This window comes from Parahoeflea olei (assembly GCF_001703635.1).
Taxonomy (GTDB): Bacteria; Pseudomonadota; Alphaproteobacteria; order Rhizobiales; family Rhizobiaceae; genus Hoeflea; species Hoeflea olei.
In genome coordinates, this window is sequence record NZ_LQZT01000034.1 from 208,190 (window position 1) to 321,543 (window position 113,354).

General features: G+C 65.1%; 102 protein-coding genes, 4 tRNA genes and 1 pseudogene (2 of these 107 running past the window's edge). 36 read left to right on the forward strand and 71 right to left on the reverse strand.

Annotation, left to right across the window (positions count from 1 at the left end):
* The 14 genes from rplP to AWJ14_RS15885 form a co-directional block, all read right to left on the reverse strand.
* Positions 1–198 carry the 5' end (the start) of a 50S ribosomal protein L16 gene (gene rplP / locus AWJ14_RS15820; RefSeq protein ID WP_045648399.1) on the reverse strand. Its footprint begins 216 nt before the window's first position, so 198 of the gene's 414 nt are visible here — the first part of the coding sequence; the start codon lies at positions 196–198; its stop codon lies off the left edge, out of view.
* Positions 199–233: 35 nt separating this feature from the next.
* A complete protein-coding gene (rpsC, locus tag AWJ14_RS15825) occupies positions 234–938 on the reverse strand; it encodes a 30S ribosomal protein S3 (RefSeq protein WP_066181262.1) in 705 nt (234 codons plus the stop codon).
* A complete protein-coding gene (gene rplV / locus AWJ14_RS15830; RefSeq protein ID WP_066181264.1) occupies positions 938–1,327 on the reverse strand; it encodes a 50S ribosomal protein L22 in 390 nt (129 codons plus the stop codon). The genes rpsC and rplV overlap by 1 nt, the downstream gene beginning before the upstream one ends.
* Before the next feature lie 2 nt (positions 1,328–1,329).
* A complete protein-coding gene (gene rpsS, locus AWJ14_RS15835; RefSeq protein WP_035528290.1) occupies positions 1,330–1,608 on the reverse strand; it encodes a 30S ribosomal protein S19 in 279 nt (92 codons plus the stop codon).
* Between the two features lie 15 nt (positions 1,609–1,623).
* Positions 1,624–2,460 carry a 50S ribosomal protein L2 gene (rplB, locus tag AWJ14_RS15840; protein WP_066181266.1) on the reverse strand — a complete coding sequence of 279 codons (837 nt, stop codon included), beginning with the start codon at positions 2,458–2,460 and terminating at the stop codon, positions 1,624–1,626.
* A gap of 39 nt (positions 2,461–2,499) precedes the next feature.
* On the reverse strand, positions 2,500–2,793 hold the full coding sequence (locus tag AWJ14_RS15845; protein WP_066181270.1) for a 50S ribosomal protein L23: 294 nt from the start codon (positions 2,791–2,793) through the stop codon (positions 2,500–2,502).
* The gene (rplD, locus tag AWJ14_RS15850) at positions 2,790–3,410 is read right to left on the reverse strand and encodes a 50S ribosomal protein L4 (protein WP_066181273.1); all 621 of its coding nucleotides are present in this window, start codon (positions 3,408–3,410) and stop codon (positions 2,790–2,792) included. The genes AWJ14_RS15845 and rplD overlap by 4 nt, the downstream gene beginning before the upstream one ends.
* On the reverse strand, positions 3,410–4,114 hold the full coding sequence (rplC, locus tag AWJ14_RS15855) for a 50S ribosomal protein L3 (protein ID WP_066181276.1): 705 nt from the start codon (positions 4,112–4,114) through the stop codon (positions 3,410–3,412). Before rplC ends, rplD begins: the two co-directional genes overlap by 1 nt.
* Positions 4,115–4,192: 78 nt before the next feature.
* Positions 4,193–4,501, reverse strand: coding sequence for a 30S ribosomal protein S10 (rpsJ, locus tag AWJ14_RS15860; protein WP_003547547.1), 309 nt, complete (start codon positions 4,499–4,501; stop codon positions 4,193–4,195).
* Between the two features lie 71 nt (positions 4,502–4,572).
* Entirely contained in the window at positions 4,573–5,748 is a 1,176-nt protein-coding gene (tuf, locus tag AWJ14_RS15865) for an elongation factor Tu (protein ID WP_066181278.1), read from the reverse strand.
* A gap of 98 nt (positions 5,749–5,846) precedes the next feature.
* Positions 5,847–7,937 carry an elongation factor G gene (gene fusA / locus AWJ14_RS15870; RefSeq protein ID WP_066181281.1) on the reverse strand — a complete coding sequence of 697 codons (2,091 nt, stop codon included), beginning with the start codon at positions 7,935–7,937 and terminating at the stop codon, positions 5,847–5,849.
* A gap of 30 nt (positions 7,938–7,967) precedes the next feature.
* Entirely contained in the window at positions 7,968–8,438 is a 471-nt protein-coding gene (rpsG, locus tag AWJ14_RS15875; RefSeq protein WP_066181283.1) for a 30S ribosomal protein S7, read from the reverse strand.
* A gap of 67 nt (positions 8,439–8,505) precedes the next feature.
* On the reverse strand, positions 8,506–8,877 hold the full coding sequence (rpsL, locus tag AWJ14_RS15880; RefSeq protein WP_007197105.1) for a 30S ribosomal protein S12: 372 nt from the start codon (positions 8,875–8,877) through the stop codon (positions 8,506–8,508).
* A gap of 414 nt (positions 8,878–9,291) precedes the next feature.
* Positions 9,292–9,546, reverse strand: coding sequence for a GlsB/YeaQ/YmgE family stress response membrane protein (locus tag AWJ14_RS15885; protein ID WP_066181729.1), 255 nt, complete (start codon positions 9,544–9,546; stop codon positions 9,292–9,294).
* A 223-nt stretch (positions 9,547–9,769) separates the two neighbouring features.
* On the opposite strand from AWJ14_RS15885, the gene AWJ14_RS15890 reads away from it, so the two are divergent.
* A complete protein-coding gene (locus tag AWJ14_RS15890; protein WP_066181285.1) occupies positions 9,770–10,066 on the forward strand; it encodes a transcriptional regulator in 297 nt (98 codons plus the stop codon).
* A 174-nt stretch (positions 10,067–10,240) separates the two neighbouring features.
* Here the strand turns inward: AWJ14_RS15890 and AWJ14_RS15895 are convergent, their stop codons facing one another.
* The 12 genes from AWJ14_RS15895 to tuf (AWJ14_RS15950) all read right to left on the reverse strand — a co-directional run bounded on the left by AWJ14_RS15895 (position 10,241) and on the right by tuf (AWJ14_RS15950) (position 26,462).
* Entirely contained in the window at positions 10,241–11,293 is a 1,053-nt protein-coding gene (locus AWJ14_RS15895) for a cytochrome-c peroxidase (RefSeq protein ID WP_066181287.1), read from the reverse strand.
* A 186-nt stretch (positions 11,294–11,479) separates the two neighbouring features.
* Entirely contained in the window at positions 11,480–15,688 is a 4,209-nt protein-coding gene (rpoC, locus tag AWJ14_RS15900) for a DNA-directed RNA polymerase subunit beta' (protein ID WP_066181291.1), read from the reverse strand.
* A 176-nt stretch (positions 15,689–15,864) separates the two neighbouring features.
* Positions 15,865–20,037 carry a DNA-directed RNA polymerase subunit beta gene (gene rpoB, locus AWJ14_RS15905; RefSeq protein WP_066181293.1) on the reverse strand — a complete coding sequence of 1,391 codons (4,173 nt, stop codon included), beginning with the start codon at positions 20,035–20,037 and terminating at the stop codon, positions 15,865–15,867.
* 256 nt (positions 20,038–20,293) lie between these two features.
* Positions 20,294–20,671: a 50S ribosomal protein L7/L12 gene (gene rplL, locus AWJ14_RS15910; protein ID WP_066181295.1), complete on the reverse strand. Its 378-nt coding sequence runs from the start codon at positions 20,669–20,671 to the stop codon at positions 20,294–20,296.
* Between the two features lie 61 nt (positions 20,672–20,732).
* Positions 20,733–21,251: a 50S ribosomal protein L10 gene (rplJ, locus tag AWJ14_RS15915; RefSeq protein WP_066181298.1), complete on the reverse strand. Its 519-nt coding sequence runs from the start codon at positions 21,249–21,251 to the stop codon at positions 20,733–20,735.
* A 349-nt stretch (positions 21,252–21,600) separates the two neighbouring features.
* Entirely contained in the window at positions 21,601–22,299 is a 699-nt protein-coding gene (gene rplA, locus AWJ14_RS15920; RefSeq protein WP_066181301.1) for a 50S ribosomal protein L1, read from the reverse strand.
* A gap of 4 nt (positions 22,300–22,303) precedes the next feature.
* On the reverse strand, positions 22,304–22,732 hold the full coding sequence (gene rplK / locus AWJ14_RS15925) for a 50S ribosomal protein L11 (protein WP_066181304.1): 429 nt from the start codon (positions 22,730–22,732) through the stop codon (positions 22,304–22,306).
* Between the two features lie 199 nt (positions 22,733–22,931).
* A complete protein-coding gene (gene nusG / locus AWJ14_RS15930; protein WP_066181306.1) occupies positions 22,932–23,462 on the reverse strand; it encodes a transcription termination/antitermination protein NusG in 531 nt (176 codons plus the stop codon).
* A gap of 13 nt (positions 23,463–23,475) precedes the next feature.
* Positions 23,476–23,676: a preprotein translocase subunit SecE gene (secE, locus tag AWJ14_RS15935; RefSeq protein ID WP_066181309.1), complete on the reverse strand. Its 201-nt coding sequence runs from the start codon at positions 23,674–23,676 to the stop codon at positions 23,476–23,478.
* A gap of 208 nt (positions 23,677–23,884) precedes the next feature.
* Positions 23,885–23,960 (reverse strand) — tRNA-Trp (locus tag AWJ14_RS15940).
* 244 nt (positions 23,961–24,204) lie between these two features.
* Entirely contained in the window at positions 24,205–24,855 is a 651-nt protein-coding gene (locus tag AWJ14_RS15945) for a CatB-related O-acetyltransferase (protein ID WP_083220306.1), read from the reverse strand.
* A gap of 431 nt (positions 24,856–25,286) precedes the next feature.
* Positions 25,287–26,462 carry an elongation factor Tu gene (tuf, locus tag AWJ14_RS15950; protein ID WP_066181278.1) on the reverse strand — a complete coding sequence of 392 codons (1,176 nt, stop codon included), beginning with the start codon at positions 26,460–26,462 and terminating at the stop codon, positions 25,287–25,289.
* A 285-nt stretch (positions 26,463–26,747) separates the two neighbouring features.
* On the opposite strand from tuf (AWJ14_RS15950), the gene AWJ14_RS15955 reads away from it, so the two are divergent.
* Complete coding sequence (locus tag AWJ14_RS15955; RefSeq protein ID WP_066181312.1) at positions 26,748–28,283, forward strand: cytochrome c; 1,536 nt, start codon at positions 26,748–26,750, stop codon at positions 28,281–28,283.
* 81 nt (positions 28,284–28,364) lie between these two features.
* On the opposite strand, the gene AWJ14_RS15960 is transcribed toward AWJ14_RS15955, so the two are convergent.
* From AWJ14_RS15960 to AWJ14_RS15985, 6 genes and pseudogenes are all read right to left on the reverse strand, one after another.
* Positions 28,365–29,522 carry a mandelate racemase/muconate lactonizing enzyme family protein gene (locus AWJ14_RS15960; RefSeq protein ID WP_066181315.1) on the reverse strand — a complete coding sequence of 386 codons (1,158 nt, stop codon included), beginning with the start codon at positions 29,520–29,522 and terminating at the stop codon, positions 28,365–28,367.
* A pseudogene (locus AWJ14_RS22250) lies at positions 29,510–31,644 on the reverse strand (TRAP transporter permease). Before AWJ14_RS22250 ends, AWJ14_RS15960 begins: the two are co-directional and overlap by 13 nt.
* An 88-nt stretch (positions 31,645–31,732) precedes the next feature.
* The gene (locus AWJ14_RS15970) at positions 31,733–32,737 is read right to left on the reverse strand and encodes a TAXI family TRAP transporter solute-binding subunit (protein ID WP_066181318.1); all 1,005 of its coding nucleotides are present in this window, start codon (positions 32,735–32,737) and stop codon (positions 31,733–31,735) included.
* Positions 32,738–32,857: 120 nt separating this feature from the next.
* Positions 32,858–33,757 (reverse strand): LysR family transcriptional regulator, encoded by a 900-nt coding sequence (locus tag AWJ14_RS15975; RefSeq protein WP_066181320.1) that lies wholly within the window; start codon positions 33,755–33,757, stop codon positions 32,858–32,860.
* 219 nt (positions 33,758–33,976) lie between these two features.
* Positions 33,977–34,050: transfer RNA gene (locus AWJ14_RS15980), tRNA-Gly, on the reverse strand.
* 19 nt (positions 34,051–34,069) lie between these two features.
* Positions 34,070–34,154 (reverse strand) — tRNA-Tyr (locus AWJ14_RS15985).
* A gap of 320 nt (positions 34,155–34,474) precedes the next feature.
* Here AWJ14_RS15985 and AWJ14_RS15990 point away from each other — a divergent pair.
* Together AWJ14_RS15990 and AWJ14_RS15995 are read left to right on the forward strand one after the other, a co-directional pair.
* Positions 34,475–35,377, forward strand: coding sequence for a TrmH family RNA methyltransferase (locus AWJ14_RS15990; RefSeq protein ID WP_066181322.1), 903 nt, complete (start codon positions 34,475–34,477; stop codon positions 35,375–35,377).
* A 101-nt stretch (positions 35,378–35,478) separates the two neighbouring features.
* A tRNA-Thr gene (locus AWJ14_RS15995) sits at positions 35,479–35,554 on the forward strand.
* A gap of 83 nt (positions 35,555–35,637) precedes the next feature.
* Here the strand turns inward: AWJ14_RS15995 and AWJ14_RS16000 are convergent.
* Both AWJ14_RS16000 and AWJ14_RS16005 read right to left on the reverse strand, forming a co-directional pair.
* Entirely contained in the window at positions 35,638–37,074 is a 1,437-nt protein-coding gene (locus AWJ14_RS16000) for a caspase family protein (protein ID WP_066181326.1), read from the reverse strand.
* Positions 37,071–38,246: a hypothetical protein gene (locus AWJ14_RS16005; protein ID WP_066181328.1), complete on the reverse strand. Its 1,176-nt coding sequence runs from the start codon at positions 38,244–38,246 to the stop codon at positions 37,071–37,073. The genes AWJ14_RS16000 and AWJ14_RS16005 overlap by 4 nt, the downstream gene beginning before the upstream one ends.
* Positions 38,247–38,544: 298 nt before the next feature.
* Between AWJ14_RS16005 and AWJ14_RS16010 the strand changes: the two genes are divergently transcribed.
* Genes AWJ14_RS16010 through AWJ14_RS16020 form a run of 3 tightly spaced genes read left to right on the forward strand, consistent with a single transcriptional unit; the run spans position 38,545 to position 40,571 of the window.
* Positions 38,545–39,309 (forward strand): NAD kinase, encoded by a 765-nt coding sequence (locus AWJ14_RS16010; RefSeq protein ID WP_066181332.1) that lies wholly within the window; start codon positions 38,545–38,547, stop codon positions 39,307–39,309.
* 27 nt (positions 39,310–39,336) lie between these two features.
* Positions 39,337–39,894, forward strand: coding sequence for a hypothetical protein (locus AWJ14_RS16015; RefSeq protein WP_139112671.1), 558 nt, complete (start codon positions 39,337–39,339; stop codon positions 39,892–39,894).
* Between the two features lie 56 nt (positions 39,895–39,950).
* Entirely contained in the window at positions 39,951–40,571 is a 621-nt protein-coding gene (locus tag AWJ14_RS16020) for a LysE family translocator (RefSeq protein ID WP_066181335.1), read from the forward strand.
* 130 nt (positions 40,572–40,701) lie between these two features.
* Here AWJ14_RS16020 and AWJ14_RS16025 read toward each other — a convergent pair whose 3' ends face one another.
* The 4 genes from AWJ14_RS16025 to AWJ14_RS16040 all read right to left on the reverse strand — a co-directional run bounded on the left by AWJ14_RS16025 (position 40,702) and on the right by AWJ14_RS16040 (position 46,403).
* Positions 40,702–40,941: a DUF1344 domain-containing protein gene (locus AWJ14_RS16025; protein ID WP_066181340.1), complete on the reverse strand. Its 240-nt coding sequence runs from the start codon at positions 40,939–40,941 to the stop codon at positions 40,702–40,704.
* Positions 40,942–41,264: 323 nt separating this feature from the next.
* Positions 41,265–42,393 (reverse strand): peptide chain release factor 2 gene (gene prfB, locus AWJ14_RS16030; RefSeq protein ID WP_139112672.1). Its coding sequence is split into 2 segments (ribosomal slippage): positions 41,265–42,323 and positions 42,325–42,393, totalling 1,128 coding nucleotides; the frame shifts between segments, so codons are not numbered across the junction.
* A gap of 122 nt (positions 42,394–42,515) precedes the next feature.
* The gene (locus tag AWJ14_RS16035) at positions 42,516–44,966 is read right to left on the reverse strand and encodes a penicillin-binding protein 1A (protein ID WP_066181346.1); all 2,451 of its coding nucleotides are present in this window, start codon (positions 44,964–44,966) and stop codon (positions 42,516–42,518) included.
* Between the two features lie 207 nt (positions 44,967–45,173).
* Complete coding sequence (locus tag AWJ14_RS16040; protein WP_066181738.1) at positions 45,174–46,403, reverse strand: N-acetylmuramoyl-L-alanine amidase; 1,230 nt, start codon at positions 46,401–46,403, stop codon at positions 45,174–45,176.
* 879 nt (positions 46,404–47,282) lie between these two features.
* Between AWJ14_RS16040 and AWJ14_RS16045 the strand changes: the two genes are divergently transcribed.
* Positions 47,283–50,327, forward strand: coding sequence for an Rne/Rng family ribonuclease (locus AWJ14_RS16045; RefSeq protein ID WP_066181350.1), 3,045 nt, complete (start codon positions 47,283–47,285; stop codon positions 50,325–50,327).
* A gap of 395 nt (positions 50,328–50,722) precedes the next feature.
* Positions 50,723–51,763 (forward strand): right-handed parallel beta-helix repeat-containing protein, encoded by a 1,041-nt coding sequence (locus AWJ14_RS21995; RefSeq protein WP_083220310.1) that lies wholly within the window; start codon positions 50,723–50,725, stop codon positions 51,761–51,763.
* A gap of 397 nt (positions 51,764–52,160) precedes the next feature.
* Here AWJ14_RS21995 and AWJ14_RS16055 read toward each other — a convergent pair whose 3' ends face one another.
* A complete protein-coding gene (locus tag AWJ14_RS16055; RefSeq protein ID WP_066181357.1) occupies positions 52,161–53,279 on the reverse strand; it encodes a pyridoxal phosphate-dependent aminotransferase in 1,119 nt (372 codons plus the stop codon).
* A gap of 240 nt (positions 53,280–53,519) precedes the next feature.
* Between AWJ14_RS16055 and AWJ14_RS16060 the strand changes: the two genes are divergently transcribed.
* The 6 genes from AWJ14_RS16060 to AWJ14_RS16085 all read left to right on the forward strand — a co-directional run bounded on the left by AWJ14_RS16060 (position 53,520) and on the right by AWJ14_RS16085 (position 60,700).
* Complete coding sequence (locus AWJ14_RS16060; protein WP_066181360.1) at positions 53,520–54,923, forward strand: M48 family metalloprotease; 1,404 nt, start codon at positions 53,520–53,522, stop codon at positions 54,921–54,923.
* Between the two features lie 56 nt (positions 54,924–54,979).
* Positions 54,980–55,744 carry a DsbA family protein gene (locus AWJ14_RS16065; protein ID WP_066181362.1) on the forward strand — a complete coding sequence of 255 codons (765 nt, stop codon included), beginning with the start codon at positions 54,980–54,982 and terminating at the stop codon, positions 55,742–55,744.
* Between the two features lie 271 nt (positions 55,745–56,015).
* Positions 56,016–56,492 carry an acetyl-CoA carboxylase biotin carboxyl carrier protein gene (accB, locus tag AWJ14_RS16070; protein WP_066181364.1) on the forward strand — a complete coding sequence of 159 codons (477 nt, stop codon included), beginning with the start codon at positions 56,016–56,018 and terminating at the stop codon, positions 56,490–56,492.
* A 12-nt stretch (positions 56,493–56,504) separates the two neighbouring features.
* Positions 56,505–57,854 (forward strand): acetyl-CoA carboxylase biotin carboxylase subunit, encoded by a 1,350-nt coding sequence (gene accC, locus AWJ14_RS16075; protein ID WP_066181740.1) that lies wholly within the window; start codon positions 56,505–56,507, stop codon positions 57,852–57,854.
* A gap of 34 nt (positions 57,855–57,888) precedes the next feature.
* The gene (gene aat / locus AWJ14_RS16080; protein ID WP_066181367.1) at positions 57,889–58,500 is read left to right on the forward strand and encodes a leucyl/phenylalanyl-tRNA--protein transferase; all 612 of its coding nucleotides are present in this window, start codon (positions 57,889–57,891) and stop codon (positions 58,498–58,500) included.
* Between the two features lie 187 nt (positions 58,501–58,687).
* Positions 58,688–60,700 carry an OmpA family protein gene (locus tag AWJ14_RS16085; protein WP_245304308.1) on the forward strand — a complete coding sequence of 671 codons (2,013 nt, stop codon included), beginning with the start codon at positions 58,688–58,690 and terminating at the stop codon, positions 60,698–60,700.
* Positions 60,701–60,798: 98 nt separating this feature from the next.
* On the opposite strand, the gene AWJ14_RS16090 is transcribed toward AWJ14_RS16085, so the two are convergent.
* The 5 genes from AWJ14_RS16090 to gatB all read right to left on the reverse strand — a co-directional run bounded on the left by AWJ14_RS16090 (position 60,799) and on the right by gatB (position 64,494).
* On the reverse strand, positions 60,799–61,239 hold the full coding sequence (locus tag AWJ14_RS16090) for a DUF2155 domain-containing protein (protein ID WP_066181371.1): 441 nt from the start codon (positions 61,237–61,239) through the stop codon (positions 60,799–60,801).
* Between the two features lie 116 nt (positions 61,240–61,355).
* The gene (locus AWJ14_RS16095) at positions 61,356–61,757 is read right to left on the reverse strand and encodes an NADH:ubiquinone oxidoreductase subunit NDUFA12 (RefSeq protein WP_066181376.1); all 402 of its coding nucleotides are present in this window, start codon (positions 61,755–61,757) and stop codon (positions 61,356–61,358) included.
* 105 nt (positions 61,758–61,862) lie between these two features.
* On the reverse strand, positions 61,863–62,327 hold the full coding sequence (locus tag AWJ14_RS16100; RefSeq protein WP_066181379.1) for a GNAT family N-acetyltransferase: 465 nt from the start codon (positions 62,325–62,327) through the stop codon (positions 61,863–61,865).
* A 156-nt stretch (positions 62,328–62,483) separates the two neighbouring features.
* On the reverse strand, positions 62,484–62,981 hold the full coding sequence (locus tag AWJ14_RS16105; protein ID WP_066181382.1) for a GNAT family N-acetyltransferase: 498 nt from the start codon (positions 62,979–62,981) through the stop codon (positions 62,484–62,486).
* A 7-nt stretch (positions 62,982–62,988) separates the two neighbouring features.
* Entirely contained in the window at positions 62,989–64,494 is a 1,506-nt protein-coding gene (gene gatB / locus AWJ14_RS16110; protein WP_066181384.1) for an Asp-tRNA(Asn)/Glu-tRNA(Gln) amidotransferase subunit GatB, read from the reverse strand.
* A 175-nt stretch (positions 64,495–64,669) separates the two neighbouring features.
* On the opposite strand from gatB, the gene AWJ14_RS16115 reads away from it, so the two are divergent.
* Positions 64,670–64,954, forward strand: coding sequence for a DUF6455 family protein (locus AWJ14_RS16115; protein WP_066181386.1), 285 nt, complete (start codon positions 64,670–64,672; stop codon positions 64,952–64,954).
* Positions 64,955–65,060: 106 nt separating this feature from the next.
* Here the strand turns inward: AWJ14_RS16115 and AWJ14_RS16120 are convergent, their stop codons facing one another.
* Positions 65,061–65,588, reverse strand: a complete 528-nt coding sequence (locus AWJ14_RS16120) for a GNAT family N-acetyltransferase (protein ID WP_066181388.1) — start codon at positions 65,586–65,588, stop codon at positions 65,061–65,063.
* Between the two features lie 413 nt (positions 65,589–66,001).
* On the opposite strand from AWJ14_RS16120, the gene AWJ14_RS16125 reads away from it, so the two are divergent.
* On the forward strand, positions 66,002–66,259 hold the full coding sequence (locus AWJ14_RS16125) for a YjhX family toxin (protein ID WP_066181390.1): 258 nt from the start codon (positions 66,002–66,004) through the stop codon (positions 66,257–66,259).
* A gap of 72 nt (positions 66,260–66,331) precedes the next feature.
* Here the strand turns inward: AWJ14_RS16125 and AWJ14_RS16130 are convergent, their stop codons facing one another.
* The 6 genes from AWJ14_RS16130 to AWJ14_RS16155 all read right to left on the reverse strand — a co-directional run bounded on the left by AWJ14_RS16130 (position 66,332) and on the right by AWJ14_RS16155 (position 70,688).
* Entirely contained in the window at positions 66,332–67,270 is a 939-nt protein-coding gene (locus tag AWJ14_RS16130) for a hypothetical protein (RefSeq protein ID WP_066181394.1), read from the reverse strand.
* Between the two features lie 9 nt (positions 67,271–67,279).
* Positions 67,280–67,573 carry an HU family DNA-binding protein gene (locus AWJ14_RS16135; protein WP_066181397.1) on the reverse strand — a complete coding sequence of 98 codons (294 nt, stop codon included), beginning with the start codon at positions 67,571–67,573 and terminating at the stop codon, positions 67,280–67,282.
* Positions 67,574–67,636: 63 nt separating this feature from the next.
* Complete coding sequence (gatA, locus tag AWJ14_RS16140; RefSeq protein WP_066181400.1) at positions 67,637–69,118, reverse strand: Asp-tRNA(Asn)/Glu-tRNA(Gln) amidotransferase subunit GatA; 1,482 nt, start codon at positions 69,116–69,118, stop codon at positions 67,637–67,639.
* The gene (locus tag AWJ14_RS16145; protein ID WP_066181402.1) at positions 69,115–69,597 is read right to left on the reverse strand and encodes a GNAT family N-acetyltransferase; all 483 of its coding nucleotides are present in this window, start codon (positions 69,595–69,597) and stop codon (positions 69,115–69,117) included. The genes gatA and AWJ14_RS16145 overlap by 4 nt, the downstream gene beginning before the upstream one ends.
* A 4-nt stretch (positions 69,598–69,601) precedes the next feature.
* Positions 69,602–69,889 (reverse strand): Asp-tRNA(Asn)/Glu-tRNA(Gln) amidotransferase subunit GatC, encoded by a 288-nt coding sequence (gene gatC / locus AWJ14_RS16150; protein ID WP_066181405.1) that lies wholly within the window; start codon positions 69,887–69,889, stop codon positions 69,602–69,604.
* Positions 69,890–69,980: 91 nt separating this feature from the next.
* A complete protein-coding gene (locus AWJ14_RS16155) occupies positions 69,981–70,688 on the reverse strand; it encodes a metal-dependent hydrolase (protein WP_066181409.1) in 708 nt (235 codons plus the stop codon).
* A gap of 164 nt (positions 70,689–70,852) precedes the next feature.
* Between AWJ14_RS16155 and AWJ14_RS16160 the strand changes: the two genes are divergently transcribed.
* Both AWJ14_RS16160 and ruvX read left to right on the forward strand, forming a co-directional pair.
* A complete protein-coding gene (locus AWJ14_RS16160; protein WP_066181411.1) occupies positions 70,853–71,149 on the forward strand; it encodes an alkylphosphonate utilization protein in 297 nt (98 codons plus the stop codon).
* Between the two features lie 8 nt (positions 71,150–71,157).
* Positions 71,158–71,661, forward strand: a complete 504-nt coding sequence (gene ruvX, locus AWJ14_RS16165; protein WP_066181414.1) for a Holliday junction resolvase RuvX — start codon at positions 71,158–71,160, stop codon at positions 71,659–71,661.
* 16 nt (positions 71,662–71,677) lie between these two features.
* Here the strand turns inward: ruvX and AWJ14_RS16170 are convergent, their stop codons facing one another.
* Both AWJ14_RS16170 and AWJ14_RS16175 read right to left on the reverse strand, forming a co-directional pair.
* The gene (locus tag AWJ14_RS16170) at positions 71,678–72,016 is read right to left on the reverse strand and encodes a DUF6105 family protein (RefSeq protein WP_066181417.1); all 339 of its coding nucleotides are present in this window, start codon (positions 72,014–72,016) and stop codon (positions 71,678–71,680) included.
* Positions 72,013–72,585, reverse strand: a complete 573-nt coding sequence (locus AWJ14_RS16175) for a hypothetical protein (protein ID WP_066181420.1) — start codon at positions 72,583–72,585, stop codon at positions 72,013–72,015. The genes AWJ14_RS16170 and AWJ14_RS16175 overlap by 4 nt, the downstream gene beginning before the upstream one ends.
* Positions 72,586–72,798: 213 nt before the next feature.
* Here AWJ14_RS16175 and AWJ14_RS16180 point away from each other — a divergent pair, with 213 nt between their 5' ends.
* Positions 72,799–73,731 (forward strand): AEC family transporter, encoded by a 933-nt coding sequence (locus AWJ14_RS16180; protein WP_066181423.1) that lies wholly within the window; start codon positions 72,799–72,801, stop codon positions 73,729–73,731.
* Here AWJ14_RS16180 and AWJ14_RS16185 read toward each other — a convergent pair whose 3' ends face one another.
* Entirely contained in the window at positions 73,732–75,387 is a 1,656-nt protein-coding gene (locus AWJ14_RS16185) for an acyl-CoA dehydrogenase family protein (protein ID WP_066181429.1), read from the reverse strand.
* 136 nt (positions 75,388–75,523) lie between these two features.
* Between AWJ14_RS16185 and AWJ14_RS16190 the strand changes: the two genes are divergently transcribed.
* The 4 genes from AWJ14_RS16190 (at position 75,524) to dprA (ending at position 79,554) form a co-directional block, all read left to right on the forward strand.
* Positions 75,524–76,459 (forward strand): aspartate carbamoyltransferase catalytic subunit, encoded by a 936-nt coding sequence (locus AWJ14_RS16190; protein ID WP_066181746.1) that lies wholly within the window; start codon positions 75,524–75,526, stop codon positions 76,457–76,459.
* Positions 76,456–77,733: a dihydroorotase gene (locus tag AWJ14_RS16195; RefSeq protein ID WP_066181432.1), complete on the forward strand. Its 1,278-nt coding sequence runs from the start codon at positions 76,456–76,458 to the stop codon at positions 77,731–77,733. Before AWJ14_RS16190 ends, AWJ14_RS16195 begins: the two co-directional genes overlap by 4 nt.
* Positions 77,734–77,824: 91 nt before the next feature.
* Positions 77,825–78,403: a glycerol-3-phosphate 1-O-acyltransferase PlsY gene (gene plsY, locus AWJ14_RS16200; RefSeq protein ID WP_139112678.1), complete on the forward strand. Its 579-nt coding sequence runs from the start codon at positions 77,825–77,827 to the stop codon at positions 78,401–78,403.
* Positions 78,403–79,554, forward strand: a complete 1,152-nt coding sequence (gene dprA / locus AWJ14_RS16205) for a DNA-processing protein DprA (RefSeq protein WP_066181441.1) — start codon at positions 78,403–78,405, stop codon at positions 79,552–79,554. Before plsY ends, dprA begins: the two co-directional genes overlap by 1 nt.
* Before the next feature lie 24 nt (positions 79,555–79,578).
* On the opposite strand, the gene AWJ14_RS16210 is transcribed toward dprA, so the two are convergent.
* A complete protein-coding gene (locus AWJ14_RS16210) occupies positions 79,579–79,788 on the reverse strand; it encodes a hypothetical protein (RefSeq protein ID WP_066181444.1) in 210 nt (69 codons plus the stop codon).
* Between the two features lie 253 nt (positions 79,789–80,041).
* Between AWJ14_RS16210 and topA the strand changes: the two genes are divergently transcribed.
* The 6 genes from topA (at position 80,042) to rpmG (ending at position 87,774) form a co-directional block, all read left to right on the forward strand.
* On the forward strand, positions 80,042–82,708 hold the full coding sequence (gene topA, locus AWJ14_RS16215; RefSeq protein ID WP_066181749.1) for a type I DNA topoisomerase: 2,667 nt from the start codon (positions 80,042–80,044) through the stop codon (positions 82,706–82,708).
* A gap of 2 nt (positions 82,709–82,710) precedes the next feature.
* Positions 82,711–85,086 carry a ribonuclease R gene (gene rnr / locus AWJ14_RS16220; RefSeq protein ID WP_066181447.1) on the forward strand — a complete coding sequence of 792 codons (2,376 nt, stop codon included), beginning with the start codon at positions 82,711–82,713 and terminating at the stop codon, positions 85,084–85,086.
* 63 nt (positions 85,087–85,149) lie between these two features.
* Positions 85,150–85,602, forward strand: a complete 453-nt coding sequence (locus AWJ14_RS16225) for a DUF983 domain-containing protein (RefSeq protein WP_066181449.1) — start codon at positions 85,150–85,152, stop codon at positions 85,600–85,602.
* The gene (locus AWJ14_RS16230) at positions 85,599–86,318 is read left to right on the forward strand and encodes an NUDIX hydrolase (RefSeq protein ID WP_245304312.1); all 720 of its coding nucleotides are present in this window, start codon (positions 85,599–85,601) and stop codon (positions 86,316–86,318) included. Before AWJ14_RS16225 ends, AWJ14_RS16230 begins: the two co-directional genes overlap by 4 nt.
* A gap of 11 nt (positions 86,319–86,329) precedes the next feature.
* Positions 86,330–87,514, forward strand: coding sequence for an MFS transporter (locus AWJ14_RS16235; RefSeq protein ID WP_066181452.1), 1,185 nt, complete (start codon positions 86,330–86,332; stop codon positions 87,512–87,514).
* Between the two features lie 92 nt (positions 87,515–87,606).
* Positions 87,607–87,774: a 50S ribosomal protein L33 gene (gene rpmG / locus AWJ14_RS16240; protein WP_007197024.1), complete on the forward strand. Its 168-nt coding sequence runs from the start codon at positions 87,607–87,609 to the stop codon at positions 87,772–87,774.
* Positions 87,775–88,297: 523 nt separating this feature from the next.
* Here rpmG and AWJ14_RS16245 read toward each other — a convergent pair.
* Positions 88,298–89,671 carry a PleD family two-component system response regulator gene (locus AWJ14_RS16245; protein WP_066181455.1) on the reverse strand — a complete coding sequence of 458 codons (1,374 nt, stop codon included), beginning with the start codon at positions 89,669–89,671 and terminating at the stop codon, positions 88,298–88,300.
* A 15-nt stretch (positions 89,672–89,686) separates the two neighbouring features.
* The gene (locus tag AWJ14_RS16250; protein ID WP_066181458.1) at positions 89,687–90,058 is read right to left on the reverse strand and encodes a response regulator; all 372 of its coding nucleotides are present in this window, start codon (positions 90,056–90,058) and stop codon (positions 89,687–89,689) included.
* A gap of 218 nt (positions 90,059–90,276) precedes the next feature.
* On the opposite strand from AWJ14_RS16250, the gene AWJ14_RS16255 reads away from it, so the two are divergent.
* Together AWJ14_RS16255 and AWJ14_RS16260 are read left to right on the forward strand one after the other, a co-directional pair.
* Positions 90,277–90,540, forward strand: a complete 264-nt coding sequence (locus AWJ14_RS16255) for a DUF3572 domain-containing protein (RefSeq protein WP_066181460.1) — start codon at positions 90,277–90,279, stop codon at positions 90,538–90,540.
* Positions 90,537–91,193 (forward strand): hypothetical protein, encoded by a 657-nt coding sequence (locus tag AWJ14_RS16260; RefSeq protein WP_066181463.1) that lies wholly within the window; start codon positions 90,537–90,539, stop codon positions 91,191–91,193. Before AWJ14_RS16255 ends, AWJ14_RS16260 begins: the two co-directional genes overlap by 4 nt.
* A 44-nt stretch (positions 91,194–91,237) precedes the next feature.
* On the opposite strand, the gene AWJ14_RS16265 is transcribed toward AWJ14_RS16260, so the two are convergent.
* The gene (locus tag AWJ14_RS16265; RefSeq protein WP_066181466.1) at positions 91,238–91,816 is read right to left on the reverse strand and encodes a GNAT family N-acetyltransferase; all 579 of its coding nucleotides are present in this window, start codon (positions 91,814–91,816) and stop codon (positions 91,238–91,240) included.
* A gap of 93 nt (positions 91,817–91,909) precedes the next feature.
* On the opposite strand from AWJ14_RS16265, the gene AWJ14_RS16270 reads away from it, so the two are divergent.
* Positions 91,910–93,232, forward strand: a complete 1,323-nt coding sequence (locus AWJ14_RS16270; RefSeq protein ID WP_066181755.1) for a DNA polymerase IV — start codon at positions 91,910–91,912, stop codon at positions 93,230–93,232.
* 89 nt (positions 93,233–93,321) lie between these two features.
* Here AWJ14_RS16270 and AWJ14_RS16275 read toward each other — a convergent pair whose 3' ends face one another.
* The 8 genes from AWJ14_RS16275 to clpP form a co-directional block, all read right to left on the reverse strand.
* Positions 93,322–94,086 carry a phytochelatin synthase family protein gene (locus tag AWJ14_RS16275; RefSeq protein WP_066181469.1) on the reverse strand — a complete coding sequence of 255 codons (765 nt, stop codon included), beginning with the start codon at positions 94,084–94,086 and terminating at the stop codon, positions 93,322–93,324.
* A gap of 71 nt (positions 94,087–94,157) precedes the next feature.
* The gene (gene dnaE, locus AWJ14_RS16280) at positions 94,158–97,724 is read right to left on the reverse strand and encodes a DNA polymerase III subunit alpha (RefSeq protein ID WP_083220312.1); all 3,567 of its coding nucleotides are present in this window, start codon (positions 97,722–97,724) and stop codon (positions 94,158–94,160) included.
* 748 nt (positions 97,725–98,472) lie between these two features.
* The gene (gene hupB / locus AWJ14_RS16285; protein ID WP_280949319.1) at positions 98,473–98,805 is read right to left on the reverse strand and encodes a DNA-binding protein HupB; all 333 of its coding nucleotides are present in this window, start codon (positions 98,803–98,805) and stop codon (positions 98,473–98,475) included.
* 230 nt (positions 98,806–99,035) lie between these two features.
* Positions 99,036–101,468, reverse strand: coding sequence for an endopeptidase La (lon, locus tag AWJ14_RS16290; protein WP_066181474.1), 2,433 nt, complete (start codon positions 101,466–101,468; stop codon positions 99,036–99,038).
* A gap of 431 nt (positions 101,469–101,899) precedes the next feature.
* Complete coding sequence (locus tag AWJ14_RS16295; protein ID WP_066181477.1) at positions 101,900–103,360, reverse strand: hypothetical protein; 1,461 nt, start codon at positions 103,358–103,360, stop codon at positions 101,900–101,902.
* 1 nt (position 103,361) lies between these two features.
* Positions 103,362–104,072 (reverse strand): eCIS core domain-containing protein, encoded by a 711-nt coding sequence (locus AWJ14_RS16300; protein WP_066181479.1) that lies wholly within the window; start codon positions 104,070–104,072, stop codon positions 103,362–103,364.
* A 329-nt stretch (positions 104,073–104,401) separates the two neighbouring features.
* Entirely contained in the window at positions 104,402–105,682 is a 1,281-nt protein-coding gene (clpX, locus tag AWJ14_RS16305) for an ATP-dependent Clp protease ATP-binding subunit ClpX (RefSeq protein ID WP_066181482.1), read from the reverse strand.
* A 316-nt stretch (positions 105,683–105,998) separates the two neighbouring features.
* The gene (gene clpP / locus AWJ14_RS16310) at positions 105,999–106,625 is read right to left on the reverse strand and encodes an ATP-dependent Clp endopeptidase proteolytic subunit ClpP (protein ID WP_066181485.1); all 627 of its coding nucleotides are present in this window, start codon (positions 106,623–106,625) and stop codon (positions 105,999–106,001) included.
* 524 nt (positions 106,626–107,149) lie between these two features.
* Here clpP and AWJ14_RS16315 point away from each other — a divergent pair.
* Positions 107,150–107,743, forward strand: coding sequence for a hypothetical protein (locus AWJ14_RS16315; RefSeq protein ID WP_066181488.1), 594 nt, complete (start codon positions 107,150–107,152; stop codon positions 107,741–107,743).
* A 107-nt stretch (positions 107,744–107,850) separates the two neighbouring features.
* The gene (locus AWJ14_RS16320) at positions 107,851–109,065 is read left to right on the forward strand and encodes a cytochrome P450 (RefSeq protein ID WP_066181490.1); all 1,215 of its coding nucleotides are present in this window, start codon (positions 107,851–107,853) and stop codon (positions 109,063–109,065) included.
* 4 nt (positions 109,066–109,069) lie between these two features.
* Here AWJ14_RS16320 and AWJ14_RS16325 read toward each other — a convergent pair whose 3' ends face one another.
* Together AWJ14_RS16325 and AWJ14_RS16330 are read right to left on the reverse strand one after the other, a co-directional pair.
* Positions 109,070–110,041, reverse strand: coding sequence for an NAD(P)H-binding protein (locus AWJ14_RS16325; protein WP_083220323.1), 972 nt, complete (start codon positions 110,039–110,041; stop codon positions 109,070–109,072).
* 61 nt (positions 110,042–110,102) lie between these two features.
* Positions 110,103–110,447 (reverse strand): cupin domain-containing protein, encoded by a 345-nt coding sequence (locus AWJ14_RS16330; protein WP_066181493.1) that lies wholly within the window; start codon positions 110,445–110,447, stop codon positions 110,103–110,105.
* A gap of 41 nt (positions 110,448–110,488) precedes the next feature.
* Here AWJ14_RS16330 and AWJ14_RS16335 point away from each other — a divergent pair, with 41 nt between their 5' ends.
* Positions 110,489–111,007, forward strand: a complete 519-nt coding sequence (locus tag AWJ14_RS16335) for a DUF6653 family protein (RefSeq protein ID WP_066181497.1) — start codon at positions 110,489–110,491, stop codon at positions 111,005–111,007.
* Here AWJ14_RS16335 and AWJ14_RS16340 read toward each other — a convergent pair.
* The 3 genes from AWJ14_RS16340 to AWJ14_RS16350 all read right to left on the reverse strand — a co-directional run.
* A complete protein-coding gene (locus tag AWJ14_RS16340) occupies positions 110,995–111,252 on the reverse strand; it encodes a hypothetical protein (RefSeq protein ID WP_066181501.1) in 258 nt (85 codons plus the stop codon). The two genes, AWJ14_RS16335 and AWJ14_RS16340, sit on opposite strands and share 13 nt — an antisense overlap.
* A gap of 153 nt (positions 111,253–111,405) precedes the next feature.
* Entirely contained in the window at positions 111,406–112,206 is an 801-nt protein-coding gene (locus AWJ14_RS16345; RefSeq protein WP_066181503.1) for a hypothetical protein, read from the reverse strand.
* A gap of 135 nt (positions 112,207–112,341) precedes the next feature.
* Positions 112,342–113,354, reverse strand: the 3' portion of a protein-coding gene (locus AWJ14_RS16350; RefSeq protein ID WP_066181506.1) for an O-acetylhomoserine aminocarboxypropyltransferase. It continues 271 nt past the right edge of the window; only the last 1,013 of its 1,284 coding nucleotides appear in the window; its start codon lies beyond the right edge, outside the window; the stop codon is at positions 112,342–112,344.

The window sequence follows — 113,354 nt, forward strand, 5'->3', positions numbered from 1 at the left end:
GATCCACACCCGGCCGGCACGCTTCATGTGACGCGTGATCGCCCGGCGGGCAGCTTCGATCTGGCGCGCGTTGACGCGGTCAGGTTCCTGTGCCTTCAAGCCGTAGGCGCCGAAATTCAAGTCCGAACCGCCCTTGGCGACTCCCTTGATGCGGCCCTTGAACTGCTTGCGGTACTTTGTACGCTTTGGCTGCAACATTGTCTAATTCTCCGAATTATCTGCCTGGCGCAAACTCAGGCGTTCTCGCGCCGGCGATTGCCGCCCGAAGCGTCACCTTCCGTCGCGCGGCGTTCAGACGCCATGGGATCGTGCTCGAGGATCTCGCCCTTGAAGATCCAGACCTTCACGCCGCAGATACCGTAAGCGGTCTTGGCTTCAGCCGTGCCGTAATCGATGTCGGCGCGCAGCGTGTGAAGCGGAACCCGGCCTTCGCGGTACCATTCGGTACGGGCGATTTCCGCGCCGCCGAGACGGCCGCCGCAGGTGATCTTGATGCCTTCGGCGCCGAGACGCATGGCCGACTGGACCGAACGCTTCATGGCGCGGCGGAACGCGATGCGGCGCTCGAGCTGCTGGGCGATCGACTGGGCAACCAGGGTGGCGTCGACTTCGGGCTTGCGCACTTCAACGATGTTGAGGTGGGTTTCCGAATTGGTCATCTCCGACAGCTTGCGGCGCAGCTTCTCGATGTCCGCGCCCTTCTTGCCGATGATCAGGCCGGGACGGGCAGCGTGGATGCTCACGCGGCACTTCTTGTGCGGACGCTCGATCACGACCTTGGAGATGCCAGCCTGCTTGAGTTCGTTCAGCAGGTAATTGCGGATCTTCAGGTCTTCGTGCAGCAGCTTGCCGTATTCGGCATTGTCGGCGAACCAACGGCTGTCCCAGGTGCGGTTAATGCCGAGGCGGAAACCGATCGGATTGATTTTCTGACCCATTATGCGGCCTCCTCTGTGGCTTCCACTTCACGCACGACGATGGTCAGGTGCGAGAAGGGCTTTTCGATGCGCGAGGACCGGCCGCGGCCACGGGCATGAAAGCGTTTCATGACGATGGACTTGCCAACGAAGGCTTCGGCGACGACGAGCGAATCGACATCGAGATCATGGTTGTTCTCGGCGTTTGCGATCGCCGATTCAAGCGTCTTCTTGACGGTCGAGGCGATGCGCTTGCGCGAAAATTCCAGTTCGGCCAGCGCCCGGTCAACCTTCTTGCCGCGGATCAGGGCCGCGACAAGGTTGAGCTTCTGCGGGCTGATGCGAATGCTGCGGGCCACGGCCTGCGCTTCGTTGCCCTTGAGCCGGCGTTCGGTTTTTGCCTTGCCCATTGTTACTTCCTCTTCGCTTTCTTGTCGGCGCCGTGGCCATAATAGGTCCGCGTCGGGGAGTATTCGCCGAACTTCTGGCCGACCATGTCTTCGGACACGTTGACCGGAATGTGCTTGCTTCCGTTGTAGACGCCGAAGGTCAGGCCGACGAACTGCGGCATGATCGTGGAGCGGCGGCTCCAGGTTTTGATCACTTCATTGCGACCGCCCTCGCGGACCTTCTCAGCCTTCTTGAGAAGATAGCCGTCAACGAACGGACCTTTCCAAACTGAACGAGCCATTGGAGACTTCCTCTCTTACTTCTTGCGCTGATGACGCGAACGCATGATGAACTTGTCGGTCGACTTGTTCGAGCGCGTGCGCTTGCCCTTGGTCGGCTTGCCCCAGGGGCTGACCGGATGACGGCCGCCGGAGGTGCGACCTTCACCACCGCCGTGCGGGTGATCGACGGGGTTCATGGCGACGCCGCGAACATGGGGGCGCTTGCCCTTCCAGCGCGAACGACCGGCCTTGCCGTCGTTGATGTTGAGGTGGTCGGGGTTCGACACCGCGCCGACGGTGGCAAGGCAGGCGCCCTGCACCAGGCGCTGCTCGCCCGAGTTGAGACGAAGGATCGCCATGCCCTGGTCGCGGCCGACCAGTTGGGCGTAACCGCCGGCGGAGCGTGCGATCTGGCCGCCCTTGGCGGGCTTCATCTCGATGTTGTGGATGATCGTGCCGACCGGCATGAACTGAAGCGGCATGCAATTGCCCGGCTTCACGTCCACGGCCTTGTCCGACGAGATCACCTTGTCACCGGCCGACAGGCGCTGCGGCGCCAGGATATAGGCCTGCTCGCCATCGGCATAGGTGACCAGCGCGATGAACGCGGTCCGGTTCGGGTCGTATTCCAGGCGCTCGACAGTGGCTTCCACGTCGAACTTGCGACGCTTGAAATCCACCATGCGGTAGGTGCGCTTGTGACCGCCACCGATCGACTGGGCCGTGACCCGGCCATAATTGTTGCGGCCGCCCTTGGAATGAAGCCCCTGGGTCAGCGACTTGACCGGCTTGCCGCGATGAAGACCCGAACGATCAACGATGACCAGCTGGCGCTGGCTCGGGGTCGTCGGATTGTAACTTTTCAGTGCCATTTTCCTGTTCCCTTTTGGGGGCTTGTTCCCGCCAGGCCCTTACAGACCGGTGGAGACGTCGATTGACTGGCCTTCGGCAAGCGTCACATACGCCTTTTTGACATCCGACTGGCGGCCCGAAATACCACGGAAGCGCTTGGTCTTGCCCTTGCGCAGCAGCGTGTTGACAGCCGTCACCTTGACGCCGAACAGCGCTTCGACCGCAGCCTTGATTTCAGGCTTGGACGCGCGCCGCGCCACATTGAAGACAACCTGGTTCTGTTCCGACACCAGGGTCGACTTTTCGGTGATCGCCGGAGAGACGATCACATCATAATGGCGAAGATCCGTCATTTGAAGCGCTCCTCCAGAGCAGCGACCGCATCCTTGGACAAGACCAGCTTGCCGCGGCGCAGAATGTCATAGACGTTGATACCCTGGACCGGCAGCACATCCACGTTCGGGATGTTCTTGGCCGCAAGGCGGAAGTTCTGGTCGAGCTCGGCGCCGCCGATGAACAGCGCATTGGTCAGGCCAAGCTTCGAGAGCGAACCGGTGAGCGCCTTGGTCTTGGCTTCGGACGCGGTCAGCGCATCGACGACGATGATGTCGGATGCCTTGGCCTTGGCCGAGAGCGCATGACGCAGGGCGAGCGCACGGACCTTCTTGGGCAGGTCGTGGGCGTGGCTGCGCACGACCGGGCCGTGGGCCTGACCACCGCCGCGGAACTGCGGGGCGCGCGCCGAATGGTGACGTGCGCGGCCGGTGCCCTTCTGCTTGAACATCTTGGCGCCGGTGCGGGAGATGTCCGCGCGGCCGAGCGCCTGATGGGTGCCCTGCTGCTTCTTGGCGAGCTGCCAGCGCACGATGCGCTGGATCAGGTCCTGGCGCGGGTCGAGACCAAAGATCGCATCGGAAAGAGAAATCTTTCCGGCGTCCTTGCCCTCGAGAGTGGTGACGGTGAGATCCATTATTCGGCTCCCTCATTCGATACGGTGGCCGCAGCGCGGATGGCTGCAGGAAGAGGCGCATCAGCCGGGGTGCCGGACTTGATTGCATCGCGGACGACAATCCAGGTGCCCTTGGAACCCGGAACCGCGCCCTTGACCAGGATCAGGCCGCGATCCGCGTCGGTCGACACGATCTCGAGGTTCTGCGTGGTCACGCGGGTCTGGCCCATGTGGCCGGCCATCTTCTTGCCCTTCCAGACACGGCCCGGATCCTGGTTGGAACCGGTCGAGCCGTGCGAACGGTGCGAGACCGAAACGCCGTGGGTGGCGCGAAGGCCGCCGAAGCCGTGGCGCTTCATGGCCCCGGCAAAGCCCTTACCCTGGGTGATGCCGGAGACGTCGACCAGCTGGCCGGCAACGAAGTGCTCGGCAGTGATCTCCGCACCCACATCGATCAGGTTGTCCGAGCTCACGCGGAACTCGACCAGCTTGGCCTTGGGTTCGACATTGGCGACGGCGAAGTTGCCGCGCATGGCCTTGGACGTATTCTTCACCTTGGCGACGCCGGCGCCGAGCTGGACGGCGGTGTAGCCGTTCTTCTCTTCCGTACGCTGGGCCACCACCTGGCAGTTCTCCAACCGCAGGACGGTTACGGGGACATGCTCGCCGGCGTCGTTGTAGACCCGCGTCATTCCCAACTTTTGTGCAATCACACCTGAACGCATCGGTTCATTCCTCTTGAGATGAGCCTGTCGGGGCCCTGCCCCTTCATGCCTCGTTCCCTTGCTTGAAGGCTCAGAGCCTTAAAGCTTGATTTCCACATCGACGCCCGCGGCGAGATCGAGCTTCATGAGCGCATCCACCGTTTGCGGGGTCGGATCAACAATGTCGAGCAGACGCTTGTGCGTGCGCATTTCGAACTGTTCGCGGCTCTTCTTGTCGATGTGCGGCGACCGGTTGACGGTGAATTTCTCGATCCGGGTCGGCAGCGGCACCGGGCCACGGACGCTTGCGCCGGTCCGCTTTGCCGTCGACACGATTTCACGCGTGGAGGCGTCAAGGATCCGGTGGTCAAACGCCTTGAGGCGGATGCGGATGTTCTGGCCGTTCATTCGACTTGTCCTTGCTTGTGTGAGAACCGCATGGTCCGGACCGGCCGGACCATGCGTTCTGACCCACTGTGTTACTCGATGATCGAGGCGACGATGCCGGCGCCGACGGTGCGGCCGCCTTCGCGGATGGCGAAGCGCAGCTTCTCTTCCATCGCGATCGGCACGATCAGCTGAACTTCAGCCGAGATGTTGTCGCCCGGCATCACCATTTCCGTGCCTTCCGGCAGCGTCACCACGCCCGTCACGTCGGTCGTGCGGAAGTAGAACTGCGGACGGTAGTTGGTGAAGAACGGCGTGTGACGGCCACCCTCTTCCTTGGTCAGGATGTAGGCTTCTGCCGTGAACTTGGTGTGCGGCTTGACCGAACCCGGCTTGCACAGGATCTGGCCGCGCTCCACGTCCTCGCGGCCGATGCCGCGCAGCAGTGCGCCGATGTTGTCGCCGGCCTGGCCCTGGTCGAGCAGCTTGCGGAACATTTCAACGCCCGTGCACACCGTCTTCTGGGTGGCGCGGATACCGACGATCTCGATTTCCTCACCGACCTTGACCACGCCGCGCTCGACGCGACCGGTCACAACCGTGCCGCGGCCCGAGATCGAGAACACGTCTTCGATCGGCATCAGGAACGGCTGGTCGATCGGACGCTCGGGCGTCGGGATGTATTCGTCGACGGCAGCCATCAGCGCGCGGATCGCGTCTTCGCCCTGGGCCTTGTCGCCATCGTTGAGCGCGACCAGGGCCGAGCCCTTGATGATCGGAATGTCGTCGCCCGGGAAGTCGTAGGACGACAGCAGTTCGCGCACTTCCATCTCGACGAGCTCGAGCAGCTCCTCGTCGTCGACCTGGTCGACCTTGTTGAGGAACACCACCAGCGACGGAACGCCGACCTGACGGGCGAGCAGGATGTGCTCGCGGGTCTGCGGCATCGGGCCGTCAGCGGCCGAAACCACCAGGATCGCGCCGTCCATCTGCGCGGCACCCGTGATCATGTTCTTCACATAGTCGGCGTGGCCGGGGCAGTCGACGTGGGCGTAGTGGCGCTTTTCGGTTTCGTATTCGACATGCGCCGTCGAAATGGTGATGCCGCGGGCCTTCTCTTCCGGCGCTGCGTCGATCTGGTCGTAGGCCTTGAATTCACCGTAGAACTTCGTGATCGCTGCCGTCAGCGACGTCTTGCCGTGGTCAACGTGACCGATCGTGCCGATGTTCACATGCGGCTTAGTGCGCTCGAACTTACCCTTTGCCATGTGTGTTCTCCATTCTCATTCAGCCCGTAGCGGGCAATTCATCGTTTCGGTTTCCGGGCCGGACCGGCGCCTGGGCGCGGGTCCGGCAGGCCGGCAAATTAAGCGTACTTCGCCTGGATCTCCTGGGAGACATTCGACGGCACGGGTGCGTAGTGATCAAACGTCATGGTGTACTGCGCGCGGCCCTGGGACATGGAGCGCAGCGAGTCGACGTATTTGAACATGTTGGCCAGCGGCACATGCGCATCGATGACCACGGCGATCCCGCGCATTTCCTGGCCCTGGATCTGGCCACGACGCGAGTTCAGGTCACCGATCACGTCACCGACGTAATCTTCCGGCGTCACCACCTCGACCGACATGATCGGCTCGAGCAGCTGCGGGCCCATGAACTTCGAGTTTTCGCGGAAGCAGGCGCGACCGGCGATTTCGAAGGCCAGTACGCTCGAGTCCACGTCGTGGAAGGCGCCGTCGATGAGCGTCGCCTTGACGCCCAGCATCGGGAAGCCTGCGAGCGGACCGGAGTTCATCACGCTCTCGATGCCCTTCTGGACACCGGGGACGTATTCCTTCGGAACCGCGCCGCCGACGATCTTGGATTCGAACACGAAATCCTCGGTCTCCTCGTTCGGCTCGAAGCGGATCTTGACGCGGGCGAACTGACCCGAACCACCCGACTGCTTCTTGTGGGTGTAGTCGGCTTCGTAGGCCTTGGTGATCGATTCGCGGTAGGCGACCTGCGGCGCGCCGACATTGGCTTCGACCTTGAACTCGCGACGCATGCGGTCGACGAGAATGTCGAGGTGAAGTTCGCCCATGCCGGCGATGATCGTCTGGCCCGATTCCTCGTCGGTCTTGACGCGGAACGAAGGATCCTCGGCAGCCAGGCGGTTGAGCGCGAGGCCCATCTTTTCCTGGTCGCCCTTGGTCTTCGGCTCGATGGCGATCTGGATCACCGGCTCGGGGAATTCCATGCGCTCGAGGATGACCGGCTTGAGCGGATCGCACAGGGTGTCGCCCGTGGTGGTTTCCTTGAGGCCTGCAAGCGCCACGATGTCGCCTGCGAAGGCTTCTTCGATGTCTTCACGCGAATTCGAGTGCATCTGCAGCATGCGGCCGACGCGCTCGCGCTTTTCCTTGACCGTGTTCATCACTGACGAGCCCTTTTCGAGCTTGCCGGAATAGATGCGGGCGAAGGTCAGCGAACCCACGAACGGGTCGTTCATCACCTTGAAGGCGAGCATGGCGAGCGGCTCGTCGTCGCTTGCCTTGCGGGTGGTTTCGGCTTCGGTCTTGACGTCGATGCCTTCGATGGCCGGAACGTCGGCCGGGCTCGGCAGATATTCGATCACGGCGTCGAGAAGCGGCTGAACGCCCTTGTTCTTGAAGGCCGAGCCGCAGAACATCGGGAAGAACTGCACGGCGATGGTGCCCTTGCGGACCAGCGCGCGGATCTCGTCGTTGTCCGGCATTTCGCCTTCGAGATAGCGCTCCATGGCGGCTTCGTCGGCTTCGACCACGGTCTCGATCAGCAGTTCGCGGTATTCCTCGGCCTTTTCCTTGAGGTCGGCCGGGATCTCGACGACATCCCACTGGGCGCCGAGCGACTCGTCGCGCCACACCAGTGCGTTCATCTCGATCAGGTCGACCACGCCCTTGAAGTCGCTTTCAGCGCCGATCGGCAGCTGCATGACGACCGGGATCGCGCCCAGGCGGGACTTGATCATCGACACCGAACGATAGAAATCGGCGCCGGTCTTGTCCATCTTGTTGCAGAAGATCATCCGCGGGACGTTGTACTTGTCGGCCTGGCGCCAAACGGTTTCGGTCTGGGGCTCCACACCGGCATTGGCGTCGAGCAGGGCGATGGCACCGTCGAGCACGCGCAGCGAGCGCTCGACTTCGATGGTGAAGTCGACGTGGCCGGGGGTGTCGATGATGTTGAAGCGATGCATCTTGCCGGTGCGACCCTTCCAGAAGGTCGTGGTCGCGGCCGAAGTGATGGTGATGCCCCGCTCCTGCTCCTGCTCCATCCAGTCCATGGTGGCAGCGCCGTCGTGCACTTCACCGATCTTGTGGCTCTTGCCAGTGTAGTAAAGCACACGCTCGGTGGTCGTGGTCTTGCCGGCGTCGATATGCGCCATGATACCGAAATTACGGTAGTCTTCGATTGCGTATTCGCGGGCCATCTTGAATGCCTTTCGAGAACGGTTCGTTGATTACCAGCGGTAATGCGAGAATGCGCGGTTGGCGTCGGCCATCTTGTGGGTGTCTTCCCGCTTCTTGACAGCGCTGCCGCGATTGTTGGCCGCATCCATGAGTTCACCCGAGAGGCGCTCGATCATGGTGGTTTCGTTGCGCTTGCGCGCTGCGGCGATCAGCCAGCGGATGGCCAGGGCCTGACGGCGCTCGGGACGAACATCGACCGGAACCTGGTAGGTGGCACCACCGACGCGACGCGAACGCACTTCGAGGTGCGGAGCGACGTTGTCGAGCGCCTGATGGAACATGGCGACGGGCTCGGACTTGGAGCGGGCCTGAACCTGGTCAAGCGCGCCATAGACGATCTGCTCGGCAACGGATTTCTTGCCGTGCATCATAATGGCGTTCATGAACTTGGTGATGACCAGATCGCCGAATTTCGGATCCGGGTTGATCTCACGCTTTTCTGCACTGTGACGTCGTGACATGCTTTTCGTCTTTCAACTGATGGGTCGAAAGGCCGGGCGCACCGCTGGATGCATCCGGCCAACACAATTACTTCGGACGCTTGGCGCCGTATTTCGAGCGGCGCTGCTTGCGGTTCTTGACGCCCTGGGTGTCGAGAACGCCACGGATCACGTGGTAGCGCACGCCGGGAAGGTCCTTCACGCGGCCGCCGCGGATCATGACCACCGAGTGCTCCTGAAGGTTATGGCCCTCACCGGGGATGTAACCGATCACTTCGTAGCCGTTGGTGAGACGGATCTTGGCAACCTTACGAAGAGCCGAGTTCGGCTTTTTCGGGGTCGTGGTGTACACGCGAGTGCATACGCCGCGCTTCTGCGGATTCTGCTCCAGCGCGGGAACCTTGTTGCGCTTTACCGGCGCCTGGCGCGGCTTGCGGATCAGCTGGTTTACAGTTGGCATGTAACCATCCCTTTAGAATTCATGTTTCGCCCTCTCGGACACCATGCCCATAAACCATATGCGCAAAACAAGGGCCGGATCCGGTCTTGCCGGAGGGCCCATGAAAGCAGAGGACACAGTGCGTGTCATGCGTGCAGCATTGTCGGTTCACAGTGCAGTCAGACACCTTGTTTGAGACAAGTTCCAGGACGAGTCGTCCCGAAGAAAAGCGTCTCACATCGGTCTCGGTGAGCGGTTCCTACTGATTTCCCCCCATGACGTCAAGGCCATGGGCAAAATAATCGGCCGCTGCGACGCTGTCTTGGCAAGGACTAGCCCTGCAGGACAGATTCTTGCGCCAGTTTGCGCGGTCGCGTGTGATTCATTGCCCTGCCCCGGACACCGCCGGGGCCGGATCGCCGATTCTTTGGGGAATCAGCCGCGACGCACGAGGCCGATCAGGAACAAGAGGATCACCGCCCCGATGGTCGCATGCAGAATCGATCCGATGATTCCACCGCCGATGACGACGCCGAGCATCGGCAACACCAGGCCCGCGACAAAGGCGCCGACGATGCCGACGATAATGTTGCCGAGCAGGCCGAAGCCGTAGCCCTTCATGATCACGCCGGCGAGCCAACCGGCCACGGCACCGACGAGAAGAAATATCAAAAGACCTTCAAGACCCATCATTGCTGCTCCCTCTGCAGATGCCCCAACGGCCCTTCGAGACAAGCATTAAACCGCAGCAGCGGCAAGCTGTCGCGCGGGCAGCGCGCGCAAAAATCGGGGACAACCGAGCGTCTTCCGGCGCTGCGGCGCCGATTCGCGGGCGGCAGCGGTGCGACAGGCGTTGCGCTCGCAGTCGGGCCATGAAAGGTAGGGAGCATCCCCGGTTGAGAAAGGAAGGCCGATGAATTCCGACAACGACAACAGCGACGACGCCGGCACGCGCCCGGCCATCTTCATCATCATCGGCCAGACCAGCCGCATCAAGGGCGGCGAGATGTCGCCGGTGCATGTGATGCTCGCGGCCCCCGACGAGGACACCGCCGTCAGGCTCTGCCTCGATGCGCTGTCGGCCAAGGGCTTCGCCGAGGCGGATCTCGACCAGATCGGGCTGATCGACGGCGCGCCCGACGAGGAGCCGCATGCCTCCGCCTATCAGGGCGCGATGGAAGGCGAAGTCGCCGTGATCGCGTTCGACTGACCGGCGCACCGCAGGCGGGGCCACCGCCCCCGCCTGCGCCAGGTATCGCCCCTCACACGAATAGGGCCGCCCTTGTGCCGGGCGGCCCTTTCTCGTCCTGCAGGAGGGTGCTCCGGGATCATTCCCCGGCCCGGGGCCGGGAACCACGTCCCCGGAGCGGCATCCCCCGCAGCCTCAGTTCTTGACCTCGCCGCTCGGCCGCGGCGTGTCGGCGGTTTCCGCCGGCAGGATCGGATAGGTGACTTCCGGCACCTTGCCCGTGAGCGAGGTGAGGAAGGCCACGATCAGTTCGGCCTCTTCGTCGTTGATCTCCTGGCCCAGCTGCGACACGCCCATGATGCCCACGGCCTGCTTCAGGTCCCAGACCTTGCCGGAGTGGAAATAGGGCGCGGTGACGGCCACGTTGCGCAGTGGCGCGGCACGGAAGACATAGGAATCGTCGGCCGTCTTGGTGACTTCGAACCGGCCCTTGTCGTTCTCGGGCAGCACTTCCGCCCCCGGCTTTTCCACCAGGCCGAAGGGATAATAGCCCTCGCCGCCGACATTGACGCCAGCGTGGCAGGTCGAGCAACCCTTGTCCATGAACAGGGCCAGCCCCTTGAGCTGGTCGGCGTCCATGGCGTTGTCATCGCCATTGAGGAAAGCGTCGAAGGGCGCCGGTGTGATCAGCGTCGCCTCGAAGGCCTCGATCGCCTTGGCGAAGTTGTCGAAGGTGGTCGGGTCCTCCTCGCCGGGGAAGGATGCGGTGAACCATGTGACATAGTCGGGCATGGATTTCAGCGTGGCGACCACCTGGTCCGGCGTGTTGGCCATTTCGACGCCGGCCTGGACCGGGCCCTTGGCCTGGGCTGCCAGGTCGTCGGCGCGGCCATCCCAGAACTGGGCGATGTTGAAGACGGCGTTGAAGACGGTCGGCGCGTTGCGCGGCCCCTTCTGCCAGCCGTGGCCGATCGACGTTTCGAGATTGTCGTCGCCGCCGGTGCCGAGATTGTGGCAGGAATTGCAGGAAAAGACGCCCGAAGCCGACATGCGCGGATCGAAGAACAGCGCCTTTCCGAGCGCGATCTTGTCCGGCGTGATCGGGTTGTTGGCAACCGCGGGCGTCGTCGACGGCAACGGCTTGAAAAGCTCCAGCGCGCTTTCGCGCAAATCGGCCGGCGATGGATCGGCGGCGAAAGCCGTGCCCGCCAGGAGCACTGCCGCGATCGTTGTGATGATTTTCGTCATTGTAACCTCCGTTCGGTGTGAACGGCGGCCAGTTTAGAATGCCTCCAATTCGCGCATTTGTTCCAGATCAACAAAAACGCAATTCGTCCCACCCCCGAAGCAAAAAACGCCCGGGGTGGTGTACCCCGGGCGTTTCGATTTGGTGTGACAGGTTGGCGCGGATGGCGCCCCCTGCCCGGCGCTGCCTTATTCGGCGGGCGTCGGCTCTTCGCTGGTCATGTTGGTCAGCATCGGAGCCGCGGTTTCCGCACCCGAGGTCTTGCGGCGCTCGTCGAGAATCAGATCGTCGCGCGAGGTTGCGATGCGACGGATCTGGGTCATGGTGCCGCCGGTACCCGCGGGCACCAGACGTCCGACGATGACGTTTTCCTTCAGACCCTGCAGCGTGTCGACCTTGCCGGCAACGGCTGCTTCGGTGAGCACCTTCGTGGTCTCCTGGAAGGAGGCCGCGGAGATGAAGGATGGCGTCTGCAGCGAGGCCTTGGTGATGCCGAGAAGCACCGGCACGCCATAGGCAGGCTTCTTGCCTTCCTCGATCAGGCGCTCGTTGGCGTTTTCCAGTTCGATCTGGTCGACATTGTCGCCGACGATGTAGATCGAATCGCCGGAGTCGGTGATTTCCACCTTCTGCAGCATCTGCCGGACGATCACCTCGATGTGCTTGTCGTTGATCAACACGCCCTGCAACCGGTAGACTTCCTGGATCTCGTTGACGAGGTAGGAGGCCAGAGCCTCCACGCCCTTGATCGCCAGGATGTCGTGCGGCGCTGGGTTGCCGTCGAGGATGTAGTCACCCTTTTCGATGAAGTCGCCGTCCTGAAGGTGGAACGGCTTGCCCTTCGGAATGAGATATTCCACGGGCTCGACGCCATCTTCGGCAGGCTCGATCAGGATGCGGCGCTTGTTCTTGTAGTCGCGGCCAAAGCGGATGGTGCCATCGATCTCGGCGATGATGGCGTGATCCTTCGGACGACGGGCCTCGAACAGTTCCGCCACGCGCGGCAGACCGCCGGTGATGTCCTTGGTCTTCGCGCTTTCGAGCGGCACGCGGGCGAGCACGTCGCCCTGGCTGACCTTGGAGCCGGGCTCGACCGACAGGATCGCGTCCACCGACAGCTGGAAGCGGGCTTCGCCGCCGCGGCCGAGCTTGGCGATCTCGCCGTCCTTGCCCTTGATGACGATTGCAGGCTTCAGGTCGGTGCCGCGCGGCGTCGAGCGCCAGTCGATGACCTGACGCTTGGTGATGCCGGTGGCCTCGTCGGTGGCTTCCAGGACCGAGATACCGTCGACGACGTCCTCGAATTCCACGGTGCCCTCGACTTCGGTCAGCATCGGACGGGTATAGGGGTCCCATTCCGCCAGACGCTGGCCGCGCTTGACCTGGTCACCGTCGTCCACGAACAGCTTGGAGCCGTAGGCCACCCGCTGCGAAGAACGCTCGGCGCCCTTCTCGTCGAGGATCTGCACGGCCATGCTGCGGCCCATGGCAATCAGGTTGCCGTCGGAGTTGCGCAGCATGTTGCGGTTCTTGATGCGGACCGTACCCTCGTAGGAGGCTTCCAGGAACGACTGGTCGACCACGGTGGCGGTGCCGCCAAGGTGGAAGGTACGCATCGTGAGCTGCGTGCCCGGCTCGCCGATCGACTGCGCGGCAATGACGCCGACAGCTTCGCCGATATTGACGGGCGTGCCGCGTGCCAGGTCGCGACCATAGCAGGTGCCGCAGATGCCGGTCTGGATGTCGCAGGTCAGCGGCGAGCGGATGCGCACCGACTGGATACCTGCGGCTTCGATCGCGACGACCTGGGCCTCATCGATCATCGAGCCAGCCTTGACCATCAGCTCGCCCGTGACCGGATGATTGATGTCGTCCAGCGTGGTGCGGCCCAGGATGCGCTGGCCGATCGACGCCACGACCTGGCCGGCATCGACGATCGCCGTCATGGTCAGGCCTTCGGTGGTGCCGCAATCGACATGGGTGACGATGCAGTCCTGGGCGACGTCGACGAGACGACGCGTCAGGTAACCGGAGTTGGCGGTCTTCAGCGCGGTGTCGGCCAGACCCTTACGGGCGCCGTGAGTCGAGTTGAAGTACTCGTTCACGGTCAGGCCTTCCTTGAAGTTCGAGATGATCGGCGTCTCGATGATCTCGCCCGACGGCTTGGCCATCAGGCCGCGCATGCCGCCCAGCTGACGCATCTGGCTCGGCGAACCACGCGCACCGGAGTGGCTCATCATGTAGATCGAGTTCATCTGCTTCTGGCGGCCGTTCTCATGGAACTCGACCGACTTGATGCGGGCCATCATTTCGTCGGCGACCTTTTCGGTCGCCTTGCCCCAGGCGTCGACAACCTTGTTGTACTTCTCGCCCTGGGTGATCAGGCCTTCGTTGTACTGCTGCTCGTATTCCTTCACCAGCGCGTCGGTATCGCCGACGATCTTGGCCTTGGAATCCGGGATCACCATGTCGTCCTTGCCGAACGAGATGCCGGCGCGGCAGGCATGGCCGAAGCCGAGCTGCATGATCCGGTCGCAGAAGATCACGGTGTCCTTCTGGCCGCAGTGGCGGTAGACGGTGTCGATCATCCGGGAAATGTTCTTCTTGGTCATTTCCTGGTTGCAGATGTCGAATGGCACATTGGCGTTGCGCGGCAGCAATTCGCCGATGATCATGCGGCCGGGCGTGGTTTCATAGATCTTCGACACCGGCTTGCCTTCGGCATCGACGGTCTTGAAGCGGCCCTTGATCTTGGTGTGCAGCGTGACGACCTTGCTCTCGAGCGCATGGTGCAGTTCGCCCATGTCGGAGAACACCATGCCCTGCCCCGGCTCGTTTTCGGCCTGGATCGAGAGATAGTACAGACCCAGCACCATGTCCTGCGACGGCACGATGATCGGCGCGCCGTTGGCGGGGTGCAGGATGTTGTTGGTCGACATCATCAGCACGCGGGCTTCGAGCTGGGCTTCGAGCGACAGCGGCACGTGCACGGCCATCTGGTCGCCGTCGAAGTCGGCGTTGAACGCGGTGCAGACGAGCGGATGCAGCTGGATCGCCTTGCCTTCGACCAGGGTCGGTTCGAAGGCCTGGATGCCCAGGCGGTGCAGCGTCGGCGCGCGGTTCAGGAGCACCGGATGCTCGCGGATGACCTCGTCGAGGATATCCCAGACTTCAGGCTTTTCCTTCTCGACCAGCTTCTTGGCCTGCTTGACGGTCGAGGAGTATCCCTTGGCGTCGAGACGGGCGTAGATGAACGGCTTGAACAGCTCGAGCGCCATCTTCTTCGGCAGGCCGCACTGGTGCAGCTTGAGTTCCGGACCGGTCACGATGACCGAACGGCCGGAATAGTCGACGCGCTTGCCGAGCAGGTTCTGGCGGAACCGGCCCTGCTTGCCCTTGAGCATGTCGGACAGCGACTTCAGCGGACGCTTGTTGGCGCCGGTGATGGTGCGGCCGCGGCGGCCGTTGTCGAACAGGGCGTCGACCGCTTCCTGAAGCATGCGCTTCTCGTTGCGGATGATGATGCCCGGCGCGCGCAGCTCGATCAGGCGCTTGAGGCGGTTGTTGCGGTTGATCACGCGGCGGTAGAGATCGTTGAGATCGGACGTCGCGAAGCGGCCGCCGTCGAGCGGCACCAGCGGACGCAGGTCCGGCGGGATCACCGGCACGATCTTCATGATCATCCATTCCGGGCGGTTGCCGGAATCGAGGAAGCTCTCGACGATCTTGAGCCGCTTCATCAGCTTCTTCTGCTTGAGGTCCGACGTCGTCGACGCAAGCTCGGTGCGCAGTTCGCCGGCGATCCGGTCGAGATCCATCGAGGCCAGCAGCTCATAGATGGCTTCCGCACCGATCATGGCGGTAAAGGAATCCTCGCCGAACTCGTCGACGGCCATGATGTACTCTTCCTCGGAGAGCAGCGAATGCTCCTTCAGCGAGGTCAGGCCCGGCTCAGTGACGATGTAGTTCTCGAAATACAGGACGCGCTCGATATCCTTGAGCGTCATGTCGAGCAGCGTGCCGATGCGCGAGGGCAGCGACTTCAGGAACCAGATATGGGCGACGGGCGCTGCGAGCTCGATATGGCCCATGCGCTCGCGGCGCACGCGGCTGAGCGTGACTTCGACGCCGCACTTCTCGCAGATGACGCCCTTGTACTTCATGCGCTTGTACTTGCCGCACAGGCACTCGTAGTCCTTGATCGGGCCAAAGATGCGGGCGCAGAACAGACCGTCGCGCTCCGGCTTGAAGGTCCGGTAGTTGATCGTTTCGGGCTTCTTGATCTCGCCGAACGACCAGGAAAGAATCTTCTCGGGGCTGGCGATCGAGATCCGGATGGAATCGAACGTCTGCGCCGGAACGTTATTGTTGAAAAGATTCATGACCTCATGGTTCATGCCTGTCTCCTTTTAGGGCTGTTCGCCCTTGGCTTGCGACGGCGCCGGCAGACACCCGGCTACAGGCCATCGCCTGAAATTCATAATGTCCGCGAGGTGCGCGGGTATTATCCCCTCCCCACCTCGGCGGGACGGAGACTGGCGCGAGGGATCCCGTCCCTCGCGCCTTCCAGGCTTTATTCAGCCGCGTCCGGCAGGTCTTCCGGCTCGACGATGCCGTCGATCTTGGCCGATTCCAGCTCGACGTTGAGACCGAGCGAGCGCATTTCCTTGACGAGAACGTTGAAGCTCTCGGGAATGCCGGCCTCGAAGGTGTCGTCGCCGCGCACGATGGCCTCGTAGACCTTGGTGCGGCCCGCCACGTCGTCCGACTTGACGGTGAGCATTTCCTGCAGGGTGTAGGCGGCACCATAGGCTTCCAGCGCCCAGACCTCCATTTCCCCGAAACGCTGACCGCCGAACTGCGCCTTGCCGCCCAGCGGCTGCTGGGTCACGAGCGAGTAAGGACCGATCGACCGCGCGTGGATCTTGTCGTCCACCAGGTGGTTCAACTTGAGCATGTAGATATAGCCCACGGTCACCGGACGGTCAAAGGTCTCGCCGGTACGCCCGTCATAGAGCGTCGACTGACCCGAGACGTTGAGCCCGGCCTGCTCGAGCATGACGTTGATGTCGGCCTCGACAGCCCCGTCGAACACCGGCGTGGCGATCGACACGCCGCGGCGGGTCTGCTCGGCCAGGCGCAGGATCGACGGATCGTCGTAGTCCTTGATCGGCTCGCCCTTCGGCCCGGTGCCGATGACGCTGTCGATGGTGTCGCGCAGCGGCTTGATGTCGCCGCCCTCGTTGTAGGCGTCGAGCATGGCGCCGATCTTCTTGCCCATGCCGGCACAGGCCCAGCCGAGATGGGTTTCGAGGATCTGCCCCACATTCATGCGCGAGGGCACGCCCAGCGGGTTGAGCACGATATCGACATGGGTCCCGTCTTCGAGGAACGGCATGTCCTCGCACGGCAGGATGCGGGAAACCACACCCTTGTTGCCGTGACGGCCGGCCATCTTGTCGCCCGGCTGGATCTTGCGCTTCACGGCGACGAAGACCTTGACCATCTTCATCACGCCCGGCGGCAGTTCGTCACCGCGCTGGACCTTCTCGACCTTGTCCATGAAGCGGCTTTCGAGCAGCTTCTTCGAATCGTCGTACTGGCCACGCAGGGCTTCGATCTCGCCCTGGAGCTTCTCGTCCTCGACGGCAAAGGTCCACCACTGCGAGCGCGGATAGTCGCCGATGGTCTCGGGCGTGACTTCGGTGCCCTTCTTGAAGCCCTTCGGCCCGGCGATGGCGACCTTGCCCGCCAGCATGTCCGACAGGCGGCCATAGACGTTGCGGTCGAGAATTGCCTGCTCGTCGTCGCGGTCCTTGGCGAGACGCTCGATTTCCTCGCGCTCGATCGCCATCGCGCGCTCGTCCTTTTCAACGCCGTGGCGGTTGAAGACGCGCACTTCCACGATGGTGCCGTAGGTTCCCGGCGGCATGCGCATGGAGGTGTCGCGCACATCCGATGCCTTCTCGCCGAAGATGGCGCGGAGCAGCTTCTCTTCCGGCGTCATCGGGCTTTCGCCCTTCGGCGTGATCTTGCCCACGAGAATGTCGCCCGGCGCCACTTCCGCGCCGATATAGACGATGCCGGCCTCATCGAGGTTGCGGAGCGCCTCTTCGGACACGTTCGGGATATCGCGGGTAATTTCTTCCGGCCCGAGCTTGGTGTCGCGCGCCATCACCTCGAACTCGTCGATGTGGATGGAGGTGAACACGTCATCGGAGACGATGCGCTCGGAGAGAAGGATCGAGTCCTCGTAGTTGTAGCCGTTCCAGGGCATGAACGCGACGAGCACGTTGCGGCCGAGCGCCAGATCGCCCAGGTCCGTCGACGGGCCGTCGGCGATGATGTCACCCTTGTTGATGACGTCGCCCACGGTGACCAGCGGACGCTGGTTGATGCAGGTGTTCTGGTTGGAGCGCTGGAACTTCTGCAGCCGGTAGATGTCGACGCCCGAGCGCGAGGCCGTCAGGTCCTCGGTGGCGCGGATGACGATACGGGTCGCGTCGACCTGGTCGACCACGCCGCCGCGGCGGGCCGCGATGGCAGCGCCCGAGTCACGGGCAACCACCGGCTCCATGCCGGTGCCCACGAACGGGGCTTCGGCGCGCACCAGCGGCACGGCCTGACGCTGCATGTTCGAGCCCATCAGAGCGCGGTTGGCGTCGTCGTTTTCCAGGAACGGGATCAGCGCGGCGGCGACCGACACCAGCTGGCGCGGCGACACGTCCATCAGGTCGATGTTTTCGCGCGGGGTCATCATCACGTCGCCGGAATGGCGGCAGACGACGAACTCGTTGACCAGGTGGCCGTCTTCGCTGACCTCGGCATTGGCCTGGGCGACGTGATACTTCGCCTCTTCCATGGCCGAGAGATAGATCACTTCCTTGGTGACCTTGCCGTCCTTGATCTTGCGGTACGGGCTTTCGATGAAGCCGTACTTGTTGACGCGCGCGAAGGTGGCGAGCGAGTTGATCAGACCGATGTTCGGGCCTTCCGGCGTCTCGATCGGGCAGATGCGGCCATAGTGGGTCGGGTGCACGTCGCGCACTTCGAAGCCGGCGCGCTCACGCGTCAGACCGCCCGGTCCAAGCGCCGAAAGACGGCGCTTGTGGGTGATCTCGGAGAGCGGGTTGACCTGGTCCATGAACTGCGACAGCTGCGAGGAGCCGAAGAATTCGCGCACTGCGGCGGCTGCCGGCTTGGCGTTGATCAGGTCCTGCGGCATCACGGTGTCGATCTCGATCGAGGACATGCGTTCCTTGATCGCGCGCTCCATGCGCAGAAGGCCGAGGCGATACTGGTTTTCCATCAGCTCGCCGACCGAGCGCACCCGGCGGTTGCCGAGGTTGTCGATATCGTCGATCTCGCCCTTGCCGTCGCGCAGCGCGACCAGCGTCTTGACCACGGCGATGATGTCGTCCTTGCGCAGCACGCGCACGGTGTCCTCGGCATCGAGGTCGAGGCGCATGTTCATCTTGACGCGGCCGACGGCCGACAGGTCGTAGCGCTCGGCGTCGAAGAACAGCGACTGGAACATCGCTTCGGCCGATTCCATGGTGGGCGGCTCGCCCGGACGCATGACACGGTAGATGTCGAACAGCGCTTCCTGGCGCGAGGTGTTCTTGTCCGCAGCCAGCGTGTTGCGGATATAGGCGCCGACGTTCAGATGGTCGATGTCGAGGATCTTGATCTCGTCATAGCCGGCCTCGATCAGGTCGATCAGGTTGCCCTTGCGCTCGCCGGTCTTGGCATCGATCGTGAAATCGAGTTCGTCGCCGGCCTCGAGATAGACTTCGCCGGTCTCGGGATTGACGATGTCCTCGGCCAGATAGCTGCCGACGAGGTCGTCGTCGCTGGCCTTGATCGACTTGACGCCCTTTTCGGTGAGCTGGCGCAGCAGCCGCGGGGTCAGCTTCTTGCCGGCCTCGACCACCACTTCGCCGGTGTCGGCGTCGATCATGTCGGAGAGCGCCTTCTGGCCCTTGAGCGTTTCGGGCTGGAACGGAATCCGCCAGCCTTCGCCGTCACGCACATAGACCGAGCTCGTGTAGAAGGTGTCGAGGATTTCCTCGGCATCCATGCCGAGCGCCATCAACAGCGACGAGGCCGGAATCTTGCGGCGGCGGTCGATGCGGGCATGGACGATGTCCTTGGCGTCGAACTCGATGTCGAGCCAGGAACCGCGATAGGGGATCACGCGGGCGGCGAACAGCAGCTTGCCCGAGGAGTGGCTCTTGCCCTTGTCGTGGTCGAAGAACACGCCCGGCGAACGGTGCATCTGCGAGACGATCACGCGCTCGGTGCCGTTGACGATGAAGGTGCCGTTGTCGGTCATGAGCGGCATGTCGCCCATGTAGACGTTCTGTTCCTTGATGTCCTTGATCGACTTGGCGCCGGTGTCCTCGTCGATATCGAACACGATCAGGCGCAGCGTCACCTTGAGCGGCGCCGAATAGGTCAGATCGCGCTGACGGCATTCCTCAACGTCGAACTTGGGCTGTTCGAATTCGTAGGAGACGAATTCCAGCATGGCACTGCCGGAAAAATCGGAAATCGGGAAAACCGACTTGAAAACTGCCTGCAATCCTTCGTCCGAACGGCCGCCGACGGGCTCGTCCACCATCAGGAACTGGTCATAGGATGCCTTCTGAACCTCGATGAGGTTCGGCATCTCCGCCACTTCCGGGATTTTTCCGAAGAACTTGCGTACGCGCCTACGACCATTGAAGGAAAGGGTCTGAGCCATCGTCGCTCCTTGTAATTTGCATCCGGGCCTGCAACAGACGGTCGCCGCTGGCCAAGCGACCCCGTCATCCAAATGACTTCGTTCAATCTCGTCTCGTCTACCAGGACGGCGCGGCCGGAGTGCCTTGCGGTCTGATGAGAAACCATCCTTTTGAAGAACCCATTACCCAAAAGCCGTTTTGCCGGCTTTTGGGTAATCGGTCGATCGACGGGCACGTCCGGGGAAGGATGACCTTCCCCGGACGCTGTATGGCGAATTACTTGATTTCGACCTTTGCGCCGGCCTCTTCAAGCTTCTTCTTGATGTCGTCGGCTTCGCCCTTCGACACGGCTTCCTTGACGGCCTTCGGAGCGGCTTCCACCAGATCCTTGGCTTCCTTGAGGCCGAGGCCGGTGATGCCGCGGACTTCCTTGATGACGTTGATCTTGTTGGCGCCGACATCGGCCAGGATCACATCAAATTCTGTCTTTTCTTCGGCAGCTTCAGCCGGAGCAGCAGCGCCGCCAGCGGCAGCAACAGCCACCGGAGCAGCGGCGGAGACGCCCCACTTTTCTTCGAGCATCTTCGAAAGCTCAGCAGCTTCCAGGACGGTCAGGTTGGAAAGGTCTTCCACGATTTTGGCGAGATCAGCCATTTTCATACTTCCTTGTATTCGGTTCGAACCGGTTTTGATCTAGTTACAGCGAAGTTCCGCCTTATGCGGCTTCGTCCTTCCGGGCGTAGGCGCCAATGACGCGCGCCACCGCACCCGCGGGTGCGTTGACGATCTGGGCGATGCGTGTCGCCGGGGTCTGAATAAGACCGACCAGCTTTGCGCGCATCTCGTCGAGCGACGGCATCGTGGCGAGAGCCTTGATCCCTTCGGCGTCGAGAATGGTCGCCCCCATCGCGCCACCAAGGATGACCAGCTTGTCGCTGACCTTGGTGAACTCGACGGCGATCTTCGGAGCGGTCACCGGATCCTCGCAATATGCGATGAGCGTCTGACCGGTGAAGAGGTCGGCGACCCCCTCGGACTCCGTGCCCTGAAGAGCGATCTTGGCAAGGCGGTTCTTCGCGACCTTGACGGTGCCGCCGGCTGTGCGCATGCGCGACCGAAGGTCGTTCATCTGCGCAACCGTCAGACCGGCGTAGTGGGCCACGACAACCGAACCGGCGTTGGTGAAAACACCGTTCAGTTCCGCGACGAATTCGCGTTTTTCCGCTCTATCCACTGCGTTTCTCCAGTTGGCAAGTGATGCATGCACCACCTGCCGGGTTTGCCTTTGCCGCCAGGGATTCTCGCGAATCCGCAAGCGACGCTTGAGGATCCTGTCCCCTTACGCCGGAACCGAAACACGGTAGCGGCACAAGGCAAGCTAGGTTCGAACCGCTGGGGCATTCACCCCGAAAACGGAACTTACCCGTCTCATGCAGGCCTTGCGATTAAGGCCATCCCCGAGGGGACAACCACCTGCAGTCTCGGACAGGGAGACCGGAACCCGAAGGTCCCGGACCTTTCCGGCCCAAAGGCCGGAAACTGATGAAAACCGGGACATTGCCCCGGTTTTCTAAACTTCTGTATCAGGCGACGGTGATCGACGACGGGTCGATCTTGACGCCCGGGCCCATGGTCGAGGAAATCGCCACGCGCTTGACATAGTTGCCCTTGGCGCCCGACGGCTTGGCCTTGATGACCGCATCGGCGAAAGCGCGGATGTTCTCCTGGATCTGCTCGGCGCCGAACGAGGCCTTGCCGATCCCGGCATGGACGATGCCGGCCTTTTCGACGCGGAACTCGACGGCTCCGCCCTTCGAGGCCTTGACGGCGCCGGCCACGTCGGCGGTCACGGTGCCGACCTTCGGGTTCGGCATCATGCCGCGCGGGCCGAGCACCTTGCCGAGACGGCCGACCAGCGGCATCATGTCCGGCGTCGCGATGCAACGGTCGAACTCGATGGTGCCGCCCTGGACTATTTCGACCAGGTCTTCCGCACCGACCACGTCCGCGCCGGCCGCACGGGCCTCTTCGGCCTTGTCGCCGCGGGCGAAGACGCCGACGCGCACGGTACGGCCGGTGCCATTCGGCAGGTTGACGACGCCACGGACCATCTGGTCGGCATGGCGCGGATCGACGCCGAGATTCATCGACACTTCGATGGTCTCGTCGAACTTGGCGATGGCGCGATCCTTGATCAGGGACACGGCTTCGTCGAGCGGGTAGAGCTTGTTGCGGTCAACGCCTTCGTTGACCTTCTGCATGCGCTTTGCAATCTTTGCCATGGTCTTAGCCCTTCACTTCCAGGCCCATGGAGCGGGCGGAGCCCTCGACCATGGCCATCGCGCCTTCGATGTCGGCTGCGTTGAGGTCCTTCATCTTGGCCTCGGCGATCGCCCGCACCTGATCCTTGGTCACGGAGCCGGCGAGTTCCTTGCCGGGCGCCTTGGAGCCGGACTTGAGCTTGGCTTCCTTCTTGAGGAAGTAGCTCACCGGCGGCTGCTTGCGCGCGAAGGTGAAGGACTTGTCCTGGTAGTAGGTGATGACGACCGGAATCGGCATGCCCTTTTCCATGTCCTGCGTGGCGGCATTGAACGCCTTGCAGAATTCCATGATGTTGATGCCGCGCTGACCAAGAGCCGGACCGATCGGGGGCGACGGGGTCGCCGAACCTGCCGGAACCTGCAGCTTGAGCTGGCCTGCAACTTTCTTAGCCATTTTCTCTCTGCCTTTTGTTTGCGACAGCGCCGGAGCGCCATCCTGTGCCGGACCTGCCGGCGGCTGCGGTTGCGTGGTGCGGCTCGCAGACCGGCTTCAGCCTGCCCACCTTCCACGCGCGTTCGCTGCCGGCCGGGCCGGCAACGCAAATGCCCGCCCGCGCCTTCGTGACGAAAGCGCGGGCCGGGCACAAATCCTGTCAGACCTTCTCGACCTGACCGTATTCGAGTTCGACCGGGGTGGCCCGACCGAAGATGGACACTTCGACCTTGAGGCGCGAGCGCTCTTCGTCGACTTCCTGAACGGTGCCGTTGAACGAGGCGAACGGACCGTCGGAGACCCGCACCTGCTCGCCGATCTCGAAGGCGATCGAGGGCTTCGGGCGCTCGACGCCCTCCTGCACCTGCGTGAGGATGCGCTCGGCTTCGGAATCCGGAATCGGAACCGGCTTGGAATCGCTGCCCAGGAAGCCCGTGACCTTCGGCGTGTTCTTGATCAGGTGGAACGCCTCGTCGGTCAGATCGGCGCGCACCATCACATAGCCCGGAAAGAACTTGCGCTCGGCGTCGACCTTGCGGCCGCGACGCACCTCGACGACCTTCTCGGTCGGCACCAGGATCTTCTCGAACAGATGGCTCAGCCCCTTCTGGCGGGCCTGCTCCTCGATCGAGTCGGCAACCTTCTTTTCGAAATTCGAATAGGCGTGAACGATGTACCAGCGTGCAGTCATGTTACCCTCCGCCTCATGCGCCGACATTCAGGATGAGCGAGATCGCCCAGCCCAGCGCCTGGTCGGCCGCAAAGAAGAAAATGGAGGCCAGAATCACCATCACGAGCACCATGATCGTCGAGATCGAGGTCTCGCGGCGCGACGGCCACTTCACTTTCGCGGTTTCGGTCCGGACCTGCTGGAGGAACGTAAACGGATTTGTTCTTGATGCCATTTTTTGTCCACGCTTATACGGCGCGTAAAGCCGGTCTCCCAGCCCCACACACCGCGTGTCTGTTATCGACTACATAAAGCCCGATTCCCGAAATCACAAGAGGGAGCAGGCTTTTTTATCCATCTGCAGCGGATGTGGCCCGAAGCTTGCTACCGGCAGGCCGTTCCGCACCAGTCGGGGCCGCGCCGAATCCGGCACCTTGGCCGGCTGGCAGGGGCAGCAGGACTCGAACCTGCGACCTACGGTTTTGGAGACCGTCGCTCTACCAACTGAGCTATACCCCTAGGCTGGTGGCGGTCCTGATAGCGTCAAAAGCGGGGGCATTGCAACAAAGAAGTGACGGCAAAAGCGATACCCGCGGCATTTTTTGTGTGTGACCCCGAAACCGTCGGCCTGCAGGACGGCGACAGACCCGTCCCAAGCCGGTTTCCAACCGCCCGGACCCGCCATCGGCCGGGGCCTGAAGCGCCTCCCCGCGTGCCTGCCATCTTGCGGAATCGCGGTGCGCTGTCACGCCCCGGTGCGGCGTCAGGCCGCACGCTCAAGCGCATCGATATCGGCACCGGTGATCGCTTCGACATTGCGCTCGATCCGCTCGACCGGCCAATCCCACCAGGCAACCGCCAAGAGCCGCCGGATGGTGTCGGGATCGAATCGCCTGCGCACGACGCGGGCGGGATTGCCGGCCACCACGGCGTAATCGGGGACGTCGCGCGTGACCACGGCGCGCGACGCGACGATCACGCCATTGCCGATGCTGACACCCGGCATCACCACCGATTCGAAACCGAGCCAGACATCGTTGCCGATCACGGTATCGCGCTGGCCGCCGATCTCCTTGGCATAGGCGCCGATCAGTTCCTGTTTGAACACCGCGAAGGGGAATGTGGAAAAGCCGCTCATGGCATGGTTGGCCGAGGCGGTGATGAAGCGGCACCCGGCCGCGATCTGGCAAAAGCGGCCGATCCGCAACTGCTCGGGCGCGCCGGGATAGAGATAGGGTGCAATCTCCGAAGCATAGTCTGCGGGCGTGTGATCGCCCGAGTAATAGCTGAAGGCGCCGATGGTGATGTTCGGGTGGTCGATCACCTGGTTGAGATGCACGGTCCCCTCATGGGGCGTGCCGTCGGGCAGGACGATCGGGTGGCGCAAGCCGGAGTCGAGAAAGGGTCGCTTCATCAGATGGTTCTCTTTGCTGTCGATGACCTGGTCCGGGCGGGCTGATCTCCCGAGGGGCTCCCCTCGCCGCCTAGCCGATCCTCCCGGAGGATGCGACCAGGCTGGCTCCGCACCGTGTCGAGACTGCAACGAAGTTGCGCCGGCTATCGTTCCACGGCCCGGCATGCGGGGCCGCCCGAAGACCGGGCACGGCGGTTCCTTGGGCAGGCTCCCGCGCCCCGCAGCCGGGCGCGAAAAACGCGCCTTGCGGCGCGTTGTGCAATCCCTTCGGTGCGGTCGGCCGCTTTGCGTCCTCGCCGATACGATCATCGATTACTCGATGATCAAGGCGACGATGCCGGCGCCGCAAACAGAAAACGCGCCTCTCGGCGCGTTTTCCAATCTCTTGAGTGCCGTCGGCGGGCTTGCACCATCGCCGACGCGAAAATCGATTACTCGATGATCGAGGCGACGATGCCGGCGCCGACGGTGCGGCCGCCTTCGCGGATGGCGAAGCGCAGCTTCTCTTCCATCGCGATCGGCACGATCAGCTGAACTTCAGCCGAGATGTTGTCGCCCGGCATCACCATTTCCGTGCCTTCCGGCAGCGTCACCACGCCCGTCACGTCGGTCGTGCGGAAGTAGAACTGCGGACGGTAGTTGGTGAAGAACGGCGTGTGACGGCCACCCTCTTCCTTGGTCAGGATGTAGGCTTCTGCCGTGAACTTGGTGTGCGGCTTGACCGAACCCGGCTTGCACAGGATCTGGCCGCGCTCCACGTCCTCGCGGCCGATGCCGCGCAGCAGTGCGCCGATGTTGTCGCCGGCCTGGCCCTGGTCGAGCAGCTTGCGGAACATTTCAACGCCCGTGCACACCGTCTTCTGGGTGGCGCGGATACCGACGATCTCGATTTCCTCACCGACCTTGACCACGCCGCGCTCGACGCGACCGGTCACAACCGTGCCGCGGCCCGAGATCGAGAACACGTCTTCGATCGGCATCAGGAACGGCTGGTCGATCGGACGCTCGGGCGTCGGGATGTATTCGTCGACGGCAGCCATCAGCGCGCGGATCGCGTCTTCGCCCTGGGCCTTGTCGCCATCGTTGAGCGCGACCAGGGCCGAGCCCTTGATGATCGGAATGTCGTCGCCCGGGAAGTCGTAGGACGACAGCAGTTCGCGCACTTCCATCTCGACGAGCTCGAGCAGCTCCTCGTCGTCGACCTGGTCGACCTTGTTGAGGAACACCACCAGCGACGGAACGCCGACCTGACGGGCGAGCAGGATGTGCTCGCGGGTCTGCGGCATCGGGCCGTCAGCGGCCGAAACCACCAGGATCGCGCCGTCCATCTGCGCGGCACCCGTGATCATGTTCTTCACATAGTCGGCGTGGCCGGGGCAGTCGACGTGGGCGTAGTGGCGCTTTTCGGTTTCGTATTCGACATGCGCCGTCGAAATGGTGATGCCGCGGGCCTTCTCTTCCGGCGCTGCGTCGATCTGGTCGTAGGCCTTGAATTCACCGTAGAACTTCGTGATCGCTGCCGTCAGCGACGTCTTGCCGTGGTCAACGTGACCGATCGTGCCGATGTTCACATGCGGCTTAGTGCGCTCGAACTTACCCTTTGCCATCGTCCTTAATCCTGTAATCCTGTTGGCAGACTGTGGAACCGGACATCTAGACGCCGGCTCCCGCGATGAGTTACCGCGACATAAGGCTTTGGATCGGCTTTCGCAAGCACAAATCTCGCGGTGCCCGGGCGGGGAACGGCCGGCCGGGCCGTGGCGGACCCGGGTCCGCGACGCCAGAATCGATCCCTTGCACAAAGCGCGGAACCAAATACCGGCTGCCGCGTTCCTTGCAGGCGGGCCGCGTGCGCGCCGGGCCCGATCATGCCCGCGTTTCCGGAGACAGCCATGACCAATTTGCCCCCCCGAAGCCTGATTTCAGCGGCGGCGAGCCTCTGCGTGCTCGTCCTCGGCCTCACCGCCCCTGCGCCAGCGGCAACCGGGGGCGATCCGGCCGCATCCGGCGTTTCGGAGGACGGCCGCTATCTCTCGATCGCCGCCGGCTGTGCCGCCTGCCACACCGCGCCGGGCGGCAAGCCCTATGCCGGCGGCACGGTGCTCTCGACCCCGTTCGGCAAGCTCGCCGCCCCCAACATCACCCCGGACCCGGAAACCGGAATCGGCGGCTGGACCCGCGACGATTTCGAAGCCGCCCTGCGCCAGGGCCGCGGCAAGGACGGGATGCCGCTCTATCCGGCGATGCCCTACACGCACTACACCGGGATGACCGATGCGGACATCGATGGGCTCTGGTCCTATGTCAAATCGCTCACCCCGGTGACCAACAAGGTCGAGGTCAACCGCCTGCCTTTCCCCTTCGACATCCGCGCCTCGCTCTATCTGTGGCAGACGCTCTATTTCGAGCCCGGCCGGTTCGAGCCCGACCCCGCCAAGAGCGAGGAGTGGAACCGGGGGGCCTATCTGACCCATGCGCTCGGCCATTGCGGCGCCTGCCACACGCCGCGCGACGCACTCGGCGGACCGCTCAAGGATCATGAATTCGAGGGCGCCCGCATCGAGGAATGGTATGCGCCCGACATTTCCAACCGGCCCGGCTCGGTGATCGCCGACTGGGACGTGGACACGCTCAAGGCACGGCTCGACGGCACCGACGGCGGCAATCATGCGATGGTCGGCTCGATGCGCGATGTCGCCAAGGAACTCAAGCAGATGAGCGACGCGGATCTGCACGCGATCGCCACCTATCTCAAGGATCAGCCGGCACGGCCCGAGCAATCCCCCGCGCCGGCCGTGGCGGAGGCGGAGATCGGCGCCGGCACCGCAGAGCTCTATCAGTCGAAATGCCAGGCCTGCCACGGCGCCGACGGGCGCGGCACCCCGGGGATTGCCGCCTCGCTGGTCGGCGCCGGCGCGGTGCTGGCCGACAAGCCGCACAACGTCATTTCCGTGCTGCTCGAAGGCATCGGCCCCGAAGGCACTTATGGCGTGATGCCGAGCTTCCGTCCCCTGTCGGACACCGACATCGCCCGGCTGGCCAATTATGTGCGCTCGTCCTGGGGCAATGACGCGCCCGCGACCGCCGGCCCCGATCTGGTGCACGCGCTGCGCCGGGTGACGGACTCCGATCCCGCGGCCCTCAAGGCCGCCTATTGCCCGAATGTGGAAGCGGGCAAGGCGGATGCGGCGCTGCGCGCACGGCTCGCCGAACTCGCCACGCATGCCACCGTCAGCCCCGACGAAGTCCGGGATCTCGCAGGCCGCTACGACGCGCTCAATCCCGGCGCGAGCCGCGAAGACCGGATGCGCGACCTGGGCGGCCTGATGTGCCAGGAAGTGGTCAAGACCGGCGCCGGAAAATCGACCGTGATCCTGCGCGAACTCAACCTGTTCAACGCCCTGATGCAGGATTTGAACGCCGGATAGAACAAAGACACGGACGGGAATCCCCTCCCCGTCCGTGCCGTGCGCAGCCTCGCCTGAGCGCGATGTCTGGTCGTCCGCGCCTCAGGCGGCGAGATCGTGGGCGAGGAACGGTGTGAGCCGTTCCCTGTCGATCTCGACACCCAGGCCCGGCTCGCGGGGAACTTCCAGCTTGCCGTTGCTGATCCGGCTTTCGGGCGGGTTCTTGAGCACCTGCACGTAGTTGTTTGCTTCGGGAAAGTAGGGATAGGTCTCGAGCGGCATCGGGCTCGCCGTCGCCATCCAGGCCTGCATCGACACCGCCGTGCACAGCGACGAGGCGCAATTGTGCGGGGAGACGCGCGCATTGTGCGCCTCCGCCATGGCCGCGATCTGCACCAGTTCGAAGATGCCGCCGCAATTGCCGACATCCGGCATGACGATGTCGACACCGCCGGTCTCGAGCAGGTTCTTGAAGCCGTTGCGGGTATAGATGCGCTCGCCGGCCGCGATCGGAATGTTCCAGCGCCCGCGCAGTTCGCGCAGTCCGCCGAGATTGAACGGGTCGAGCGGTTCTTCCACCCAGGACACGCCCGTCTCCTCGCAAACGGCCATGAACCGGATCAGCTGGTCGTTGTTGAGCCCGCCGCTCAGGTCGACGAGGATTTCCGCCTGGTCGCCCACGACCTCCTTCAAGGTGCGCATGCGCCTGACCGCGACGTCGAAGGCTTCCGGCGACAGCGCGCGGCGGGTGACGTGCCGCAGGGTTCCGTTCGGCTGGCGCACCGCAAGCGGATAGGTCTTGAGCATCGTGTACCCCTCTTTCAGGGGACGCTCGGCAGCACGCGCCCATTCGAGCACGTCGTCGTGGCGGTAGTTCCAGCCATTGGCATAGACCGGAATGCTGTCATGGAAATTGCCGCCGAACAGCTCCCACACCGGCACGCCCAGCGACTTTGCCTTGATGTCCCAGAGCGCCTGGTCGATGGCGCTGAGCGCGGCGAAGACGATCGCGCCGCCGCCCTTGGTCCAGAACGAGTGGTCGTAGACCTCGTGATAGACATTGCGCGGAAAGGACGGGTCGGCGCCGATCACCTTGGGGGAGAGATCGGCGAGCATGCCGGCGACCGCCTGGGCGCCGATGCCATAGGCGACGGCGGCCTCGCCCCATCCGGTGATGCCCTCGTCGGTGACGAGCTCGACCAGCACCGGGTGCAACTCGCCCCGGGTGATGCGGTAGATTTTCATGTTCACGACACGCATGTCGACGCATTCCTTCTGTTTTTCTGGATCAGGAGATAACCGCCCATCGGCAGGATCAGCACGAGGCCGGCGATATCGGAGGCATTGCCCGGAACGGTCAGCAGCAGGCCCGCCAGGAAGACCGGAAGCGACTGCCACCAGCGCAACTCGACGAACAGGTAGCGAGACAGGGCCGCCGACATGACGATCACGCCAAGCGCGCAGGTGCCGCCGTCCTGAACCAGGCTGCGCCAAGTGAAGCCGTCGGTGACCAGCAAGAGCGAGGGCGCGTAGCAGAACACCATCGGCACCACGATCTTGCCGATGCCGAGCTTGAACGCCTCGATGCCGGTGCGGAACGGCGGCGACTGGGCGATCGCGGCCGCGGCGAAGGCGGTGGTGCAGACCGGCGGGGTGAGTTCCGCGATGATGCCGTAATAGAAGACGAACATGTGCGAGGCGATCGGCGGGACGCCGAGCTGCGACAGCGTCGGCTGCGCCACGGTGGCAAGCAGGATGTAGAGCGCCGTCGTCGGCAAGCCCGCGCCCATCAGGATGCAGCAGATCGCGATCAGCACCAGCGACAGGAACAGCTGCATGTCGGCAATGGCGATCGGCAGCACCGCATGCAGCGATTCCGCCATCTGCGCGGCCCCTGTGGTGACCATGAAGCCGACCCGGAAGCCGACGCCGGTGGTGTTGATGACGCCGACGGTGATGCCCACGACCGCGGCGGCGACGCCGACCACGACCGAATATTTCGCACCGAGCGCCAGCGCGTCCGCCAGTTGCCCCAGGGATTGCGGCTCGTCGTTGCGCCACGCGGCGACGATGGCGGCTGCGACCAGGAAAAGCGCCAGCGGCAGGCTGAACGAGCCGTCGAGCCCCTTCGAGACGACGAAGGCGATGAAGCCCGCGTTGAGGAGGAGCGTCACGGGCCTGCGCCAGGAGGTGAAGCCGAACAACGCGGCGACGCAGATGCCGACAAAGGCGGACATGTAGGGCGTGTAGCCGGAGAACAGGATGATCAGCAGCGCGGCCAGCGGAAAGACATGGCGCCAGCCCCGCCGCCACACGCCGAAGACGTCGGACAGCCGGCTCGTGGTGTCGGGCGCAAGCCCGAGGCGCAGCGCGGTGAAATGCACCTGCGCATAGACGCCGGTATAATGCATGAGCGCGGGGACGATCGCCGCGACCACGATCGTCGTACTTCCAGAAACTCGGCCATGATGAAGGCGGCAGCCCCCATCAGCGGCGGCGTGATCTGCCCACCGGCGCTCGCGGCCGCCTCGACGGCCGCGGCGAAGATGCCCGGATATCCGAGACGCTTCATGTTGGGGATGGTGAGCGAGCCGGTCGAGACGGTGTTGGCGATCGCCGAGCCCGAGATCGACCCGAACAGCGCGGACGAAATCACGCTCACCTTGGCCGGTCCGCCGATCTGCCGGCCCGCGAGCGCCTGGGCGGTATCGATGAAGAAGTCCCCGAGACCGGTGCGCTGGGCGATCACGCCGAAGATCACGAACTGGATGACGATGGTCGAGACCACCCAGACCGGCAGCCCGAATATGCCTTCGGACGGGAAATAGATGTTGTTGACGAACTGGCGCCAGTCGACGCCCGGATGCTTGAGAATGTCGACGGGAATGCTGGGGCCGAACAGCGCATATCCGATCGCGACGAAGGAGATGATCGGCAAGGCCCAGCCGAGCGCGCGGCGCGACATTTCGATGGTGATGGCGATCAGCACGGTGCCGAAGAACAAGTCGAGGGCGTTCGGATTGCCCTGCCGCAGGGTCTGCGGCGCCACCGGGAAGGAGAAGCTGCCGAAGCCGATGCTGCCTCCCCGCCAGAAAAGCGGAAGATAGAGCAGCGAGGCAATTGCGAGCAGCATCAGGATCACGTCGAAGACCGGGATCCTGCTCGGCCCCGCCCCCGGCCGCGCGGGGCGGACGAGCGGGTAATAGGCAAAGGCGAAGATGGCGATCCCCGACAGGTGCAGGGCGATGTGGAGCCGCTGGACGGGAACGCCGAAGCCTGCGGTTGCCACATGATAGGCGGCAAAGAGCAGGGCCAGCGCCCACAGAACCTTGCGGATGCGCGGCGCAGGACGCCGGATTTCTGCGAAGTCTTCGGTTTCCATGATGTCGGCCAATCGGACAAGGGAGGGCGTGGGCCCGCGCCTTGCGGCGGTGCGCAGGCGTGGGCTTGGGGGCGATCAGGCGCGACGGTTACTTGGCGAGCAGTTCGTCATAGGCGCGCCTTGCGCCCGGATGCAGCGGCACGCCGAGGTTCTCGACCCCGTTCAGGGCGGTTTCGAGCCGCATGGTGGCGGCCTTCGGGTGGCCGGCGTCGAACAGCTTGCGGGAGTTTTCGTTCCACAGCGCCTTGGTGACGTTGTAGATCAGCTCCTCCGACGCATTGGCATTGACCGCCAGGATCGTGCTGACGCCGAAGGTCTCGACCGGCGTGTCCTGACCCTGGTAGGTGTTTGCCGGGATCGTGGTCCGGGCGTAGTACGGGAAGGCCTTTTCGATCCGCGCCAGCTCGTCGTCGGAGAAGTTGAGCAGCTTCATGCCCGATGTCGAGGCGAGCTGCACGATCGCGGCGGCGGGCGCACCGGCCAGGGCGAAATAGGCGTCGATCTGGCCGTCGGCCAGCCGTTCCGCTGCCTGGGCATTGTTCAGCTCCACCGGGGTGAAGTCGTCGCGGGTGATGCCGAACTCGCCGAGGATCTGCAAGGCCGAGACCTGCAGGCCCGAACCGGCCTCGCCGATGCTCACACGCTTGCCCTTGAGGTCCGTGATGTCATCGATCTCGGAGTTCACCGGCAGCGCGATCTGCGCTTCCTCGGGAAACAGATTGGCCACGACCCGCAGATCCTTTGCCGCCTGCCCCTCGAAATCACCCAGCCCGTTATACTGCTCGTAGAGCGTCGACGAGCCGGTCAGGCCGGCTTCCAGTCCGCCGTTCTGCACGGCCGAATTGTTGTGCACCGATGCGTTGGTCGACTGGGCGATGGCGACGAGCCCGGGCACGCCGCAGCTTCCGCCTTCCTCGCAGGGGCGCGAGCCGGGCGGGCTCGAGATGGCGTTGGCGATCAGCGCGCCGATCGGGAAATAGGTGCCTCCCGCGCCGCCGGTGCCGATGCGGAAGAAGGTCGTGTCCTGCGCCGTGACCGAGGTCGCCATGGTGAGCGCGGCCACGACGGCCGCAACGGCGGAAAAATGTTTCATTGCAGTGTCCCCTTTTTGGTTGCTGGGCGGGCTGTGCGGTTCGCAAGCCTGTGACGGCAACCATTGAGGCCGGGCTGCATAAATGCAAACTGGAAATCTTAATGCCGGCATAAGCGCGGTTTATGCCTTGGCGTGCTCCCGCATGGCCTCGCGCAGGATCGCATGACAGCGGTCGATCAGCGCAGACCGCGGCCGGTAGCGTGGCCTGAGCAGGTGGTAGACCGACATCTGCGGCCCTGCCAGCCGCCGCCAGTCCGCCTGCAGGTTTCCGGCATTCAGCGCCGCAACCGTGGTGCAGGTGATATAGTCGACCAGCGCCACACTGCCCGAATGGATGGCGTAGCAGGCCATGGCATAGAAATTCTGGAATTCGAGCTGCGGGCGACCGAACAGATCGCTCAGCCGCCGGCCCGTTCCATGCTCGTAGTAGAGCGAGCAGATCCGCTGCCCGCGCAACTCGTCCGGCCCGACGCTGGCGCCCGGTGCCACCTCGATCAGCCCCTTCGGGAAGACGGCGAACATCGGCACTTCGAAGCGCTCCGATTCGTAGAGCGGCGAGTCCGGCGGAATGGTGCCGAGCCCCTCGTCGGTTATGGCCACGTCATATTGCTGCGCTTCCATTGCCGACAGGATCCGCGAGGAGGAGCCGTCCATGATCCGCACCGCCTGGCCGCCGGTCGCCAGCGGCGCGATGCGCGAGGGCACCAGATGCGTCGCCACATTGTTGGCGGCGATGATCGACATGCGCGGCATGAAATTCGGCGCCAGCTGGATCATGTTGCGCTCGATGTCGTGCAACTGCTCCATCACCGGGCGCAGCCGTTCGAACATCACCTGCGCCTCCACCCGCGGCTTGAGCCCCGAGGCGGTGCGGTCGAACAGGGCAAAGCCCAGATGCGCTTCGAGCGTCTTGATGGTGGTGCTGACCGCCGGCTGCGTCCGGCCGATCTTGCGGGCGGCCTCGGTCATGCTGCCGGTGAGCATCACCTGGTAAAAGGCTTCGAACTGATGGTTCTTCATGGTCCTGTAACGCGCCCTCCTGGGTCGGCCGGCTTCCGGCTTCGACCGCCTATCCTGTCGCGATCGGCAAGATCCCACAAGCAGGCGCGGCCCGGGCTGCGGCTTTGCGGCCAAGCCGGCAAGGAGCGCAGCCAGCCGCCGGCGCGCATGCAGGCAGTCTCCGCGAAGGGCTCACGGAAACGCAAATGAAGCGGTGGGAGGCAGAAGTTTCGAAATCACTGGAGCGGGTAGCGGGAATCGAACCCGCGTATTCAGCTTGGAAGGCTGCTGCTCTACCATTGAGCTATACCCGCATTCACGACCCGCCGGCGGTGGTGGAGGGAGTTGGATTTGAACCAACGTAGGCGAAGCCAACGGATTTACAGTCCGTCCCCTTTAACCACTCGGGCATCCCTCCGGTCCAGCCGCCAGGGTCATGCATCCAAGATGGATAACCCGATCATTCGGGCTTCGCGGGTGAGGCGTGCGGTGGCACACCTCGTTCCGCGGTCGGGGTTATGACGGCGCGCGCGGCGCCTGTCAACAAGCTTCATCACAAAAACAACAGCATCTCGGTCAGGCATACGCACAGACCGTCGCGGGGCGCATGCCGCGGCTGAACCGGGCCGCGCGCGCTGGCTCCCTTGCCCGCCAGCACGCGGGCTCTCCGCGCCACTGCCGGCCCTCGGCGCGCGCGCCCCGAGTTGCGTGTCGCCGCAATCGGCGTATAAGCGCGCCATGAGCAAAGATGACGACGCCGGCGCACCCGGCTCCAGCCGTGATACCCATTACGCCAAGCTGCGCCGCGCCCACCGCGACGCCAAGCGCGAACGCGAGGGCCTGCCGCCCGCGCAGCCGCGTTCCAAGCGCGACCTGCCGGCGCGCAAGGGCGCGCTTTATGCCGACCGCACGCCGCCCGAGACCGTCTATCTCTACGGGCTGCACACCGTGCGCGCCGCACTCGACAATCCCGCCCGGCGGATTCTGTCGATGAAGGCCACGCGCAATGCGCTGATGCGGCTCGAGATTGCCGAGGATGCCCATCTGCCCTTCCCGCTCGAACTGGTGACGCCGCAGGAGATCGACCGGCTGCTCGGCGACGACGCCGTGCACCAGGGCGTGCTGGTCGAAGCCGCCCCGCTCAGGCCGCGCGCGCTCAACGATCTGGGCGATGCCGTGCTCGTGGTGGTGCTCGACCAGGTGACCGATCCGCACAATGCCGGTGCGATCATGCGGTCGGCGGTGGCCTTCGGCGCGGGCGCGCTGGTGACCACCCAGCGCCACAGCCCGCAGGAATCGGGCGTGCTCGCCAAGGCCGCCTCCGGCGCGCTCGAACTGATCGACCATATCGAGGTGCGCAATCTCGCCGCCGCGCTCGAAGAGATCAAGGCGCAAGGCTTCGTGACGGTCGGGCTTGATTCGGAGGGGCCAGTGGCGATCGAGGACGGGCTTTCGGGCCGGCGAATCGCCCTCGTGCTCGGCGCCGAGGGCAAGGGCCTGCGCCAGAAGACGCGGGAGACCGTGGATGTGCTCGCGCGGCTCGACATGCCCGGCGCGATCAAGTCGCTCAACGTCTCCAACGCCACCGCGATCGCGCTCTACGCCGTGCGCCAGCATCTGGCGAAACAGCCCGGAAGCTGATCGCCTGCCGGCCGCTTCGGGGCGCCGCACAGCGGTGCGGCGACCGTTTCAAACGGTTTTTGCTTTACAGAAACGATGAATATGCTATCGCCATCCGCGCTGCCCTTGTAGCTCAGTTGGTAGAGCACCTGATTTGTAATCAGGGGGTCGCGGGTTCGAATCCTGCCGGGGGCACCATTTTTCCATTTTCTCCAGTGCCTTGGCGCCGCTTCCTGATGCATTGAGTGGGCAATATCGGCTGACCGGCCGAATGCTGGCCGTCAGTTGAGGTCGTAATGCGGGATGATGTCGAGTAGCGACAGGCGGTCGAGCGTTTCGAGCGTGGCGCCATTCAGGCTCAGGCCTTCGGCCTTCTGGAAGGCTTCCAGCGCCGCATGCGAGCCCTTGCCGAAAGCGCCGTCGATCGGGCCGTCGTAGTAGCCCGCGCGCTTGAGCGCCGATTGCAGCGCCTTGTATTGATCGGCTTCGAACAGCACCGTGAAATCCTGGTTGCGCAGGCCGACCTTGGCGAGCCGGTAGCCCATCTGCGCCGCGTGCTTGAGCAACCGCACGCCTTCCGCAAAATCCTGGCCCGTGCCCTGGCCGTTGATATGCATCACGCCAAGCGTCGAATAGGCCGGCACATAGCCGAGTTCCGAGGATTTGCGGTAATACTCCACCGCCTTGCCGTAGTCGGCGGCGGCATCGTAGGCGCGGCCGAGATTGTGCAGGTAGCGCGGATGGTTCGGTTCATTGGCCAGCGCCTCCTCGCAGGCGGGAATCGCCCGCGACGGGCGGATCGCGTCGAACTCGACGCCGGGGATGCCCACCTGGTTGTAGGGCGCGATCGCGAAATAATCGCAGTCCGAGGGCTGCGGCCGCGAGAAATAGACCTCGTCGGTGAGCCGCACCAGATATTCGGGTTGCTGCTGGCCGCCGGTCTCGCGCACCACATTGGCCGCGGCGGCGCGGAACATCTGCCCGACCTCGACACCGGGCTTGGCAAGCTCGGTCGCGAGCGCCGCCGTGTAGGGGCTGTTGGCGCCCTCCCCGTCGGTCGCCGTCGTGCCGGGTGCCGCGGCAAAGGCGATGATGCTGCCATAGGTGTTGAAGCCCTCGCCCTCGTCGGCCGGCTTTTCGGGCGGCCCGCCGCTCTTGATGACGGCGAGGCCGCGCTTGACCGCGCCTGCGTCGGGCGTGCCGGCCAGAGCCTCGGCGAGTTCGGCCTCGAAGGGATTGTCGCGGCAGGCGTCGAGCACCACGATCTTGGTCTTGGCGCGGGCATCCATTTCGTTGACGATGGCGCTCAGGTCGATGAAGTTTTCGTTGACCGTTGCAAGCGTGCCGAACTCCGCATCGACCGGGATCAGGTAATTGACATTGCCGATCTGGATCGCGTGCCCCGCATAATAGAACAGCGCGATGTCGCTGCCGGCGAGCCGATCGAGAAAGCGCTGGCGCGCGTCCATGAACTCCGCCCGCGTCGGATCCTGCACATGGATGACCTCGAAGCGCAGGCCTTCAAGCGCCTCGGCGATCACGCGCGCGTCGTTGGCGGGGTTTTCGAGCGCGGTGACTTCACGATAGGCCGCGGCGCCGACCACCAGCGCCACGCGCTTGCCCGGGTCCTGGAACACGCCGGTGTCGGCCCGGGCCGGCGCGGCGAGTGCAACCACCAGAGCCAGCAGGACAAACGGCAGCGGCAGAAGACGGCTCATGGTTCAAACCCCGCTGGGATGCTGTCGCTTGGCGTGCGCGCGTAATACTGCCGCCAGATATCGTCGTCGCAATAGGCCACGGCGACCTTCTCGGTGTTTTTCGTCACGGCTTCCCCCTTCGCCTTGGCGCCTTTGCCGCCTTTGCCGTTTGTCGGCAATTGCACGCTGCGCTCGGCATTGTCGGCGACCACCGGCAGCATCGGCATGTCACCGCGCGGCTCGCCCCAGCACAGGTCATAAATGCCGCTGATACCCGGCCGGTCCGGGGTGCTGCACAGTTCCGCCCATTTCTTCGTCATCCGGCACCCCATCTCCTGATGGTAGTTGAGGCTGCAATTGGCACCGGGATTTCCCCGCTTATAGCAGGACGAGATCGACCGGGCGATGGCTTGCGGCGACATCTCGTAGAGCGCCTTGCCGGTCTCGACGTCGTAGACCCAGTCGATGCCGCCCGAAAAACCATTCTGGACGTCATAGTCCGAGATGCCGAACAGGCTGGCGAGATAGGTTACCGCGGCCTTGGTCTCACGCTCGCTTGCAAGCGCGAAGGAGGTGCTCTGCGAGTAGATGTTGTAGGCGAGCTGGGCGGTGAGGTTTCGCTGCCGGAAGATGTCGAAGGCTTCCTTCCAGTCGGGCTCGACGGTTTCGGCCACCGTGGCGGTCTCGGGGATCTTGCGCCGGTTTGAGAAGGCGTCACCGAACCCGCTTATGACCGGTACGACTGCGTCGAAGGCAACGTCGTTCGGATAAGTAAGGTGTATCGCGACGTAGCACTGGCAGATCTCAAGATAGATATAGCTCGAAAGCGACGCGCCCTTCGGCCCGAACAGCGAAACCTCACATTCCTTTTGCGAAATGATCGTCCCGGCGTCGGAGACATACTGGCCGCGGTCGAACATCCGGCGCTCGCGCTCCGAGACCAGTTGGCCGCAATCGGCATACTCGTCCTGGATCAGACGCAAGCTGATGTCGATGCCCCGATAGCGCAGCACCCGGTCGACGCCCCTGGCCTTGAACGCCACGCCCTTGGGCAGGGCCAGATCGAAGCTGTAGGTCTTGCCGTTGCGGCTGAGTTCGAGCGCATCGGCAGTCATCGAGAACACCAGTGCCGCGACCGCGAGCAGGACCAGCACTCTCAGCACAACCGATACCACCGACAAGAACCCGTCCATTCCAAGCTTCCTTCCCTGGCCTGCGCCTGTGTGGCCTCGCAAGATGGGTTGCCGCATCCTTGCGCGCGCCCCCGCGCGTCCCAGAATAGAAAAAGCCCCGCCGCTTTCCGATTCCCCATCCGGGGAATGGACGCGAAGCCGCGACACGGCCGCACCGAGTTTGACGATCGCCGTGGCGCGACAGGCGAAGGCCGGACCGATTGCTGCCGCCGGCGCCGGCCTGTCCCGATCGCGCCGCCCTTGCATCCCGCCCGCGCAATCGCCATTGTCTGGAAACATTTGGGAGTACCTTCATCTAATGGCACGGACATTCAGTTTCATCGCCTCGCCGGCTCCGGACGCGCAGGCCACGGCCACGCATCTGGCCGCGCTTTACGGCAATGCCCGCGCCGAGGAAGCCGATGTCATCGTCGCGCTCGGCGGCGACGGGTTCATGCTGCAGACGCTGCATGACCAGATGCGTTCGGGCAAGATCGTTTACGGCATGAACCGGGGTTCGGTCGGCTTCCTGATGAACGAGTATTCCGACCAGGATCTGGCCGCACGCATCGATGCGGCGGTGGAAAACACCATCCGGCCGCTGGAAATGACCGCCACCGACACGGAGGGCAAGATCCACACCTCGCTTGCCATCAACGAGGTGTCGCTGCTCAGGCAGAGCTACCAGGCGGCCAAGCTCAGGATTTCGATCGACGGCCAGGTGCGGCTCGAGGAACTGATCTGCGACGGCGTGATGGTGGCCACCCCCGCGGGCTCGACCGCCTACAATCTCTCGGCGCACGGGCCGATCCTGCCGCTCGACGCGCAATTGCTGGCGCTCACGCCTGTGAGCCCGTTCCGGCCGCGGCGCTGGCGCGGCGCGCTGCTGCCGAGCAAGGTGACGGTCAGCATCGATGTGCTGGAGCCCGAGAAGCGCCCGGTCAACGCGGTCGCCGACCACACCGAGGTCAAGTCGGTGATCGAGGTGCGGGTCGCCGAATCGGCGGAATTCACCACCCGGATCCTCACCGATTCGAGCCATTCCTGGAACGACCGCATTCTGGCCGAACAATTTCAGTACTGACGCATGGAAAACAGAGGAGTGGTTGCGATGCCCGTTTCGATGCCCCTGCCCCATTCGAGGACGCTGGCGCTGCTGGCCCTGCTGGCGCTTGCGCCAGCAGGTGCCGCACAGGCCCAGTCCGACGGCGACACCCTTGCCGGCGCGCTGTCGCCGCGCGTCCTGTTCGTCACCAGCGGCGGGTCCTGGGAAGGGACCGCGGACGATGCCGGCGATGCGGACAAGGCGGACGCGGCGGACGCGACCAAGCCGTCGGACCCCGCCGCCGAAGCCGCGCCCGCTCCGCGCGGCTACTACCGGCTGATCGCCATTCGCGGCGCAGACAACACATCCGATCTGCAATTGCAGCAGATCGCGCTCACGCCCGACGGGCCGGAGCTGGTGATGACGACGGCCGTGGAGGAGATCAACGCGCTCGGGGCCTATGTCACCGACATCCGGCCCGAGGATTCGACCGGCACCGCCAGCGCGCCCGGCTTTGCGGCCTATATCTATCTCAAGACCGATCCCGGCGTGGCCGAGCCCGAGACCTGGTCGCTTTACGTCGACGAGTTCGGCGAAATGCAGGTGGAACGGTCGAGCAACTGAGCGCAACAGCGCCCGGCGCGCGATAGCCGCACCGCCGGACACGGAGGAGACGACGGATGACGGGGTTCGGGACCACCTTCGCGATTGCGCTGGCGTTCTTCGTCGTCGCGGTTTCACCGGGGCCGGCCAATATCGCCGTGGCAACGGTCGCCATGCATTCGGGACGCAGGCCCGGGCTCCTGTTCGGTCTCGGCCTATCGGTCGGGCTTTCGGTCTGGGGCGTGGTGGCGGCGACCGGCCTCGGCGTCGTTCTCCAGGCCAGCAGCTACGTGCTGAGCCTTCTCAAGATCGCCGGCGGTCTCTATCTCCTGTGGCTGGCCTTTCAATCCGGCCGCTCCGCGATGCACAAGGCCGGCTCCGAGACGGTGAGGCCGGACAAGGGCCGATGGTTCTGGCGGGGACTGATCCTCAACCTGTCGAACCCGAAGGCCGTCGTCGCCTGGATGGCCGCCTTGTCGATGGGCCTGAGCCAGGAGACCGATGGCGCCATGGTGGCTGCCGCGACGCTGGTCTGCATCGCCATCGGCTTCGTCAACTACGCCGGATACGCGATCACATTCTCCCTGCCCGGTTTCATGTCCGGCTACAGGCGGCTGCGCCGCTGGATCGACGGCCTTGTCGCCGGCCTGTTCGCGGTCGCGGGCGTGAGCCTGATCCGATCTGCCTTTTCGAGATAGCCAAATTCCGGCGTCCGGACCGCCGGGACCGCACGTGGCAGTTCCTGCGACATAGGAACGGGGGCAGACGCCCCCGTTCCCCGCGGCGGCCGCACAGAAACCTGCCGCCGCGCGCTCTCACGTCGTGCGCTCAGTTCATGAGCTTGACGGTGTCGGCCACATGCCGGCTATCCTGCATGTGCCAACCCAGCTCGACCTTCTTGCCCGCCTTCAGGCCGGGATCCTTGTAGCCGGTCGGCAGGCTGTAGGCCGTCCCGTCATTCAGGACGAAGGACTTGATCGTGCCGGTGGTCATGGTGCTTGCCGCAAGCGCGCCGAGCGCGGAGGCGAACAGGGCGGCGGCGGTCAGGGACGAAAGAGCAATACGCATTGATCTCACTCCTTAGCTTGCCGGCAGCACCGCGGGGCTGTGTTGGCGGTCTGCCGGCCGGGTTCGAAGCCGTCTGGTCGAGTCGCGTCGCAAGCGAAGCGTTCCTCCGCTCACCGGCTCGATCCGGCTTCGAGAGGGAGCCTAGCGCCGCCAGGGCGCCGATTTCCAATTACAAAGATTTAAAGTTTTGACGGGTGCAATCGCCATATTCGCGTCCCCAACGCCCGATTTCCGCCTGAAAACAGCCCCGGCCCCACACCCCGAAACGCAAAAGGCGCGGCCCTTGCGGGAGCCGCGCCAGGTCCTTGCAAAACCGTCGTTTTTCAGTCGATGTCGGCCACGTCGGCGCTGCCGCCATAGACGCGCTGGGCAAGGGCCGCTTCCATGAATTCGTCAAGATCGCCGTCGAGCACCCCTTGCGGGTTGGTGCTTTCGGTGCCGGTCCTGAGATCCTTGACCAGCTGGTAGGGCTGCAGCACGTAGGAGCGGATCTGGTGACCCCAGCCGATATCCGTCTTGGACGCAGCCTCCTGGTTGGCGGCCTCCTCGCGCTTCTTGAGCTCGGCCTCGTAGAGACGCGCGCGCAGCATGTCCCAGGCCTTGGCCCGGTTCTTGTGCTGGGAGCGTTCCTGCTGGCACTGCACCACGATCCCGGTCGGGTTGTGGGTGATGCGCACCGCGGAATCGGTGGTGTTGACGTGCTGGCCGCCGGCGCCCGACGAGCGGTAGGTATCGATGCGGCAGTCGCTCTCGTTGATGTCGACCACGATCGAATCGTCGATCACTGGATAGGTCCAGATGCTCGAGAACGAGGTGTGGCGCCGCGCCTGGCTGTCATAGGGCGAGATCCGCACCAGGCGGTGCACGCCCGATTCGGTCTTGAGCCAGCCATAGGCGTTGTGGCCCTTGACCAGCATGGTCGCCGACTTGATGCCAGCCTCTTCGCCGTCGTGGATTTCCAGAAGCTCGACCTTCATGCCGTGCTTCTCGGCCCAGCGGGTGTACATGCGCAACAGCATGTTGGCCCAGTCTTGGCTTTCGGTGCCGCCGGCGCCCGAATGGACTTCGAGATAGGTGTCGTTGCCGTCCGCCTCGCCCGACAGCAGCGATTCGATCTGCTGGCGCGTGACCTCGGCCCGCAGTTCCTTGAGCGCGGCTTCGGCGTCGGCAACGATGGCCTGGTCGCCCTCCTCCTCGCCCATCTCGATCAGCTCGATATTGTCCGACAGCTGCGCTTCGAGCCGCTTGAGCCCGTTGATGCCGTCATCGAGCTGCTGGCGCTCGCGCATCAGCTTCTGGGCTTCCTGCGGATCGTCCCAGATCGAGGGATCCTCGGCCTTCGCGTTCAGCCAATCCAGGCGCTTTTGGGCAGGTTCCCAGTCAAAGATGCCTCCTCAGCAGGCTTATGGCCTGCTTGATTTCGTCGACAACGACCTGGGTTTCCGCGCGCATGTGATTTCGTGTCCGTGTGAGTTCAGAAAGGCATTTCTGCCGAAGCGGGGCGGACCATAAGGTCCCCTCCCGGCGATGTAAAGCCGTCGCGGCCGCCGAATTTCGGGCCGCGACGATGAGGCCTAGTAGAGGCCGCCCGAACCGGTGGTGACGGCCTGGTTGGCCTGCGGCGAGATCGTGGTGATGGCCTCGCCGGTGGCGTAGTCCTCGAGCCCGATGACCGAATAGACGTCCGACGGGCCGGTGCCGGGCTTGAAGGCTTCCATGATCACGTCTTCCTCGCCCTCGAAGGCCTGCATGCCGGTCTTGCGGTTGATGGCGATCAGCTTCATGCCCTCGGGCACGCGGAAATCGGCAGGGCGTGTGCCCTTGAGCGCATTCTGCATGAACTCGTTGAACACGGGGGCTGCCAGCGCGCCGCCGGTCGAGCCGCGGCCCATCGGCGTGGGATTGTCGAAGCCGATGAACACGCCCGCCACCAAGTCGGCGGTATAGCCCATGAACCAGGCGTCCTTTTCCTCGTTGGTGGTGCCGGTCTTGCCGGCGGTCGGGCGGTCGAGCTTGACCTTGCCGGCGGCGGTGCCGCGCGTGACCACGCCTTCCATCATCGAGGTGATCTGGTAGGCGGTCATCGGATCGAGCACCTGCTCGCGGTTGTCGGCCACCTCGGGCTCCTCCTGCGAGAGCCATGCGGAGGCGACGCAGGCGTCGCAGGTGCGCTCCTCGTGCTTGAAGATGGTCTTGCCGTAGCGGTCCTGGATGCGGTCGATCAGCGAGGGCTTGATCTGCTTGCCGCCATTGGCGAACACGGAATAGGCCGAAGCCATCCGCATCACCGTGGTTTCGCCCGAGCCGAGCGACATGGCGAGAACCGGAAGCATGTTGTCATAGACACCGAAGCGTTCGGCATATTCGGCGACCAGGTTCATGCCCATGTCCTGGGCGAGCCGCACCGTCATCAGGTTGCGCGAGCGCTCGATGCCGAGCCGCAGCGTCGAGGGACCGGCCGAGCCGCCGCCATAGTTCTTGGGCTTCCACAGTTCGCCGCCGGAGACGATCTCGATCGGCGCGTCGAGGATCACCGAGGCCGGGGTATAGCCGTTGTCGAGGGCTGCGGCATAGACGAAGGGCTTGAAGGCCGAACCGGGCTGGCGCTGGGCCTGGGTGGCGCGGTTGAATTCGGACTGGGCGAAGGAGAAGCCGCCGACCATGGCGAGCACGCGGCCGGTATGCGGGTCCATCGCCACAAGCGCGCCCTGGATCTTGGGCGGCTGGCGCAGGCGCAAATGCCTGGTGCCGTCCTGCTCGATCGGCTCGACATAGACCACGTCGCCCGGATTGAGCACGTCGGAGGCCTTCTTGACGTTGCGCGCCTTCTCGCCCGGCAGGTTGAGCCGGTAGGCCCATTTCATGTCCTCGGCGAGGATCGTGCCGGTCTCGCGTTCGGAGCCCACGGCGCCGGAGACTTCCTGTTCGGGCCGCAGGCCGACCTCGACGGTGTCCTCGGTGGCCGAGAGCACCACCGCCAGTTCCCATTCAGGCACGTCGCGCAGGAACTCGACCTCGCTCAGCGCCTTGCCCCAGTCGCCGGAGACATCGATGGTCTTGACCGGACCACGGAAGCCGCGGCGTTCGTCATAGCTCAGAAGTCCCTTCTGAAGCGCCTTGCGGGCATAGGCCTGGAGCTTCGGATCGAGCGTGGTGCGCACCGACAGCCCGCCCTCGTAGAGCGCGTCGGTGCCGTAGCGGCTGATCAGTTCGCGGCGCACTTCCTCGGCGAAATATTCGGAGGCGAACAGGTAGGAGCCAGTCTTGCGTGGCGTCACGCCGAGCGGCTGTTTCTTGGCATCGGCGCCGTCGGCGGCGCTGACATAGCCGTTCTCGACCATCCGGTCGATCACCCAGTTGCGGCGTTCGATCGCGCGGTCGGGATGGCGGAAGGGATGGTAGTTCGACGGCGCCTTCGGCAGCGAGGCGAGATAGGCGGTTTCGGCGATGGTCAGCTCGTTGACCGATTTGTTGAAATAGGTGAGCGCCGCCCCGGCGATGCCGTAGGCGTTCATGCCGAAGAAGATCTCGTTGAGATAGAGCTCGAGAATGCGGTCCTTGGAATAGGCCTGCTCGATGCGGAACGACAGGATCGCTTCCTTGATCTTGCGCTCGTAGGTCTGGTCGGCGGTGAGCAGGAAGTTCTTGGCGACCTGCTGGGTGATGGTCGAGGCCCCCTGCCGCGCGCCGGTGCGGATATTGTTGATCACCGCACGCGCGAGACCGATCGGGTCGACACCCGGATGCGAGTAGAAATTCTTGTCTTCCGCCGACAGGAAGGCGGCCTTGACGCGGTCGGGGATTGCCTGGATCGGCAGGAACAGCCGGCGTTCACGGGCATATTCCGCCATCAGCTCGCCCGAGGCCGCGTGCACGCGCGTCGTCACCGGCGGCTCGTAGCTGTTGAGCACCTCGTAATCGGGCAGGTCCTTGGAGATGTCGCCGATATACCAGGCGACCCCGGCCGCGACGATCAGAAACACCACGGCCCCGATCCCGAAGAAATATCCAATCAGTCGTACCATCAGCCAGCTACCGTTTGCTTGTCTCGTTGGCCAGCGCGCCGTGCGGCGCGATTCCGGGCAACCTTGTCGTCCGCCCGGTTAGCCCGGACAATGTGAGTAAAATAGGGCCTGCATCCCGAATTCTCGCGGCGCGGTGCGCGCGCAACGACCTCGTTGCCGAACTGTCACACCGCTGCGCCGTCCGCCGCTTCGTCCCCTTATCGGTCATCATTGCCGGCCCGCCAAGATGGTTTTGCGGTAATTCTGAACCGACTGCGCGAGCAGCCTCGCCGTCGAGCGCCGCCATTCCGGGTCCGTGAGCAGTTTTTCGTCTTCCGGATTGGAGAGATAGCCCATTTCCACCAGCACCGAAGGCACGTCCGGCGCCTGCAACACGCGGAACCCGGCATGGCGAAGCGGATTGTTGATCAGCTTAACCTGGCCTTCGAAGGAATCGAGCACCTGGCGGGCAAGGCCCGTGGAAAACACCCGGGTCTCGGTGCGCGCCAGGTCCACCAGAATCGCCGCAACCGCCTCGGGCGCGTTTTCGAGGCTCGCCCCGACAATGCCCTCCGCCCCGTTTTCCTGCTCCGCCAGCGATTGTGCGACCGCATCGGAGGCCTTGTCGGAGAGCGTGTAGACGGTGGCCCCGCGCAGCGACTTGATCCGGATCGAGTCGGCATGCAGCGAGATCAGGAGATCCGCCTGCTCCTCGCGGGCGCGCCGCACCCTGGCCGACAGCGACAGGAAACTGTCGTCGCTGCGGGTCATGGCGACGCGAATCCCGTCTTCCCCCTCGAGCGCCTCTTTCAGCGCTTCGGCGAAGGCCAGCGTGATGTGCTTTTCCATCGAGCCCGACGGACCCTCCGCGCCACCGTCGATGCCCCCGTGGCCGGCGTCGATGACGATGGTGAGCGTATCGCTCAGCGATGCCTCGGACAGCGACCTGGGGCCGGCCCCGGCGTCGGTCCAGATCGTCTCGGCGACCTTCTCGGCGAATGTGGCGCGGTCCACCGCCACCGCGTCGAAGACGACCCGGTGGATCGACCCCTCCGCCTCCTCGGTGCTTTCGACCAGTTCCATGGTGGCGGGCGAGGCAAGTTCGAACACCATGCGCGCCCTTCCCGCGCCGGCCGCACCATAGCGGATCGAGGTGACCAGCCCGCGCGGCGCGAGCGCGTCTTCGGGGAAGGCAAAGACTGTTTCCGGCAGGTCGATGACGGCCCGGTCCGGGTTTTCGAGAAAGCGCAGATGCAGATCGGGCTTGCGCTCGAAATCCATGACCAGACGGACGCGGTTGTCATCGCCGGCGATGCGCGCGGCTATCGCGACCTGCCGGGTTTCGGACGTAACCGGCTCTGGCTCCGCCATCGCGCGGCCGGGAATGGCCAGAACCGCAACGCAGACGAGCAGCCGCCCGGCACAGCGCAGCCGAGCGCCGGCCAAGCGCGCAAACACGGACCGGGCGCCCGCAAAAAGCCGCCTCGTCGCTGCGTGCCGATACCGGCTGGTCGCAAAACTGCGCATGGTGCTGCCCTGGTCCTGATTCGCCGCGCCGCGGCGCCTTTGGGTTGTGTACCTGTCGCGTGGTCCGCGCAACGCCCGCGCCACGCGGCCCGGATGCCCGGCTCACACTCCCGGACGAGTGTCACCCAATCGGGTTAACCGACCGTTTACCATGTCGCCCGGCCCGCGCCCCACCGGCCGACGCCACCCGCTCCCCGTCCGCGCATGCGATCACAAAGATGTTTTCAGCTTGCCAGAAAGCCGTTCTCGCCATAGAAGCATTGTCTGGGTAAGAGTATTGACGGGATAGAACTGTCGCCCTTCCGGCCGCCGCCCGCAACGGGTCCACGGCGCCAGGAGTACGGATCGTCCGTCGTCTAAACACATACCTTCCCCGGAGCAACCGGATCGCCTCTCCCGATTGGAGAGCCCGGCCCGACTGCTCCTGCAAGGCAATATGGCCGAAAATGCGGCGAGGCACCGATGCCCCGGCTTCATCGAGGCCAGCAACTGATCAAACCCGGCGGGCGAGGGTTACCGCCAAAACCTTAGCGGCGGTCTTCGCCGCGCTCCCCTTCAAGGGGCTTCATCGGTCCGCAAGGACTACACGTAAATGAATTTCCGGCCGGCTCTTATGGTGCAAATGCGGTTTTCAAAACATACCTGCAGCCCCCGGGCGAGTTCCGCCCCTGTCGCAGGTTTGCCGCGCATCGTCCCCTGCCGTCTTCCGGAAAGTCCTTTGTCCGGCGCACTCCCAACCGACCAGTCCCTGCCCCCACCTTCGGGGCGGCGGGGACCGACGTCGCAGGCGCGCCGAGGAGCTTGTATTCAATGGCAGAGAAAATGCTTATCGACGCCTCCCATCCCGAGGAGACGCGCGTCGTTGTCGTTCGCGGCAACCGCATAGAAGAATTCGACTTCGAGTCGCAGCACAAGAAGCAGATACGCGGCAATATCTATCTGGCGAAGGTCACACGGGTCGAGCCTTCGCTGCAGGCGGCCTTCGTCGATTACGGCGGCAACCGCCACGGCTTCCTGGCCTTCTCCGAAATCCACCCCGACTATTACCAGATCCCGCTCGCCGACCGTCAGGCCCTGCTCCAGGAACAGGCCGAGGACGCCGACAACGATCCCGATTTCGAAAGCGCCGACGAGGCCGACTCCGGTTCGGGCAAGTCGAAGTCGCGCGCCGCCGCGAAGCCGGCCGATAGCGAGGACGGCGACGACGCCAAGCCGTCCAAGTCGCGGCCGCGCCGCAGCCGCCGCGGCAAGAAGTCGGGCGACGAGGCGAAAGCCGCAGAGGACGCACCGGCCGAGGAGGCCGACACGGCTGAGGCTGACGCAGGGACCCAAGCCCCGCTCGACGGCGAGGCCCAGGCCGCGGTCGAAGGCTCGGGCGACGACGAGGCGCCCGTCATCGAAGACGCTCAGGCCGATGCCGACAGCGAGACCGGCGATGGCGAGAGCGGCGACGACGACAAGCCGACGCAGATGTCGGCGGATGTCGAGGCCGAGGAAATCTCCGAGCCGGTGTCGTCGCGCAAGCGCCGCGGCGGCAATGACGACGACGACACTGGCGGCGACGACGATTCGGTGGAATCGGTCGGCTCCGAAGACGCGATGGAAGAGGTTCCCACGCGGTCCCAGCGCAAGCCGCGCAAGCAGTACCGCATCCAGGAAGTCATCAAGCGCCGCCAGATCCTGCTGGTGCAGGTGGTCAAGGAAGAGCGCGGCAACAAGGGTGCGGCACTCACAACCTATCTCTCGCTCGCCGGCCGCTATTCGGTGCTGATGCCCAATACCGCGCGTGGCGGCGGCATTTCGCGCAAGATCACCAACCTGCCGGACCGCAAGCGTCTCAAGGAGATAGCCCGGGAACTTGAAGTGCCGAAGGGCATGGGCGTGATCTTGAGGACCGCCGGCGCCAACCGCACCAAGGTCGAGGTCAAGCGCGACTTCGAGTATCTGATGCGGCTGTGGGAAACGGTGCGCAACCTCACGCTCAAGTCCACGGCCCCGAGCCTCGTCTATGAGGAAGGCAGCCTGATCAAGCGTTCGATCCGCGACCTTTACAACAAGGACATCTCGGAAATCATGGTCTCGGGCGAGGAAGGCTACCGCGAGGCCAAGGACTTCATGAAGATGCTGATGCCGAGCCACGCCAAGGTGGTTCAGCCCTACCGGGACCTGCATCCGATCTTCGCGCGCTCGGGCATCGAGGCCCAGCTCGACAAGATGCTGCAGCCGCAGGTGACGCTGAAATCCGGCGGCTACATCATCATCAACCAGACCGAGGCGCTGGTCGCCATCGACGTCAACTCCGGCCGGTCGACGCGCGAGCACTCGATCGAGGACACGGCGCTGCAGACCAATCTCGAGGCAGCCGAGGAAGTGGCGCGGCAATTGCGGCTGCGCGACCTTGCCGGCCTGATCGTGATCGACTTCATCGACATGGAAGAGAACCGCAACAACCGTGCGGTCGAAAAGAAGATGAAGGACTGCCTGAAGAACGACCGCGCCCGCATCCAGGTGGGCCGGATCTCGCATTTCGGGCTTCTGGAAATGTCGCGCCAGCGGATTCGCGCCTCGGTGCTCGAAAGCACCATGCAGGTCTGCCCGACCTGCGGCGGCAACGGCCATATCCGGTCGCAGTCCTCGGTGGCGCTGCATGTGCTGCGCGGCGTGGAAGAGTATCTGCTCAAGAACACCACCCACGACATCATCGTACGCACCACCGCCGACACCGCGCTCTACATGCTCAACCACAAGCGCGACACGGTGGTCGATCTCGAGAACCGCTTCGGCGTCTCGATCAGCTTCGCCGCCGACCACACGGTGGGCGCGAGCCACTTCGCCATCGACCGTGGCGCGGCCGTCGAAAAGCCGGTCAATATCGACCACATCACCATCAATGCGCCGAGCTATCCCGAGGATGACGACGATGCCGTGATCATCGAGGAGATCGACGAGGACGGCGGCGACGAGGCCTCCGAGGCCAGCGCCGACAACCAGGGCGGCGACCGCGCCGAGCGCGAGGAAGGCCAGGGCAAGAAGCGCCGCCGGCGCCGGCGCCGCGGTGGACGCAAGTCCGATGGCGACACCGCCAATGGCGACGACCAGTCGGCCTCTTCCGACAGCGGCCGCGACGACGACGACAGCGCTGACGACGAAGATGGCTCCGCCGACGGCGAGACCGCGGCATCGTCGGCCGAGGAGAGCGACGGCGACGAGCAGCGCCGCGGCAAGCGCCGCCGGCGCGGCAAGCGCGGCGGACGCCGCAACCGCGAGGACGACGCTGCGGCCCAGTCGGCCGAAGCCGGCAGCGACACCGAGACCTCCGACGCCGGGTCGGACGACGGTTCCCCGGCTGAGGAGACGGCTGCCGAAGCCGCATCCGAACCGGTAGAGGCAGCAACCGAAGCCGCACCCGCGGAGGCCGAGGCCGCAGATGCTCCGGCACCGGAGACCAAGGCCGAGGTAGCGGTCGAGGCGGAAGCGCCGGCCAAGCCCGCCAAGCCGGCGCGCAAGCCACGCCGCACCAAGGCGCAGATCGCTGCCGAAAAGGCTGCCGAGGAAGAAGCGGCCGCCAAGGCGGCAGCCGAAGCCATGGACGACGCCGAGGCCCAGGCGCCGGAGACCGAAGGCGAAGCCGCCGAGGCAGAACCGGAGACGGCGCAAGCCGATGCGGCCCCGTCAGAGGACCCCGCTTCGGAAGAGGCAGAAGCGCCTGCCAAGGGGGCCGACCGGCGCGCGCGCACCGACCTGTCGGCGATCGCCACCGCCCCGGTGGTCACCTCCTCGAGCCCCAAGCCCGACGGCGACGGCGACAAGCCGAAAAAAGCCGGCTGGTGGCAGAAGCGCGGCGGCTTCTTCTGAGCGCTGCAAGCCTCTGACAGACCATAAAAAACCGGCGGTCATGACCGCCGGTTTTTTGTTGCTCTGCTCTCGCCCGGCAGAAAAACCGACCCTCCCCGGGCAAGCATGCCTGGGAGGACCCGCATCTCCAGGGCGACGGATTCGGCTGCTCGATCGAACCTTGCCACTCTGGTCAGCCGGTTTTACCGCTCCGCCGTTGTCTTGGGCTGCCCTTCGCAGTAGCTGTCTTGTCGACCTTGAATTGGCTCGGATGCGTGAAGCAAGGTCACGCCGCACCTGCCTTGAGGCGGTGACCTTATGGCTCTTGGTGACTTGTTCCAGCGCTGGTTGAAATGGCCGCAGCGGCTCAATGGAACCGGCTTGTGCTCATTGAAATCCGCGGCTAAGGATAGCCCATGGATATTACCTCTCTTATCGCGCCGTTGTTTGCGCTTGCCGGCACCGGACCGTGCTTGCCCATTGATACTTTGCCCTCACTCATAAAAGAGCCTGGGCGTTATTGTGTCTCCAAAGACCTGCAAGTTGCAGCGGAAGGAGATTCGGGAATCAGTGTACTCTCGGACGGTGTATCCATCGATCTTCAAGGACATCACATATCCGGTCCCGGAGAAGGTCTTGGAAACGGAGTCTCCGGAAATGGTGTCAAGGACGTAACCATCTTCAACGGTTCAATTTCGGGATTCTTTTACGGGGTCCGTTTCCAATCCGTCGAGGACATTACTCTGTCGCACCTGACGATTGAAAACAACATTTTCAGGGGCGCTACCGTTCTCGGAACAAAGGTGACTGTCGAGGACACAGTCGTCCGCGGCATCAAAGGCTATCGGGAGTGGCCTGACAGTCATTCTTTTGGTATTGAAGTAACCGGACCCGAATGCAGGGTGTTGCGGAACACGGTCTCAGACATCGTTCCGTTTCGTGCCGGTGAAGCCGTTGGCGTGAGCATCAATTCCACACCCGAGAAGTGCATTGTTGAGGAGAATTTTATCAAGCTGGACCAGCCACACGACCAAGGCCGCTATATCGGCATCTGGGTTGGTGGCAGAGGTCAGCCTGACTCGGTGGCCAAGAATGTGATCGTCAATGTCGATTACAGCGTTGCGTATACAAGACTTTCAGGCTTGGCGGCTGACAACTGGATTCATGAACGCTGCGCCGACGGCTGGAACTCCACTCCAGAAAAGATCGATACTTTCAAATCGGAAAATCATGTTCTCCAGTCCGGTCGTTGCAGCGACGACATAGACTATCTGAGCCAGAAGCTTAAAGAAGAGCCCGACGCACCCCAATGGTATCTTCGCTATGCAACGGCCGTGCGCCAGAAACAGGGCAAGGTGGTGGCGCTGCCCAGCTACGAACGCGCATGCGAGCTCGGGGCCGAAGAGGGATGCCGCCTTGCCGATATCTACCAAAAGCAGATTGATGCAGGAAAGTAAGCGGAAGCTGTTTTTGAAGCTCTCATAATAGGCACCCACGTAATCCCGAGCGCCAGAGCGTTGTCTCTTTGGGCAAGAGCGCCGATGTCCGTGCGAACTCGCAAACGTCTTGCAAAATCCATTCATCTGCAAAAGGCGCGGCGAGACGCTATACTCCTTAAGACAACGTTCGAACTCAACCTGCAGCCACCCGCCTCACTGTGAGCAGGGTATGCCGGCTCATTGCGAAGGAAATCTGGCAAGCCCTTGGCGAGAGTGAGGACTATGCTCGCCCAAACTTGCCAAACACGCCGCCACGTCCCCCGTCGATGGCCATCAGGGCGTAGCTTTGAAGCCATCAATTTTTCAGCTTCGTGGATGTCCCCTCGCCCCATGCGGGGCTTCGTCTCCCGCCGCGTTACCGCTTCGCGAGCCAGCCTTCGATGCGGTCGAGCGCCCGGGTCATGTCGTCGTGGCTGCCGGCATAGGAGAAGCGCATGAAGCGGGCGCCGTCGACCGGATCGAAATCCCGGCCCGGCGTTGCCGCCACATGGATGTCGGCCAGCATCTGGCGCGCGAACGCCATGGAATCATTGGTGTGGCCCGACACGTCGACCCAGGCGTAGAAGGCGCCGTCCATGGGCGCCGCGAAGGGCAGCGACAATGCCGGCAGGCGCTCGGCGAGCAGGTCCCGGTTCCTGCGGTAGCCCTCGCGCACCGCATCCATCTCGGCGTCGCCCTCGAGCGCTGCCTCGGCGGCGATCTGCGAAAGTTCGGGCGGGCTGATATAGAGGCTCTGCGCCAGGCATTCGACCGGACGCACCAGATCGTCGGGCAGCACCATCCAGCCGATGCGCCAGCCGGTCATGCAGAAATATTTCGAGAAGGAATTGATCACGATCGCCTTGTCGGACACCGTGAGCACGGTCGCCTCCTCCCCGCTCCAGGTGAGCCCGTGATAGATCTCGTCGGATATGAAGGCCACGCCGCGGTCCGCGCACCAGGCATCGAGCCGGGCGATCGCCGCGCGCGAATGGACGGCGCCGGTGGGATTGGCGGGGCTTGCGATCAGCACGCCCGCCACGCGCGTGCCGGCCTCGCGCTCGGCCGCCGCGATGGCCTCGGGCGTGAGCGCGTGCCCGGTCGCAGCTCCCACAGGGATCTCGAGCACCTTCAGCCCCAGCGCCGAAAGGATGTTGCGGTAGGCCGGATAACCGGGCCGGGTGATGACGACCGTGTCGCCGGGATGGAACAGCTGCAGGAACGCGAGGTTGAAGCCGGCGGAAGACCCCGTCGTCACCGCGATCCGTCGCGGATCGACATCGACGCCATAGACCCGCCGGTAGCGCGCGGCAATCGCCTCGCGCAGGCTCCGCACCCCAAGCGCGTCGGTATAGCCCAGCTGCCCGGAAGCCGCGGCGCGCGCGGCGGCGGCAAGCGCAGGGGCCGGTGCCGGATGGGCCGGCTGGCCGACGGCCAGGGAAATCACGTCGGCGCCGCGCTCCTTGAGGCGGGTCGCCTCGGCCAGCACATCCATCGCGTGGAACGGCTCAACCGGGGGCTTGCGGTGTAATGTCACGTGTCGAACTCCATTTCGGCTCGGCGGCGCGGTTCCTGCCTCCGGGCATTTTCGGGCGTGGCTGCTGCGTGGTCGGTGCTTTCGCACGCCCAGCCGCACAAATGCCCGATTGTCATGTGCATCACAAGAGCGTCAACTCGTCACCATTGCCCAAGACGCCAATTGCTTTTCGCGGCCAAGACATTACCCTTCACGCCCATGACACAGACCGACGCCCCGATGCCGAACCGCCCCCGCGCAAGATCCGCCGGCCTCGCTCGCCGGATCGGCGCCGCGTTGACCGCAGTGCTGGTGACCCTTCCGCTTGCAGTGCCTGCCCGCGCCGCGGGCGGCGTGCAGGTGGTGCGCGACGCCGAAGTCGAAACCCTGCTCCGCGACTATGCCACTCCGGTGCTCAAGGCCGCGGGGCTGAAGTCGAACCGTGTGCAGATCGTGCTCGTCAACGACCAGAGCTTCAACGCCTTCGTCGACGGCCAGCGGATCTTCATCAACACCGGCGCGCTCACCGCCGCAAGCGTTCCCAATGAAATCATCGGCGTGATCGCCCACGAGGCCGGGCATCTGGCCGGCGGACACCAGCAGCGGCTGCGCGAGCAGATCGCGGCGGCCCGCACGCTTGCGATCGTCGGCGGGCTTTTGGGCGCGGGCGCCATTGCCGCGGGCAGCATTGCCGGCAATTCCGGCGGCGCGCAGGCCGGCGGGGCGCTGATCACCGCCGCGCCGTCGGTCGCCCAGCGCAGCCTGTTGAGCTACCGCCGGTCGGAAGAAATGAACGCCGACCAGGCCGCGGCGCGCTATCTCAACGCCACCGGGCAGTCGATTCGCGGCATGCTGACCACGTTCGAGCGGTTCTCGCAGAGCCTGTCGCTGGCCGGCGTCCAGGTCGATCCCTACCAGATCAGCCACCCGCTGCCGCGTGAGCGCATCGCGCTGCTCGAGGAACTCGCGCGCAAGAGCAAGTATTTCGACGCCCAGGACCCCAAGCAACTGGTTGCCCGCCACAATCTGATGCGGGCCAAGATCGCCGCCTATACCGGCGGCGCCAGTGCCGTCGCCCGCCTGTTTGCCAACGACCGGACCTCGCTTGCGGCCCGCTACGGCGACGCCATCGCCACCGACCTGTCTGGCAATTCCACCGCGGCGCTGCAAAAGCTCGACGCGCTGATCCGCGAACAGCCGAACAACCCGTATTTCCACGAGTTCCGGGGCGAAGTGCTGATCAAGCTGCGCAAGAGCCCCGAGGCGATCAAGGCCTTCAACCAGGCGGTCAAGCTCGACCGCACCAAGTCGCCGCTGATCCGCGCGCGGCTGGGCTTTGCGCTGGTGGCTTCGGGCGAGCGCGCCAACATGGCCAAGGCGATCGACGAATTGCGCGCCTCGCTGCAGAGCGAGCCGGAAAACTATTCCGCCTACCGGTACCTGTCGCAGGCCTATGCCCAGACGGGCGACGTCGCCAATGCCGAACTGATCATGGCGGAGGGCTATTTCCGCGCCGGCAATGGCCGCGAAGCAAAGGTCTTCGCCGCCCGCGCGCTGCAGAAGCTGCCGCCCGGCTCGCCGGGGGCGGTTCGCGCCAACGACATTCTGACCATCGGAAAATGACACACACATGCGACGCGCCGAGGCCCGCCGCGGAGACGAAAAGGAATTCTACCACAATGGCACTTCGCAACCGCACGGGTCTCGTGACCGCCCTCCTCGTCGGCCTGTCGACGGCGCTGCCGCTGCCCGCGGCCGCGCTCGACGACACCCAGAAGCAGGAATTCGGCGCCTTCATCCGTGAATATCTGCTTGCCAATCCGGAGCTGCTCGAGGAAATGAGCCAGGCGCTGGAAATCAAGAAGCAGGCCGAGAGCCAGCAGATGGCGCAGGCGGCGATCACCGACCACAAGGATGCGATCTTTCACGCATCCGAAGACGCCATTCTCGGCAACCCGGACGGCGACGTGACCGTGGTGGAGTTCTTCGATTACAATTGCAGCTTCTGCAAACGCGCGCTGTCGGACATGACCGACCTTCTGAAGAAGGATCCGAACGTGCGCATCGTGCTCAAGGAATTTCCGATCCTGGGGCCGGATTCGCTGGCCGCGCACCGGGTGGCGATGTCGCTGCGCAAGATCGCGCCCGAGCGCTATGCGGACTTCCATCTGGCGCTGATGGGCGGCGATGTGCGCGCCACCGAGGACCGCGCGATCGAGGTCGCCACCGGCCTCGGCGTCGATGAGGCTGCGCTCAAGGCCGGCATGGAGGACCCGTCGATCGGCGCGAGCATCCGCCAGACCTACGAACTTGCCAATGCACTCGGCATTTCCGGCACGCCGTCCTTCGTGATCGGCGACGAGGCGGTGTTCGGCGCCGTCGGCGAAGAGGCGCTGCTTGAGAAGATCGCCAACATGCGCGAATGCGCCAGCACCAGTTGCTGAGAGCCCGCGCCACGGCCTCCCGCGTCCATTCGCTTGTGGACAATGGCCTGATCGGGCGGGTTACCGAAGGGAAAGCGGTCCCCGATGCCCGGTGAGACGTGTATGAGAGTGGGTCAAAGCTTCACAGCGCCCGGGGTCGGGCGCCGGACCAAACGCCGCTTGCGGCCCTTTGCGGACTTGTCATCCGCAGCAAAGGGGCTGTAAAGGGACGGTCAATCTGCGAAACGGCGCGCGCCACATGCGCGACCACATAACAAAAGGCAACAGTCCGATGGCAACACGAAAACCGTCGATCGACCAGGATCTGATCCGGGATCTGGCCAATATCCTCAATGAAACCGATCTGACCGAGATCGAGATCGAACAGGACGATCTGCGGGTGCGGGTCAGCCGCGCCGGAACGCCGCAGACCATTCACGCCCCGGTCGCGCAGCAGCCGGTTCCCGTCGCGGCCGCGCCCGCCCCGGCGGCACCCGCGCCCGCCGAGACCGCAGCAGCCGCCGCCTCGCGCGCAGCCAACACGGTCACGGCGCCGATGGTCGGCACCGTCTATCTGGCTCCGGCACCGGGCGCCCGGCCCTTCGTCGAGGTCGGACAGACCGTCAAGGAAGGCCAGACCATCCTGATCATCGAAGCCATGAAGACGATGAACCAGATCCCCGCGCCGCGCGCAGGCAAGGTGGTCGACGTGCTGGTCAGTGACGGTCACCCCGTGGAATTCGCCGAACCGATGATTGTGATCGAGTAAGTGAACCAGGCCATGTTCTCCAAAGTCCTCATTGCTAATCGGGGCGAAATCGCACTCAGGGTACTCAGGGCCTGCAAGGAACTCGGCATCCAGACCGTGGCCGTGCACTCGACCGCCGACCAGGACGCCATGCATGTGCGCCTGGCCGACGAGAGCGTGTGCATCGGCCCCCCGCCCTCGCGCGACAGCTATCTCAACATCCACCAGATCGTCGCGGCCTGCGAGATCACCGGCGCGGACGCCGTGCACCCGGGTTACGGCTTCCTGTCGGAAAACGCGAAATTCGCCGACATCCTCGAAGCCCACGGCATCACCTTCATCGGCCCGACCGCGGAACATATCCGCGTCATGGGCGACAAGATCACCGCCAAGAAGACGGCGGTGGCGCTCGGCATCCCTTGCGTTCCGGGTTCAGACGGCGAAGTGCATGACGTCGAGCAGGCGCTCGAAGTGGCCAAGCTCACCGGCTATCCGGTGCTGATCAAGGCCACGGCCGGCGGCGGCGGACGCGGCATGAAGGTTGCCCACACGCCGGAAGAACTGTCGGAAGCGCTGTCGACGGCGCGCGCCGAGGCGCTCGCCAATTTCGGCAACGACGCCGTCTACATGGAAAAATACCTCGGCCAGCCGCGCCACATCGAAATCCAGGTTCTGGGCGACGGCGAAGGCAATGCGGTGCATCTGGGCGAACGCGACTGCTCGCTGCAGCGCCGCCACCAGAAGGTCTGGGAAGAGGCCAATTCGCCATCCCTCAACCAGGACGAACGCATGGCCATCGGCGAGATCTGCGCCCAGGCCATGCGCAAGCTCAAATACCGTGGCGCCGGCACGATCGAATTCCTTTACGAAAGCGGCGAGTTCTATTTCATCGAGATGAACACCCGCCTGCAGGTGGAGCACACGATCACCGAAGCGATCACCGGCATCGACCTCGTCAACGAGCAGATCCGCATCGCCTCCGGCGCGGGCCTGTCGGTGAGCCAGGAAGACATCCGCTTCCACGGCCATGCCATCGAATGCCGGATCAATGCCGAGGACCCCACGACCTTCGTGCCCTCGCCCGGCACCATCACCCACTACCATCCGCCCGGCGGACTGGGCGTGCGGGTCGATTCCGGGGTGTATCAGGGCTACAAGATCCCGCCCTATTACGACAGCCTGATCGGCAAGCTGATCGTGCACGGGCGCACGCGGGTGGAATGCATGATGCGGCTCCGGCGCGCGCTCGACGAGTTCGTGGTCGACGGCATCAAGACCACCATTCCGCTGTTCCGCGATCTCCTCGCCAATCCCGACATCGCAAATGGCGACTATGACATTCACTGGCTGGAAAAATTCCTTGCCGCCAAGGCCAAGGACTAGCATGTCCCGCACCGCGGCACGGGGAGACTGAACCGTGCCGCGGGCCACCTACCCTCCGATCACACCGGACCTGTTGTTGCGGGCCTATGCCTCCGGCCTGTTTCCGATGGCCGATTCCGCCGACGATCCGGAGCTGTTCTGGGTCGAGCCGGAAATTCGCGGCGTGTTGCCGCTCGACGGGTTCCATGTGCCCAGGCGGCTCGCGCGCACCGTGCGCCAGGCTCCCTTCGAGATCCGCATCAACTCTGCCTTTGACCAGGTCGTCGCGGCCTGCGCGGAGAGCGTCGAAAACCGCCCGACCACCTGGATCAACACCACGATTGCCGAGCTCTATGCCAGCCTGCACCGGCTCGGGCACGCCCATTCCGTCGAGGCCTGGCGCGACGGCGAACTGGTGGGCGGGCTCTACGGCGTGTCGCTGAGGCGCGCCTTCTTCGGCGAAAGCATGTTCAGCCGCGCCACCGATTCGTCGAAAGTGTGCCTGGTGCACCTGGTGGAGCGCCTGCGCGAACGGAGGTTCGCGCTGCTCGACACCCAATTCACCACCGAGCACCTGAAGCGCTTCGGCGCCATCGATATTCCGCGGGCGGCTTACGCCAAAATGCTCGAGGATGCGCTCGACGGCCCGGATCTCGCTTTCGACTGATCCTGTCGGCAAGCCGACCCACTGCGCTCCGGCGGGCGATACCCCGCTTTCCTTTCGCTTTCCCGATCCTCGCGCCAAAGCGGCGCCGCTTTTTGCGTCCAGACCCATTCTCCCCGACAGCGTGGAACCCGACACCCGGCCCGGGCGTTGTGGACCCGAAGGGTCTTGCCTCAAAGGAGTTCATGTCTTGACACTTACCCGGCTTCTACTTGCCTCCACCGCCATCAGCCTGTGCAGCCTCGGCTTTGCCCATGGAGGTCCCCTGTCTCTCTCCCGCACCGTCACGGATGCGGGCGTAGCCACCTCCATGCCGCTCGTGCGCGTTCAACTGAGCGTCGCCGACGCCGAAGCCGCGCTGGCAGCCGCGCGGCAGCGTCTGGCCGAGGCGGAAGCCAATGGCGGCGATGTCGCTGCCGCCCAGGCGGAGGTCGATGCGGCCGCAAGCGCGCTGGCGGCGGCCCAAGCCGCTCCGGAGCCGCAAGCCGAGCCGGCTCCAGAGCCCGAGGCTGCGCCTGCACCCGAAGCCCAGCCGGAAGCGACGGCCGAACCGGAGGCGGCGCCTGCGGCAGAAGCCGCGCCCGAGCCCGCGCCGGCCGCAACGGAAGAGACGCCGCCGCCTGCCCCGGAGGCCGCGTCTGAGCCGGATCCGGCCGCATCGGAAGCAGCCCCCGCGCCGGAAGCAGCCCCTGAGGCGCCGAGCGAGCCCGCCGCGCAGCAACCGGCTGCAGAGCCCGAGCCGGCCGCAGAAGCCGCTCCGGAGGCGTCCGCGCCCGCAACCGAGCCGGCGCCGGAAGAGACCGCTCCGGCGACAGCCACGGAACCGGAAGCCGCGCCCGAAACCGTGCCGGTGCCCGAAAAGGCCCCGGACCGCTCGTCCACGCAAACTGGCACGGATACGGGAACCGACAGTGGCGCGGGCACCGGTGCATCCACCGATACGGATGCCGGAACGCAGAGCTCCACCGATGAGTCCACAAAGGCGGCAGAACCGGCCCCCGGTTCCGATGCGACGACCGCGCCTGAAGCAACCACCGAGCCCGCAGCGGGCACCGAACCTGCAGCGGGCACCGCGCCTGAAGCCGGCACGGCTCCGGCGCCAGCGGAAGAGGTGCAGACCCTCCCGGTCGAGGACGGCGCGCCTGTGCTCGACAGCGCCAAGGAGGAGCCCGCCGCCGGTGAAGCCCCCGCCCCTGCGGCCGAAGCCCCGGCAACCGAGCCAGCCGCACCGCCGCCGGCATCGGACGCAGACTCGCAGGCCCCGGCCCTGCGCAAGGAACAGGCGCCGCAGGCCCTGTCGGAGCGCGGCGAGCGCTTTGCCGATCTGCCGGCTCCTGAAAAGGAAACCAATGTCACCATCATCAACCAGATCGACAACCGCACGATCATCGAGGTCGACAACCGCACCATCATCGAGCATGACGACCGCGACCGGCTGCGCGCCGGCAGCGACGAGGTCTATTACGAGCGTCTGAGCGGCGGTCGCGTGCGCGAGGTCATCGTCCGGCCCAACGGCGTGCAACTGGTGACCATCACCAACCGCTGGGGCGACACGGTGCAGCGCAGCCGGATCATGCCCGACGGCCGCGAATATGTGCTGTTCTATTCCCGTGCCGCCTCCGACGGCTCGCGCGAAGCCTATGTCGATCCGGGCCGGTCCCTGCCCCGCCTCAGGCTGCAGATCCCGATCGACGACTACATCCTCGATTCGAGCGTGGCCAAGCCCTCGGCCTATCTCGACTTCCTGATGGAGCCGCCGGTCGAGCAGGTGGAGCGTTTGTATTCGATCGAGGAAGTGCGCCGGTCCGCCCGGATCCGCGACAAGGTGCGCCGGGTCGATCTCGACACGCTGACCTTCGAGTTCGGCAAGGCGACGATCGCCGACGACCAGATCCAGCGCCTGTCGGACGTGGCCACCGCCATGGAGAAGATCCTCGACAAGAACCCGGCCGAAACCTTCCTGATCGAAGGCCACACCGATGCGGTCGGCAAGGACAACGCCAATCTGGTGCTGTCGGACAAGCGTGCCGAGGCGATCGCGGTCGCGCTCACGGATGTGTTCGGCATTCCGCCGGAAAACCTCGTGACCCAGGGCTATGGCGAACGCTATCTCAAGGTCCGGACCGAGGCCCCGGAACGGCTCAACCGCCGGGTGACCATCCGCCGAATCACGCCGCTGGTCACGCCGGTCGCCTCGCGCTGACCTCAGCCGGCACCCGCAAGACAAAACGCCCCGCAGGTCTGACCTGCGGGGCGTTCGTGTAGAAAGGGACCTGTCTTCGAGCCGACGCCCGGGGCCGCTCAGTTGCCGGCGCTGGTGCCGCTCGGCGCGGGCACGTCGGACTCCTGCTTGCAGTCCTTGAGCCAGACGTCATAGACGGCGTGATCGACCGCGTTGAGGCCGGGCGAATCGGCGAACATCCAGCCGGTGAAAAGCCGCCTGATCTTGCGGTCGAGCGTGATTTCGTCGACCTCGACGAAAGTGGTGGTCTTCGGCGCCTCGGTCTCGTCGCGGCTGTAGCACACGCGCGGCGTCACCTGCAGCGCGCCGAACTGCACGGTTTCGTTGACATAGACGTCAAAGGTGGTGATGCGGCCGGTGATCTTGTCGATCCCCGAAAACACCGCAACCGGATTTTCGATGCGGGCGGCATTCACCGGAAGCGCGGTGGCCGACAAGGCCAGCCCCCCGGCCAGAAGCGCGGCGGCGCGCCGCGCAAGACATTTCGAATGGACAATCATCGGCTTCACTCGTCACAATGCCCGTTGCGGGCTGCTCCGGCATCTCTAGCGTACCGGCGTCGCCGATGCGTTAACCCTGAAATGTGGCATGGCTGCGCCGAAGGCGGGGCGGCGTGTCAGGATTTCGGGGTCCAGGCGTCGTAGTCGCCGGTGACATGCGGGCGGGCGCCCTGGTTGAGGATCGAGCCCTTGGGCCGGTAGGCGCGCGGGGTGCCGGTCAGGTTGGCCTGATGCGCCTTTTCCCAGGGCCGTGCGGCATAGTTTTCCTGCGAGGGGGCGACGGCGGTGCGGTGGTGCAGCCAGCCATGCCAGCCGGCGGGAATCCGCGAGGGCTCGACATCGCCGTTATAGACCACCCAGCGACGGGTGCGGCCTTCGGAATCCTTGCCGCCACCTTCGTAATAGACATTGCCGGCGGCGTCCTCGCCCACCTTCTTGCCGTGGCGCCAGGTGTGATAGCGGACGCCAAGGGTCTGCCCGTTCCACCAGGTGAATATCTGAAGAAGTAGCGTCTTCATGAATGCCTCTCGTGCGTGGAGCCGGCGGCCCGTGCGCAGGGCCGCGTCGCATCCCGCCTTATGGCCCGCGCGACGCGCCTTGTCCAGTGGCGGCCGGGCCTATGCTCAGCGCAATTTCATCTTGAATCCGGCATGGCTCTGCGTGAAGCCGAGAGCGATATAGAAGCGGTGGGCGTCGACCCGGCGGGCATTCGACATCAGCTGCACCAGTCGCGCGCCCGCCTGTTCGGCCTCGGCGATGGCGTGCCTGATCATCACCTGGCCGATGCCGCGGCCGCGCATGTCGGCGCGCGTATGCACCGCCTCAATGGTCATGCTCGACGAGCCCCTGCCCGTGAGCGAGGTGATCAGCGTGGTCTGGAAGGTGCCCACCACCTCGCCCTCGAGCACCGCGACATAAAGCGCATCATTCGCGCTTGCGGCAATGCGGTCGAAGGCCGCCAGATAAGCCGGCAGGTCGGCCGGATCGGCGCTGTCGCCATGGCCGCCGAGCGTATCGCTCGCAAACATCGCGGCAATCGCCGCCACATCATCGCGCAGTGCGCGGCGGATTTCGATGGGTGTCGTCATCGGCCGATGAACCTCGGATGGAGAAGCGTACAAGCCCCGGCAGGGACCGTTTGCATTGGTGTCACATTCGCGGCGCGAGGCCAACGAAAATCGCTGCAGCGCCTCCGCGCCAGGAATCAGGCTCGAGGAATCAGGCGTCAGGCGGCGCCGATGCGGTCAGCCGGCAAGATCCTTGCTCATGATCACTGCGGGGATTCCCGATTCGTGCCTGCCGCAATTGTCGGTGCGGCCGGTTTCGGCCATGCCGTGGGCCTTGTAGAACGCCATCGCCGGCTCGTTGTCGGGATCGACTTCGAGCGACAGCGTGCGTGCACCGGGAAAACAGGTCTCGATTTCGGCGAACAGGTCGCGACCGATGCCGAGCCCCTGGCATTCGGGGCGCACATAGAGCTGGTGCAGCATCACCGTGCGGGTGTCGGGCGCATAGCTCGCAAAGCACACGCCACCGATCATCTGGCCGTCATCGGCCACCAGGAACTCACCGCCCGGCCGGTCGAGATTGGCGCGGATCTGGGCTTCGGAATGCCACTCGGCGATGATGTCCTCGACCTTGGCCGCGCCATAGAACGGCGCGTAGGTCGCCCGCCAGGTTTCCGCCAGCACGTCGCGGATCGCCGCAAGATCGCGGGCGGAGGCCGAACGGACGAAGAACATGGTCCGCCTATTCCTCGACGATGCCGAGCTTGGCCTTGACCAGGTCCTGCACGGCCTTCGGGTTGGCCTTGCCGCCGGTGGCCTTCATCACCTGGCCCACGAACCAGCCGGCAAGCGCGGGCTTGGCCTGGGCCTTGGCGACCTGGTCGGGGTTGGCCGCGATCACCTCGTCGACCGCCTTTTCGATGGCGCCGGTGTCGGTGACCTGCTTCATGCCGCGCTTTTCGACCACTTCGGCCGGGTCGCCGCCCTCTGCCCAGATGATCTCGAACAGGTCCTTGGCGATCTTGCCGGAGATGGTGCCGTCCTTGATCAGGTCGATCACCCCGCCAAGCTGGGCGGGCGAAACCGGAGTCTCTTCAATGCCTTTGCCGGATTTGTTCAAGGCGCCCAGAAGGTCGTTGATGACCCAGTTGGCGGCCGCCTTGGCGTCGCGACCGGCGGCCACTTCCTCGTAATAATCGGCAATCGCCTTTTCCGAGACCAGGATCGAGGCGTCATAGACGCTCAGGCCCATGTCGGCCACGAAGCGGGCCTTCTTGTCGTCGGGCAGTTCCGGCAGATGCGCGGCCAGTTCCTCGACGAAGGCGTCGTCGAATTCGAGCGGCAGCAGGTCGGGATCGGGGAAATAGCGGTAGTCATGCGCGTCTTCCTTGGAGCGCATCGACCGGGTCTCGCCCTTCTGCGGGTCGAACAGCCGGGTTTCCTGGTCGATCGTCCCGCCGTCCTCGATGATGGCGATCTGCCGGCGCGCTTCCGATTCGATCGCCTGGCCCACGAAGCGGATCGAGTTGACGTTCTTGATCTCGCAGCGGGTGCCGAACTCGCCGCCGGGCTTCCTCACCGACACGTTGACGTCGGCGCGCAGCGAGCCCTCGTCCATGTTGCCGTCGCAGGTGCCGAGATAGCGCAGGATCGAGCGCAGCTTGGTGACATAGGCGCGCGCCTCGTCGGCCGAGCGGATGTCGGGCTTGGAGACGATCTCCATCAGCGCCACGCCGGAGCGGTTCAAATCGACATAGGACATCGAGGGGTGCTGGTCATGCATCAGCTTGCCGGCGTCCTGCTCCAGATGCAGGCGCTCGATGCCGATCTCGATGTCCTCGAACTGGCCCTGCCGGTCGGGACCGACGGAGATGATGATCTTGCCCTCGCCGACGATCGGGTCCTTGTACTGGGAGATCTGGTAGCCCTGCGGCAGGTCCGGGTAGAAATAGTTCTTGCGGTCGAACACCGAGCGCTTGTTGATCTGCGCCTTGAGACCCAAGCCGGTGCGCACGGCCTGGCGCACGCATTCCTCGTTGATCACCGGCAGCATGCCCGGCATCGCCGCGTCGACGAGGCTCACATTGGAATTGGCGTCGTTGCCGAAGGTGGTCGGCGCGCCGGAGAACAGCTTGGACGCGCTGGTCACCTGGGCGTGCACTTCCAGACCGATGATCACTTCCCAGTCGCCGGTGGCGCCGGGGATGAGCCGTTTGGGATCGGGGGTGCGGGTGTCGACGAGGGTCATGGGCAACATTCGGATGTGAGGAACAATCGGGTTTCCAAGCTAATGGCGGTTGCCCGCGCACAGGTCAAGACCCATCGGGCCGCCGGCGGGGGCATGCGCGGTTTGTTTGACCAAGATCAATGCACAGGCTGTATGGGTGTGCGAGTTTCCACTCAAAGTTTGAGAGGAGAGGATCATGAGCGTGCTCGACATTTTCGGCCGTTTGACGCAGCAGGCAGACCTGATGGACGCCATGATGAAGAAACTCGGCGTCGAGGAGGAAATGTGGAAGATGCCGGACCATGCCGGCGTCCTGCGCCGGGCGGCCAACCGCTGCCTGCTGTGCGACCGCCCCGACTCCTGCGAGCACTGGCTCGCCAACGAATCCCATCCTGACGAAGCCCCGGGCTTTTGTCGCAACCATGACCTCTTCGAACGGGTTCTCGAGAACATGGCCCATGAAAAGCAACCCGTGACCTGATTTCTCAGCTCCCTCTAGGCAGAGATGTCTTTGCCCACCTTTGAAACCCGGAGCGGTCGTCCGTCTCCGGGTCTTTTTTGTCCGCGCATGTCTGCCGGCCCGCGGCTCAAGGTCCGTACAGCCCGTCATCGCCCTCCGCCTGCGGTGCGATGGGCTGTCCGAAATCCTTGACCATCTCGACCTTGTCGATATCGGCGTCGAGCGGCTCGGAATAGGCGACGAAATAGGATCTGACCCGATAGCCCTGGCGCTTGTAGAGCCGGATCGCGCCGGTGTTGTGGGCATGGGTGTCGAGCCGGGCTGCGGGATAGCCGCGCTCGCGGATCTGCGCCTCGATCTCGGCCAGGAGCGCGGTGCCGATGCCCCTGCCCTGAAAGTCCGGATGCACCCAGAGATCGGTGATGAAATCATCCGCCTTCTCGCACGATCCCCAGCCGGCAAGCTCCCCGTCCCATTCGGCAACGAGAATATCGGGCCAGTGGCTCGTGCAGAAATCGTAATAGGCGTTGCGAGCGTTCTCGCGCAGGCGGCCCGCATCCTCGCCCCACACGCTGATGGCGATTTCCCAGGCCGCCAGCCCGATCCCGGCGAGATCCTGGGCTTCGGCGGACGCGGCAGGCCGAATGGCGAGCATGGCGGCAGCTCCGTCGACTCGCGGCCGCGCCACACGCGGGGCCGTCCCCGCAACTGTCGCCAAAAATCTGCGCCCCGGCAAGCCCCGCCCGTAAGGCCGCAAACCGGCCGCGGTCTTCACAGCCAGAGCCCGGTCGAACCGGGCCGGGCAAAGATGCCACAGCCGCCATCAATCGTCCGCGCTGCGACGGCGGTCCTGCTTGACCGGACAGGCGCACGGGCCTATCCCAAGCATGTCCATTCACCTTATGGAGTTTTGATGTCCGCCTTATCGGAGTCCCGCTGAGCGGGCCTTGCGTTTCTCGCGTCACTGACGCCGCGCACGGCCCGAAACCCCAAAAACCGCCGCCGGCCCTCCGGCCGGCTCCGTTTTGGTGTGCGCTCATGCGAGCGCGTGTTTCCGGACTTCAGACAATGGACATTTCCCGCTCGGAACAGCGGATCTTGCACCTGCTCGCGCAGGGCGGCAGGATCGAACTCATCCGCGACGACAACCGAAAGATCGCCGAAATCAAGCTGATCACCCGCGAGGGCTGGCTCTTTGCCGGCCTCGACCTCGAGACCTTCCGCAAGCTCAAGCGCAAACGCGCGATCAGCTCGCGCAAGGGCCAGCCCTACCAGGTCACCCGCAGGGGGCTCGAACTGGTGAGATCACAGCTCGACAACCGGTAGCGACGCACCGCTGCCGGCCCGAGGGAGGGGTGGATGTCCATCCCTCCCTAACGGGCGCCAGCGCTTGGCCAATCAGTCCTTCTTGCGAAAGCGCGTGAGCCGGTCCCAGGCATGGGGCGAGCGGTACAGGAAAACCCGGTTGACCTCTGTCCACATGCGGCGCTCGGCTTCGGCATTGCGCGGTATCTCGAGGCCCAGCTTGTCGGCCAGGTCGGTCCGATGCAGGTCATAGGCGGCCGCGAAGACCTGGCCATAGGCGCCGCCGCTGATGAAGACGAGACTGCGGGCGGCATAAAGCACCACGCCCAGCCCCAAGAGCACGGGAAACGAAAACTGCGATGTCGTCATCATCAGCCAGATGGTGATCGCCAGCGCAATCATGGTCAGCACCAGGACATTGGCCGCGAAGAACAATTGCGACCGCGCAGCGGAAATGCTGCCGCGCAGCTCCTCGGAGATCAGCGTCTGCAGCCGCTGCCACGAACCGATCGCATCAAGCCCGTAGACCACGCGCGGATAGACCTCCGCGGCGCGCAGGTAATTGCCGATCCGGAACGGCAGGAAGAACTCGGTCTTGTCCGGATAGGACGTGATCGCGCCGTCGAGCCGGTCGGCATGGCCGTCCGGAAAGGGCGGCACCTCCTGCCCCAGCCGGCGCGCCTCGTCGACCTTCGCCTGGAACTCGACGGCGGCCCTGAAGCGAAAATTGTAGTCGTCCTCGAACCGCCGGGTGAGCGCCAGGCTTTCGAGATAGTCCTGCCAGACATAGCCCTGCAGCGCCCGCATGATCAGCGGACTGAAGGTCATCAACACGACGGAAAAGACAACCACGGTGACGATGAAGCTGGAGGCGGCGATGATTTCATTGAATGCGCCGGAGGCGAAGGGGATGAGAGCCTGCCCGAAAGCCAGCCCGATCAGGTGCAGTTCCACGGCGAAAATCAGCGTCGGGACCAGATAGGCGATGGCGAATTCGCGCTCGAAAATGCCGACGATCTTCGACAGGTCCATCGCGGCGGCCTATGGATCGCTGGTCCGGCCGCCATTGATGGCGCTGAGCAACGCTGGGCTCGGCGTGAATTTCAGCACAGCCCTGGCGGGGATCTCGATGGTCTGGCCGGTCCTGGGGTTGCGGCCCGTCTGCGGCTTGCGCTGCTTGCGGGCAAACTTGCCGAAATCCCTGATGACGACCTCATCGCCGTCGCTCATCTGCCGGCCGATGGTTTCGAGCAAGCTGTCAACCACAATTGCCGCGTCGCGCCGGCTCATGCCGGTTTTCCGGGCAACCTCCGCGATGAGTTCCTTCTTGTTCATGGCCAGGCCCCGCGTTCCCGCCGGAAGCCTACCTCAAACAACCCATGCGATCAACAGAGCCGTTTACCACCAGCGCTTGGGCGCAAACCGTCCTGCCGCCTGCTCGATCACATGGGCGGTCCTGAACAGGGTTTCTTCCTCGAAGGGACGGCCGATCAGCTGCAGGCCGAGCGGCAGGCCCTTGGGGTCGAGGCCGGCGGGGACGGCAATGCCCGGCAGGCCGGCCATGTTGACGGTCACGGTGAAGACGTCGTTCAGGTACATCTTGACCGGATCGCTCGCCAGGCTCTCGTCGCCCACGGCGAAGGCGGAGGACGGCGTGGCCGGCGTCAGGATCGCGTCGACGCCGGCGTCGAAGGCCAGTTCGAAATCGCGCTTGATCAGCGTGCGCAGCTTCTGGGCGCGCAGGTAATAGGCGTCGTAATAGCCGGCCGAGAGCACATAGGTGCCGATCATGATGCGGCGCTTGACCTCCTGGCCGAAACCGGCCGCGCGGGTCTGCTCATACATGTCGACGATGTCCTTGCCGGGCATGCGCAGACCGTAGCGGACACCGTCGTAGCGCGCGAGGTTGGACGAGGCTTCCGCGGGCGCGACGATGTAATAGGCGGGCAGCGCATATTTGGTGTGCGGCAGTTCGATGTCGACGATCTCGGCGCCCGCATCCTTGAGCCAGGCGATGCCCTGCTGCCAGAGCGCGTCGATCTCGGCGGGCATGCCGTCCATGCGGTATTCGCGCGGGATGCCGATCTTCAGCCCCTTGACCGAGCCGCCGAGCGCGGCCTCGTAATCCGGCACCGGCAGGTCGACCGAGGTGGTGTCCTTGTCGTCGACAGAGGCCATCGACTTGAGCAGGATCGCCGCATCGCGCACGTCACGGGCGATCGGGCCGGCCTGGTCGAGCGAGGAGGCGAAGGCGGCGATGCCCCAGCGCGAGCAGCGGCCATAGGTGGGCTTGATGCCGACGGTGCCGGTAAACGCCGCGGGCTGGCGGATCGAGCCGCCGGTGTCGGTGGCCGTCGCCCCCGCGCAGAGCCAGGCCGCGACCGCCGCCGCGGAGCCGCCCGACGAGCCGCCGGGCACCAGCCTGGCGTCCGAGCCCTCGGCGCGCCACGGATTGATCACCGGGCCGTAATAGGAGGTCTCGTTGGACGAGCCCATGGCGAATTCGTCCATGTTGAGTTTGCCGAGCATGACCGCGCCGTCGGCCCAAAGATTGGCGGTCACCGTCGATTCGTAGCGCGGCTCGAAGCCGTCGAGCACGTGGCTGCAGGCCTGGGTGTGCACGCCTTCGGTGGCGTAAAGATCCTTGATGCCGAGCGGAATGCCTTCGAGCGCGCCTGCGGTTCCGGCCGCGCGGCGCGCATCCGATGCCTTCGCCATGTCGAGCGCCTTGTCGGCGGTCACCGTCACATAGGCGTTGATCGCCGCGTTGGCGGCATCGATCGCCTTGAGATAGGCCTCGGTCAGTTCGACGCTCGAGAAGGCGCCCTTGCCCATCTCGTCACGGGCTTCGGCGATGGTCAGACGGGTAAGGTCGGTCATGCGGACAACTTCTTTTCAAAGAACCGGGAATAGCCGGAATCGGGATAATCGAGAACGGCGCCACATTCGGTGAAGCCGTGATTTTCATAAAGCCGGACGGCGGCGGCAAGCCCCTCGCCCACGCCGGTTTCGAGCACCAGCCGTTCGATGCCGAGCGCGCGGGCCCGCGCGCAGATTGCATCGAGCACCAGGGCGCCGATGCGCCGGCCGCGGGCGGCGGGCAGCGTGAACATGCGCTTGACCTCGCCGGTGCGCAGCCCCTTGTCGGTGCCGACATCCTTGAGCGCGCCGAGCCCCACGGCCTCGCCGGCTTCGGTGCGGGCCACGAACACGGTCATGTCGGCCGTGGCCATCTCCTCGAGGTCGAGGCCGAAATGGAATTCTTCCGGCGCCAGCGGCAACAGATGGGCGTCAAGCGCTGTGACCAGCGCCTTCACCTCGTCCTGGAACGGCGATTCAATGGCGACCGAAACCGTCATGGCGTTATTCGACCACCTTCGGGACGGTGAAGAAGGTTTCCGCGCTTTCCGGGGCATTGGCGAGGATATCGGCGGTCTTGGAGCCGTCGGTCACGGTGTCGGTGCGCTTGCGCATCTGCATCGGGGTGACCGAGGTCATCGGCTCGACGCCGTCGACATCGACTTCGGACAGCTGTTCGACGAAGCCCAGAATGGCGTTGAGCTCGCCTTCCATGCGGGCGGCGTCCTCTTCGCTGACCGCAATGCGGGCCAGGTGCGCAACACGTTTGACGGTGGCAAGATCTACGGACATCGGGTCCTCATCGGGTCATGTGTACAGGATCGCCCCGCTATAGCCGCGCGCGCGCGGCCACGCAACTGCGGGGCATGGTTTTGTGGCGACCTCAGACCTCGACCGTTTCCCCCGACTTCGGCACCACCACATTGGCCGCATCCTCTTCCATGGCTTCGAGGAACGTGTCGGCGGTCTGGTCGATGATCGGGAACGAGCCGTAGTGGCAGGGAATGACCTTGGCGAAGGAGAAGAACCGGCGGCAGGCGAGCGCGGCCACCGCGCCGCCCATGGTGAAGCGGTCGCCGATCGGCACCAGGCCGATTTCCGGGCGGTGCAGTTCGTTGATCAGCGCCATGTCGGAGAAGATGTCGGTGTCGCCCATGTGCAGAAGGTCCGGCTCGTCCTCGAAATGCAGCATCAGCCCGTTGGCGCTGCCGAGCGAATGCGACACCCCGTCCGAGGTGATGCTGGCAGAGGAATGCAGCGCATTGACGAAGGTTGCGGAAAAATCGCCGAACGAGACCGTGCCGCCGGTGTTGCCCTGCTCGATGCGGTCGAGGCCGTGGTGATGGCCGAGCCATCCGGCGAGATCGGCATTGGCAAGCACGGTGGCGCCGGTTTCCTTGGCGATCGCGGCGGTATCGCCGACATGGTCGCCATGGCCGTGGGTCAGAAGGATATGGGTCACGCCCTTGACCGCGTCCTTGCGGTCATTGCCCTGAAAACCGGGATTGCCGGTGAAAAACGGGTCGATCAGGATGGTCGAGCGGGCGGTTTCGAGACGGAAGGCGGAATGGCCGAGCCAGGTGATGTTCACGGTGTCTGTCTCCTTGTGCGTTTGCCCGATCCTAACGGATCGCACCGGCCTTGGCCATTGCAGGCCGTGGCCCCGATGCGCGCGGGTGTGCCCCCTTGTTGCGCGCGCGGCCCGGCTGGGCTATGCGACGGCATCCCACCTGCAACCACTCCAGCGAGGCACCCATGGCCGACGACGATTATGTCTATGACGAGACGACAGGCGAATGGCGCCCGGCATCGGAACTGGCTGCGGAAGCCGCGGCCGCCTCGGCCGTGCGCGATTCGGCCGGCAACGTGCTGGCCGACGGCGATTCGGTGACGCTGATCAAGGACCTCAAGGTCAAGGGCGCCGGACAGACGCTCAAGCAGGGCACCGTCATCAAGTCGATCCGGCTCACCGACAATCCCGAAGAGATCGACTGCCGGCACGACGCCATCAAGGGACTCGTGCTGCGCACCGAATTCGTGCGCAAGCGCTAGGACAGCCCGTGGCCGCCATCACCATCGAGGAACTCGCGACCCTGATCGCCCCCGGAGAGACCATCGCCGGGATCGATCTCGGCACCGAGACCATCGGGCTTGCGGTGTCGGACCTGTCGCTGAGCCTCGCCACGCCGCGACCGGTGATCAAGCGCCGGAAGTTCACGATCGATGCGCAGGTGCTGCTCGAAGCGCTTGCGCGCGACAATGTCCGCGCCGCGGTGATCGGGCTTCCGGTCAACATGGACGGCTCGCAAGGCCCGCGGGTGCAGGCCACCCGCGCCTTCGTGCGCTCCATGGCCGAAAAATCCGACCTGCCCTTCGTGTTCTGGGACGAGCGGCTGTCGACGGTCGCCGCGGAACGGGCGCTCATCGAAATGGACGTGTCGCGCAAGAAGCGGAAGGAGCGGATCGACTCGGCCGCGGCAAGCTTCATCCTGCAGGGTGCGCTCGACCGGCTCTCAGGCCTGCGCCGCGCGGCGGCCCTGGAATCCGAAGACAACCGGGATTAACAGCAATCGCCCGGCTTCAATCGGGCTGCGGGGCCGCTTCGGTCTCGCCGGCGCCGCGAAACCGCGCCGTGACGGGGGCGAAAAACGCCTTGAGCGCTGCCCAGATCTGACGGCGGCGGCGCTTGAGGACGATGAACCCGAGCACCAGGAACGAATCCACGATCACGGCCTTGAGCACCAGCGGCGGAACCGCCTGGGGTGGAAGCCCGAGCATGTTGCCGTAGATGATGAACACCAGGTCGTGCAGGTCGCGGCTGAGGATCCGGTAGCCGAAATTGATGTCGTAGTAGGACAGGCCGTACCAGCTTCCCAGAAGCACGATCGGCAGGATCCAGAGCAGCAGGAACAGTTTCATGAGCCCGCTCCGCTGCGGGTGAAGGCCGCAAGCCGGGCGCTGAAGGCGGCGTGGCTGGCCGCGTGTTCGGCAATCACCGCGTCGAGATCGTCAGCCGCCCCCTCTGCCCTGCCGGCATCCGCGGCAATCCGCGCGAAGGAGGAAAGCGTGAGCAGCAGCCCACCGAGCGCGGTCAGCTGCAAGACCAGCAGCGCCCCCGCCTCGCCGCCGGCAAAGGACACGGCCACGACCAGTGCCGCGGCGGCCGCGGCGCAGGCCGTCGCTCCCTCGGCCAGCGGCCTCGCCTGCCGCTGTTCGAGGGCTTCGCCGAGCGCGCCGAACATCATCGCAAATAGCATCAGCCCGGCCGCGGCGATGTTGAGACCACCGAGGATGCCGAAGCCGACGCTGCGCCCGAATGGGCCGAGGCCGATTCGCTGCATCGCCGCGATCGCGGCGTCGACCAGACCGGTTCCGGCAAACAGCCGAAGGCCCGCGATCTCGACCCCGCCATGCGGCGCATAGGTCACGACAAGCGCCAGCAATGACAGAAAACTGATCCAGAACAGCGTGATAGCGGTGAAAAGCAATCGGCTCGAAATCATTGTCATTCCCAAGGCTCGGGGCATGCGGTGCACGGCCCGGCCGCCAGCATGGACGCCGGGGGCAGCCCGCGCAATGTAAACCATTTGTTAAGGTTAACGCGACCATTGCCGACCGGCGTCGCGCCGCTTATGACCGGGGAACCATCCAGCCGCGCCGCGGTTGCCCGCCATCTCCAGCCGCTGCGCCCCTGCCCTGCCATGATCGCGATTTTCGAAAGCATCCTGCCGATCTTCCTCGTCATGCTGCTGGGCATGGCGCTCAAACGTGCGCCCTTTGTCGACCAGAGCGTCTGGCCCGGGCTCGAGACGCTGGGCTACTACCTGTTCTTCCCGATGCTGCTGTTCGTCACGCTCGCCACCGCCGATTTCTCGAGCCTCGAACTCGGCGCGGTGGCGCTCGCGGCGCTGATCGCGGTGGGGGTGATGGCCACGCTGGCGCTGGCGATCCATCCACTGGCGCAGGCGCGCGGGCTCGACAATCCGCGCTACACCTCGCTGTTCCAGACGGCGACGCGCTGGAACGCCTTCATCGCGCTCGCCATCGCCGAACGGCTCAGCGGCACGACCGGGCTTGCGCTGGTGGCGCTGGTCATGGCGGTCATCATCATCCCGCTCAACCTCATCAATGTCGCCATGCTGGTCTGGTACGGATCGGGCACGCGCAGCCTCTCGATGCTCGCCCGGCGCACCGTTTCCAATCCGCTGATCATCGCCTGCGTGGCCGGAATGATGGTCAATGCCCTGCCGTACGGCATCTATCCGCCGCTCGAACAGGGGATGAACCTGATCGCCCGCGCGGCGCTGGGTCTCAACCTTCTGATGGTCGGCGCCGGCCTGATCGTCACCGACGCGCTGCGCCCCAGCCCGGCGGTGCTGGCCTCGACGGCGCTGAAGCTCGTGCTGTTTCCCCTGGTGATGACCGCCGTGGCGCTGGCCCTCGGGCTTACCGGGGAAGCCGCGGTCATCCTGGTGCTGTGCGCGGCCGTGCCCACCGCCATGAACGGCTATGTGCTCGCCCGGCAGATGGGCGGCGACACCCGGCTTTACGCGGCGGCCGCCACCGTGCAGACGGCCGCCTCGTTCCTGACCATTCCAGCCGCCCTGTGGCTGGCGGCGGCGGTGTTCGGCTGATCAGGCGACCGGCGGATAGAGAAGGTCGACGATCTGGCGCGCGTCGAAGCGGGCGTCGAGCATGCCGTAGGTGGAGCGCCAGGCGCCGCCGAGCCGGGTCTCGACAAAGGCTTCCGCCACATGGCCGGCGCCGAGCCGGGTCAGTTCCGCGGCGGCGGCGGCAAGCGCCAGCTGCTCGGTCAGGAGCCGCGCCGCGCCCTCGTCGCGTTCGGCCACCGCCATGCAGGCGCGCAGCACGTCGACGGTGCGCGGGCCGGCGCCCCCCAGATCGGCATTGATGCTTTCGAGCGCCACCTCGCACAGGTCGCGGCCGCGGGTCAGGACCCTGAGCACATCGAGCGCCATGACATTGCCCGAGCCTTCCCAGATCGCGTTGACCGGCGCCTCGCGGTAGTGGCGCGCGATCGCGCGCTCCTCGACATAACCGTTGCCGCCGAGACACTCCATCACCTCGTAGATGACGGAAGGCGCGATCTTGCAGCACCAGTATTTGACCACCGGGGTCATCAGCCGGGCGATGGCGGCTTCGGCGGGATTGTCGCGCGCGAGATCGAAGGCACGGGCAAGCCGCATCGACAGCGCGGTGGCGGCGGCAGTCTCGAGCGCGAGATCGGCAAGCACCCGGATCATCAGCGGCTGGTCGATCAGCAATTGTCCGAACACCCGGCGGTGGCGGCAGTGATGCACCGCTTCGGCCAGGCTCGCGCGCATCATGCCCGACGAGGCGAGCGCGCAGTCGAGCCGCGTCATCGTCACCATGTCGAGAATGGTGCGAATGCCCTCGCCCTCCCCGCCGAGCCGGAAGCCGAAGGTGTTGTCGAACTCGACCTCGGCGGAGGCATTGGACCGGTTGCCGAGCTTGTCCTTGAGCCGTTGCAGCCTGAGGCCGTTGAGGCTGCCGTCCTCGAGGATGCGCGGCACCAGGAAGCAGCTGAGCTCACCCTCGTCCGTGCCGGTCCTGGCAAGCATCACGAAGGCGTCCGACATCGGCGCCGACATGAACCACTTGTGCCCCGACAGCCGGTAGACGCCTTCGCCGACGCGTTCGGCCGTGCTCACATTGGCGCGCACATCGGTGCCGCCCTGCTTCTCGGTCATGCCCATGCCGATGGTCACGCCGGATTTCTGCATCGCCGGGCGATGGCTCGAATCGTAGCGGCGCGAGACGATCTGCGGCGCCCAGGCCTTCTCGATGCGCGGCGAAGCCATGATCGCGGCAATCGAAGCGTTGGTCATGGTCAGCGGGCACAGGTGCCCGCATTCGAGCCCGGCGGTCAGATAGAACCGGATGGCGCGGGCCTGGTGGGCGAGCCCCTTCTCCTCGCGGCGGCCTTCCCAGACCGAGCCCTGAAGCCCGGCAGCGACGGAGCGGCGCATCAGCGCATGCCAGCTCGGATGGAAATCCACCTGGTCGATGCGGTTGCCAGAGGCGTCGTGGGTCTTGAGTTCGGGCACCGCGCGGTTGGCGATGCGCGCGAGATCCTGCGCCTCCGCGGAGGCCACATATTTGCCCACCGTCTCGAAATCGTCCCGGAGCGCACGCGGCATGTCGGCCGCGATATCCTTCAGCAGCGGATCGGCGCGATAGGCATTGTGCCCGGAATAGGGCGGGCTCTGGTTCTCGGCCTGCGGGCCAAACGCTTGGATAGGGCTCATCCGTCCTCGCATACAGGGATTCGCATGGTTTTGCATGGGGACAGCGCGGATTTAAGGCCGCGGCCTGCTTGCTCCTGTCCCGGAACCTTTCTATAGACCCCCCAAGACTGCCGAAGACCTCAATCCCATGGGACGCATGATGTCATTTCCGCACCGCCACCTTCTCGGAATCAAGGGGCTTTCGGAGCCGGACATCCTCTATCTACTCGATCGCGCCGACGAAGCCGTGCAGATTTCGCGCCGGCGGGACAAGAAGACCTCGACACTGCGCGGCCTCACCCAGATCAACCTGTTCTTCGAGGCTTCGACCCGTACCCAGGCCTCGTTCGAACTGGCCGGCAAGCGGCTCGGCGCCGACGTGATGAATATGTCGGTGGCCAATTCGAGCGTCAAGAAGGGCGAGACCCTGATCGATACGGCGATGACGCTCAACGCCATGCACCCGGATGTGCTGGTGGTGCGGCACTCCTCGGCCGGCGCGGTGGCGCTGCTCGCGCAGAAGGTCGGCTGCCCCGTGATCAATGCCGGCGACGGCGCCCACGAGCACCCGACCCAGGCGCTGCTCGACGCGCTCACCATCCGCCGCACCAAGGGCCGGATCGCGCGGCTGACGGTCGCCATCTGCGGCGACGTGCTGCATTCGCGCGTGGCGCGCTCGAACATCATTCTGTTGAACCAGCTCGGCGCCCGCGTCCGCGTGATCGCGCCTTCGACGCTGCTGCCCTCGGGCATTGCCGACATGGGCGTCGAGGTGTTCCAGAACATGGAGGACGGGCTGCGCGACGCCGATGTGGTGATGATGCTGAGGCTCCAGCGCGAACGCATGGCGGGCTCCTTCGTCCCCTCGATCCGCGAATATTTCCGCTATTACGGGCTCGATGCCCAAAAGCTGCGCGCGGCCAAGGCGGACGCGCTGGTGATGCATCCCGGGCCGATGAATCGCGGCGTCGAGATTGCCTCTGACATCGCCGACGGCCCGCAAAGCGTGATCGAGATGCAGGTCGAGATGGGGGTGGCGGTGCGCATGGCGGTGATGGAGACGCTGATGCTGTCGGAAGGAAACCACCCATGACGCCGCGTCTGATCGCCAATGTCCGGATCGTCGACCCGTCCTCGGACCGGGACGAGACCGGAAACATCCTGATCGTCGACGGTCGGATCGAGGCGATCGGCGCAGATGTGACCGCGCCCGCGGGCTGCGAGATCGAGGACTGTTCCGGCCTGATCGCGGTTCCGGGCCTGGTCGATGCCTGCGTGCATATCGGCGAACCCGGCGCGGAGCATCGCGAGACCATCGCCTCGGCCAGCCGCGCCGCGGCCAAGGGCGGCGTCACCTCGATCGTGATGATGCCCGACACCGATCCGGTGATCGACGACGTGGCGCTGGTCGATTTCGTCGAGCGGCTCGCCCGCGACGAGGCGATCGTGCGCGTTTATCCCGCGGCGGCGCTCACCAAGGGACTGCACGGCGAGGAGACGACCGAATTCGGCCTGCTGCTCGAAGCCGGCGCGGTGGTGCTCTCCAACGGCCGCGCAACCGTCGACAATCCGGCGGTGATGCGCCGCGCCATGACCTATGCACGCGATTTCGGTGCCGTGGTCGCGGTCGCGACCCAGGACCGGCGATTGGGTGGCGCCGGCGTGATGAACGAGGGCCTGTTCGCAAGCTGGCTCGGCCTGCCCGGAATCCCCCGCGAGGCCGAGATCATTCCGCTCGAACGCGACCTCAGGCTCGCGGCGCTGACCAAGGCGCGCTACCACGCGATGAGCATTTCGGTGCCGCAATCGGCCGAGGCGATCCGCGCCGCCAAGGCGAGCGGGCTTTCGGTGACCGCGGGCATTTCGGTCAATCACCTGACGCTCAACGAGACCGACATCGGCGAATACCGCACCTTCTTCCGGCTCTCGCCGCCGCTCAGGACCGAGGACGACCGGCGCGCCATGGTGGCGGCCCTGGCCGAAGGCGTGATCGACATCATCGTCTCGGCGCACGATCCGCAGGACGTCGATACCAAGCGCCTGCCCTTCGCCGATGCCGAAAACGGCGCGATCGGACTCGAAACGCTGCTTGCGGCTTCGCTGAGGCTGCACCATTCCGGCGATGTGCCGCTGATGCGCCTGATCGACGCGCTGTCGACCCGGCCCGCGCAGATCCTCGGCCTCGATGCCGGAACGCTCAAGCCGGGCGCGCGTGCCGACATCGCGCTGATCGACCCGGATTACCCCTGGGTCCTGTCCAAGGACGACATCGTGTCGAAGTCCAAGAACAGCCCGTTCGAGGACGCGCGTTTTACCGGCAAGGTGTTGCAAACACTGGTTGCAGGTGTCACAGTTCACCGCGCCTGACCCCGCGCGTTAGCGCCGGTTCCGCGCAAGCCCGTTTCAGGAGAAGACCTTCGTGCCCGATCTGATCCATTGGACGCTTTCGACGCCGCAAATGCTCGGCGCGCTGCTTGCGGGCTACCTGTGCGGCTCGATCCCGTTCGGGCTCATTCTCACGCGCATGGCGGGCCTCGGCGACGTGCGCAAGATCGGCTCGGGCAATATCGGCGCCACCAATGTGCTGCGCACCGGCAACAAGAAGATCGCGGCGCTGACGCTGCTCGCCGATGCGCTCAAGGGCACGGTGCCGGTGATCGCGGCGCAGCAGTTGCTCGGCCTCGAAGCGGCGCTGATCGCCGGTCTCGGCGCGTTTCTGGGGCATCTCTATCCGGTCTGGCTCAAATTCAAGGGCGGCAAGGGCGTGGCCACCTATCTCGGCGTGCTGCTCGGCCTGGCGCCGGTGATCGTGCCGGTCTTCGCCGTGGTCTGGCTCGGCATGGCGAAACTGTTCCGCTATTCCTCGCTCGCGGCGCTGACGGCGGCCGTGGCGGTGCCCGCCGCGCTCTACCTGTTCGGCCGGCCAGAGGTCGGCTCGCTGTTCGTGGTCCTGTCGCTGATCACGATCCTCAAGCATCACGAGAACATCTCGCGGCTCATCGCCGGCACCGAAGGCCGGATCGGGGACAAGGGCTGATGTCCCCCGGCGGCGAAGGGAGACGCGGTGTCATCCTTTCCGACCGCCAGCGGCTCTCCTGGCTGCGCCTGATCCGCTCCGACAATGTCGGCCCCGCCACCTTCCGGGATCTCATCAATCATTTCGGCTCCGCCGAGGCGGCGATCGAGCAGTTGCCGGAACTGTCGCGGCGCGGCGGGGCGGCGCGCGCGATCAAGGTGGCAAGCGTTGCGGATGCGGAAGCCGAGCTCGAGGCCGCCCGCCGCTTCGGCGCGGTCTTCCTCGGCATCGGCGAACCGGACTACCCCCTCGCGCTCCGCCGCATCGACGGCGCGCCGCCGCTGATTGCGGCCAAGGGCGATCTGTCGCTTGCCACCGCGCCCGCCGTCGGCATCGTCGGCGCGCGCAATGCCTCGGTCACCGGCGCCAAGATGGCGGCACGGATGGCGCGGGAGCTGGGCGCGGCGGGCTATGCAGTGGTCTCGGGCATGGCGCGCGGCATCGACGCGGCGGCGCACCGGGCGAGCCTCGAGACCGGCACCATCGCGGCGCTGGCCGGCGGGCTCGACCAGCCTTACCCGCCGGAAAATCTCGATCTCTACCGCGAGATCACGTCGGGCCGCGGCCTCGCCGTCAGCGAGATGCCGATGGGCTGGGAGCCCAGGGCACGGGACTTTCCGCGGCGCAACCGGCTGATCGCCGGCATCGGCCTCGGCCTGGTGGTGATCGAGGCGGCGCAACGCTCCGGCTCGCTGATCACCGCCCGGCGCGCGGCCGATTTCGGCCGGCTGGTCTTCGCCGTGCCCGGCTCGCCGCTCGACCCGCGCGCCGTCGGCACCAACGGGTTGCTCAAGGAAGGCGCGATCGTGACCACCGAGAGCCGCGACGTGATCGACGCGCTGGCGCCCTCCGGACGGATGTTCGGCGATGACGACGCGGAGATGGAGGAACCCGGCCGCGACGGCGACGCCCCGTTCGAAGAGCCGGGCGAGGACGACCGCGCCCGGGTGGTCGAGGCGCTCGGCCCCTCGCCCGCCGACATCGACGACATCATCCGCCACACCGGGGTCGCGGCGGCGACGGTCTATCTGGTTCTGGTCGAACTCGATCTCGCCGGACGCCTGCACCGCCACCCCGGCGGCATGGTGTCGCTGGCCTTCGACGTGGACTAGGACGATCGGCGCGCCGGGCGCCCCTCATATCAGCGTTTTGGCGATATTGACCGGCCTCTCGCCCTCCAGCACATCGCCGGCTTCGATATAGGCCATCTCGATCAGGTAGCACAGCATGTCGGCCTCCTCGCCGGCTGCAACGGCGCGCAATTCAGCCAGCATCTGCCTGATATAGGTCAGATTTTGCTCGGTTCGGGCCTTGTCCAGGGAAACTTGCGGGGGCCGGCTCGGCATCTTTGCGTCCTCGATTTTCGCCGCAACCGTGCAACGCAGGCTGCCTTGCAACTGACCTCTTCACGATAGTCGAAATATCTTAAATTGCAATATGGTTGCAATCGCGCATTGGTTGTATTCGGGTTGTGAAATGGACCGAAATCGGAACTTGGGCTTGACCGAACCGATTTCCCTGTACATTTCGTGGGCCAAATCGGTACGGCGCGAATTCGCGCGGCATGCCGGATTTTTGGGCTTGAGTGCGAGCAACCTTATGAATGTAGTGGTAGTCGAATCGCCTGCGAAGGCAAAAACGATCAACAAATACCTCGGAAGCGGGTACAAGGTGCTGGCCTCCTTCGGCCATGTCCGGGACCTTCCGGCCAAGGATGGATCGGTGCTGCCCGACGAGGACTTCGCCATGTCGTGGGAGGTCGATACCGCCTCCAACAAGCGGCTCAAGGACATCACCGACGCCCTCAAGGGCGCCGACAACCTCATTCTGGCGACCGACCCGGATCGCGAAGGGGAAGCCATTTCCTGGCACGTGCTCGAGGTGCTCAACAAGAAGAAGGCACTCAAGGACAAGACCGTCTCGCGCGTCGTCTTCAACGCGATCACCAAGAAATCGGTGCTCGACGCCATGAACGCGCCGCGACAGATCGACACGCCGCTGGTCGACGCCTATCTGGCCCGCCGCGCGCTCGACTATCTGGTGGGGTTCAACCTGTCGCCGGTGCTGTGGCGCAAGCTGCCGGGCGCCCGCTCGGCCGGCCGCGTGCAGTCGGTGGCGCTCAGGCTCGTCTGCGACCGCGAAAGCGAGATCGAACGCTTCACCGCCGAAGAATACTGGCAAATTTCCGCCGAGCTGAAGACCCCGCGCGGCGACGGTTTCACGGCGCGGCTCACCGCCCATGACGGCGAGAAGATGACCCGGATGTCGGTGACCGGCGGCGACCGCGCCGGCCGGATCAAGGAGATGCTCGAAGGCGCCTCCTTCGTGGCGGACAGCGTCGAGGCCAAGCCCACGCGGCGCAACCCGCCTGCGCCGTTTACGACGTCCACGTTGCAGCAGGCCGCCTCCTCCAAGCTCGGCTTCAACGCCTCGCGCACCATGCAGGTGGCGCAGCGTCTCTATGAAGGCATCGACATCGGCGGCGAGACCGTCGGTCTCATCACCTATATGCGTACCGATGGCGTGCAGATGGCGCCCGAGGCGATCGAGGAGGCGCGGACCGCCATCGTCTCGCGCTTCGGCGAGCGCTACCGGCCCGACCAGCCCCGCATCTACACCACCAAGGCCAAGAACGCGCAGGAGGCCCACGAGGCGATCCGGCCGACCGGGTTCGAGCGCGCGCCCGACGATCTGAAGCGCTATCTCGACGACGACCAGTGGAAGCTCTACGACCTGATCTGGAAGCGCGCCATCGCCAGCCAGATGGCCTCGGCCGAGATCGAGCGCACCACCGTGGAGATCACCGCGAAGAAGGGCGGCGAGACCGCCGGCCTGCGCGCCACCGGCTCGGTGATCCGTTTCGACGGCTTCATTGCCGCCTATACCGACGCCAAGGAAGACGGCGAGCAGCCCGATGGCGACGACGAGGACAATGCCCGCCTGCCCGAGATCAACGCGCAGGAAGCGCTGGCGCGCGAGAAGATCAACGCCACGCAGCACTTCACCGAACCGCCGCCGCGCTATTCCGAAGCCTCGCTGATCAAGAAGATGGAAGAGCTCGGCATCGGCCGGCCCTCGACCTATGCCTCGACGCTGGCGACGCTGCGCGACCGCGACTATGTCACCATAGACAAGCGCCGGCTGGTGCCCGAGGCCAAGGGCCGGCTGGTGATCGCGTTCCTCGAAAACTTCTTCGAGCGCTATGTCGAGTTCGGCTTCACCGCCGATCTCGAGGAGAAGCTCGACCGGATCTCGGCGGGCGAACTCGCCTGGAAGGACGTGCTCAGGGAATTCTGGACCGAGTTCCACGCCCATATCGACGAGACCAAGGAGCTGCGCGTCACCCAGGTGCTCGACGCGCTCAACGAGGCGCTGGCGCCGCTGGTGTTTCCGACCCGCGAAGACGGATCGAACCCGCGCATCTGCCCCACCTGCGGCACCGGCAACCTGTCGCTCAAGCTCGGCCGCTACGGCGCCTTCGTCGGCTGTTCCAACTATCCCGAGTGCAACTACACGCGGCAATTGTCGAACGACCAGAGCGAGGCCGAGGCGGCGCTGTCGAACGAGCCGAAGGATCTCGGCAAGGATCCGCACACGGGCGAGCCCATCACCCTGCGCTCTGGCCGGTTCGGCCCTTACGTGCAGCGTGGCGACGGCAAGGAGGCCAAGCGCTCGAGCCTGCCCAAGGGCTGGGCGCCCGACAGCATCGACCACGAAAAGGCGCTCGCGCTCATCAACCTGCCGCGCGACATTGGCCAGCATCCCGAGACCGGCAAGATGATCTCCGCCGGGCTCGGCCGCTACGGCCCGTTCGTGCTGCATGACGGCACCTATGCCAATCTCGAATCGATCGAGGACGTGTTTTCGATCGGGCTCAACCGCGCCGTCACCGTGATCGCCGAGAAGAAGGCCAAGGGTCCGGGCCGCGGCCGCGGCACGCCGGCGGCACTGAAGTCGCTCGGCGAGCACCCCGACGGCGGCGAGGTGACCGTGCGCGATGGCAAATACGGCCCCTATGTCAACTGGGGCAAGGTCAATGCGACGCTGCCCAAGGACAAGGTTCCGACCGAGGTGACGCTCGAGGAAGCGCTGGAATTGATCACGGCGAAGGCCGGCGCCTCGGGCAAGAAGGCCCCCGCGAAGAAGGCCGCGGCGAAAAAGGCCCCGGCCAAGAAGGCCGCAGCGAAAACGGACGGCGCCAAGAAGGCGCCGGCCAAGAAAACCGCAGCCAAGAAGAAACCCGCCGCCAAGGCGAAGAAGGACTGACTTTGGCCAAATCGCCCCGCAAATCCCGCGCCGCCGGCGTTCCGGCCGGCAAATCGAGCGCAGGCACGGGGCCGGAGGCCGGCGCCGAGCGGCCGGCCTTCCGCCGGGGCGATCTGCCCGACCGCGACACGATCCTGCGGTTCCTGGCTGAAAACCCCGACCGCGCCTCCAAGCGCGACATCGCCAAGGCCTTCGGCCTCAAGGGCGACACGCGCACGGAGCTGAAGGCGCTGCTTCGGGAGCTTGAGGACGAGGGGCTGATCGAGCGCGACCGCAAGATGCTCAGGCGCCCCGGCAGCCTGCCGGCGGTCACCGTGCTCGAGATCACCCAGCGCAACACCGGCGGCGATCTCGTCGCGCGGCCTGCGGAATGGCTTGAGGATCACGGCGCGGCGCCGGTCGTCACGGTGCGCCAGTCCAATGCCGGGCGCGCCCGCGGCAAGAGCCGCACACCCTCTGTCGCCGCCGGCATCGGCGACCGGGTGCTGGCGCGGATCTTCGCCGACAGCCACGGCTCGAAGATCGTCTACACCGCGCGCATCATGAAGATCCTCGACCGGCGCCAGGGGCTCGTGCTCGGCGTGTTCCGCGCCTCCCCCGAGGGCGGCGGACGGCTGATGCCGATCGACCGGCGCGGCGAGGAGTATGCGATCGAGGCCGACAGTGTCGGGGCGGCTCGCGACGGCGATCTGGTCGAGGCGGAAACCGCCCGGCCCGGGCGCATCGGCCTGCCACGCGCGCGGGTGCAGGCGGTGCTCGGCTCCGTCGACAGCGAGAAGGCGATCTCGATGATCGCCATCCATGCCCACGGCATTCCGCATGTGTTTCCCGACGAGGTGATCAGGGCCGCGGAAGCGGCAAAGCCCGCGCCGCTGTCGGGCGGGCGCGAGGACTGGCGCGACGTGCCGCTGGTGACCATCGACCCCTACGACGCCAAGGACCACGACGACGCGGTCTATGCGGAGGAAGACCCCTCGCCCGACAATCCCGGCGGCATCATCGCCACCGTCGCCATCGCCGACGTCTCCTGGTATGTCCGTCCCGGCTCCGCACTCGACCGCGAGGCGTTGAAGCGCGGCAATTCGGCCTATTTCCCCGACCGGGTGGTGCCGATGCTGCCCGAGCGCATTTCCAACGACCTGTGCTCGCTGCGCGAGGGCGAGGATCGACCGGCGCTGGCGCTCCGGATGGTGTTTACCGCCGAGGGCCGCAAGATCGGCCACCGCTTCCACCGGGTAATGATCAAGAGTGCGGCCAAACTGTCCTACCAGCAGGCGCAAGCCGCGATCGACGGCCACCCCGACGACAAGACCGGGCCGCTGCTCGCCCCGGTGCTCAAGCCCTTGTGGAACGCCTATGCGGTTCTCAAGCGCGAGCGCAACCGCCGCCAGCCGCTCGATCTCGACATGCCGGAGCGCAAGATCCTGCTTACGCCCGAGGGCAAGGTCGACAAGGTGATCGTGCCCGAGCGGCTCGACGCCCACCGGCTGATCGAGGAATTCATGATCCAGGCCAATGTGGCCGCGGCCGAGACGCTGGAAAAGCGACGCCAGCCGCTGATCTACCGGGTGCACGACCAGCCCTCGCTCGCCAAGCAGGAAGTCCTGCGCGAATTCCTGGGCACGATCGGCCTGTCGCTCGCCCGCGGCGCTGCCGTGCGCGCCAGCGCGTTTAACGGCATTCTTGCGCGCGCGGCGGGCGAGCCGCACCAGATCATGGTCAACGAGATGGTGCTGCGCAGCCAGAGCCAGGCGATCTACTCGCCGGAGAATATCGGCCATTTCGGTCTGAACCTGATGAAATACGCGCATTTCACCTCGCCGATCCGGCGCTATGCCGACCTGATCGTGCACCGCGCGCTGGTTGGCAGCCTCGGCTTGGGCGAAGGCGCGATCACCCCGGCCGAGGAATCCGCGCTCGAGGACATCGCCGCGGAAATCTCGACCACCGAGCGCCGCGCCATGGCCGCCGAACGCGAAACCGTGGATCGGCTGATTGCCCACCATCTCGCCGGCCGCCTTGGCGAAGCTTTCGACGGGCGCATTTCCGGCGTGACCAAATCGGGCCTTTTCGTCAGTCTGCCGCAATTTGGCGCAGACGGCTTTATTCCGGTATCAACTCTGGGACTTGACTACTATATCTACGATGAGGCTCATCAGGCCTTGACGGGAGACAGGACGGGCCTGGGCTATCGGCTCGGGGACGCGGTGGAGGTGAAACTGGTGGAGGTGATCCCCCTGGCCGGATCGATGCGATTCGAAATGCTCAGCGAAGGCCGCAAGATGCCCGCTGGCACGAAATCGTTTCACAAGTCCGGCAAGACAAGACGGGGCGGCGCCAAGAAGCCCGGAACCCGCCCGCCGCGCGGCAAACGCTGAGCCGCCGGCAGAGACTATCAGCCGCGACGCCACCGGGCGTCCGGTCAAACCAGGAGAAGTAGGATGCTCGAATTCGGCGGCACGACCCAAGGCAACGACACCGGAAAAGGGCCCCGCAACACAGGCCTGGCGATCAAGCGCGGCCTCCTGGGCCGCTGCCCGCACTGCGGCGAAGGCCGGCTGTTCAGGGCGTTCCTCAAGCCGGTGGATGCCTGCGCCGCATGCGGCGAGGAGATGTTCCACCATCGTGCCGACGATTTTCCGCCCTATCTCGCGATTTTCATCGTCGGCCATATCGTGGTCGCGGGCTTCATGGCAACGGACACCTGGCTGGTGCTGGAAAGCTGGCAGCACCTGATGATCTGGATCCCGATCACGGTCGTCTTGACGCTGGCGATGCTGCCGTCGCTCAAGGGCGGTGTCATCGGCCTGCAATGGGGGTTGCGCATGCATGGGTTCGGCGGCGAGTCGGAGGAACCGATGCTCGCCGACCCCGCCTATGAGGATGCGCGATGAACGACGCGAGTGCGGCGAAGCTCGATCTTCTGACCGAAGATCACCGCAGTCGGACCAGTGCCAAGCGCCATGCGCCGCGCACGCCGCGCGACGCCGCCTCCCTGATTCTCATCGACCGGAGCCACCCGGTGCCGCGCGCGCTGCTGGGCAAGCGCGGCAAGAGCCACGCCTTCATGCCCGATCTCTACGTCTTTCCCGGCGGCCGGCGCGATCCGGGCGACAACCGCACGGCGATGGCGCGCCCGCTCTGCGACGCGGTCGCCGACAAGCTGATGCAGCGCACCCGCACCCGGTTCCAGGCAAGCGCGGCCTGCGGGCTTGCCGTCGCCGCAGCCCGGGAAATGCAGGAAGAGGCGCATTTGTCGCTGACGCCGCCCGAGCACGCCGACTGCTTCCGGCCTGACGTCTCGCATTTCCGCTATTTTGCCCGAGCGATCACGCCGCCCGGCCAGCCGCGGCGCTATGACACGCGCTTCTTCGCGTGCTTCTGCGACGAGCTGGAGCTCGACCCCTCGGCAGTCCGCGACAGCGTGGAACTGCACGACCTCCGCTGGCTTCCCATCGACGCCCATGACAGCCATCCCCTGCCCCGGATCACCAAGGTGATCCTGTCCGATCTGGTGCAGGCGCTGGAGGAAGACCCGTCCCTACCCTTTGGCAGAACGGTTCCGTTTTACTATTTCCGCCACGGACGTTTCGTTCGCGACTTGATTTAAGGCCAGACCAGATGGATCAGACTTCCTCACGCAACCCGGCGATCCGCGAGGAGATCCACTGGCCGGCATTGATCGCAGCCGTTTCGGCGATCACGGCTGTCGGCATCGCCCTCGGCCTGGGGCTGCCGCTTTTGTCCGTCATCCTGGAAAAGCGCGGCGTGTCGCCCACCATGATCGGAATCAACTCGGCGATGGCGGGGATCGCCGCCATGGCGGCTGCACCGCTTTCCACGCTGATCGCCAAGCGCATGGGCGTAGTGGGCGCCATGGTGCTGTCGCTGGTCGCGGCCGCGGCCAGCGCGCTCGGCTTCTATTTCGCCGAGGCCTTGTGGATGTGGTTTCCGCTGCGCCTCGTCTTCCACGGCGCCATCACCATCCTGTTCGTGCTGTCGGAATTCTGGATCAACACCGCCGCCCCGCCCTCGCGCCGCGGGCTCGTGCTCGGCATCTACGCCACGGTGCTCTCGCTCGGCTTTGCCGCAGGTCCGCTGATCTTCTCCGTGATCGGCTCGGACGGGCCGCTGCCGTTTGTGATCGGCGCCGGGGTGATCCTGCTCGCCGCGGTTCCGATCCTGATGGCGCGCAAGGAAAATCCGGTGATCGAAACCGGACCCAATCACCCATTCCTGCGCTATGTGTTCCTGGTGCCGACCGCCACCGCCGCCGTGTTCGTGTTCGGCGCGGTCGAATCGGGCGGCCTGTCGCTGTTTCCGGTCTATGCGACGCGCACCGGCTTTACCGAATCGCAGGGCGCGCTGCTGTTGATGATGATGGGGCTCGGCAATGTGCTGTTCCAGATCCCGGTCGGGCTGATTGCCGACCGGATCGGCGACCGCCGCCGGCTCTTGTCGCTGTTTGCGATCATCGGCCTGGTCGGCTCGCTGTCGCTGCCGTTCCTGATCCACAACTGGGTGGTGACGGCCACCATCCTTCTGTTCTGGGGCGGCTGCGTGGCGGGCCTTTACACGGTGGGGCTCGCGCATCTGGGCGACAAGCTGCACGGGGCCGAGCTGGCTTCGGCCAACGCGGCCTTCGTGTTCTGCTACGCGCTCGGCATGCTGGTGGGCCCGCAGACCATCGGCGTGGCCATGGATGTGGCCGGGCACCACGGCTTTGCCTGGTCGTTGGCGTTCTTTTTTGCTCTTTATGTGGTCCTGAGCCTGTTTCGCATCCTGCTCGGCCCAAAACGGGCTTGACTTTCGGCGGCGCTTTTGTAGGTTCCGCCCAAGTTTCGCCGTGGGGCCATGTGTGCTGTCCGCGGCTTCATTTTTGAAGAAGGCAAGACACCATGGCCAAGGCGACCACCATCAAGATCAAGCTCCTGTCGACCGCCGACACCGGCTTTTTCTACGTTACCAAGAAGAACAGCCGTACCTTCACCGACAAGATGGTGAAGACCAAGTACGACCCGATTGCCAAGAAGCACGTCGAATTCAAGGAAGCCAAGATCAAGTAATCCTGGCTTGCCCCGCCTCCGGGCGGCGACGAGATCGAGACAACAAAAAACCCGCTTCCTTCCGGAAGCGGGTTTTTTGTGTCGAAGGCCGATCAAAATGAATGCGTGGAACGAGGATGCCACTGTGCATCGATCTCGACCGGCCACCCCACGACCCAGGAGATGCGGCGGACCTGAACATCATGGGGTTTTCGCAAGCACTGGCAAATGCAAGATGTCGCATTGACAGTGCCGAACGCGGTGTGTTGAGAGGACTTTTGTCCCAATCCCAAAAAAAATCAATAGTTTCTTAACCCTCTATCAAGTCTGTCCACGATTGTGGTTAATCCGGGCGTGCGAATCGCCGTTTTCAGTGGACAATCCGGGCGCAGCTTGCGGTTCCGCGGGCACTGTCCAGCAAAGCTGGCCGCGGCACGGCCAATGACAGCGCCGAGAACCTCGCCAGCGGCGAAAGCCAAGGCGCAATTATTTGTTATTACTTGCTTTTAAAGAAGAAGCGCAGATAGCGGCAATGCCGGCCGCGTCAGGCGGCCTGGCCGACCACGCGGTTGCGACCGTCATGCTTGGCCTGGTAGAGCGCCTTGTCGGCCCGGCGCAGCAGCGCATGCGCCCCCTCGCCCTGCTGTTCGAGCGTGGCGATGCCCACCGAGGTGGTCACATGCACGAGCGCGCCCGAGGCCGAGACCCTGAAGGGCGCCGTGGCGATTTCCGCGCGCAGCCGCTCGGCGACCTGGACCGCGATGTCGGACGTGGTGTCGGGCATCACCACGACAAATTCCTCGCCGCCATAGCGGCAGGCCAGATCCGCGCCGCGCACCGCACCCTGCAGGCGCCGGGCGAACTGGCGCAACACGTCGTCGCCGCCCTCGTGGCCATGGGTGTCGTTGAAGGCCTTGAAGTGGTCGATATCGGCGATCAGCACCGACAGCGGCCGGTTGCGCCGGTGCGAGCGATCGACCAGCGTGGCCAGATGGGTGTCGAGATAGCGCCGGTTGTTCAGCCCCGTGAGCGCGTCGGTGACGGCAAATTCGACCGATTCCGTGAGGCTGGATCTCAAACTGTCCGAATAGCGCTTGCGGCGGATCTGGGTCACGCAGCGGGCGATCAGTTCGTTGGGGTCGAGCGGCCGCATCAGGTAGTCGTTGACGCCGAGTTCGAGCGCGCGGTTGACCATCTCCTCCTCACCCTGCTCGGCCACCACCAGCATGGGAATGAATCGAGTCCGCTCCAGCGAGCGCAATTGCGAACACAGCCGCAGCGGATCGTAGTCCTCGAGCGAGGACGAGACGATCACCAGTTCGTAGGGTTTTTCCGCCGCTTCGAACAAGGCCGCCTGCGGATCGCCGATCGCGGTCACCTCGGCGATGCCCTGGAGGGCGCGGTTCATGCGGTCCTGGGAATGGGCGCGGCTGTCGACCAGCAGCACCATGCCGGGCTCTTCGAGCTGGCTCTGGTGTGGCGCGAGCAGGGTCTCGATGCCAATCGAGCGCGCGGTCTCGGCGCGCAGGCGAAGTTCGTCGCTGAGCGCCTTGAAGCGGATCAGGCTCTTCACCCGGGCCATCAGCTGGAGATCGTTGACGGGCTTGGTGAGAAAATCGTCCGCGCCGCATTCGAGCCCGCGCACCCGGTCGGAGGGCTGGTCGAGCGCGGTCACCATGACGACGGGAATATGGGCGGTGCGCGGATTGGTCTTGAGTCGCTCGCACACCTCGAATCCGTCGATGCCCGGCATCATGATGTCGAGCAGCACCAGATCCACCGTGGTCTGGTCGCAGATCGCCAGCGCCGCATAGCCATCACCGGCAGTCAGCACGTCGAAATACTCGGCCATCAGCCGGGCTTCGAGCAGCTTGACGTTGGCGGGTATGTCGTCGACCACCAGGATGCGCGCGGTCATGGGTTCTCTCCGCTCTCAGGCATCGCCCAGGTAGGTCTTGATGGTTTCGATGAAGCGCGGAACGGAAATCGGCTTGGAAATATAGGCCTCGCACCCACCCTGGCGGATGCGTTCCTCGTCCCCCTTCATGGCGAATGCGGTCACGGCGATCACCGGAATCACGTGCAGGTCGTCGTCCTCCTTGAGCCATTTGGTGACTTCGAGGCCGGACACTTCGGGCAGCTGGATGTCCATCAGGATCAGATCGGGACGGTGCTGGCGGGCCAGATCCATCGCCTCCAGTCCGTTGCGGGTCTGGATGGTCTTGTAGCCCGACGCTTCGATCAGGTCCCGGAAGAGTTTCATGTTGAGTTCGTTGTCCTCAACAATCATCACCTGCTTTGTCATTCGCGTTCCCATCCCCGGCCCGGCCAGGCAGCGCGCCTTCCGGACCCTGTTGTCGCCGGTGGCAGGCGGCCGGAACCATCTGCGTCACGCCGCCCTTGCCTGCGCCGATTTCGGGCGGCATCTCCAGTCAACGGCCCCACCTTAGTTCCATTAGGTTGAAAAAGTGGTAATCCATCGTTGCGAATACGGACCATGTCGAAACGAAGGTGAAGCAGAATATGGCGCATGCGGAAGAAACGGCGATCTCGGTGCTCGTCTGGCTTGCCGGCGAACCGGAGCTGATGGGCCGCTTCCTGGCCCTGACCGGGCTTGAAGCGGACAACCTGCGCGAGGCCGCGCGCGAGCCCGGCTTCCTCGCCGGGGTGCTCGGCTTCCTGATGAGCCACGAACCGACGCTGATGGACTTCTGCGCCGCCACCGACACCCGGCCCGAAGCCGTGGTGCAGGCGTTTCGCGCGCTCGGCGGAGACGAGGCGCAATGAAGCTCATTCCCGACGCCGAGCATGACGAGCTGGTGCTCACCGACCGCCCGCTGATCGTCTGCGACATCGACGAGGTGGTGCTGGAATTCATCACGCCCTTCCAGGCCTTCCTCGTGGCCAACGGCCACGAGTTGCGGGCGACCTCGTTCCGCCTCAACGGCAACGTGTTCAGCCTTGCCGATGGCAGCGAAACCCCGAATGCGGAGGTGGCCCGGCTCGAGGAAGCCTTCTTCGCCGCCCAGGACGCCTGGCAGACGCCGGTGCCCCGGGCTGCCGAAAGCCTCGAGCGGTTGGCGCGCGATGCCGACATCGTGTTCCTGACGGCGATGCCGCCACGCCACCGGGCGCTCAGGCGGGGCCTGCTCAGCAAATACGGATTCGACTATCCGATGATCGCCACCGAAGCCGCCAAGGGCCCCGCGGTCTCTGCGCTGCATGGCGAGCGGCCCCAAAGGCTGGTCTTCATCGACGACATCTTCATCAACCTGAACTCGGTGCGCAGCCACGTGCCGCAGGCGCTGCTGCTCAACCTGATCGCCAACGACACGTTCCGGGCACTCGCCCCCAATCCCGGCGACGATGTCGTGCTGCCGTCCGACTGGCCCCATGCCGAAGAAGTGATCCGCGCGCATTTCGCCCAGGCCCCTGACTGACGCGCACGACCTTTCGTCCGCCCGGCCAAACCCTGCTGGCGCGGTCACGCCATCACCTTGCGCATCAGCGGACGGCCGGGCTTGCGTTCGGCCACGGTCTCGAACCCGGCCTTTTCGAACACCGCGGCGGAGCCCACGAACAGGCCGACCGACTTCGACTGGCTGGCCTGACGGATCGGGCATGCCTCGACCGCCCGGGCGCCGTTGCCGCGCGCATGATCGACGGCTGCGGAAAGCAGCGCGTGGCTGATGCCCTGCCCGCGGCGCTTCGACAGGATGAAGAAACACGAGATCGCCCACAGCCCCGCGTCGTCCGGATCGTCCCCGTCGAGCGGGCGCGAGACGGTGCGGGTGGTGTTCCAGCGCGGCACATGGGCGCGCGGGGTGACCTGCACCCAGCCCACCGGCTCATCGCCATCGAGCGCGATCAGGCCGGGCGGCAGCTCCGCCGCGGTGGCGGCCTTGAGCAGCGCCTTCTTGTCTTCCTTGGCCATCGCGGCGCGCGCCTGCGGCGCCAGCCGGAAATAGCTGCACCAGCAGCCGTAACAGGCCCCCTGCGGCCCGAACAGGGTCTCCAGCTGCGGCCAGAGCGCAGTTGTGACGGGCAGAATCGTCAGCTCCATAAGCGGCTCTTTCCATCGGTGGTCGCACTTGTGAGTCGAAACGATATTGCGTAATCTGCCCATGTTCAACCTTTGTTCTCACGCGCCGCGCCCATGCTCCCAGCGTCCTCGCCTTCCGAACCGGTCCCCGGTTTTTGCCGTGACTGCCTGGCGCCGGCCCGCGCCGGACTCAGGCGCTGCCATGCCTGCGGCAGCCCGCGGCTGATCCGGCATCCCGAGATCGAAACGCTGACACTCGCCCATGTCGATTGCGACGCGTTCTATGCGACCGTCGAGAAGCGCGACAATCCGGAGCTTGCCGACAAGCCGGTGATCGTCGGCGGGGGCAAGCGCGGGGTGGTGTCGACCTGCTGCTACATCGCCCGCATCCACGGCGTGCGCTCGGCGATGCCGATGTTCAAGGCGCTCGACCTGTGCCCGCAGGCCACCGTGATCAAGCCGAACATGGAGAAATACGCCCGGGTCGGGCGCGAGGTGCGGATGCTGATGGAGGAGCTGACGCCGCTGGTGCAGCCGATCTCCATCGACGAGGCGTTCCTCGATCTGGCCGGCACCGAACGGCTGCACAAGGACACGGCGGCGCGCACGCTGGCGAGGTTTGCGGTTCGTGTCGAAGCCGAGATCGGCATCACCCTGTCGGTCGGCCTGAGCTACTGCAAGTTTCTCGCCAAGGTCGCCTCCGACCTCGACAAGCCGCGCGGCTTTTCGGTGATCGGCAAGCAGGAGGCGCTCGCGTTTCTGGCGCCCCGCCCGGTGACAACGATCTGGGGCGTGGGCAAGGCCTTTGCCGCGGCGCTCGAACGCGACGGCATCCGCACCATCGGGCAATTGCAGACCATGGAACAGACCGCGCTGATGAAGAGCTACGGCGTGATGGGCAAGCGGCTCTACCAGCTCTCGCGCGGCGAGGACGAACGCACGGTGCAGCCCAACGAGGGCGCCAAGAGCGTGTCTGCCGAAACCACCTTCAACACCGACCTGTCGAAAGCCGAAGACCTGGTGCCGGTGCTCAGGCGGCTGTCGGAGAAGGTTTCGGCGCGGCTCAAGGCCTCGGGCATCGCCGGCCAGACGGTGGTGCTGAAGCTCAAGACACCCGACTTCAAGAGCCGCACGCGCAACTTTAAGCTCGAGGACCCGACGGTGCTGGCCGACCGGATTTTCCGCACCGGGCTCCACCTGCTCGAGCGCGAACTCGGCCACGACCGGTTCCGGCTGATCGGCATCGGGGTCAGCGACCTGACCGACGCCGCACGCGCCGACCCGCCGGATCTGGTCGATCCCGCGGCCGCGCGCCGGGCCGTGGCCGAGAGCGCGATCGACAAGGTGCGACAGAAATACGGCCGCGACCTGGTCGAGACCGGTTACACGTTCCGCAGGGACAAGGAAGCCGCGCCCCAGCGCGACCGCGACAAGTAGTGCTGCGACGCCGCTTCATAAGTTGAATCAGGAAACTCACGAAATGAATCAGGAAACGGCCATAAGTGCCTGTTTCGGAACTTTACTTGCTACCGGAGGATGTGCACCAGCCCGCCGGTCTCGCCTTCGAGCACGCCATGCTCGGCGCTGGTGGGCTTGAGCATCGCTTTCAGCAGCACCGGCGTCGGGGTCCAGTAGGGAATGTACCATTCCTGGTCGACCTCGAGGATCAGCACCTTGTCGGCCGCGGCGTCATAGGCGCCGATCACCGAGACATGCGGTCCGTCCCAGTCGCCCGTCACCACGCCCTGGTTGAAGTAGAGCAGCAGCGCATCGTCCGCCGAGGCTTCGTTGGCCGCAAGCAGCGCGCGCACGGCGTCGAGCGTGGCGGCATCGTCGGCGGCGGGCTTCAGTGTTTCGGTGCGGTAGCCGTCCATGCCTGCGGCCGTGAGCGCCTTGCCGGTGAAGGCCACCAGCTGGTCGAAGGTCACGCCGTCGCCACCTTCCGCGGAGAGTTTGGCCCATTCGGGATCGGCCACCAGCTCCAACATCTGCGGCTGCGTCGTCACCGTGTCCTCCGCCTGCGGCGGCAGGCCGCGCAGGCCGTTGAGCGCGCCGGTGACGGCGGCAATCGAGCAGGCCGAACTGGTGAACTGCGGTTTGACGAAGGCCGAGAACGCCCAGTAATCGGGCGCCGGCGCTCGGGTGAGATAGGCATGGTCTGCGGTCAGCGGCACGGCATCCGGCCCGAGCTTGGGCGCGGGCGCATCCCCGGCCGCGGCGCCGGCCACGGCAAGCAACGACGACAGGACGAAGGCCGGCAGCAGCCGGGCGAACCGAAGGGCCTTGAACATGGGTAGTCAATCCTTGCCTTGGAGAAAGCAGTGATACTAGCAAGGCGCCGACCGCCGTCAATCGCCCCCCGTCACACCAGTTCGACGTCGAGCACGCCTGGCGCCGTTTTCAGCGCGGAGGCGAGCTGCGGCGTGATCTTGTAGCGATCGGGCAGCATCACCTCGATCTCGCGGCGGCCGTCATCCTTGATCATGACGAAGGACACCTGGCCTTCGCCACGGGACTTCAGATGCGTCGAGACGGAGTTCAGCGGCCGCGCGTCGCGCATGAAGACGCGCAGCGCCGACTGGCCGCGGGCCGCGCGGTCCTCGAGCGAATCCGCGGTCTGGATCCTGAGCCCGATGCCTTCCGGCCGCTCCTCGGCATTGACCGTGATGACGATCGACTTGCCCGGCTCCAGAAGGTCGCGGTAGAGCGCGAGGCCTTCGGAAAACAGCACCGCCTCATATTGGCCGGAGCTGTCGGAGAAGGTGACGATGCCCATCTTGTTGCCGGTCCGGGTCTTGCGCTCCTGCTTGCTGGTGACGGTGCCGGCGAGCCGGCCGGCGGTGGCGCCGGCCTTGACCGCGAGCGAGAAGTCCGCCCAGGTCTGCACCCGCATTTTGGCCAGCAGATCGTTATAGGCGTCAAGCGGATGCGCGGAGAGATAGAAGCCCAGCGCTTGGTATTCGCGGTGCAGCTTCTCGGCCGGCAGCCAGGGCGGCGCCGCGGGCAGATGGATCGTCTCCGAACTCTCCTGCGAGGCCCCGCCCATGCCGAACATGTCGCTCTGGCCGCTGATGCGGTTCTCCTGCGCGCGCTGGGCAAAGCCGAGGATCCGGTCGAGGCCCGCGCTCAGCGCCGCTCGGTCATGGCCGAAGCAGTCGAGCGCGCCGGCGGCGATCAGGCTTTCGAGCACCCGCCGGTTGACCTGGCGCGGATCGATGCGGGTGCAGAAATCCTCGAGCGAGGCAAACGGCGTGTCGCCGCGCACCTCGACGATATGCTCGACGGCCGCGTCGCCCACGCCCTTGATGGCGGCGAGCGCATAATAGATCCGGTTGTCGCCGGTTTCGAAGTGGCGGAAACTGGTCTGCACCGAGGGGGCGGCCACCTCGATCCCCAGCCGCTTCGCATCCTGGCGGAAATCGTTCAACTTGTCGGTGTTCGACATGTCGTAGGTCATGGACGCAGCCAGGAACTCGACGGGATAATGCGCCTTGAGATAGGCGGTCTGGTAGGAGACGATGCCGTAGGCGGCGGCGTGCGACTTGTTGAAGCCGTAGTTCGCGAACTTGGCGAGCAGGTCGAAGATCATGTCGGCCTGCGGCTTGGAGACATTGCGCTCCACCGCGCCCTCGACGAAGCGGGCGCGCTGCTTGTCCATCTCCTCCTTGATCTTCTTGCCCATGGCGCGGCGCAGCAGGTCGGCTTCGCCGAGCGAATAGCCGGCGAGCACCTGGGCGATCTGCATCACCTGCTCCTGGTAGACGATCACGCCCTGTGTCTCGGCCAGCAAGCCGTCGATCTTGGGGTGGATCGAGGCCAGTTCCTCCTCGCCGTGCTTGCGGGCGTTGTAGACCGGGATGTTCTCCATCGGGCCGGGCCGGTAGAGCGCCACCAGCGCGATGATGTCCTCTATGCGGTCGGGCCGCATCCCGATCAGCGCTTTGCGCATGCCCGCCGATTCCACCTGGAACACACCCACGGTCTCGCCGCGCGAGAGCATCTGGTAGGTGGGCTGGTCGTCGAGCGGCAGCGCTTCGAGATCGACCGAAATCCCGCGCTTGGCGATGAAATCGACCGCGGTCTTGAGCACGGTCAGCGTCTTCAGGCCGAGAAAGTCGAACTTGACCAGGCCCGCCTGCTCGACCCATTTCATGTTGAACTGGGTGACCGGCATGTCCGAGCGCGGGTCGCGGTACATCGGCACCAACTGCGACAGCGGCCGGTCGCCGATGACGATGCCCGCGGCGTGGGTGGAGGCGTGGCGGTAGAGGCCCTCAAGCTTCTGGGCGATGTCGAGCAGGCGCTCGACGGCGGGCTCCTTCTCGATCTCCTCGTTGAAGCGCGGCTCTTCTTCAATGGCCTTGTGCAGCGGCGTCGGGTTGGCCGGGTTGTTGGGCACCAGCTTGCAGATCCGGTCGACCAGGCCATAGGGCATTTCCAGCACGCGGCCGACATCGCGCAGCGCGGCGCGCGCCTGCAGGCTTCCGAAGGTGATGATCTGCCCAACCTGCTCACGGCCATATTTCTTCTGCACGTAGCGGATCACCTCTTCGCGGCGGTCCTGGCAGAAGTCGATGTCGAAGTCCGGCATCGAGACGCGGGCGGGGTTGAGGAAGCGCTCGAACAGCAGCGAAAACCTGAGCGGATCGACGTCGGTGATGGTGAGCGCATAGGCCACCAGCGAGCCTGCGCCCGAGCCGCGGCCCGGCCCCACCGGGATGCCCTGGTCCTTGGCCCATTTGATGAAGTCCGACACGATCAGGAAGTAGCCCGGGAACTTCATGGTCTCGATGATACCGAGTTCGGTTTCAAGCCGCTCGCGATAGTCGGTTTCGGTAAATCCCTCGGCAAGGCCGATGCGGGCGAGCCGGCGTTCGAGCCCTTCGACCGACTGGCGACGCAGTTCCGCCGCTTCCGCGGCGAGCGCGGCCGCCGGGTCGTCCTCGCCGCCACCGGTGAAGCGCGGCAGGATCGGCGCGCGGGTCTCGACGATGGCGCTGCAGCGCTGTGCGATCTCGATCGTGTTGGCAAGCGCCTCGGGGATATCGGCGAACAGCCGCATCATCTCGGCGCGGGACTTGAGGCAATGGTCCACGCTCAGCCGCGGCCGCCGGTCGTCCGACATCACCGCGTTGTTGGCGACCGCCATCAGCGCGTCATGGGCCTCGAAATCGTCGGGCGTGGGGAAAAAGGCCTCGTTGCTCGCCACCAGCGGCACCTCGCGCTGATAAGCGAGCGCGATCATCTTCGATTCATGCCCGCGGTCGTAGCCGCGCTGGCGCTGCAGTTCGACATAGAGCCGGTTGCCGAACACTGCCTTGAGCTTGTCGAGCCGCGCTTCGGCGATCTCGGAGTGGCCGTCGCGCATGGCCTGGTCGACCGGGCCGCCAGCAGCACCGGTGAGCGCGATCAGGCCCTCAGCCCCCTCCTCGAGCCAGGACAGCGCGATATGCGGACGCTCGGCCCCTTCGCCGCCGAGATAGGCGCGGCTGACGAGCGCCACCAGCCGGTCGTAGCCGGCCGCAGTCGCGGCAAAAAGCACGATATGCGGCGGCTTTTGCAGATGGTCGCGGTGCGACGGCCGGCGCTCGCCGCCGGTGGCATCCTCCATGTCGATGTCGAGCTGGCAGCCGATCAGCGGCTGGATGCCGGCCTCCATGGCCTTGACCGAGAATTCGAGCGCCCCGAACAGGTTGTTGGTGTCGGTGATCGCCAGCGCCGGCTGCTCGTCGGCCACCGCGCGCTTGATCAGGGTCTTGATCGGCAGCGCGCCTTCCAGCAGCGAATAGGCGGAATGGACGCGCAGATGCACGAAACCGGGCCAGATGCCGGGCTCATGGTCGTCGCCCCCCTGCCCGTCCCCGCCTGCCTGTGGCTTGCCCGCAGCCAGATTGGCCAGCAGCTTGGCCGACTTGCTTTCCCGCGCCATTGAAATCCCCTGACGTTTGATCCGAGGCCCGGCGCCGGAACGGCGCAGCCAAAGACTCAAGCGTCAATTGTGAGGACCCGGCGCTCAATGTCCAGAGCGGCGCGTGGAAAACGAACATGGTGCACAGCCAAGCCGGTACGGCCCGGCCCGGCCATCCGTGCGTGGCCGGATTGATGCCGCGGCGGAAGCCGCCGCAAGGTCAAAGGCAGTCCCCGGCAAGGGCACCCCCCTCACCCGGCAGCGGCGGGACGGGCCGCATGCCCCGCCCGGACGGGGAGCCGGACGGCGGGCCCGGCGCCGAACAGAAGCGGCGGGTTTGAGCGGCCGCCGGGCCCGGGGTCAGATGGACCAAGACCGCCGGCGGCGAAGGCCGGCGCGTCAGAACTCAGAAGGCAATGGCAAGAACGGCGAAGCTCGCCACGAACAGCGACATCGAGACAAAAGCGGCAAGGTCACGGGCAAATGCAGTCATGATCAGCTCCTCAATTCACTTTGTGTATCCTTTGTGTTCTATTTTTGTTCTCTTGTCAAGCAAAATCCGTCGATTTTTGCCTCACGCACCGCCGGCCCGTTTTCGCCCTGTAAGATGCGGCCTACAGCACTCGATCCAGATCATCCTGCGCAGGCGATTGCGACGGATGGCGGACGGGGTCCAAGCCCGTCTCTCCCCGCCGGCCGGAAGCCGAACGCGAAAAACCCGGGTGCAGGCACCCGGGTTCCCCAATGTCCAAGTCTGGCGACTGCAAGCTTAGTTGCAGGCGTCCTTCAGGCCCTTGCCGGCCGAGAACTTCGGCACGTTGCGGGCCGGGATGTCGACTTCGTTGCCGGTCTGCGGATTGCGGCCCTTGGAGGCTTCGCGGCGCGACACGGTGAAATTGCCAAACCCGATCAGGCGAACGTCGCCGCCGTTTTTCAGCTCGTTCGTGATGGTTTCAAAAACCGCCTCGACAGCCGAAGTCGCGTCCCCCTTGCTCATGCCCGATTTCTCGGCCACAGCGGCCACGAGTTCATTTTTGTTCATTTCCGTCCCTTTCTTGGCGTTATGACGACTCAATTCGTTCGATGGCGTGATCCTACGCATCTAAGGGTTCCGTGCAAGAAAACTCCCCTGCGATGGTCGCTTTTTGCCCTGTTTTCACAGGTTCAGTCCCATTTTGGGACCATTTGAGCGATCATGCGGCATGCGCATGGATCTTTGGCCGGTCTATACCCGCAGCGCCGCGCGTCCTGGGGACGCGCGGCGCTGCAATTTCGCTTCAACATGGCTGAAAGCCGCCCGATTCGCAGGCCGCCCGCCGGTCTGTCGCCGCCTCAGTGGGCGACGGCCGAGCCCCCTTCGTCGACCGCTTCCGCGGCGATCGGCGTTTCCGGCTTGGCATCCGGATCCCAGGAGATCGGCTCCGGCTCGCGCACCAGCGCGTGCTTGAGCACGTCGCTCATCTTCGACACGGGGATGATCTCGAGCCCGTTTTTGACATTGTCCGGGATCTCGGGAAGATCCTTGGCATTGTCCTCGGGGATCATCACGGTCTTGATACCGCCGCGCAGCGCCGCAAGCAGCTTCTCCTTGAGGCCGCCGATCGGCAGCACCCGGCCGCGCAGCGTGATCTCGCCGGTCATGGCGACATCGCGGCGCACCGGGATGCCGGTCATGATCGAGACGATCGAGGTGGCCATGGCCACGCCGGCCGACGGACCATCCTTCGGGGTCGCCCCTTCCGGCACGTGCACGTGGATGTCGCGCTTGTCGAACAGCGGCGGCTCGATGCCGAAATCGACTGCCCGCGAGCGGACATAGGATGCCGCCGCCGAAATCGATTCCTTCATAACGTCGCGCAGGTTGCCGGTCACCGTCATCTTGCCCTTGCCGGGCATCATCACGCCTTCGATGGTCAGCAGCTCGCCACCCACTTCGGTCCAGGCAAGCCCGGTGACCACGCCGACCTGGTCGTGGAACTCGGCCTCGCCATAGCGGAACCGCGGCACGCCCAGATAGTCGGCGAGATTGCCGACATCGACCTTGACCTCCTTGACCCCGGTTTTCAGGATCTCGGTCACGGCCTTGCGGGCGAGCTTCATCAGCTCGCGTTCGAAATTGCGCACGCCGGCTTCCCGCGTGTAGGTGCGGATCACCTGCAGCAGCGCCTCGTCGCTGATCTCGAACTCCTCGGGCCGGAGCGCATGGTCGCGCACGGCCTTGGGCAGCAGGTGCCGGCGGGCAATCTCAAGCTTCTCGTCCTCGGTGTAGCCGGCGATGCGGATGATTTCCATCCGGTCCATCAGCGGCGCGGGGATGTTGAGCGTGTTGGCCGTGGTGATGAACATCACGTTCGACAGGTCATATTCCACTTCGAGATAGTGGTCCATGAAGGTCGAGTTCTGTTCCGGATCCAGCACCTCGAGCAGAGCCGACGAGGGGTCGCCGCGGAAATCCTGGCCCATCTTGTCGATCTCGTCGAGCAGGAACAGCGGGTTGGACTTCTTGGCCTTCTTCATCGACTGGACGACCTTGCCGGGCATCGAGCCGATATAGGTGCGGCGGTGACCGCGGATCTCGGCCTCGTCACGCACGCCGCCCAGCGCCATGCGGACATATTCGCGTCCGGTGGCCTTGGCGATCGATTTCGCAAGCGAGGTCTTGCCCACGCCGGGAGGGCCGACGAGGCAGAGGATCGGGCCCTTGATCTTGGCCGAGCGCGCCTGCACGGCGAGATATTCGATGATCCGCTCCTTGACCTTTTCCAGGCCGAAGTGATCGGTCTCGAGCACCTTTTCCGCCTCGTTGAGGTCGATCTTGATGCGCGATTTCTTGCCCCAGGGCAGGCCCAGCAGCCAGTCGAGATAGTTGCGCACGACGGTGGCTTCCGCCGACATCGGGCTCATCTGCTTCAGCTTCTTGAACTCGCCGTCGGCCTTTTCGCGGGCTTCCTTGGAGAGCTTGGTCTTGGCGATGCGGTTTTCGATTTCCGCCATCTCGTCGCGGCCGTCCTCGCCGTCGCCGAGCTCCTTCTGGATCGCCTTCATCTGCTCGTTGAGGTAATATTCGCGCTGGGTCTTCTCCATCTGCCGCTTGACGCGGGAGCGGATGCGCTTTTCGACCTGCAGCACCGAGATCTCGCCTTCCATGAAGCCGAGCGCCTTTTCGAGCCGGCCCTTGACGGAGACGGTCGAGAGCATGTCCTGCTTCTCGGGGATCTTGATCGACAGATGCGAGGCGACCGTGTCGGCGAGCTTGGAATAGTCGTCGATCTGGCTCGCGGCCCCCACCACCTCGGGCGAGATCTTCTTGTTGAGCTTGACGTAGTTTTCGAACTCGGAGACCACCGAGCGCGACAGCGCCTCGATCTCGACGGAATCTTCCTCGGGCTCGGCCAGTTCGATGGCGCGGGCCTCGTAATAGTCCTCGCGGTCGGTGTAGCCGATCACCTCGGCGCGCGAGCGGCCTTCGACCAGCACCTTGACGGTGCCGTCCGGCAGCTTCAGCAGCTGCAGCACGTTGGCGATGGTGCCGATGTCGTAGATGCCCGAGGGCTCGGGATCGTCGTCGCTGGCGTTGATCTGGGTGGCAAGCATGATCTGCTTGTCCGAACCCATCACTTCCTCAAGCGCATGGATCGACTTTTCGCGGCCCACGAACAACGGCACGATCATGTGCGGGAAGACCACGATGTCGCGCAGCGGCAGGACGGGATAGATCCCTGCTTCTTCGGACGCGCGTGCGGAACTCGCTTTTTTATCCGGCATTTCATTTCCTTTCCTGGCCACAAGAGGCCGCTTGGCAACGCAGGGCGCGGCCCCGGCTTATCCAGCAACCACCATTTGCGTCCATTCAGGGCAAGCGCCCCGTGCAGTCTACTTGGAGAACCCGCGGCCCGGTTTCAAGACGGGCGATGCCGCAAATGCTCCAACCTCGAATCGCAAGAATATTAGAGAATCAAAGTGGCGGGAAGCTGGAGCCGCGCAAAAGCGCCTTCGGCAGCGGCTTTCCCCGGGAGATGTTTAACCGCAAATGCGCGCGCGATCCATCCGGGCTTGGCCGCCGGCCGCTCCGGCCTGCCCCGCTGCACTCACGCCCGGCCGGCTGTCCCGCGCGCGAGTGAACGCTGCGTCAACGGGCGCGCGCGCCCCACGCGGAAGCGCCTACCGGACCGCTCCGGCATGCCGGAGCCGCACGCTTACGGGCACGCCTGCGGTTTCGTCCCCTTCAGGAAATCGCCATAGCCGCGCGAGACGACCAGAGGCGCGCTCGCAAAGCGGAGCCCGGTGTCGAGCGCGCCGTTCAGCCGCGACAGCGTGCCTTCGGCTGCGGCCGCATCGACCTCGAAACACGCATAATTGCCGTTGCGCGGCGCAAAGCCGGCAAAGCGCACGCCCGGAGGCAGAATCCATCCGGCGGGCAGGACCGCATAGGGACCCGGCGGATTGCCGGTATCGCTGACGACCGAGATCAGGCACGAGAATGTGCCGCCCGGGACCACCACCGGCGGACAGATCGCCCTCGCCCACTTGACCCGCTCGGTTTCGATCTCCGCGAGCGGATGCAGATAGGCGCTCGCAAAGGCCTGCTTGATAGTCTTGACGGTGGTTGCCGGCCCCGTCGCGTTCGAAATCACGCGCTCCTCGACCTGCGAAACAACGGCATTGACCTGAAATCCGCGCGGAAACGCCCGCTCCGTACCGGGCGGCAGGAATTTTGGCGTCAGTTCGATGGTGCAGCCGGGTTGCCCCACCACATCATAGTGACTGGTACTGTACTGCCACTCCACCTCGAAGGCGCCGGACTGGCAGTCCAGACGCTCGCCCCCGCGGTTGAGCGGCACCGCCCGGATGCGGCAGGCATTGAGGCTGCACTGGTCGGTGACGGCCTCGGCCATGGCCATCTCGTCCCTAAGGACGCCGCCCGCCGCTTCGACCACCTTGACGCGGATCGCCGCCCGCCCGTCCCTCCCCAGATAGGGCGGCCGCAGCAGGTCCGTCTCACCATCGACGCGCCGGTCGAGATCCTGTGCGAGCACCGATTCGCCGACGAAAACCTGGCCTTCGCCCGGTGCCCGGCCGTGAAGGCACAGGAATGCGGACGCATCGGCGCGGCTCGGCCGCACGGCCCGGCGGTGATGACCGTCGTAAAAGTGTGTCCCGTTCGACAGGAAGTAGCGCCGCTCGCAGCCGAGCCCCGCCGAAACCGGTGTATCCGCCCTTGGGCCAGCAATTTCCGAGGGCAACAGGCCGCGGAAGCCATGGGACGACAGCGTCACGCCGTTGAGCGCGTGCGGACGCGCCTTGTCGATGGTGGAGCCGACGGAGCGGGCGATGTTGTTTTCGAGCGTCCAGCGGATCGGGACCGGCAGCCCTTCCGCGGTTTGGGCGAACACCGGAACCAGAACCGTTTCCCCGACCTCGAGCACGATGTCGTCGGTCTCCGCGAAGATGACCGGCGCAATGCCGCGCGGGCGCTCGTCGGCCTCGGCGAATTCCCGATGGAAATCGGAGCTACCGCCTTCGGCGAGGAAAAAGCCGGGAAAGAAGAAGGTGTCCGCCTGCGCCTCGAGCGGCGCGCCCCAGAGCGCCAGCACCGCCATCAGATGCGCAAGCAGGTGCCGCGCCCGGCCGAGCTGCAATGTCTGTGTCCGCGCCATGTCAGGACGCCGCCTTTGTCAATGTCCTGCGGATATCGGAGAGGTCGAACTCGGTCTCGAGCAGGTCCCGCAACTGCTTGAGCCGCGCCCTGTCCCGGTCGCCCAGCACCGGCTCCTGAAAGGCCAGGAACACATAATCCTGCATCATTCTGCCCTGCTGCTCGAAACGGTAGTCCAGAAACGGTTTGCCCGGCTTGATCGCATAGGCATAGGGATCCTTGTACTGGAGGTGTTCGCGGGCCACGGCGGGCAAGGAATAGCCGGTGCGGGCGCGGTTCTGGTGCTGCCAGACATGCACGAGTTCATGCGCGAGAAGGCTCAGATCGCTGAGATTGACCACCTCCGGAAAGCCGCGCGCGAAGTCGGCTGCATATTGGTTCTTCCGGTAGAACACGTTGTTGCCGAGCGTGACGGCTTCCGACCGCTGCCCCAGCGCCTCAGCCGAGCGGCTGATGAAAGCCTCGCGGCTCATGCCCCGCATCTGCGCGGTGGCGCCGGCGGCCAGTTCGGCATCGAGTTCGCGGGCCAGCTTCTTTTCGAGCCGCTCCGGGGCGAAGGGGGAATGCAGCCGGACCGCGCCGTAGCGGATCTGGTCGCTGTACAGGTTGGAGAGAAAGAGTGTTTCGTTGCCGCTCAGCGTGCGGCAGCCGGACACGCCGCTGACAAGCACCGCAAGCAGCAGCCCATACCGGATCGCCGGAAAAATCCCCATGCCCAAGCCCCCCTGCCTCGGTCACCCTGCGGGAGACGTTGCGCCCCGCGCACCTCCATGCGCGAGCGTGCCTCCGCCCGATGCGCACAAGCCTAGGATGCAGGGGGCTGGAAATCAAGCGTGGGGGGAGAGCGGCATGGATGCAGGCCACCCTTGCCGCGCCGCCTGTTCGCGCTGGCTGGACCGGATGCGGGCGCCGATACAGGCCCGACCGGGCCGCCTTTCACCTGCTGCAAACGCAAATCGCGGCCGCCGGGTGAACCCCAGGCGGCCGCGATGATGCGGTAGCGGATGCGACGGGGCCCGTGTCAGCCCCCGTCGGCGGGGTCTCAGGCCGAAGCCGAGCCCTTGGCCTCGTCGTCGCGCTCGGCGTAGATGTAGAGCGGACGGGCGTTGCCGATGACGACGTCGTCGGAGATCACCACCTCGCGCACGCCTTCGAGCTGCGGCAGTTCGAACATGGTGTCGAGCAGGATCTTCTCCATGATCGAGCGCAGGCCGCGCGCGCCGGTCTTGCGGATGATGCCGCGCTTGGCGATCTCGTGCAGCGCGCTTTCGTGGAAGGTGAGTTCCACGTCCTCCATCTCGAACAGGCGCTGGTACTGCTTGACGAGCGCGTTCTTGGGTTCGGTCAGGATCTGGATCAGCGCCGCCTCGTCGAGGTCCTCGAGCGTGGCGAGCACCGGCAGACGGCCGATGAATTCCGGGATCAGGCCGAACTTGACCAGATCTTCCGGCTCGAGATCACGCAGCACTTCGCCGACGCGGCGTTCATCCTGGGCGCGGACATTGGCGCCGAAGCCGATCGAGGTCTTCTCGCCGCGCGCGGAGATGATCTTGTCGAGGCCCGCAAAGGCACCGCCACACACGAACAGGATGTTGGTGGTGTCGACCTGCAGGAATTCCTGCTGCGGGTGCTTGCGGCCGCCCTGCGGCGGAACCGAAGCGACCGTGCCTTCCATGATCTTGAGCAGCGCCTGCTGCACGCCCTCGCCCGACACGTCGCGGGTGATCGACGGATTGTCCGACTTGCGGCTGATCTTGTCGACCTCGTCGATATAGACGATGCCGCGCTGGGCGCGCTCGACATTGTAGTCGGCGGCCTGCAAGAGCTTGAGGATGATGTTTTCCACATCCTCGCCCACGTAACCGGCTTCGGTCAGCGTGGTGGCGTCGGCCATGGTGAAGGGCACGTCGATGATGCGCGCCAGCGTCTGGGCCAGATAGGTCTTGCCGCAGCCGGTGGGGCCGACGAGCAGGATGTTCGACTTGGCCAGTTCCACCTCGCCGGACTTCGACGAGTGGTTCAGACGCTTGTAATGGTTGTGGACGGCCACCGAGAGGATCTTCTTGGCCTGCTGCTGGCCGATCACATACTCGTCGAGCGTCGCGATGATTTCCTGCGGGGTCGGAACACCGTCGCGCGACTTCACCATCGAGGATTTGTTTTCCTCGCGGATGATGTCCATGCACAGCTCCACGCATTCATCGCAGATGAAGACGGTGGGGCCGGCAATGAGTTTGCGCACTTCATGCTGGCTCTTGCCGCAGAAAGAGCAATAAAGGGTGTTCTTGGAATCGCCGCCGTTGCTGCCGCTGACCTTGCTCATTTCACTTTCCTTCCCGCAATCCCGGCTTGAAAGCCCGGATGTTTGGCGCCCGCCACCTTACAACGCCGCAGCGCCAAGGCATACAGGCAATCTCGGGGTACATCACCGGCCTTCAGGTAACCATTCCCGATGCCGGTGGCAACGAATCCCCGCCCAATCTGACGATGCTACGTCAGAGAAATTGAACATAGACTTAACACTCATATTAGCGTTCTGAGGGGCACGCGCCACCCCGTTCACACGAAAACGTGTTGCGATGAAGGCGCATCGGCCGCGAAAATCATGTCCTTTTGCAGCCCTGTGCGCCACCGCCGTGCTAGTCCGCGGATTCGATGTATTCGCGCTTGTCGATGACCTTGTCGATGAGACCGAAATCGAGCGCCTCTTCGGCCGTCATGAAATGATCGCGATCGAGGGTCTTTTCGACGGTCTGATAGTCCTGGCCCGTGTGCTTGACATAGACGTCGTTCAGGCGCCGCTTCATCTTGATGATGTCCTGGGCGTGGCGCTCGATGTCGGAGGCCTGGCCCTGGAACCCGCCCGAAGGCTGGTGCACCATCACGCGGGCGTTGGGCGTGGCAAAGCGCATGCCCTTTTCACCGGCGCACAGCAGCAGCGACCCCATCGAGGCGGCCTGGCCGACGCAGAGCGTCGAGACGGCCGGCCTGATGAACTGCATCGTGTCGTAGATCGCCATGCCGGCGGTGACCACGCCACCCGGCGAATTGATGTAGAGCGCGATTTCCTTCTTCGGGTTCTCGGCTTCGAGGAACAAAAGCTGGGCGCAGACCAGCGTCGCCATGTGATCTTCCACCGGTCCGGTGATGAAGATGATGCGTTCCTTGAGCAGCCGGGAAAAGATGTCGTAGGACCGTTCGCCTCGGTTCGTCTGTTCAACGACCATGGGCACCAGCGCCATGGCGGTATCGACTGGATTTTTCATTTCGCTTCCCTTGTCAAACGGCCCGGCAGACCCATGGCCCGCAGGGAATCAGTCTTCTTGAACCCACTACATAGAGTGTGCCCCCCCGCCGCTTCAAGACGCAAGGCATGAAACGGCTCGGGCTGTTGTTCACGAGCGGCGTTAAATTGAGGTTACGTCCGGCGCGATTGGCGCTCCCAAGCCTGCCTGGCGTCCTGATCTGGCGCGCCCGGCGCCCCGATCCGGCGCCGGAGCGGCGGTTGCGGACGCAACCTGCATCATGGCGGGCCACCGCACCGGCGTGACGCAGGCCGCGCCACGCCGGTGCGGCGCTGGGGCACGTCCCCAGTTTCGATGCATTATGGTTAAGACGGCGCGGCTGTCCGCCCTGCTCCCGAGCCGCCTGCAACGGCCGGCTCGAAATGGGCGGATATTGCGTTGCGCGGGATAATTGGCTTTACTTGAAGCTGCAAAAGGTGCGGCACACCTGTTCAACACGGCGCGGCGACGGATCATCCTCCGGCGTTTGTGCCCGGGAGCGAATTATGACCGAGCATCCGTCCCCCTGCCGCGGCCTTCTCGCCGCCCTTCTCGTCCTCTCCGCCGCTTCGCCCGCGCTTGCCGGCGGCACCACGCTTGCCTGCTACCAGCAGGTTCACCAGCCCGCCGTCTACCGCACCGTTCACGAACAGGTGGTCGTGCGTCCCGGCGGGGTGGTGCACGAGACCATCCCCGCACGCTATGGCGAGGTGGTCGAGCGCGTGCTGATCGAACCCGAACGGCTCGTCGCGCGACACATCCCCGCTGTGGTCAAGACCGTGCACCAGACGGTGATGGTGCGCCCGCAATCGATCGGCTGGGAATGGCGGCGCGTGCACGGCGTCAAAACGCTGTGCAAGGTGGTGCTGCCCGCCGAATACGCGACCGAGGCGCGCACCGTCGTGGTCCGCCCGGCGCAGACCGTGCATGAACGGGTGCCCGCGCGCTACGCCCACCGCACCCGCACGGTCATCGTCGAGCCCGCCCGCATTGTCGCACGCGAGGTGCCGCCGGTGATCAAGACGGTGGCCCGCCAGGTCGAGATCCGCCCGGCCTCCTCGGGCTGGGTGCAGGTGTCGGGCGGCGCGCGCTGCAACTGAGCCGGGTTTGCGACCGGCACGGCTGGCCAAGCCCCGCGCCGGACAGGCGTGCCTGAACCGCAGGATTTCGGATTTCCACGCCGCGGGATCCGCGCTAAGCCTCGGTCATGACCCGACACGCGCTTTCCGTTTCCCAATCGCCCCGCGATCCCGCCTTCGTGCAGGATCCCTATCCCTTCTATGCCGAGATGCACCGCGCCTCGCCGGTGTTCTTCTGGGAAGACTACGGCATGTGGTGCGTGGCGGGCTATGACCAGGTCAATGCGCTTTTGCGAGACCGCCGGCTCGGGCGCGAGAACCGCTGGGGCGCGCCTCTCAATCCGGTCGAGGGCCGCGGCCATCTCGCCGATTTCGACCGGATCGAAAGCGGCTCGCTGCTCGAACGCGAACCGCCGGCGCATACGCGGCTCCGCACCCTCGTCAACCGCGCCTTCGTGTCGCGCTCGGTCGAGCGACTGAGGCCGCGGATCGCGGCGCTTGCCACCGAACTTGCCGCCGCCCTGCCCCGCGACCAGGCCTTCGACCTGCTTCCGGGCTTTGCCACACCGATCCCGCTCACGGTGATCTGCGAATTGCTCGGCGTGCCGGTCGCGCGCGGCCACGACCTGCTCGCCTGGTCGCACGCCATGTGCGAGATGTATGTGCCGCACCGCTCGCGCGAGACCGAGGAGCGCGCCAACAAGGCGTCTGCCGATTTCGGCGCCTTTCTCATGGCCCATATCGAGGAGCATCGCCACACCGGCGCCGACGACCTTTTGAGCGCGCTGATTGCCGTGCGCGACGCCGGCGAGAAGCTCTCCGATGCGGAGCTGATCTCGACCTGCGTGCTCTTGCTCAATGCCGGGCACGAGGCCACCGTGCACCAGACCGGCAACGCGGTCAAAACCGTGCTCGACCAGGGCGGCGATCCGCGCCGGTTCTTCGCCACCTCCGAACAGGCCGCGGACACCGTGGAAGAGGCACTCCGCTTCGATGCGCCGCTGCACATGTTCACCCGCTATGCCTACAACCCGTTCGATCTGGGGCCGGTCACGCTCAGGCCCGGCGAGCAGGTGGCGCTGCTTCTGGGCGCGGCCAACCGCGACCCCTCGGCCTTCGAGGACCCGCATGCGTTTCGCCCCGGGCGCGCCGACCAGAAGAATGTGAGTTTCGGTGCGGGCCTGCATTTCTGCATCGGCGCGCCGCTCGCGCGGCTCGAGATGCAGCAATCGCTCACGGTGCTGTTCGACACCTTTCCAGCCCTCGAAATCGAGGCGCCGCCGCGCTATCGCAACAGCTATCATTTCCACGGTCTCGAAAGCCTGATGGTGCGTGCCGGCTGAGCGCTCAGAACACCGCGTGTTCGCCGCGCTCGACCCTGGCCTTGCCGCGCACCAGTTGGTCGTAGAAACCGAACAGCGTGTCCGATCCGGTCGAGGGCGTGGCGTCGGCGTCATAGCGGCCCGTCTTCGGATCGAGCACCAGCATCGATTCGGTCGCGTAATAGCGGCCGATGCGGGCCAGTTCCGCCTTCACGCGGGCGCGCCGAGAGACGAGGCCAAGCGTGCTCAGGACGAAGATGACGACATCGAGCAGCGCCACCGGCACATGCTTGAAGTCCGGCTCCCGGTCCATCAGCCGGCACAGATATTCGCCCTGCTCGCGCGGCGTGATCGCCGGACCCGGCCCGCCGATCGGCAGGATCCGGTTGCGGCAGTCCGGATCGTCGAGACAGTCGGCGATGAAATTGCCGAGGTCGCGGTCGCTGATCGGCTTGCAGGCTGTCAGCCGCCCGTCGCCGAACACCAGGAAGGCCTTGCCGTGCTTGACCCGTTCGACCTGGCCCGACAGCGACTTGAAGAATGCGGTCGGTCGGACGATCGAATAGTCCATGCCCGACTGCATCAGCTCCGCCTCGAAGGCGAGCTTGGCCTTCTGGAATTCGAGCATCGGCTTCTGCACGCAGATCGCCGAGAGCAGCACGAACTGCTCGACGCCATCATCCCTGGCGGCCTTGAGCACATTGACATGGGCCTGGTAGTCGATCGCCCAGGCGTCCTCCGGCACGCCGTTGCGCGAGGCCAGGCACGAGACCACCACATCGAATTTCTCGCCGTGGAACCCGTCCTCGTTGACCGACACCGGATCGGTCACGTCGCCGAAGCGCAAAAGCGCGCCGTGCAGCAGCCGCGAGCATTCGTCGGGTTCGTGGGTGACGCCGAACCCGGCATTGGAACGCAGGAAACACACCACTTCGTGGCCCCGGTCGACCAGCGCCTTGACGGTTGCGCGGCCGATCGTACCGGTGGCGCCGAACACCAGGACACGCTTGCGAAACGGCGATTTGGACAGCGGCGACATATCGTTCACGGACGTTACTCTACAGCTTGATGACATAATCCTTGCGAGTCGTTTCAAGCACTTCCCAGCTTCCCTTGAAGCCCGGCCTCAAGATGAAACTGTCGCCCGCCGCGACCCTGACGGCTTCGCCGCCATCCTCTGAAATCACCGACACCCCTTCGAGGATGCGGCAATATTCCCATTCTTCATAGGAAATCTTCCACTTTCCCGGCGTCGACTGCCAGATCCCGCAATAGAGCCCGTCGCGCTCCTCGAGGTTCCAGGTGGTGTGCACCGGATGACCCGATATCAGCTTGGCCGGATCGGGCCGGGAAACCTCCGGCTCGACCGCGGGCGTGACGAAAACCAGTGTGTTTGTGCTCATGCCCCCTCGCTCCCCTTGGATCGGTGCTCTAGCATGCGCCGATGCGCCTCGACAAAGCAATCGAAAGCTCGATGAGCATGGATGACGCCACCTGGGCGCGCCATGCCAATCCCTGGAGCTTCTGGACACGGGTGCCGCTGCTCGCGCTCCTCACGCTTGCCATCTGGAGCCGGGTGTGGATCGGCTGGTGGTGTCTCGTGCCGGTGGCGGCCCTGATCGCCTGGACCTTCTACAATCCGCGCGCCTTTCCCGCCCCCGAAAGGCTCGACGACTGGGCGTCGCGCGCCGTGCTCGGCGAGCGCTACTGGCTTGCGCGCAGGAGCCGGCCGATTCCCCCGGGCCATGCCCGGCGGGCGATGATCCTCTCGGTGCTCTCGGCGCTCTTCCTGCTGCCGCTCGCCTACGGGCTGTGGGTGCTCGATCCCTGGGCCGCCTTTGCGGGCGCCGCGCTGTCGTCCGTCTTCAAGCTCTGGTTCTGCGACGGCATGGCCTGGCTCGCCGACGAGATGGCGCGGGAGAGCCGCACGCCCGCCGGCGCCTCGGAGGGTCAGCACAGCTGAACGCCGCATTCGCTGAGGCTGAAGCTCGCGGCGGGCTCGATCAGCGACGCATCGAACTGGCGTCCGTCGGTGCACTGGGCGCGCGCATGAAATGTCCTGCGTCCCGCAAGCTCGCTTTCGCCGATATTGACGTAATACTCGACCGCGCAGCCGCGCTCGGCGGCGAGTTGCCGGGAAAGACGGTCGAGCCAGTCCGGATCGGACGATTGCGCCCGACCCGCAAGCGGCGCGACCGTAACCAGCATTGCGCATAAAAGCGTCCTCACCAGACCGGCCCCGCCACGGCGGGGCAAACACGAAGGGCTCGTTCCCATGGGGAACCTCCATCGTCAGGAAAGAACGTCACCCTAGCACGCCAGACCCAACCGCGCGTTGCGACAGATCAACTGCGCCGCGGTTCAGTTGCCGAGGGCGGCTTCCAGCGCGGCGGGCATCTCGTAGCGCAGGGTGTCCTGCGCATACGGGATCCGCACCATGTCGGGCGTATCGCCGCGCGTGCTCTCGAGCTTGCGGGCGATGAGGTCGCCAAACGGCTCGGCGGAAGATGCGGGGTCGGCCAGGATCTCGTAGCTGTGCGTGTAGCACGCCCCCATCCCGTCACCGCAGGTGCCGCCATTGTCGGCATAGGTGCCGATGAAGCCGAGATCGAAGACCCGGTCGCCGATCACGCCGAAAATCGACACCCCGCCTTCGGTATAGCCCTGGCCGGTATAGGCGCTCTCCATCAGCCAGCCGTAGTTTCCCTTGCCCAGTTCCACGAGGCGGAAGGCTTCCTCGGGCGGTGTGCTCCCCCAGGACCCGGCATCCGTGGCGAGATCGTTGCGCGCAACCAGCGCCAGCCGCTCGCCCGCCGGCGCGAGCACCACCAGCCCGAGCTTGCCGCCGCAGGCGTGGCAATCCGGCCGCGCGCCGTCGGGACCGGGCGCATAGCCGGACATGACAACGAAGTGCCTGGGCTTGCCGTCCACCATCACGCTCGCGAGCACATGCGGGCGCATGCACAGCGTGTCCTGTTTTACCGTGCCCTTCCAGCATTTCAGGCGCTTGTCATAGGGGCCGTAGAACTCCGTCATCACCGCCCCCCAGAAGCTCTTGGGGTCGTCGGCGGCCGCGGCCGGGATCGAGGTCAGCACCTGGGTGCGCGCGGGCATCACCGCGGTGACGACGAGGCACATGGCGAAAAAGAACAGACGGATCATGGATTGGCCCTCCCCAGCCCATCAAAGCAGCGCTTCTTGTTGGCCGCAACCTGTTTGCACCCTCGTGCCCCATGAAAAACGGCCCGGCGATGATCGCCGGGCCGTCGAACGCGAAACAGGATGCCGCAAGCGCGCTCAGGCGTTGGCGAGCGCCTGCTCGAGGTCGGCGATGATGTCCTTGACGTCCTCGATGCCGATCGACAGGCGCACCACGTCGGGGCCGGCGCCGGCAGCGGTCTGCTGCTCGGGCGTCAGCTGCCGGTGGGTGGTCGAGGCCGGGTGGATCACCAGCGAGCGGGTGTCGCCGATATTGGCGAGATGCGAGAACATCTCCAGGCTTTCCACGAACTTGACGCCCGAATCGTAGCCGCCCTTCAGGCCGAAGGTGAAGACCGCGCCGCCGCCCTTGGGCGAATAGCGCTGCTGCAGCGCATGGTTTTCATGCTCGGGCCGGCCCGCATAAGAGACCCAGGCCACCTTGTCGTGGCCTGCGAGCCAGTTGGCGACTTCGAGCGCGTTGTCGGAATGGCGTTGCATGCGCAGAGCCAGCGTCTCGATGCCCGTGAGGATCATGAAGGCGTTGAACGGCGAGATCGCGGGGCCGAAATCGCGAAGGCCCAGCACGCGGCAGGCGATGGCGAAGGCGAAGTTGCCGAAGGTCTCGTGCAGCACCATGCCGCCATATTCAGGCCGCGGCTCCGAGAGCATCGGGTATTTGCCGGATTTCGACCAGTCGAACGAACCGCCGTCGACGATCACGCCGCCCATCGAATTGCCGTGGCCGCCGATGAACTTGGTGAGCGAATGCACCACCACGTCGGCGCCATGCTCGATCGGCTGGATCAGGTAGGGCGAGGCCATGGTGTTATCGACGATCAGCGGCAGGCCGTGCTTGTGGGCGACTTCGGCAATGGCGTTGATGTCGACGAAGGTGCCGCCGGGATTGGCGAGGCTTTCGATGAAGATCGCCTTGGTGCGCTCGTCGATCTGCGCCTCGATGCTGGCCATGTCGGCCGGATCGGCCCAGCGCACATGCCAGTCGAACGACTTGAAGGAATGGCCGAACTGGTTGATCGAACCGCCATAGAGCCGGTTGGCGGCGACGAAATTGTCGCCCGGGCTCATGATGGTGTGGAACACCAGCAGCT

Excerpts from the sequence above, each read along its gene's own strand:
- rpsC (WP_066181262.1), bottom strand. The coding sequence starts at position 938 with ATGGGTCAGAAAATCAATCCGATCGGTTTCCGCCTCGGCATTAACCGC.
- rplV (WP_066181264.1), bottom strand. The coding sequence starts at position 1,327 with ATGGGCAAGGCAAAAACCGAACGCCGGCTCAAGGGCAACGAAGCGCAG.
- rpsS (WP_035528290.1), bottom strand. The coding sequence starts at position 1,608 with ATGGCTCGTTCAGTTTGGAAAGGTCCGTTCGTTGACGGCTATCTTCTC.
- rplB (WP_066181266.1), bottom strand. The coding sequence starts at position 2,460 with ATGGCACTGAAAAGTTACAATCCGACGACCCCGAGCCAGCGCCAGCTG.
- AWJ14_RS15845 (WP_066181270.1), bottom strand. The coding sequence starts at position 2,793 with ATGACGGATCTTCGCCATTATGATGTGATCGTCTCTCCGGCGATCACC.
- rplD (WP_066181273.1), bottom strand. The coding sequence starts at position 3,410 with ATGGATCTCACCGTCACCACTCTCGAGGGCAAGGACGCCGGAAAGATT.
- rplC (WP_066181276.1), bottom strand. The coding sequence starts at position 4,114 with ATGCGTTCAGGTGTGATTGCACAAAAGTTGGGAATGACGCGGGTCTAC.
- rpsJ (WP_003547547.1), bottom strand. The coding sequence starts at position 4,501 with ATGAACGGCCAGAACATCCGCATCCGCCTCAAGGCGTTTGACCACCGG.
- tuf (WP_066181278.1), bottom strand. The coding sequence starts at position 5,748 with ATGGCAAAGGGTAAGTTCGAGCGCACTAAGCCGCATGTGAACATCGGC.
- fusA (WP_066181281.1), bottom strand. The coding sequence starts at position 7,937 with ATGGCCCGCGAATACGCAATCGAAGACTACCGTAATTTCGGTATCATG.
- rpsG (WP_066181283.1), bottom strand. The coding sequence starts at position 8,438 with ATGTCACGACGTCACAGTGCAGAAAAGCGTGAGATCAACCCGGATCCG.
- rpsL (WP_007197105.1), bottom strand. The coding sequence starts at position 8,877 with ATGCCAACTGTAAACCAGCTGATCCGCAAGCCGCGCCAGGCGCCGGTA.
- AWJ14_RS15885 (WP_066181729.1), bottom strand. The coding sequence starts at position 9,546 with ATGGGTCTTGAAGGTCTTTTGATATTTCTTCTCGTCGGTGCCGTGGCC.
- AWJ14_RS15890 (WP_066181285.1), top strand. The coding sequence starts at position 9,770 with ATGAATTCCGACAACGACAACAGCGACGACGCCGGCACGCGCCCGGCC.
- AWJ14_RS15895 (WP_066181287.1), bottom strand. The coding sequence starts at position 11,293 with ATGACGAAAATCATCACAACGATCGCGGCAGTGCTCCTGGCGGGCACG.
- rpoC (WP_066181291.1), bottom strand. The coding sequence starts at position 15,688 with ATGAACCATGAGGTCATGAATCTTTTCAACAATAACGTTCCGGCGCAG.
- rpoB (WP_066181293.1), bottom strand. The coding sequence starts at position 20,037 with ATGGCTCAGACCCTTTCCTTCAATGGTCGTAGGCGCGTACGCAAGTTC.
- rplL (WP_066181295.1), bottom strand. The coding sequence starts at position 20,671 with ATGGCTGATCTCGCCAAAATCGTGGAAGACCTTTCCAACCTGACCGTC.
- rplA (WP_066181301.1), bottom strand. The coding sequence starts at position 22,299 with ATGGCAAAGATTGCAAAGCGCATGCAGAAGGTCAACGAAGGCGTTGAC.
- rplK (WP_066181304.1), bottom strand. The coding sequence starts at position 22,732 with ATGGCTAAGAAAGTTGCAGGCCAGCTCAAGCTGCAGGTTCCGGCAGGT.
- nusG (WP_066181306.1), bottom strand. The coding sequence starts at position 23,462 with ATGACTGCACGCTGGTACATCGTTCACGCCTATTCGAATTTCGAAAAG.
- secE (WP_066181309.1), bottom strand. The coding sequence starts at position 23,676 with ATGGCATCAAGAACAAATCCGTTTACGTTCCTCCAGCAGGTCCGGACC.
- AWJ14_RS15945 (WP_083220306.1), bottom strand. The coding sequence starts at position 24,855 with ATGAAGCGACCCTTTCTCGACTCCGGCTTGCGCCACCCGATCGTCCTG.
- tuf (WP_066181278.1), bottom strand. The coding sequence starts at position 26,462 with ATGGCAAAGGGTAAGTTCGAGCGCACTAAGCCGCATGTGAACATCGGC.
- AWJ14_RS15955 (WP_066181312.1), top strand. The coding sequence starts at position 26,748 with ATGACCAATTTGCCCCCCCGAAGCCTGATTTCAGCGGCGGCGAGCCTC.
- AWJ14_RS15960 (WP_066181315.1), bottom strand. The coding sequence starts at position 29,522 with ATGCGTGTCGTGAACATGAAAATCTACCGCATCACCCGGGGCGAGTTG.
- AWJ14_RS15970 (WP_066181318.1), bottom strand. The coding sequence starts at position 32,737 with ATGAAACATTTTTCCGCCGTTGCGGCCGTCGTGGCCGCGCTCACCATG.
- AWJ14_RS15975 (WP_066181320.1), bottom strand. The coding sequence starts at position 33,757 with ATGAAGAACCATCAGTTCGAAGCCTTTTACCAGGTGATGCTCACCGGC.
- AWJ14_RS15990 (WP_066181322.1), top strand. The coding sequence starts at position 34,475 with ATGAGCAAAGATGACGACGCCGGCGCACCCGGCTCCAGCCGTGATACC.
- AWJ14_RS16000 (WP_066181326.1), bottom strand. The coding sequence starts at position 37,074 with ATGAGCCGTCTTCTGCCGCTGCCGTTTGTCCTGCTGGCTCTGGTGGTT.
- AWJ14_RS16005 (WP_066181328.1), bottom strand. The coding sequence starts at position 38,246 with ATGGACGGGTTCTTGTCGGTGGTATCGGTTGTGCTGAGAGTGCTGGTC.
- AWJ14_RS16010 (WP_066181332.1), top strand. The coding sequence starts at position 38,545 with ATGGCACGGACATTCAGTTTCATCGCCTCGCCGGCTCCGGACGCGCAG.
- AWJ14_RS16015 (WP_139112671.1), top strand. The coding sequence starts at position 39,337 with ATGCCCGTTTCGATGCCCCTGCCCCATTCGAGGACGCTGGCGCTGCTG.
- AWJ14_RS16020 (WP_066181335.1), top strand. The coding sequence starts at position 39,951 with ATGACGGGGTTCGGGACCACCTTCGCGATTGCGCTGGCGTTCTTCGTC.
- AWJ14_RS16025 (WP_066181340.1), bottom strand. The coding sequence starts at position 40,941 with ATGCGTATTGCTCTTTCGTCCCTGACCGCCGCCGCCCTGTTCGCCTCC.
- AWJ14_RS16035 (WP_066181346.1), bottom strand. The coding sequence starts at position 44,966 with ATGGTACGACTGATTGGATATTTCTTCGGGATCGGGGCCGTGGTGTTT.
- AWJ14_RS16045 (WP_066181350.1), top strand. The coding sequence starts at position 47,283 with ATGGCAGAGAAAATGCTTATCGACGCCTCCCATCCCGAGGAGACGCGC.
- AWJ14_RS21995 (WP_083220310.1), top strand. The coding sequence starts at position 50,723 with ATGGATATTACCTCTCTTATCGCGCCGTTGTTTGCGCTTGCCGGCACC.
- AWJ14_RS16055 (WP_066181357.1), bottom strand. The coding sequence starts at position 53,279 with ATGGATGTGCTGGCCGAGGCGACCCGCCTCAAGGAGCGCGGCGCCGAC.
- AWJ14_RS16060 (WP_066181360.1), top strand. The coding sequence starts at position 53,520 with ATGACACAGACCGACGCCCCGATGCCGAACCGCCCCCGCGCAAGATCC.
- AWJ14_RS16065 (WP_066181362.1), top strand. The coding sequence starts at position 54,980 with ATGGCACTTCGCAACCGCACGGGTCTCGTGACCGCCCTCCTCGTCGGC.
- accB (WP_066181364.1), top strand. The coding sequence starts at position 56,016 with ATGGCAACACGAAAACCGTCGATCGACCAGGATCTGATCCGGGATCTG.
- accC (WP_066181740.1), top strand. The coding sequence starts at position 56,505 with ATGTTCTCCAAAGTCCTCATTGCTAATCGGGGCGAAATCGCACTCAGG.
- AWJ14_RS16090 (WP_066181371.1), bottom strand. The coding sequence starts at position 61,239 with ATGATTGTCCATTCGAAATGTCTTGCGCGGCGCGCCGCCGCGCTTCTG.
- AWJ14_RS16095 (WP_066181376.1), bottom strand. The coding sequence starts at position 61,757 with ATGAAGACGCTACTTCTTCAGATATTCACCTGGTGGAACGGGCAGACC.
- AWJ14_RS16100 (WP_066181379.1), bottom strand. The coding sequence starts at position 62,327 with ATGACGACACCCATCGAAATCCGCCGCGCACTGCGCGATGATGTGGCG.
- AWJ14_RS16105 (WP_066181382.1), bottom strand. The coding sequence starts at position 62,981 with ATGTTCTTCGTCCGTTCGGCCTCCGCCCGCGATCTTGCGGCGATCCGC.
- gatB (WP_066181384.1), bottom strand. The coding sequence starts at position 64,494 with ATGACCCTCGTCGACACCCGCACCCCCGATCCCAAACGGCTCATCCCC.
- AWJ14_RS16115 (WP_066181386.1), top strand. The coding sequence starts at position 64,670 with ATGAGCGTGCTCGACATTTTCGGCCGTTTGACGCAGCAGGCAGACCTG.
- AWJ14_RS16120 (WP_066181388.1), bottom strand. The coding sequence starts at position 65,588 with ATGCTCGCCATTCGGCCTGCCGCGTCCGCCGAAGCCCAGGATCTCGCC.
- AWJ14_RS16125 (WP_066181390.1), top strand. The coding sequence starts at position 66,002 with ATGGACATTTCCCGCTCGGAACAGCGGATCTTGCACCTGCTCGCGCAG.
- AWJ14_RS16130 (WP_066181394.1), bottom strand. The coding sequence starts at position 67,270 with ATGGACCTGTCGAAGATCGTCGGCATTTTCGAGCGCGAATTCGCCATC.
- AWJ14_RS16135 (WP_066181397.1), bottom strand. The coding sequence starts at position 67,573 with ATGAACAAGAAGGAACTCATCGCGGAGGTTGCCCGGAAAACCGGCATG.
- gatA (WP_066181400.1), bottom strand. The coding sequence starts at position 69,118 with ATGACCGACCTTACCCGTCTGACCATCGCCGAAGCCCGTGACGAGATG.
- AWJ14_RS16145 (WP_066181402.1), bottom strand. The coding sequence starts at position 69,597 with ATGACGGTTTCGGTCGCCATTGAATCGCCGTTCCAGGACGAGGTGAAG.
- gatC (WP_066181405.1), bottom strand. The coding sequence starts at position 69,889 with ATGTCCGTAGATCTTGCCACCGTCAAACGTGTTGCGCACCTGGCCCGC.
- AWJ14_RS16160 (WP_066181411.1), top strand. The coding sequence starts at position 70,853 with ATGGCCGACGACGATTATGTCTATGACGAGACGACAGGCGAATGGCGC.
- AWJ14_RS16170 (WP_066181417.1), bottom strand. The coding sequence starts at position 72,016 with ATGAAACTGTTCCTGCTGCTCTGGATCCTGCCGATCGTGCTTCTGGGA.
- AWJ14_RS16180 (WP_066181423.1), top strand. The coding sequence starts at position 72,799 with ATGATCGCGATTTTCGAAAGCATCCTGCCGATCTTCCTCGTCATGCTG.
- AWJ14_RS16185 (WP_066181429.1), bottom strand. The coding sequence starts at position 75,387 with ATGAGCCCTATCCAAGCGTTTGGCCCGCAGGCCGAGAACCAGAGCCCG.
- AWJ14_RS16190 (WP_066181746.1), top strand. The coding sequence starts at position 75,524 with ATGATGTCATTTCCGCACCGCCACCTTCTCGGAATCAAGGGGCTTTCG.
- AWJ14_RS16195 (WP_066181432.1), top strand. The coding sequence starts at position 76,456 with ATGACGCCGCGTCTGATCGCCAATGTCCGGATCGTCGACCCGTCCTCG.
- plsY (WP_139112678.1), top strand. The coding sequence starts at position 77,825 with ATGCTCGGCGCGCTGCTTGCGGGCTACCTGTGCGGCTCGATCCCGTTC.
- dprA (WP_066181441.1), top strand. The coding sequence starts at position 78,403 with ATGTCCCCCGGCGGCGAAGGGAGACGCGGTGTCATCCTTTCCGACCGC.
- AWJ14_RS16210 (WP_066181444.1), bottom strand. The coding sequence starts at position 79,788 with ATGCCGAGCCGGCCCCCGCAAGTTTCCCTGGACAAGGCCCGAACCGAG.
- topA (WP_066181749.1), top strand. The coding sequence starts at position 80,042 with ATGAATGTAGTGGTAGTCGAATCGCCTGCGAAGGCAAAAACGATCAAC.
- AWJ14_RS16225 (WP_066181449.1), top strand. The coding sequence starts at position 85,150 with ATGCTCGAATTCGGCGGCACGACCCAAGGCAACGACACCGGAAAAGGG.
- AWJ14_RS16230 (WP_245304312.1), top strand. The coding sequence starts at position 85,599 with ATGAACGACGCGAGTGCGGCGAAGCTCGATCTTCTGACCGAAGATCAC.
- AWJ14_RS16235 (WP_066181452.1), top strand. The coding sequence starts at position 86,330 with ATGGATCAGACTTCCTCACGCAACCCGGCGATCCGCGAGGAGATCCAC.
- rpmG (WP_007197024.1), top strand. The coding sequence starts at position 87,607 with ATGGCCAAGGCGACCACCATCAAGATCAAGCTCCTGTCGACCGCCGAC.
- AWJ14_RS16245 (WP_066181455.1), bottom strand. The coding sequence starts at position 89,671 with ATGACCGCGCGCATCCTGGTGGTCGACGACATACCCGCCAACGTCAAG.
- AWJ14_RS16250 (WP_066181458.1), bottom strand. The coding sequence starts at position 90,058 with ATGACAAAGCAGGTGATGATTGTTGAGGACAACGAACTCAACATGAAA.
- AWJ14_RS16255 (WP_066181460.1), top strand. The coding sequence starts at position 90,277 with ATGGCGCATGCGGAAGAAACGGCGATCTCGGTGCTCGTCTGGCTTGCC.
- AWJ14_RS16260 (WP_066181463.1), top strand. The coding sequence starts at position 90,537 with ATGAAGCTCATTCCCGACGCCGAGCATGACGAGCTGGTGCTCACCGAC.
- AWJ14_RS16265 (WP_066181466.1), bottom strand. The coding sequence starts at position 91,816 with ATGGAGCTGACGATTCTGCCCGTCACAACTGCGCTCTGGCCGCAGCTG.
- AWJ14_RS16270 (WP_066181755.1), top strand. The coding sequence starts at position 91,910 with ATGCTCCCAGCGTCCTCGCCTTCCGAACCGGTCCCCGGTTTTTGCCGT.
- AWJ14_RS16275 (WP_066181469.1), bottom strand. The coding sequence starts at position 94,086 with ATGTTCAAGGCCCTTCGGTTCGCCCGGCTGCTGCCGGCCTTCGTCCTG.
- dnaE (WP_083220312.1), bottom strand. The coding sequence starts at position 97,724 with ATGGCGCGGGAAAGCAAGTCGGCCAAGCTGCTGGCCAATCTGGCTGCG.
- hupB (WP_280949319.1), bottom strand. The coding sequence starts at position 98,805 with ATGCGTAGGATCACGCCATCGAACGAATTGAGTCGTCATAACGCCAAG.
- lon (WP_066181474.1), bottom strand. The coding sequence starts at position 101,468 with ATGCCGGATAAAAAAGCGAGTTCCGCACGCGCGTCCGAAGAAGCAGGG.
- AWJ14_RS16295 (WP_066181477.1), bottom strand. The coding sequence starts at position 103,360 with ATGGCGCGGACACAGACATTGCAGCTCGGCCGGGCGCGGCACCTGCTT.
- AWJ14_RS16300 (WP_066181479.1), bottom strand. The coding sequence starts at position 104,072 with ATGGGGATTTTTCCGGCGATCCGGTATGGGCTGCTGCTTGCGGTGCTT.
- clpX (WP_066181482.1), bottom strand. The coding sequence starts at position 105,682 with ATGAGCAAGGTCAGCGGCAGCAACGGCGGCGATTCCAAGAACACCCTT.
- clpP (WP_066181485.1), bottom strand. The coding sequence starts at position 106,625 with ATGAAAAATCCAGTCGATACCGCCATGGCGCTGGTGCCCATGGTCGTT.
- AWJ14_RS16315 (WP_066181488.1), top strand. The coding sequence starts at position 107,150 with ATGACCGAGCATCCGTCCCCCTGCCGCGGCCTTCTCGCCGCCCTTCTC.
- AWJ14_RS16320 (WP_066181490.1), top strand. The coding sequence starts at position 107,851 with ATGACCCGACACGCGCTTTCCGTTTCCCAATCGCCCCGCGATCCCGCC.
- AWJ14_RS16330 (WP_066181493.1), bottom strand. The coding sequence starts at position 110,447 with ATGAGCACAAACACACTGGTTTTCGTCACGCCCGCGGTCGAGCCGGAG.
- AWJ14_RS16335 (WP_066181497.1), top strand. The coding sequence starts at position 110,489 with ATGCGCCTCGACAAAGCAATCGAAAGCTCGATGAGCATGGATGACGCC.
- AWJ14_RS16340 (WP_066181501.1), bottom strand. The coding sequence starts at position 111,252 with ATGCTGGTTACGGTCGCGCCGCTTGCGGGTCGGGCGCAATCGTCCGAT.
- AWJ14_RS16345 (WP_066181503.1), bottom strand. The coding sequence starts at position 112,206 with ATGATCCGTCTGTTCTTTTTCGCCATGTGCCTCGTCGTCACCGCGGTG.